The sequence below is a fragment of the Streptomyces sp. NPDC014882 genome (assembly GCF_043081325.1).
GTDB lineage: Bacteria > Actinomycetota > Actinomycetes > Streptomycetales > Streptomycetaceae > Streptomyces.
This window is the reverse complement of record NZ_JBIBWL010000018.1, coordinates 1-113,442: the sequence shown is the minus strand read 5'-3', so window position 1 is coordinate 113,442 and position 113,442 is coordinate 1. Positions and strand designations below refer to the sequence as shown.

The following is a 113,442-nucleotide window of genomic DNA, read 5'->3' as shown; positions in this document are numbered from 1 at the left end:
TGCGCAGACGGTCCCGACGCAGCCAAAGATGCCAGCCGACGGCCGCCAGGCCGAAGGCGGTGCTCGCGTACTGCAGCAGCCGGGCGGCCGTCAGGCCTCCCAGGGCCGGGGCGCGCAGCGACTGCACGTGGGTGACCAGGAAGCCGTCGCCGTGGGTGAAGGAGTCCCACGCGAGGTGGGAGGCGATACCGATCAGGGCGGAGACCAGGAGCCACATGGTGTGGCGGACCTTGGCCGGCAGGCCGGTTGTCCGCTCGGGTTCCGGAAGGCGGAGGCCGGACGGGAGCAGTGCTGTGATCGGCGCGCGCAGCATCCGGTAGGCGGCGACCAGGCCGATGGCAAGGGGCGGACCGACCACCAGGCCCACACCGAGCGAGTGGGTCTGCGTGGCGTTGAGGAGCGGCCCGTACCAGTCCTGGGGGCTGGTCTCGGACACGCCGAGGGCGTCCAGGAAGTACGGGACGTCGGGTGCCGTGGCACCCGCGACCAGAGCCGCTGGAACGAAGGGCCGACGCATCAGCGGCAGCACTGCTGCGGGGTGGGACAAGGTGAACGGCAACCCGATGCTCTTCTCTGCTCGGAAGGGACCGGGCGGGGGCCGCTGCACGTCACGCTGCGGGCGCCCTTTCACCGGGGGCACCCGAGATCGCACGGCCGGCCCGGACAACACTCCCGGATAGAACCTCGAGCAGACTATTCATCTCAACGGACTATGGCAACGTGCTCGGGGCACGGTGTGCTGCCGGCGTGGAAGCCGTCAGGCAAGACACATGGCCGGCACGGCAAAGCCGGCCGCCCGCTGGCGGGCGGCCGGCCGGCCGGCCGGAAAGCAAAGGCGGGGTCAGCGTCGGCGGCGCACTGCCTGGAAGGACGCGGTGAGCGCGGCCACGACCGACAGCGGGAGAAGGGTGCCGAGGACGGGCCAGGGATCGCCCCAGACAGTCGCGTAGGAGTAGGCGACCAGCGGCGGAGAGGCCACGGCCATCGCGCCCATCTCGCGCAGACCCGAGGAACGCGCGCGCAGGGCGAGGACGGCCCCCGTGAAGGCGAGGACCAGCATCGGCCAGGCGCCGTAGTCCGTGGTCACACCGAAAACCCCTGTATAGGTCCCTGCATTCACGACGACGACGGGAAACCACCCCGCGGCAGCCATGGCTCCGGCCGCCGCCGACAGCCGCCTGTCACCGCGGCGGTCCAGAGGGCAGGCGAGGACGACGGCGACGGTCAGCAACGCCGCGACCGGAGCAATGGCCCCATCGCCGTACACGCGAGCACCGGCGGCCCACTGCACGGCCGTCCCCAGCAGCCCGCACACCGCCACCCCCACCCCCGGCCCCCACCGGCCGGTCAGGGCGATGACCGCGCCGACGCACACCAGCAGTGAGAGCAGCATGTACAGGCTCCACGCACCATCCACGGTGGAGAGCTGTACCCGTACCGGGGCCGGCGAGAGAACAAGCCCGGCGTACCAGCGCGTCAGATGCAGCCCGCTGTCCACCGCACCAGCCGCCAGTGCGAACGGGGCAGCCAGGGCGAAGAAGCGCCCCGCAGACGACGCCGAGTCAAGCCCCAGCCGGACCCGCAGGGCGTGCGCGACCAGATCGGCGTCCGCGCGCAGCCGGGCCGGACGCGGCATGTCCGCCGTCATCTCCCGGTGCACGTCGATGATTTCCTGCCCGTGAGCAGCCCGGTATGCAGCCGGATACAGACGGACAAGGCGATCGCTCACGCCGACGCCGCCGCGCCGTCGGCCAGACGCCGCCTGACCTCCCGGGCGGTCGCGGCCAGCCGCTCCGCCTCCGCCTCCAGCCGTTCCCGCCCGGCGGGAGCAAGAGCGAAGACACGACGAGCCCGGCCGCCCACCACCTCCTCACGCTCCACCCGGATCAAACCATCCGACAGCAGCCTGTCCAGCGCCCCGTAGAGCGCCCCGGTACGCGGCGCCACTCGGCCGTCGGTGATGGTCTTGACCTCCTGGGCGATGGCGTACCCGTGCCGAGGGGCATTCGCCAGCGCCGTCAGCAGCAGCAGGGCCAGCTCCTGCATTCCTCGTTCGCTCATGCCGACAGAGTATTCCGCCCGACGGACCTTCGGCGGGCGGCACCCGCGGCACCCGCAGATGCCCGGCCTGCCGCTGCCGAGGCCCGGACACGGACCGTATGCTCCAGGCGCCGGGACGCGACGGCCCCCGTCCGGGCGGCTCCTACCTGGCTCGACCACCGGGCCGGAGCGGTTCCCGGATTTCCGCGCCCGGTGTACGGCAGCGCCGGCGGACATCAAGGCGCATCCGGGCAACGTCAGCCTCGACTCGCTGCTCGACGAGATCTTCAAGCCGGGGCAGGTCCGTGCCGTCGGCCTCGCGGTCCCCGCCCCCACCGACCCCGAGTCGGCCGCGTCCTGGACGCCAGCGCACACCACTCGGCCCCCTCGCCATATCGACTGCGCGGGGGCCGGCCTTCGATCCGAAAGCTACTGGCGGGTTGCTTGTCACCTCGTTCGCCGCTCGTTGAAGGCACCCCACGGCGCGTCCCCGTACCGGAGGACCGCCGCGACGACGCGGGCCGCAACCGGGTGGGCCGCCCCCGGAGCCGGTCCGCTCCGGGGTGTTCGCCGCCGCGGCGTTCGGCGTCAGGGCGTTCGGCGTCGGGGTGTTCGGCGTCGGGGTGTCCGACACCGAGGCCTTCGCCGTCGGGGTCAGTTCGCCCACGGGGGAGTGAGCAGGGTTCCGTCGGCCAGTTCCGCCGTCAGGCCGACGGAGGTGGTGACCCAGGTGAGCGCGGTGTGGTCCGTGGGGTTCTCCACGCTCAGGGTCGACCCGGCGTTGACGATCACGGTGTCGCCCGCACCGACCCGTTCGGTGCGGCCGTCGAGCGTGAGGGCCAGCTCGCCGACGAGCACGTGGAGGATCTCCTCCCGGCTGACGGTGTGCGCGGGGGCCTCGGTCCCCGGCGGGATCTCGCCCCGCCAGGCGGCCAGCTCCTTGCTGCCGGTGCCGGGAGTCGCGTACGAGACGAAGCGGGCGCCGTGGATCTCGTGCGTCACGGCATCGGAGGAACGGACGAACGGCATGGGTGTCCCCTCGGAATATGGTCAAGCTGCTTGACTGAACGGGTCGCCTTTATAGTCAAGCTGCTTGACCGAAACGTCAAGGGTGTTTGAATGCGGACGTGCAGAACTCCGAAGCCCTCGCCCTGACCGCCGCCCTGCTCGCCGCCGCCGGTGATCTCACGCGGCGCATCAACGACGGCGTGGAGGCGCGCGGCTTCGAGGGGCGGCCCGCCCACGGCTTCGCCTTCGCGCGGCTCGCGCCGGACGGGGCGACCGTCACCGAGCTGGCCGCGCACCTCGGGGTGACCAAGCAGGCCGCCAGCCAGTTCGTCGACGAACTGGTCCGCAAGGGCTACGTCGAGCGGCGGCCGCACCCCGTGGACGCGCGGGCCCGGCTGATCGTCCTCACCGAACGCGGCCGGGACTGCACCCGCGCCGCGGAGGAGGCCGCCGCCGACGCCGTACGGGCCTGGGCCGAGGTCCTCGGGGAGGACGAGGTGCGCCTGCTGTGCGACCGCCTGGGGCGGATCGCCCCCTCCGGCCCGCTCCGGCCCGCCTGGTGACCCGGCGTCAGGCGCCCCGCCGCCGTCGACCGCCGCCGGAACTTTTTACCGACGCGTAACTTCACACTTCACCTACTCGCCCGTAACTTGACGGGTGAACAGCATCCTCGTGATCCGGATCACCAGGCGCAAGGCCGTCGAACCTCCCATGAGCCGCGAGGAGATCACGCGATGCTGCCCTGGAAACGCCTGCTCGGACCGCTCACCGCCCTGCTGCTGGCGATCGCGGCCACCGCCGTCCCCGCCGCCACGGCCGCGAGCACCGCCCACGCCGCCACCACCGCCTCGGGCCGGGGAGGGTGGAACGACTACGACTGCGTGCCCTCCGCCGCCCACCCCCGCCCCGTCGTCCTCGTCCACGGCACCTTCGGCAACTCCGTCGACAACTGGCTCGGCCTCGCGCCGTACCTCAAGCACCGCGGGTACTGCGTCTTCTCCCTCGACTACGGCCAGTTGCCCGGCGTCCCCCTCTTCCACGGACTCGGCCCCGTCGACAGGTCGGCACACCAGCTGTCCGGTTACGTCGACCGGGTCCTCGCCGCGACCGGCGCCGCCGAGACCGACCTCGTCGGCCACTCGCAGGGCGGCATGATGCCCCGCCACTACCTCAAGTTCCTCGGCGGAGCCGCCAAGGTGAACGCCCTCGTCGGCATCGCCCCCAGCAGCCACGGCACCACCCTCGCCGGACTGACCGGCCTGCTGCCCTACTTCCCCGGCGCCGAGGACCTCCTCACCGCCGCCACCCCGGCCCTCGCCCAGCAGATCGCCGGCTCCGACTTCATGACGAGACTGAACGAGGGCGGCGACACCGTCCCCGGCGTCCGCTACACCGTCATCGCGAGCCGGTACGACGAGGTGGTGACGCCGTACCGGACGCAGTTCCTGAGCGGGCCGAACGTCAGGAACGTCCTCGTCCAGGACCTCTGCCCGCTCGATCTCTCCGAGCACGTGCTGCTCGCCCTGACCGACCGGATCGTCTTCCACGAGGTGGCCAACGCGCTCGACCCGGCCCACGCCACCCCCACCACCTGCGCGTCCGTCCTCGGCTGACGGAGGTGGTGCCGCCGGGGCCCGGCCGGCCTGAGCCGCCGGTCGGGCCCCGGAGCCCGTCGGGTCAGCGGCCGCCCCGGCCGCCGGCCGCCGCACGCCGCCGCGCCGACGCGAACAGCGCGCCCGCCCCCAGTGCCAGCACGGCCGCCCCGACGGCCGCGAGGCGGGGCGTGCCGCCGTCGCCGCCGGTCTCGGCGAGAGCGCCGCCGGTCCCGGCCGCCTTCGGCGCGTCGGCGTCCGGCGCGGGGGAGACCGGCGTCGGGTCCGTCGTCGTGGCGGGGTCGTCGTCGCCGTGGCCGCCGTGCTCGACCGTCGACCTGCCGGCCCCCTCCTCGATCTGCTCCTCGGACGGCGCGGACGCGGCCGGCACCGGGGCGGGGCCGTCGCCCGGACCGCTCGCGGAACCGGCCGGGGCGACGCCGGCGGAACCGCTTCCCGGGCCGTTCTCCGCACCGCCCCCGGCACCACTTCCGGTATCGCTCCCGGCACCACTTCCGCTACCGCTCCCGGCACCGCTCCCCGACCCGTCGAAGGCGACGTCCGAGCAGGAGTAGAACGCCTCCGGGCTGTCCGAGCGCTGCCACACCGCGTACAGCACGTGCCGCCCCGAACGCTCGGGCAGCGTGCCGGAGAACGTGGAGAAGCCGCCGGCCGCGACCGGGTCGGTGGCCGTCGCCACCGGATGCTCCAGATCCAGGTCGGACCAGGCCAGCGGCCGCGCCGGGTCGTAACCGGGCCGGGTGACGTACACCGTGAAGGTGCCCTTGTGCGGGGCGGTCACCCGGTACCTGAAGGTGGCGGACCCGGCGTGCGCGCTCGTCGCCGGCCAGTCCGCGCGGGCCAGGTCGAGGCCCTTGAACGCGGCGTCGTTCGCGCTGCACAGCCTGCCGTCCGGGATCAGCTCCCGGTGCCGGCCGGCGGCGTCGCCGATGCGGATGCCGTTCCAGTCGTACAGCGCCTGCGTCCCGCCCGCCGCGACCGCCGCCCTGCAGGCGTCCGACCGCGGACTCTCGGGACCCTCCGCGTAACACTGCGCGACGCGGCTGACCGGGTCGCCCATCGAACCGTGCGCGGCCGCGGGACTCGCGGCCAGCACGGCCAGCGCGGTCAGGGCCGGCGGGGTCAGGCCCAGGGCGGCGACGGCGGCGGCCTTGCGGCGTGCGGGCATGGGGGATCTCCTCGGAACCGGTGCTGGTGTGTGCCGGAACCAAGAAACCCCGGAATCGCCCGGCGGGGACCCGCGTCGGCGATCTTTAGGGTCCCCTTAAGGACCTGCTGAGGCGGGGATCAGACAGGTAGCGTGCACGACATGACCAGTGACCGGATCCGGCCCGCGACGCAGGCCGACGTAGCGGCCGTCGAGGCGGTGACCGACGCCGCGTACCGCCACTACATCGAGCGCATCGGCCTCGTGCCGGTGCCCATGGAGGCGGACCACGCGGCGGACGTCGCGGCCGGAAAGGTGTTCGTCACCGGAGATCCCGTCATCGGCCTGGTGGTGGTCGAGGAGCGCGCAGACGAGCCGCCGGGCCACCTGTTCCTCGAGAGCGTCGCCGTCCACCCCGACGCCCGCGGGACGGGCGTGGGGCGACGGCTGCTGCACTTCGTCGACGCACACGCGCGTGCGCGGGGACTCCACGAGGTCAGGCTCTGCACGAACGTGCTCATGTGGGAGAACCGGCGGCTCTACCCGCGGTACGGCTACGAGGTCGTGGAGCGCCGGGCCGACGGGCCCTACGACCGCGTCCACTACCGCAAACGGCTGGACTGACGCGGGCCGCCGCGCGCCTCACCCGTCCGGCCACCAGGTGCGTGCGATGTCCTTGCGCACCTCGGGACGCCCGGCGGGGCGCTCCTCGGCCTCCTCGCGGGTCCTGCGGGATTCCGTCTTCTTCAGGGGCTTCTGCACGGTCGTACGGCGCATGGCTGCCTCCTCCGGGATCCACCGGGTTCCACGCTCTCACGGAGGTGGACCGGTCCCGGGAGAGTTCCTCACCGCCGCCCGTCCTGTCAGTGGCGGCTGTCACGATTCGTATGTCAGTGGTGGGTGTCACTCTTGGCCCATGGCAAACCAGAGTGACGGGACGACTTCGCCGCGTGTCGACTGGGACGCGCGGGCCGCCGCCTTCGACGAGGAACCGGACCACGGACTGCGCGACCCCGACGTGCGCGCCGCGTGGGCGGACCGGCTGCGCGCCTGGCTGCCGGACCGCCCAGGCGACCTCCTCGACCTCGGCTGCGGCACCGGCAGCCTGTCGCTCCTGGCCGCCGAGCGCGGACACCGCGTCACCGGCGTCGACCTCTCCCCGGCCATGATCGACCGGGCCCGCGCCAAACTCGCCGGGCATGACGCGGTGTTCCTGGTCGGTGACGCGGCGGCGCCCCCGGTCGGCGAGGAGCGCTTCGACACCGTCCTCGTACGGCACGTGCTGTGGACCCTGCCCGACCCCGGTCGCGCCCTGCGGCGCTGGTGCGGCCTGCTGCGCCCCGGCGGCCGGCTCGTGCTGGTCGAGGGCGTGTGGGGCGCCGTCAGCCCCGTCGGGATACCGGCGGACCTGCTCACCGCCCTGCTGGCCCCGCTCACCGGCCACGCGCGCGTGGAGCGGCTCTCGGACGACCCGCGGCTGTGGGGGAGGCCGGTGGAGGACGAGCGGTACGCGGTGCTGGCGGCCGTGCCGGACCCCGCGGCCGCGGGGTGACCCGCCGGGCGGGCGGGACTTCCGGCCCACCGGCCACCCCTACCCGGTGAGCTCGCCGAAGCGGTCCCCGCGGGCCAGCGCCTCCAGTTCGTCGAGCGCCCGCACCGCGGCGGCCGCCGCCCGCGGGTCCCGCTCGGCCAGCCCGCTCTCCGCGAACTCGTCCTCGTCCAGCCGCCGTACGTCGTCGCCGTCGGCGGAGCGCCACAGGTCCAGGTCGAGATCCTCCACGACCAGCTCGGTGCCGGTGAGGGTCGCGGGGCGGGTGACGTCGCAGTACCAGCCCTTCAGCGCGCCGGACGCGCCGCGGACCTCCTTCACGGAGTACCAGCGGTCCCGCCAGTAGTACTCCGTGAAGACGTCGCCCGGTTCGAACCGCACGAAGCCGAAGTCCCGCACGCCCTCGCCCGCCCAGGGGGCCCGGACGGCGATCCGGGTGCCGTCGTCGGAGAGCAGCCCGGCGGGGTAACGGATCTTCGTCCGGCCGCCCTTGACGAGGACGACGTCCACGAAACGGGCGGGGTCAGCCGAGTTCACGGGCATGGCGCACCTCTGTCGCACAGATCTCGTAGCCGAACCACTTGTTGACGGCGAGCATCGGGCCGTTGCCGGTGTCGTTGCCGGTGAACGCCTCCCGGTGTCCCGCGGCGCGGGCACGGTGCAGCGAGGCGTTCTTGACGAGCTTGGCCAGGCCCCGGCCGCGGTGGGCGCGGGCCGTGCCGGTCATGCCCGTGGAGTAGCGGCCCGCGCCGTCGGTGCGGGCCGCGGTGAACGCGACGGGACGGCCCTCGGCGACGGCGACCACGGTCAGGCCGAGGTCCAGCAGCGGATGCCGCCAGGTCTCCTCCAGCCAGGCCTCGTAGTCGGTGAGCCCGGCCTGGATGTCGCCCGGTTCGTCCGCGCTCACCTCGGCGTCCAGGTCGAACAACGGGCGGGGGTCGGCCGCGAAGTCGGCGGCGGTGCGCAGTTCGACACCGGCCGGAGGGTCCTGGAGCGGGGGCAGCGAGCCGTTCGCCAGGTCCAGGCGCAGGAAGTGCGCGGAGCGGCTCGCCCGGTAGCCGCGCCGCCCGGCAAAGCCGCGGTGGTCCGGCTCGTCCAGGACCCAGGCGAACACCCGCGCCGCCCCGTGCGCCGCCAGGTGCTCCTCGCCCGCCCGGGTCAGCGCCGACCCCGCCCCGCGGCCGCGGCGCGCGGGGTGCACGTACACGTTGAGGGAGCCCTGGCCGGGCTCCGGGCTGTCGTGGGCGAGGCCCACCTGGGCCGTGCCGACGATCTCGCCGCCGGCCTCGGCGAGGAGCTGGCGGAAACGGGCGCCGGGAGGGGTGCGGGTGAGGTCGTGGACCACGGATTCCGGGGTGGACACCATGAACGGCAGGGCGGCCCGCCGCACCCGGACGAAGCCCTCCACGTCCGCCGGCGCCCCGGGACGCAGATCACGCACGATGACGGTCATGCGCCGCACGCTATGCGTCCGGTCCGCCGGGGTGCCTCCCATTTTCCGGCGGGTGCGGGAGAATCGGCCCGTGACCTTGAAGATCCACATCGTTGAGGGCGTCGCGCCGTACGAACAGGTGAGGACGCAGATCGCCGAGCAGGCCCGGTCGGGGGCGCTGCCGGTGGGCCATCGGCTGCCCACCGTACGGGGCCTGGCCGAGTCGCTGGGCCTGGCGGCGAACACGGTCGCCAAGGCCTACCGGGCACTGGAGACGGACGGCGTGATCGAGACCCGCGGGCGCAACGGCACCTTCGTCGCCGCCACGGGCCCGGCGGCGGAGCGGGAGCTCGCCGCCGCCGCGCAGACTTACGCGGAGCGGGCCCGCCGGCTGGGCCTGGGCGAGGCGGAGGCCCTGGCGGCGGTCCGGGACGCCCTGCGGGCGGCCAACGGCTGAGGCCGGCCGTTCAGTCCGCCGGCACGGCGGGGGGCCGTGCCGGGCGCAGGCCCGCCCGCTCCGCGAGCCGCCCGAACAGCAGCGCGTTCTCCACCGCCGCGCCGCCGGGATCGTTGTTGAAGTAGGCGTACACGTCGGCGCCGGCCGGCCAGGCGGTGGCGATGCGGCCGGCCCACGTCTCCAGCGCGCGCCGGCCGTAGCGCGGCCACGGGCGGGCGCGGCCCTGGTGGAAGCGGACGTAGCCCCAGTCGGCGGTCCGCCACAGCGGGGTCACCGGGCGGGACCGGGCGTCGGCCCAGCACAGGGCCGCGCCCCGGCGCTCCAGGACCGCGCGGACCCGGGGGGTCCACCAGGAGTCGTGGCGGGGTTCGACGGCGACCCGGGTGCCGGACGGGAAGCGGGCCAGGCAGGTGTCCAGCAGGTCCGGGTCGGCGCGCAGGGTCGGCGGCAGCTGGAGGAGGACCGGGCCCAGGCGGTCGCCGAGCCCGGCCGCGTGGGCCGTCAGGCGCCGTACCGGCTCCTCGGGGTCCCGCAGCCGCTTGACGTGGGTGAGGTAGCGGCTCGCCTTGACCGCGACGACGAAGCCCGGCGGCACCCGTTCGGCCCAGGACGCGAAGGTCTCCCGCGAGGGCAGCCGGTAGAAGGCGTTGTTGATCTCGACGGTGGCGAAGTGCGCCGTGTACTCCTCCAGCCACCGCCGCACGGGCACGCCGGCCGGGTACAGGACGCCCCTCCAGTCCTCGTACTGCCAGCCCGACGTGCCGACGAACAGGGTCACGCCTCCATCGAAGCACCAGTGCCGGTCCGGCGGGCCGTGCCGGGCGGGACGCGGGGTCCGGCGCGCCCTTCCCCGCGGGGGCGCTCCCGTCGCGTCGACGCCCTCCTCCGCCTCGCGGCCGGACCCGCCGGCCCCCGCTCGTCCCGGCCCCCGCTCGTCCCGGCCCCGCTCGCTCCGGCTCCGAGGCGCCGCCGGCCCCCCGCCGCCGTGATCCGCCGGCCGGGGCCCTACAGGTACAGCCCCGCGTCGGCCCCGCCGCGGGGTTCCGGCAGTGACGTGGGGGAGGTGCCCCGGCGCAGCGCGTACAACTCGGCGAGGGTGGCACCCTCGCGGCCGACGCCCTCCTCGGTGCCGAGCCAGTCCACCGCCTCCCGGCGGCTCAGCGGACCGACCTCGATCCGGGCCAGGCAGCGGCCCGGCCGCACGACCGCCGGGTGCAGCCGCTCCAGATCCTCGTTGGTGGTCACCCCGACCAGGACGTTGCGCCCCTGGCCGAGCAGGCCGTCGGTGAGGTTGAGCAGCCGGGAGAGGGCCTGGCCCGCGGTGTGCTTGGCCTCGCCGCGGATCAGCTCGTCGCAGTCCTCCAGCAGGAGCAGCCGCCAGCGGCCCTTGCCGGGGCCGTCCTCCTCGCCGATCGCGATGTCCATCAGGTAGCCGACGTCGGAGAACAGACGCTCGGGATCCAGCACGCAGTCGACCTGGCACCAGTCCCGCCAGGAGCGGGCGAGGGTGCGCAGCGCGGAGGTCTTGCCGGTGCCGGGCGGGCCGTGCAGCAGGAGCAGCCGGCCGGCGATGTCGTCGGGGGTCGTGCCCATCAGGCGGTCCATCGCCTCGGCGACGGGGGCCGTGTAGTTGGGGCGGATCTCGTCCCAGGTGCCCGCGGCGATCTGGCGGGTGGTGCGGTGCGGGCCGCGCCGCGGGGAGACGTACCAGAAGCCCATGGTGACGTTCTCCGGCTGGGGTTCGGGCTCGTCCGCCGCGCCGTCGGTCGCCTCGCCGAGGACCTTCGCGGCGAGTTCGGCGCTGGTCGCGGTGACGGTGACGTCCGCGCCGCGGTTCCAGCGGGACACCAGCAGCGTCCAGCCGTCGCCCTCGGCGAGGGTGGCGCTGCGGTCGTCGTCGCGGGCGACGCGCAGCACGCGAGCGCCGTGCGGGACCAGGTCGGCGCCGGAGCGGACGCGGTCGATGTTCACCGCGTGGGAGTACGGCTGCTCGCCCGTCGCGAAGCGGCCGAGGAACAGCGCGTCGACGACGTCGGACGGGGAGTCGGAGTCGTCGACGTTGAGCCGCATCGGCAGGGCGTCGTGTGGGTGCGCGGACATGCCCGCCATGATCCGGCACGGACGGTCCGCGTGCACCCGGTTTCCGTACCGCGCGCCGGTGTGCCGGATCTGTCCGGTGCGCGGGGCGCGGCCGCGGTCCCGTGCCGGAGGACGCGGCCGGAGGGCGCGGCCGGGGCCCGCCACCCCTGCCGCCTCCCCGGCCGCGCCCTCCCGCGAGGGACCGCGGGACCGGCCCGCGCCGCGCCTCGCGGCGTGGACCGTCAGAACAGGGCCCCCACCGCCCTGCGGCGGATCCGCCGGGTCCTGCGGACCACCGCGTACCCCTTGGTGAGGGCGCGGTCGCGGGCGAAGGCGCGGGCGACGGCGCGTCCGTCGAGGAGCCGCTCGAACTCCTGGACGGACGTGCCGCGCCGCACGGTCACCCGCCGCAGGGCGTACGGCCCCTGCGCGCGCCGGGCCAGCGCGTTGCCGACCGCGAGAGCCTGGGCGAACCCGTGCTCCCGCACGGCCGTGCGCACCCGTCTGCTGGAGTAGCCGTACGGGTAGGCGAACGACACCGGCGGGGCGCCCAGTTCGCCGGCGACGATGTCCCGGCAGCGGGCCAGTTCGGCGTGCAGCGCGGTGTCGTCGAGCTGGTCGAGCTGCGGGTGGCTGTGGCTGTGGCCGCCGATCTCGACGCCCGCGCGGGCCAGTTCGCGCACCTGCCGCCAGTCCAGCATGGTGTCCGGGCCGCCGCCGGTGTCGTGCGCGCCGCGGAGCCAGCCGGTGGAGACGAACAGGGTGGCCGGGAAGCCGTGTCCGGCCAGGGCGGGCAGGGCGTGGCGGTGCACGCCCTCGTAGCCGTCGTCGAAGGTGATCAGGACGGGCAGGGCGGGCAGCGGGCGGCCGGAGCGCCAGCGGGCCGCGAGGTCCGCGGTGGTCAGCGGGGTCAGGCCCCGGTCGGCGACCATCGCCATCTGTCCGGCGAACGCCGCCGGGGAGACCGAGAGGGACCGGGTGGCGTCGTTCGGGTCGGACGCGACCGCGTGGTACATGAGGATCGGGATCCGCGCCTGCGTCATGCGGCGGCCTCCCGGTCCGCCCCGGCGGGCGCGTCGATCCGCACCGGCGGGAACACCGTCCCGCTCCGCCGCGCCCGTAGGCTGCCCACCACGTAGCCGGCGGCGGCGGTGAGCACCCCGGCGACGATCGCGCCCGCGCGCCGGGCTCCGCCGGGGCGGGCCAGTGCCTGGTCGCGCAGCCCCCGGACCACCCCGGCCGGCAACACGCGGGTGACGTACCGGCGTTCGGACTCCAGGCCCTTGCCGGCGCCGACACTGCGGGCGACGAGCGCCTTGGACAGGCCCTCGGCGTAGGTGCGGGTGCGGAAGTACGCGAAGTGCTCGCGCGCCTCGGGCACCCGGTGGTGGATGACCGCGCGGTCGTCGACGAGCAGGACGGCGTCGGGATCGGTGCGGCCGAGCCGGATGCACAGCTCGGTCTCCTCGCCTCCCAGCGGCCGTTCGTCGCCGTCGCGGCCGATGCCGGTGGCGAAGCCGCCCGCGAGGTCGAACGCGGTCCGCCGGAAGGAGGCGTTGCCGCCGAGGACGTTGCGGACCCGGACCAGGCCGGGCGGCAGGCCCCGGTAGGAGCAGCCCACCACCCAGTCGAACTCGTCGGGGAACCAGTCGGGACGCCGTCCGGACGCCCACACCGGCTCGGTCCGGCCGCCGACGGCCATCACCCGCGGGTCGTCGTAGGCGGCGGCGAACCGGCTCAGCCAGTCGCGTTCGGCGACGGCGTCGTCGTCGAGGAAGGCGACCACCTCGCCGCGGGAGGCCGCGATGCCGGTGTTGCGGCCGGCGGACAGGCCGCGCGGGCCCGCGTTGGGCAGCACCCGCACCCCGGCGACCCCCTCGTACTCCCCGCTCAGCCGGTCCAGGAGCACCGGGTTGTGGTCGACGACCAGCAGGGTCTCCAGGGCCGGCCGGCTCTGCGCGCGCACCGAGGCGACCGCCGCGAGGATGTCCTCCCAGCGGTCCTCGGTGTACACGCAGACGACGACGGAGACGCGGACGGCGGCGGAGGAGCCGTGGCCGGCGGCGGATCCGCGGTCGGCGGCGGAGTCGTGGCCGGGCCGGCCGGCCGGGGCGTCGTGCGCGCTCAAGACACCTCTCCCCGGCCCCCGTCGAGCATCCGCGTGCGGCGGTCGCGGCGCAGCGCCCGCCGGTTGGACCGTTCGCCGAGGATCACCCGCAGCACCCGCAGCCCGTCGCGCACGGCGCGCAGGTTGCTGACGCCGTGGATGCGCAGGTACTCGTGGCTGGGGATCTCCTGCACCCTCAGTCCGGCCTTGACGACCCGGATGTTCATCAGGGTCTCGACCTCGAAGCCGGTGCAGTCCAGGTCGATCTTGTCCAGGCAGTGCCGCCAGAAGGCGTTGTATCCGTAGCACAGGTCGGTGTAGCGGGCGCCGAACTTGCGGTTGACGACGGCGCACAGGGCGCGGTTGCCGAGCCGGCGGACGAAGGTCATGTCGTCGGTGCCGCCGCCGTTGGCGAAGCGGGAGCCCTTGGCGAAGTCCGCGCCCGAGACGAGGGCGGAGACGTACGACACGATCTCGTCGCCGTCGGCGGAGCCGTCCGCGTCGACCATCACGATGATGTCGCCGCTGCACGCCGCGAAGCCGGTGATGAGGGCGTCGCCCTTGCCCCGGCCGCGCTGCTCCACGACCTTGACGCCGGGCCACAGTTCCCGCGCGACCTCGACGGTGGCATCGGTGGAGTTGCCGTCGACCAGGACCACTTCGTGGATCCAGTCCGGCAGGGTCTTGAAGACGTACGGGAGGTTCTCGGCCTCGTTCATCGCCGGGATGACGACGCTCACCGGTGGCGTGATGGCCAGGTGGGAGGAGATGGGCCGGTACTTCCCGGCGGTCGACGGGGCCTGACGATCCTGGCCCGGTGTCGCCGGATGCAGAACGGAACTCATGGGTCTGGTCCCTCTCGTCCGGTGGACCGCCCACCCCCGGGCGGCCCGGATGTAAGTCCGGTTCGAAAGGGGGGTTGTGGTGTCACCCGCGGCCGCACGGCATGACGGAAGGCCTCTCCGTCGGCCCTGCGGCCGGGCAGGCGGAAGACCTCTCCGCGCACCCCGGGTGAGCAGGCAAAGCTGACCGGCCACCGGAAGAAGACGGCGGCCGACTGCGCGGCACGACCCGGTCACCAGGTTCGGTCACCGGGCACGGCACCCCCCTACCGCGCCCCGCGCCGGAAACCGTCGCGGTCCTTGAGCCCTCCCCCGGGCCCTGTCGTCACCTTCTCGCCTGCCCCGCGACGCCATGCACGTGCTCTCGCTGCACCGGGCCCCGACCCGGGTACATCCAGTACGAGGGTCGGGGCCCGGCACGCCGAGAGCACGCACCCGACGCCGCGGGGCCCGCCCTCCGGGCGGACGACGGGAAGGTGACGACAGGGCCCAGCCGCTTACCGACGGTCCGATGCGGGTGAGATGTCTGACGGTATTGACGAATACGCCCGTATGGCAAGACCTGGAACGAGGCCTCACCTTTTTGTTCGTTTGACCGTTACACAACGGGTCGTCCCGCACCGGGACGGACCTCGATGGTCAGGAACCTGACACAAACGCTCCCCGGAGGCCGGGTGTGCCTCCGGGGAACGGGGGTGACCGGTCGCCGCCTCAGCGGCGCCGGATCACGGGACGATCTTCAGCAGGCGGTTCGGCGAACCGGTGCCCGCGCCGGTGACCTTGCCGGTGGTCGCGCCGTTGACCAGGGCCGTGGCGACCTGGGCCGGGGTGGCCGAGGTGTGGCCCGCCAGGTAGACCGCGGCCGCGCCCGCGACGTGCGGGGTCGCCATCGACGTGCCGGAGATGGTGTTCGTGGCGGTGTCGCTGGTGTACCAGCCCGCCGTGATGGAGGAGCCGGGGGCGAAGAGGTCCAGGGACGAACCGTAGTTGGAGTAGCTCGCCCTGGCGTCGGTGCTGGTGGTGGCGCCGACCGTGATGGCCTCGGTGACCCGGGCGGGGGACGAGGAGGAGGCGGTGGTGTTGCTGTTGCCCGCCGCGACGGCGTAGGTGACGCCGCTGGATATGGAGCGGCGCACGGCCGCGTCCAGGGTGGTGGAGACGCCGCCGCCGAGGGACATGTTGGCGACCGAGGGGCCGGAGTGGTTCGCGGTCACCCAGTCGATGCCCGCGATCACGCCGGCCGTGGTGCCGGAGCCGGAGTTGTTCAGCACGCGGACGGCCACGATCTTCGCCTTCTTGGCGACGCCGTAGGTGGTGCCCGCGATCGTGGTGGCGACGTGGGTGCCGTGGCCGTTGCCGTCCTGGGCGACGTTGTCGCCGTCGACGGCGTCGTAGCCGTTGACGGCCCGGCCGCTGATCTGGGAGTGCGTGATGCGCACGCCGGTGTCGATGACGTAGGCCGTCACACCGCTGCCGCCGGAGTCCGGGTAGGTGTAGGTGCCGGACAGCGGGAGCGAGGTCTGGTCGATGCGGTCCAGGCCCCAGGGGGCGCTGGACTGCGTGGCGTCCACGTGGACGGTCTGGTTCTGCTCGACGGTCGCGACCGCGGGGTCGGCGGCCAGTCTCCTCGCCTCGGCGGCGGAGAGGGTCGCGGTGTAGCCGTTCAGCGCGGCGCCGAACGTCTTCTTCACCGAGCCGCCGTAGCTCTCGACGAGGTCCTTGCCCGTCGCCGAGGACGCCCGGAAACCGGCGTCCTGCTTGAGGGTGACGATGTAGCTGTCCTTGACGGCGGTGGGGGAGCCGGCCGCGAGGACCCGGCCCTCGGCCGGGGCGGCCTGGGCGGGAAGCGCGGTCAGGCCGCCGACGAGGGCGGCGGCCGCCACGGTGGCGGCGGCGGAGACGCGGACCTTGGTGCTGCGAAGGTGTGCCATTACGAGGGAGTCCTCCTCTAGGCGGCGCGCGCCGGGGTGGGGGCGCGCGTCTGTGGGGGGTGCGCGCGGAGTCGGCGCACACGGCGTCGAGCGTCGCGGCGTTCCGCTCTCGGCCGGGGTAAAGACTCCGTCATCTACCGCCGTAGAACAAGGGTGTTGAAGGACAGTCAACAAAATTGACGTGTTCACGTAACGAACAGGAAATGATCGATCGCCGCCGGGCCGAAAAGACTTGGCATGAACACTTCCTGTCAACGCGCGTAGCTGGTACCAAGGTTGGCGCAGAGATCCTGCTAAGGGAGGTTCCATGAGACGTTCCCGCATTGCCGTACTCGTCAGCTCGCTCCTCCTCGCCCTCGGCGCTGCCCTCACCGGGGCGGCCTCGGCACAGGGAGCCCAACTCGCCGCGACCGGGGGATATGTGGCCCTCGGCGACTCCTACTCCTCAGGTGTCGGATCCGGCAGCTACATCAGCTCCAGCGGCGACTGCAAGCGCAGCACGAAGGCCTTCCCGTACCTCTGGAACGCCGCACACGCCCCCGCCTCGTTCTCGTTCACCGCTTGCTCGGGCGCTCGAACGGGTGATGTTCTCGCAGGACAGCTCGGCCCGCTCAACTCCTCCACCGGCCTGGTCTCCATCAGCGTCGGCGGCAACGACGCCGGCTTCGCGGACGTCATGACCACCTGCGTCACCAGCTCCGACAGCACCTGCCTCAGCCGCATCAACACGGCGCGTTCCTACGTCAGTTCCACGCTGCCCGGCCAGCTCGACAGCGTCTACTCGGCGATCCGCTCCAAGGCGCCCGCCGCCCGCGTCGTCGTCATCGGCTACCCCCGCTTCTACCAGCTCGGCACGACCTGCCTGGGGCTGTCCGAGACCAAGCGCACCGCCATCAACAACGCCTCCGACCTCCTCAACAGCGTCACCGCCCAGCGCGCCGCCGCCCACGGCTTCGTCTTCGGAGACGTCCGCACCACCTTCACCGGCCACGAGATCTGCTCCGGCAGCTCCTGGCTGCACAGCGTCAACTGGCTCAACATCGGTGAGTCCTACCACCCGACCGCGTCCGGCCAGTCGGGCGGCTACCTGCCGGTCCTCAACAACGCCGCCTGAGTCCTCACCCCGAGGACGACACGGAGGGGGAGGCCCCGCCCGACGGGGCCTCCGTCTCGCACGTGACCGAGAACGGCACCGCTTCCGACGTCACGCGACGCGGCTCGCGCACCTCGACACCGATCGCGTCGCGGTACGTCCCGCTCTCGGCGGGCGTGGTCACGACCACCCTGTCCTGCCCCGACGTCCCGCCGCCGGCCGGAAGTTCCAGGGTCTTCCAGCCCGTGTCCACGAGTCCGCCCTCCCGCGACACCCACCGGTAGGACACCCGCGCGGGCAGCCGCCCCACCGTGAAGGTCGCCGTGAACGCGGGCGCCCGCGCGTCCGGCGGCGGGCAGGACCCCGAGTAGTCCGTGTGCGATCCGGTGACCGTGACCGCCACGGACTGCGGCGGCGCCTCGCTCGTGGCGCTCCCGCTCCCGCCCGGACTCGCCTCCGGCGAGGGTTCCCGGCTGTCGGCGGTCCCGCTCTCCCGCGGTGTCGCGGACGGACTCACACCCTGCGAAAGGCTGCTGACGGTCCCTCCACCGCCGTCGCCGCCGCCCCCGTCCTCCCGGCTCAGCAGCGCGTACGTCAGCCCGCCGACCGCCAGTGCCAGCGCCGCCACGCCGGCGATCAGCACCCCCGCGCCACGCCGGTCACGGCCGGGCCCGGTCCGGGCGGCGCCCCCCTGCGGGCCGGCCCAGGACGGCCCCGGCGACGGCGGCGGTCCCGGCGACGGCTCGGTGCGCGACGCCACCGGCGGTCCGGCGGCCGTCGGCGGATACGGCGTCGCCGACCGGAACGCGCCGGGCCGGGCGGCGCCGCCCGCGGCGACGGCCCGCAGATCGGTCTCGGCCACCTCGGCCGGCACCCGTTCGGCCGGGTCCTTGCGCAGCAGCCCCTCGATGACGGGGGCCAGCGCGCCCGCCCGGCGCGGCCGCGGCAGCTCCTCGTCGACGATCGCGCGCAGGGTGCTCAACGGCGTGTCGTGCCGGAAGGGGGAGGTGCCCTCGACCGCCGCGTACAGCAGCACGCCCAGCGACCACAGGTCCGACTCGGGACCCGGCGTGCGGCCCAGCGCCCGCTCCGGCGCGAGGAACTCGGGCGAGCCGATGACCTCGCCGGTCATGGTCAGCGCCGAGGTGCCCTCGACGGAGGCGATACCGAAGTCGGTGAGCACCACCCGGCCGTCGTCGGACATCAGCACGTTGGCGGGTTTCACGTCCCGGTGCAGTACGCCCGCCTCGTGCGCCGCCCGCAGCGCGGCCAGTACCTCGGCCCCGATGCGCGCGGCCCGCGCGGGCTCCAACGGGCCCTCGGCCCGGAGCAGTTCGGCGAGGGAGACGCCCCGCACCAGCTCCATGACGATCCACGGCCGGCCGTCCTGCACGACCACGTCGTACACCGTCACCACATTGCGGTTCGCCACCCGGGCGGCGGCCCAGGCCTCCCGCTCCAGCCGGGCGTACAGCCGCTCGACGTCCGAGGCCGGCAGTCCGGCCGGGGCGCGGACCTCCTTGACGGCGACCTCGCGGTGCAGCACCTCGTCCCGGGCCCGCCACACCGTGCCCATGCCGCCCTCGCCGAGCGGGGACAGCAGACGGTAGCGGCCCGCGATCAGACGCTCACTGCCGGGCTCCTCGGTCACCGCGCACCCCATTCCCCCTTCGCATCCCGGTGAATACCTCCCCAACGTAGCTCAGACCAGGACGGACGCGGCCCCCTTGAACACCAGCCCGGCACCGAGGGCCACGACCACCAGCGCCGACCACAGGGGCAGGTTCCGGCGCACCAGCGCCACCGCCGGGTGACCGGTCCGGCGCGGGCTCCGGTCCAGCAGCCGGGCCGCGCCCGCGCCCAGCCGGACGACGGCGAACCCGGCGGCCGTCAGGGTCAGGGCCAGCCCGATCCCGTACGCGACGACGAGCAGCAGCCCGAACCACGCGTGGCCGAGGGCCGCGGCGCCGACCAGCACGACGACCGCGGAGGGACTGGGGACCAGCCCCCCGGCGAAGCCGAGCAGGATCGTGCCGCGCAGGGTCGGGGCGGTGGGGTGGCTGTGGGGCACACCTCCGTGGGTGTGGGTGTCCGGGTCCGTGTGGTGGTGCCCGTGATCGTGCCGGTGCTCGCCGTCGTGGCGGTGATGATGGTCGTGGTCGTGGTCGTGGTCGTGGTCGCGCGGGTGCTCGTGAGCGGTGGTCCGGCCGGGGTGCTCCGCGGGCGCGCCGACCAGGGCCGGCCGGCGGGCGGGCGGTTTCGCCGGCGGGTGCGGGTGCGGGTGCGGGTGCGGGTGCGGATGCGGATGCCCGTGTCCGGTGCCGCCGGTCCGGTGGTGCCAGGCCCGTCGTACGAGGGTCGCGCCCGCGAACAGGACGAGGGCGCCGCTGGCCAGGCCCAGCCAGGCGACCACCGAGGGCGCGGCGGCCGAGCCGGCGGTGACCAGGAGGCCGAGGGCGACCACGCCGAGGGTGTGGGTGACGGTGACGGACGCGGCCAGGGGCAGGACGTCCCTGAAGCGGGCCCGGTCGCCGCGGGCGGCCGCCGTCGCGGCCATGAGCGTCTTGCCGTGTCCGGGCGCGAGGGCGTGCATCGCCCCGAGGCCGACGGCGAGGACCAGCGCCAGCGCGGCGAAACCGAGGGTGAGGTGCTGCCGGGCGACCAGGCCGTCCAGGGCCCGCGTCCAGCGGTCCGCGCCGCGGGGCAGCACGGACGCGGCGGGCGCGTCGTCCTCCTCTTCCCCGGTGAGCGCCGGGCCGCCGGGCCGCACCCGCAGGGAAGCGGTCGCGGTGTCGGCGGGCGAGGACAGCAACTCGGCCGGATAACGCGTCAGTTCCCCGGACACCGACTCCCGCGGTACGTCCGCGCCGGTGAGCGTGGTCCGGTCGCCGCGCGCGGTGATCTCGCGCCAGCCGGGCCCGGAGGAGGCGCCCGCGCTCCGGAAGGTGAGCGACACCGACGCGGCCCGGGGCAGCGGAGCGGTCAGCCGGCACCGCACGCGCAGGGTGTCCAGCCCCGCCTGCCCCGGCCGCAGCTCCGCCTTCGCGGCGCCGGCCGTGAGGGCGACCGTACGGCCGTCGACGGTGAGGCGGCTGTCCGCGGCGGCCGTGGCGCACCGCTGCCGGGCCCACCCTGCCGTACCGAGCCGTTCGACGTCCGGCTTCGCCTGGGTCGCCGGGATCTCCGCGAGGTCCTCCACGTGGTCGACGCGCAGCTGACCGGGGGCGGCCACGAGGCCGTCGTACCGGTTGACGGTGAAGTTGCCCAGGGGGTGCGCGCTCGCACCGGCGGAGGGGAACAGGACGAGCGCGCACCCGGCCGTCAGGACGGCCGCGACGGAGGCGAACGCGCGACGGGGCGTCACTCGGCCGCCTCCAGCGCCTTCAGGGCGGCACGGGCCTCGCGGGCCCCGAGGGCCGAGAAGCCGGGGTTCAGTTCCAGGGCCGCGGTGAGGTGGGCGCGGGCGTCGTCCGGGTGGCCCGTGGCCCGTTCGATCACGCCCCGGTGGTAGAGGAAGGCGGCGTTGCGGTAACCGGTGGCCGTGGCCTGCCGGGCGTGACCGAGCGCCTCGTCGTCCTCGCCGTTGACGTGCAGGGCCCAGGCGAGGGCGTCGGCGGTGTGCACGGTGCGGCGGCGGTTCCACTCGGCGCGGGCCGCGCGCAGCGCCGCCGCCCGGTCGCCGTGGTCGGCGGCGGCGAGCGCGGTGTCCAGGTCGACGTTGACGCCGCCCGCGCGGGCGAGCGCCGTCCAGGCGTCGACGAGCCGGTACCGGTCCCGCGCCTTCGCCGCGTCGCCCTCCCCGCCGCGCACCTCGTACAGCTCGCCCGACGCGACCAGCGGGCCGGGGAGCGGGAAGCGGGCGACCACGTTCTCCAGCTCCTCGATCGCCTCCGCCTGCCGGCCGCTCGCCGCCAGGGCGCGGGCGCGGCCCTCCAGCGCCGGGAGGTAGTCCTCGTCGGCGGCGAGGGCGCGGGCGTAGTGGGTGAGGGCGGTGGCGTCGTCGCCCTGGTTCCAGGCGAGCAGGCCGAGCTGGGTGGCCACGTAGGCGATGTCGCCCGGCGCGGTCGAGGCCGCGAGCGCCCGGTCCAGGACCCGGCGGGCGCCGGCGACGTCGCCGTGCAGCTCCCGGACGTACGCGTAGCGGGTGAACACCGGTATGCCGGGCCGCCGTTCGTCGGCCGTGCGGGCCGCCCGCGCCGCCTCCTCGTACCGGCCCAGTTCGACGAGCGCGTCGATGCGGGAGCACAGGGCGCGTTCGTTGTAGGGGTTCAGCTCCAGGGCCCGGTCGGCGTCGGCGAGCGCGTCGGCGAACTCGTGGCGGGCCGCGGCGAGCGCGGCACGGCCGGCCAGGGCCTGGTCGTTGTCCGGGCGCAGGGCGAGGGAGCGCTTCAGCGCCCGCTCGGCCTGCGGGTAGCGGGAGGGGTCGCCCTGGGTGCGGGCCTGCTCGACGTAGGCGAGGCCGAGGGTGGCCCAGCCGCCGAAGTCCTTCGGCTGGTCGCGGAGATGGGCCTGGAGCGAGGCGATGCCGGTGCCGAGGTCGGCGGCCGCGAGCAGACCGGGGGAGACCGCGGCGGCCGTCACCACCGGCGCGTCCGCGCCGTCCCGCACCGCGCCGAACGCGATCGCCCCCGCGGTGAGGCCCACGGCCAGCAGGGCGGCACAGGCCCCGAGCCGCACGGACCGCCAACGGCGCCCCGCGGCGGCGACCCGCCGAACGGCGGCGACCCGCTCCTCGGCGGGCCGGGCCGCTTCGGGCACCGCGGCGGCCGGGGCGGCTCCGGCGGCTTTCGCGGTCCCCGCCGCTTCGGAAGCCCCGGCCGCACCGGCGGTCTCCGTCGCCTCCGGCCGTGCCGCCGGCGTGCCCGCCGTCAGCCCGGACCCGGTCTCCCCGGACCCGGTCTCCCCGGACGCCGTCTCCTCCACCGGGGCGGTGGCACCGGGCCCGGAGGCCGGCCGCTCGCGTTCCGGTCCGCCGTCGTTCGTACGCGGGGGCATGCCCTCTCCTCGGTCTCCTGGGGTGAATCGTCCTGCGCACGTGCGTGGGGGTGGCGCGGCCCGCGCCGTGGGGGATGAGTACGCGGGCCGCGCCCGTCGGTGGGGCGGGCCGGGGAGCGCAGGATTCTCCCCGGTCCGCCCGGACGAAAGGGGTCCGCCTGCGGACCCGTGGGCCGGACCGGTGTTATCCCCGGTACGCCCGTCGGCCGTGGCCGCCGCTCGTCCGGCGCCACCACATCAGGCCGCCGCCGACGAGCAGGACCCCGGCCGCGCCGGCGCCGGCCGAGGCGGCGACCACGGTGGTGTCCGTCCCGGACGCGGTGCCCGCGGGCCGGAGCGCGTCGCCGAGCTGGTTGCGGACGTCGTTGCCCGTGCCGACGCCCTTGGCGAGCGGGCCGCGGGAACCCTCGGTCGGCAGCGCGACGTAGGGGAAGGCCTTCTCGAAGTGCTTGTCGTTCTTGTCGACCGCGTCACCCAGGTCGTTCTTGGCGCCCAGCAGTTCGCCCTCGACGACCTGGAGCGAGGCGTCGATCACGTCGTCGGTGAGCCGGCGCCCGTTCGGGAAGCCCGCGTTGTCGCCGTCGAGCACGCCGAGGCGCTTGGGGGAGGCGGTCGGCTTGATCGAGGTGTTGAGGCGCAGTTGCTCCGAAGGCGTCACGTGCGGCGGCTGGTTGAGCCCCTTCACGCCCTTGAGGAACACGTCCACCAGGTCGTTGCGCGGCTCGGCGGGCGCCTTGATCTTGTAGATCGCCTCGATGAGCTTCGGCAGCTCCGGGTTGGTGACGTTCTTCAGGAACTGGCCGTCGTCCTTCGGCTCGGACGCGTTGAACCTGTCCTTGTCCTTGATGGGGTTGACGACCTCGTTGACCAGCGGGCTGCCCAGCCGGGAGACCTGCGTGTAGTAGCCCTGCGCGTTACGGCGCCGGGTGGTCGACCAGATGCCCACGACCGGCTGGTGCGCGGACTCGGCGATCAGGTCCGTCGGCACCTGGAGGGCGATCGAGTTGACGTTGTAGCCCTTGAGCGTGTCGTTGCCGACCTCGGAGAGGTTCCCGCCGTACAGCAGGTCGAAGACGCGCAGGTCGAGGAAGAACGGGTCGTCCGCCTGGCCGGCGAAGGTCTGCGAACCGTTGGAGAGCTTGTAGACCGCCTGCTTGCGCAGCTTGGCGTAGTCCGGCATCGAGGCCTTGCCGACGTTCGACGGCGCCACCGGCACGTCGTCCGCGAGCTTCGTCGTGTGGACCGCCTTCCCCTTCCTCAGTTTGACCAGTTCGAGGTCGTACGTCTGGGTCACGTTCAGGTCCGGGTCGTCCAGGCTCTCGACCGCCCCGGTGTTGTAGAGGAACGTCTTCTTGTTCTTCACATGCGTCTTGAAGGTGTAGCGGAAGAGCAGATCGCCCTGCGCGTCACCGTTGTTGTCGACGTGGATGTCGTACTGGGCGTCCTCCGCGAACGGGAAGAAGTTCGGGCCGCCGGCCGGCTCCTCGAACGGGATCCAGTTCGCGACGATCGTCGTGGTATCCGGTTTGTCCGGGCTCACGAAGGCGTACACGTCGGTGTTGTCGTACTGCGGGGTGCCCGAGACGAGCGGGGCCTCCCGGTGGCTGGAGGCGGCCGCCTCCCCGGGCGCCAGCGTGGCGACACCGGCGGCCGCGAGCCCTCCGGTGGCCAGTGCCCCGCATATGAGGGTCGCGACGCCCCTGCGTCCGGATCCGCTCCTGGAGATAGCTGTCATGCCGTCCGTCCTCCGTGCCAACTTGCCTGACGGACAGTGATACGGAATGGGGACGCCGACCGGATTGGTCGGAGAACAAAAACTTTTTCTTTCCTGCTCACCCGCGTTTTCGCCCCTGGAATCCGTACCCCTGCCGGAGGTGTGTGCGTTGCGAATGCCTGGTACGACGGGGCGGCCGGGGTGCGGCCGCGGGGAGGGGGACCGGATGGAGGCGGACGAACTGCTGGTGCTCGTCGCGGGAGGCGACCAGAACGCGTTCGAACGGCTCTACGCCATCGTGTCCGGGCCGGTGTTCGGACTCGTGCGGCGCGTGGTGCGGGACCCGGCGCAGTCGGAGGAGGTCTCCCAGGAGGTGCTGCTCGAACTCTGGCGCTCCGCCGCCAGGTTCGACCCCCGGCGCGGCAGCGCGCTGTCGTGGATCCTCACCCTCGCCCACCGCCGCGCCGTCGACCGGGTGCGCAGCGCCCGCGCGGCCGGCGAGCGCGAGCAGCGCGAGGCCCGGCGCGCCCACCACCCCGCCTTCGACCAGGTGACCGAGGAGGTGGAGGCCGGCCTGGAGCGCGAGTGGGTGCGCCGCTGCCTGGACCGGCTGACGGCCCTGCAACGGCAGTCCGTCACCCTCGCCTACTACGACGGCTACACCTACCGCGAGGTCGCCGAGCGGCTCTCGCTGCCGCTGGGCACGGTCAAGACCCGGATGCGCGACGGCCTCACGCGGCTGCGCCACTGCCTGGGAGGTGCCGCGTGAGCGTTCTCGGCTTCCTCCGCCGCGAGGACCCGCACTCGCTGGCGGCGCCCTACGCCCTCGACGCCCTCGAATCCGGCGAGCGGCGCCGCTTCGAGAAGCACCTGGACGGCTGCGACCGCTGCGCCGCCGAGGTGCGCGCCCTGTCCGAGGACGCCGTGCGGCTCGCCTGGTCGACGGCCGCGCCACCCCCGGCCGCGATGCGGGACCGGGTCCTGGCCGCCGTACGGACGACGCCGCAGGAGCCCGCGCGTGAACCGTCGCGGGAGCGCGCGCCCCGACTTCCGCCGCACGTCTGGGGCATGCGGCCGCCGCCCGGACGCTCCCGTGCGCCCCGGGCGCGCCGCCCGCTGTTCGTGCCGTTCGCCACGGCGACGGCCGCCGCCGCCCTCGTCGTCGCCTCCCTCTTCGCGGTCCAGGCCGGCCGCACCCAGGACCGGCTCGACGCCGAGCAGGCCCGGGCGCGTGAGATCGCCCACGTTCTCGCCGCTCCGGACGCCCGCGCGAGCACCGGCAGGGACGCGCGGGGCGGCACGATCGGAGTGGTCGCCTCCGCTTCCACGGGCGAGGCGGTCGTCACGTTGAGCGGACACGGAGGGCTGCCCGGCGGGCGGGTGCACCAGCTCTGGGTCATGCGCCCCGACGCGCGGCCGCGCTCCCTGGGCCTCTTCGAGGGTGACGCGCCCTTGGTCGCCACCGGGCTCGGGCCCTCGTCGGCGTCACTCGCCGTGACCGTCGAGCCCGACGGGGGATCGCCGCAGCCCACTACCCAGCCGGTTGTCCAACTCACCCTGAAATCGGTCGGATTCGGAGAGTAATGGTGGAGGGGTCGTCAACACCCTTACGGGGAAGGTGATTCCCGGGGCCGCGATACACGTGTGCCTCGCCGGGGCGATAGGGTTACCCTGCCCGGGCCGGGTGGACTCGTACGGGTGGGGAGTGACATGGAACAGATAACGATGCGCAGCAGGGCGAGGGTCCCTGCCGTCACCTGCGGGAGCAGCGCGACCAGTTCGCGCCTCGACCGCCATCTCGCGGTGCTGGCCGGACCCGCCATACCGCAGCGGGAGACGGCCGAGGCGACCTCCCTGATGCGGGAGCTGACGTCGCGCGCGCCCGCCCACCGCAGCCCGAGGGGCGCCCGCATCAGCGGGGTCTCGCTGTTCGCGCCGCTGCGCCGGCTGCGCCGTTCGCTGTTCGGCAACAACAAGCACTGAGGCCCGCGCTCAGGAGGCCACACCGTCCCGGCGCAGCGCTGCGATCTCCTCGTCCGTCATCCCCACGGCACGCAGCAAGGCTTCGGTGTGCTCCCCGAGCGCGGGCACGGCCCCCATCCGCGCCTCCGCCCCGCCCGGCAGTGTGATCGGAGGCAGCAGCGCCCGCAACGGCCCGACCGGCGAGTCCACCTCCCGCCACCGCTCCCGGGCCGCCAGCTGCGGATGTCCGGCCACCTCGTGCAGATCCCGCAGCCGCGCGCACGCGATGCCCGCGGCCTCCAGACGCGCCAGCGCCTCGTCGGCGTCCAGCGCGCCCAGCGCTCCCGCCACCAGCGCGTCGACGCGCTCCCGGTGCGCGACCCGTGCCGCGTTCGTCGCGTACGCCGGGTCGCTTCCCCACTCCGGTCGCCCCAGCACCCGTTCCGCCAGCCGGCGCCACTCCCGGTCGTTCTGCACCGACAGCAGCACCCGTCCGCCGTCGGCCGTCGCATAGGCGTCGTAGGGCGCGATCACGGCGTGTGCGAGGCCGGTGCGCGCGGGGGCCGAGCCGCCGTGCATCGCGTGGTGCAGCGGATGCCCCATCCACTCGGCCAGCGCCTCCAGCATCGACACCTCCACCGGCCCGCCCCGCCCGGTCGTCCCGCGTCGCACCAGCGCCGCCAGCACGCCCGAGAAGGCGTACATGGCCGCCGCGACGTCCGCCGCCGGGATGCCCGCCTTCACCGGCCGCTCGGGCGTCCCCGTCACCGACACCAGCCCCGCCTCGCACTGCATGAGCATGTCGTACGCCCGCTTGTCCGCGTACGGCCCCGACGCGCCGTACCCCGAGATGTCGACGGCGACCAGGCGCGGGTGCGCGGCGCACAGGGTGGCGGCGTCCAGTCCGAGCCGGGCCGCCGCCCCCTGCGCGAGGTTCTGCACGAACACGTCCGCGTCCGCGACCAGTCGGCGCACGACGTCCAGACCGCGCGGGTCCTTCAGGTCCAGCGCGATGGACTCCTTACCGCGGTTGCACCACACGAAGTGCGAGGCGAGGCCGCGGGCGGCGGTGTCGTAGCCGCGCGCGAAGTCGCCGCCGTCGATCCGCTCGACCTTGATCACCCGGGCGCCGAGGTCGGCGAGCTGCCGGGTGGCGAACGGGGCCGCGACGGCCTGCTCGACGGCGACGACGGTGAGGCCCTCGAGGGGCAGGGGCTGCGGGGGAGGGGGCTGCTGGTCCATGGGGTGGATCATGTCCCGGGCGGCCCCGGTCTGTCATGGCCGCGCGTACCGCCGCACGGCGAGCGGCGCGAACACCGCGATCAGCAGCCCGCACCACACCAGTGATCCGGCGACCGGGTGCGCCACCGGCCAGGCGGAACCCGCGGGGACCGGCGCGTTCCCGAACAGGTCCCGCAGGGCCGTCGTCACCGCGCTGATCGGGTTCCACTCGGCGAGCGTGCGCAGCGGGCCCGGCAGGCCGCCGGTGGGGATGTAGGCGTTGGACAGCAGCGGCAGCACGAAGGTCGCGCTGCCGAGCTGACCGGCCGCCTCCTCGCTGCGGGACAGCAGTCCGAGGAGGATGCCCGCCCAGGTGCAGGCGAACCGGAACAGCAGGAGCAGCCCCACCGCGCCGGTCGCGGCGAGCGCCGACCCCTCCACGCGCCAGCCCACGGCGAGCCCGGCCAGCAGCAACGGCACGGTCCCCGCCGCCGTGACGACGAGGTCGGCCACCGCCTGCCCCAGCGGCACCGCGGCCCGGCTCACCGGCAGCGTGCGCAGCCGGTCCGCCACGCCCCGGTGGACGTCCTGGGCCGCCTGGAACATGCCGGTCATGATCCCGTTGGCGGCGGTCGCCACCAGCAGGCCCGGCACCAGGAGGGAGCGGTACTGCGCACCCGGCATCGCCAGCGCGCTGCCGAAGACGTAGCCGAAGAAGAGCAGCATGGTGATCGGCATGGTCTGGGTGAGGACCACCAGCGCCGGACTGTTGCGGACGCGCAGCAGCTGGCGGCCCACCATGGCCGTGCCGTCGAGGACGAGGGCGCTCACGCGGCGGCCTCCTCACCGGCGGCGGGGCGGTCGCCGGCGGGACGGTCGCCGGCGGGACGGTCGCCGACCGGGCGGTCGCCCCCGACCCGGCCGCCCCCGACGGGGTCGCCCGCGCGCCCGTCACCGGTGAGCCGCAGGAACACCTCGTCGAGGGTGGGCGGTCTCAGCGTGACGTCGAGCAACGGCACGCCCGCCGCGTCGAGTTCACGGACCAGCCGGGGCAGGGTGAGCGTGCCGTCGCGGGTGACCGCGCCGACGGCGGCCCGCGCGTGGTCGAACGACGGTTCGCCGCCCGTGAGGCGGTCCAGGACGCCCGCCGCCCTCGCCAGGGCGGCCGGGTCCGCGACGACGGCCTCGGCGTACGAGCCGATCAGCGCCTTGAGGTGCCGCGGCGAGCCGGCCCGCGCGACGCGGCCCCGGTCGAGCAGGACGACGTCGTCGGCGAGCCGGTCGGCCTCCTCCAGGTACTGGGTGGTCAGCAGGACCGTCGTGCCCTCGTCGCGCAGCTCGCGGACGGCGGTCCACACCTCGCCCCGGCCGGCCGGGTCGAGGCCGGTGGTCGGCTCGTCGAGGAACAGCACCCGCGGCCGGCGCACCAGGCTCGCCGCGAGGTCCAGGCGCCGCCGCATGCCGCCCGAGTAACCCGACGCGGCACGGTCGGCGGCCTCCGTCAGGCCGAAGCGCTCCAGCAGCGCGTCCACGCGCCCGGCGGGCCCGCGCACCCGGTGCAGCCAGGCGAACAGCCGCAGGTTCTGCCGGCCGGTGAGATCGCCGTCGACCGTCGTGTCCTGTCCCGTGACGCCGATGGCACGCCGGACGGCCGCCGCCTCGCGGACGAGGTCGTGCCCCGCGACCCGGGCCGAACCCCCGTCCGGTCGCAGCAGCGTCGTCAGCAGGCGCACGGCGGTCGTCTTGCCCGCCCCGTTGCGCCCGAGGATCCCGCAGACCGTGCCCTGCGGGACGGCGAGGTCGAGGCCCCGCAGGGCACGCACCTGCCCGAAACGCTTCTCCAGACCCTCACTAAGTACAGCGTACGTAGTAGTCATGGGCCGACCATAGCGCACTACGTACGGTGTACGTAACTACGATGGTGGGCGAGGTGATGACCGATGGCGGGCCGAGCGGCCGTACCCGAAGTGATCTGGGCCCGTCCCGAGCGGACGGGCCGGGGGCCGAAGCCCGCGTACACGCGTGCCGACATCGCGGCGGCGGCCGTGCGGATCGCCGACGCCGGGGGACTCGACGCGGTGTCCATGCGGCACGTCGCTGCCGAGCTGGGCTGCGGCACCATGTCGCTGTACAACTACGTCCCCCGCAAGGAGGACCTGCACGAGCTGATGGTCGACGCGGTCAGCGGCGAGCACGAGCTGTGGGAGCCGGGCGGGGACTGGCGGGCCGACATGCTGCGGGTGGGGAGGCAGACCCGCGAGCTGATGCACCGGCACCCGTGGCTGACCCGGCTGATGTCGCCGGTCCACGGGTTCAGCCCGAACGCGCTGCGGTACCTGGAGCACTGCCTGGCCTGCCTGGACCCGCTGGACATGACCTACGGCATGAAGATGCAGCTCGTCGGCCTGCTCAACGGGGTCGTCACGATGTTCGTCTCCAACGAGCTGGCCACCGCCGAGCGGACGCGGTCGCTGCCGTGGTCGGAGGAGCAGGAGAACGCGGTGCGGATCGCCTACCTGGGGAGCCAGGTCGCCACCGGGGCCTATCCGCGGATGGCCGCGGCCTTCTCCGAGGACCCCGGGCCGATCGACCTGGAGGCCGTCTTCGGGTTCGCGATGGAGCGGGTGCTGGACGCCTTCGCGCCCGGGCGGTGAAGCCCCCGGCGGGCGGTGGAGTCCCCGGTCCGGGCGGTGGAGTCCCCGGTCCGGGCCGTGGAGCGTCCTAGAGGAGTGCCAGCTGGCCCTCCGGGCCCTCCTCGTCCAGGGTCAGGACCGAGGCGGGGCGGCGGGCCCGGTGCGGTACCGGCAGTACGCCCGCCGCGCGCAGGTCCGACGTCGTGACACCGTCCGTCACCTGCAACTCCGCCCGCTGGGGCAGGAGTTCCGTGAGCAGGGTCAACACCGTGACGAGTTCCAGCAGTTCCGAGGTCCAGGACGGGGGCCAGGCGCGCGGACGCAGGGCGGAGAGGGTGCCGGCCTCGCCGGGTGCGGTGCGCACCGCGAACCACCGCTCCAGGACCCGGACGCCGCCCGCCTCGAACTCCCAGGCCCGCGGAGCGACCGGGGAGACGCGTCCCCCGTCGAGGTGGAGGGCCTCCTCGGCGGGGTCGTAGCGGACGGTCACGGGCAGGGCGGGCAGCGGGGCGCGGACGTAGGGCCGGCGGCCGCCGGGCAGCTTGGGGCGCTCGCCGTCGCGGCGCAGCAGCCGCAGCAGACGGTGGCCCAGGGCGACGCCGCGGGACCACAGCCCGGGGTCCCGGGTGAGCGGGACCGTGCGGTCGGGACGGACCGCGGCGAGGGTCCAGGCGAGGAAGTCCAGCGGGTCGCGGGAGTGCCCGAGGTGCTCCAGCAGGCCCGGCGCGAGGTTGGGTTCCCCGCCGCCGGGCCGGCGGTACAGGGGGCGGATCCGGCGGGCGCGCAGCGTCGGGAAGCGGGAGGTCGCCAGCAGGTGCGGGGACCCGTCCGACTCCACCACGAAGACCTGGTGCGCGTCCGCCACCCGCCACAGCTCGGGGCGGGCCGCGTCGATGAGCCGGTGGTCGGGGATGAGCCACTGCTCGTCGAAGGGGGCGGCCAGGACCCGGACCGGCTCGGGGCAGGGGCCGGTGGCGCGGATCAGCCTCCCGGTGCCGGCGGGCCCGCCGGGCAGCTGTGCGACCGCGGTGTGCGCGGTGCGCGAGCGGGTCGGCTGGAGGAGGGCCTCGCGATCCGCGCCCTCCGCCGCCAGGAGGCGGTCCCAACGGGCCCGCAGGGAAGCCGGATCGGGGGCCGCCGGCCACTCCCGGCCGAGCCGCGGCGGTGCGACCGACCACGGCATGAGGTCCGCCAGCGGCGGAGCTTCGTCGCGCGTCACGCCTGGCATCGTACGACGTGCTCAGTGCGCGTCGAGGGTGACCGTGAAGGAGAAGCGGTCGCCGCGGTACTGGATGACGGCCACGTCCAGCGGGCGGTTGCCGCTGTCGTAGGTGACGCCCGTGTAGTGCAGGATCGGGCTGAGCAGCGGTACCCGGAGCAGCCGGGCGGTCTCCGGGTCCGCGAGGCGGGCCTCGACCGTGTCGGTGATCCGGCCGATGTCCGCGCCCACCACGTCCCGCAGCACCTTCGTCATCGGCCAGCGCACCAGGTCCTGCGGGTCGATCACCGCGGCGAGTTCCGGACGGACGTAGTTGCGGGCGTGGTTGGTCGGCTCGCCCGTCTTCTTGTCACCGCGCAGCCGGTGGTACGCCGCCACCTCCGCCAGGTCCGGGAAGTGCTCGGCGACGTCCGCCGGGACCGGCGCCGGGCCGTGCGAGAGCAGCTCCGTCACCATGCCCGACTGCTGGGCCACGATCGCGTCGACCGAGCCCAGCAGCCTGACCGGGGCGCCCCGCCGGGCCGTCGGCTCGATGAACGTGCCGCGGCGGCGGTACCGGGTGATCAGCCCCTCGTCCTCCAGCTCCTTGAGCGCCTGCCGCATGGTCAGCACGCTCACCCCGTAGTGCCCGGCCAGCTGCTCCTCGGTGGGCAGCCGCAGCGGGTCCGCGGCCGAACGCCCCAGTATCGAGGCGCGCAGCGACTGCGACACCTGGTACCAGAGCGGCAGCTTGCGGTTCAGGACGATCGAGTCCGGCGCGAAGGAGGTCACGGGGCCATCCGTACCCGGCGGCAATCCTCAGTGCAAGGGGCGGAAGTGGCGTTCGAGGCCCGACCACACCTCGTCGTACCCCTGTTGCAGGTGGTCCGCGCCGGCCGCCTGCGGGGTGAGGGCGAGCGGCCACCGCGTCTCGAACATGAACGCCAGCCCGTCGTCGACCTTGTGCGGCACCAGGTCGGCCGCGCTGGCCCGGTCGAACGTCTCCCGGTCCGGGCCGTGCGCCGACATCATGTTGTGCAGCGAGCCGCCGCCCGGCACGAAGCCCTCCGCTTTGGCGTCGTAGGCCCCCTCGATCAGGCCCATGTACTCGCTCATCACGTTCCGGTGGAAGTACGGCGGCCGGAAGGTGTCCTCGCCCACCAGCCAGCGCGGCGCGAAGACCACGAAGTCCACGCCCGCCAGCCCCGGGGTGTCGGACGGGGACGTCAGCACCGTGAAGATCGACGGGTCCGGGTGGTCGTACGAGATCGTGCCGATGACGTTGAAGCGGCGCAGGTCGTAGACGTACGGGACGTGGTTGCCGTGCCAGGCGACGACGTCGAGGGGCGAGTGGTCGTAGGTCGCCGTCCAGAGGTTGCCGCAGTACTTGCTGACCACCTCCACCGGCCCCTCCACGTCCTCGTACGCGGCGACGGGCGCGCGGAAGTCGCGCGGGTTGGCCAGGCCGTTGGCGCCGATGGGGCCGAGGTCGGGGAGGCGGAACGGGGCGCCGTAGTTCTCGCACACGTAACCGCGGGCCGTCCCGTCGAGCGGTTCCACCCGGAAGCGGACCCCGCGCGGGATCAGCGCCACGTGCCCCGGCTCGGCGTGCAGCAGGCCGAACTCGGTGCGCAGCAGCAGGCCGCCGCGCTCCGGCACGATCAGCAGCTCGCCGTCGGCGTCGCTGAACACCCGGTCCATGGCGGTGTCGGCGTGGTAGAGGTGCACGGCCATGCCGGCGCGCTGCGCGGCGTCGCCGTTGCCGCCCAGGGTCCACAGGCCCCCCAGGAAGTCCGTCCCCGGCGCGGGGTCGGGGAGGGGGTCCCAGCGCAGCCGGTTCGGGTCCGGGACCGTGTCCGTGAAGGGGGCGGTGCGCAGAGCGCCGTTGTCCGCGCGGGTGAACGCCGGGTGCGCGGCCGAGGGGCGGATCCGGTACAGCCACGAGCGGCGGTTGTCGGCGCGCGGCTCGGTGAAGGCGGAGCCGCTGAGCTGCTCCGCGTACAGCCCGAGGGGCGCGCGCTGCGGGGAGTTGCGTCCCTCGGGCAGGGCGCCGGGCACGGCCTCGGAGGCGTGCTCGTTGCCGAATCCCGTGAGGTACGTCAGCCCCTCTGCCGTCCTGCGTGCGTCCCCGCTGTTCATGCGTGCTCCCTCGACCGCCGATTCCTCTGCATCACCGTAGGATTGCGGTTTCCCGGACGCAAGAGGTACATGGGTCCTCCTTGCGGAGGACGATCACGGATGGCGGGAAACAGACCCCGGGAGGATCCCCGTGTCGTACCCGTGTTCTACGCTCCCGGGCATGTCGTGGACGCGTGGAATCCTGCCCGCGCTCGCGGTCTGTGTCCTGCTCGTGACCGGATCCGCGGGCTGCGGCACCGGTGGCGCGCCCGCGCCGGCCGGGCGCGGGAGCACGCCCCCGCCCTCGCCCGTCGGCAAGGTGCTCGACGACACGGACGACGACGGGCGGCACTACCGGGAGATCGGCGGGAAGGGCGCGCCGCAGGTCCGTCTGGAGGTGGAGCCCGACGCCGAGGGTGGCTGGGACGTGCGCCTGAAGCTGCGGGGCTTCCGCCTGTCGCCGTCCGGTGCGCGGGCGGCGGTCGGCGGCCGCGGCATCGCCCGGATCTTCGTGGACGGCTCGCCCCTCGCCGACCTGCGCGACCCCTCCTACCGCATCCCCGAGGGCTACCTCGCGCACGGCACCCACCAGGTCACCGCACGGCTGTACGCCGACGACGGCACGGTGTGGGCGGTCGACGGGAAGCCGGTGGAGAGCACGGCGGACATCACGGCCTCGGAGCCCGAGGCGGAGCCGCAGACGCGGCCGGAGGCGGAGCCGCAGCCGGGAGCGGGGACGGGGACGGGGTCGGGAGCGCGGACGGAGCCGGAGGCGGGGACGCGGCCGGAGTCGGGGCCGGAGGCGGGGACGGGGCCGGAGCCGGAGGCGGGGACGGGGGTCGGATCGGGTTCCCCGGGCGGCCCGGACGCGTCGTCCCCCGCCGCGTTGAGTGCACCGGCCACCCTCGCGCGTACCGAGGGGCGAGGTTCACCGGACCGCGGCGGAAAGGCATCATGAAGCCCGTGCCCCACGCGACATCGCTCCGTCGCGCGCCCGTGCAGCGGCGCAGCGCCGAACGGCTGACCAGGATCCTCGACGCCTGCGCCGACCTCCTGGACGAGGTCGGCTACGACGCGCTGAGCACCCGTGCCGTCGCCCAGCGGGCCGGCGTCCCCATCGGGTCGGTCTACCGCTTCTTCGGCAACAAGAGGCAGATGGCCGACGCGCTGGCCCAGCGCAACCTCGAGCGGTACGCCGAACGGGTCACCGGGCGGCTGCGGGACGCCCGGCGGGGGGACTGGCGGGCCGCGACGGACGCCGTCCTCGACGAGTACCTGGCCATGAAGCGCACCGCGCCCGGCTTCTCGCTCGTGGACTTCGGCAACCAGATCCCCATCGGCTCGCGCGGCGAACCCAACCACCGCGTCGCCGACCGCCTCACCGACCTGCTCTCCGACCACCTCGGCCGGACCCCCGACGAGGATCTGCGCCGCACCTTCCTGGTCGCGGTGGAGACCGCGGACACCCTCGTCCACCTGGCCTTCCGGATGGCGCCCGAGGGCGACCCGAGGATCATCGAGGAGGCGCGGGAACTGCTGCGGGCGTACCTGGCCCGCGTGCTGGACTGACGCGCCCGCCGGATCGCGCGGCCCAGGCCCTCCCCAGCATGCATACCGGTCGGTATGCTCGGCGGACGAGAGCGCCACAGCCGCCGCCTTCCCAGGAGGACCCGTGTCCCGCACCGCCCTGCGAATCTGCCCCCTGTGCGAGGCCACCTGCGGGCTGACCCTGACCATCGAGGGAACCCGGGTCACCGGTGCCCGCGGCGACCGCGAGGACGTCTTCAGCAACGGGTTCATCTGCCCCAAGGGCGCCTCCTTCGGCGCCGTCGACGGCGACCCCGACCGGCTGCGCGCACCCCTGGTCCGCCGCGACGGCGAACTGCGCGAGGCCACCTGGGCGGAGGCCTTCGACGCCGTCGCCGCCGGGATCCGCCCGGTCGTCGAGCGCCACGGCCCGCACGCGGTCGGCGTCGTCCTCGGCAACCCCAACGTGCACACCGTGGCCGGCGCGCTCTACCCGCCCGTGCTGCTCGCCGGACTCGGCACCCGCAGCCTCTTCACCGCCTCCACGGTCGACCAGATGCCCAAGCACGTCTCCAGCGGACTCCTCTTCGGTGACGCGGGCGCCATCCCGGTGCCGGACCTGGACCACACCGACCACCTGCTCCTGATCGGGGCCAACCCCCTGGAGTCCAACGGGAGTCTGTGCACCGCCCCCGACTTCCCCGGCAAGCTCAAGGCGCTCAGGGCCCGCGGCGGCACCCTCACCGTCGTCGACCCCCGCCGCACCCGCACCGCGCGGCTCGCCGACCGGCACATCGCGATCCGGCCCGGCACCGACGCCCTGCTGCTCGCGGCGATGGCGCACGTACTGTTCGAGGAAGGGCTCGTGCGGCTGGGCGAGTTGAGCGCGCAGGTGCAGGGTGTCGGCGAACTCCGGGACGCGGTCGGCGAGTTCACTCCGGAGGCGGTGGCGGCCGCCTGCGACGTGGACGCCGCGCTCGTGCGCACCCTCGCCCGCGAGCTCGCGGCCGCGCCCACCGCCGCCGTCTACGGCCGCATCGGCAGCTGCACCGTCCCGCACGGCACCCTGGCGAGCTGGCTCGTCGACGTCCTCAACATCCTCACCGGCAACCTCGACCGGCCCGGCGGCGCCCTCTTCCCGCAGGCCGCCACGGACCGCACGCCCCGGCCCGCCGGTCCCGGCCGGGGCTTCGCGCTCGGGCGCTGGCACTCCCGCGTGAGCCGGCACCCCGAGGCCAAGGGCGAACTGCCGCTCTCCGCGCTCGCCGAGGAGATCGACACCGCGACGGACGAGGGCACCCCGGTCCGGGCGCTGATCGCCGTGGCCGCCAACCCGGTGCTCTCCGCCCCCGACGGCGACCGGCTCGACAAGGCGCTCGACTCGCTCGACTTCATGGTCAGCGTGGACCCGTACCTCAACGAGACCTCGCGCCACGCCGACGTCGTCCTGCCGCCGCCCCCGCCGTCCCAGAGCCCCCACCACGACTTCGCCTTCAACGCCCTCGCCGTCCGCAACCAGGTCCGCTACACCCGCCCCGCCGTCCCGCTGGAGCCGGGCCGGATGGCCGAGACCGAGATCCTCGCCCGGCTGGTCCTGGCCGTCACCGGGATGCACGGCGCCGACCCCGGCGCCGTCGACGACCTGGTCATCGGGCAGACCCTCGGCAAGGCGGTCGCGGCCCCGCACTCACCCGTGCACGGCCGCGACCCCGAGGACCTCGCGGCCCGGCTCGCCGGCGACAACGGCCCCGAACGCCGGCTCGACATGATGCTGCGCCTCGGCCCCTACGGCGACGGCTTCGGCGTCCGGCCCGACGGGCTGTGCCTGGAGCGGCTCCTCGACCACCCGCACGGCATCGACCTCGGGCCGCTGCGGCCGCGCCTGCCGCAGCCGCTGAAGACCCGCAGCGGGAAGATCGAGCTGCTGCCCGGGCCGATCGCCGACGACCTGCCGCGGCTGCGGCGGGCGGCCGACGAGCGACCCGCCGGACTCGTCCTCGTCGGCCGCCGGCACCTGCGGTCCAACAACAGCTGGATGCACAACGTCCCCGCCCTCACCGGCGGCAGCAACCGCTGCACCGTCCAGGTCCACCCCGAGGACGCCGAGCGGCTCGGGCTGCGCGACGGGCAGCCGGTGCGGGTCAAGGGCGCCGGGGGAGAGGTGACCGTGCCGGCCGAGGTGACCGACGGGGTGCGCCGGGGCGTCGTCAGCATCCCGCACGGCTGGGGCCACGACCGCCCCGGCACCCGGCTCGGCCACGCCGGCGCCGACCCCGGAGTCAACGTCAACCAGCTCCTCGACGGCAGCCTGCTCGACCCGCTGTCCGGCAACGCCGTCCTCAACGGCGTGCCCGTCGAACTCACCCCCACCGGCTGACCTGGAGTTTTGCGCTTATTGCTCGCACGTCAACATCTTGTTAACACCGTTTGAACGGTCCTAACGTCAACGCACCGCCGACCCCCAGGTGGGATGTTCAAGGGCGAACGTTAGGTATCCATTCATGCTGACCATCCTCGGCTTCGCCATGATCGCGACCTTCCTGGTCCTGATCATGCTGAAGAAGATGTCGCCGATCGCGGCGCTCGTCCTGATCCCGGCACTGTTCTGTGTCTTCGTCGGGAAGGGCGCCAAGCTCGGGGACTACGTCCTCGACGGCGTCTCCAGCCTCGCCCCCACCGCGGCGATGCTCATGTTCGCGATCGTCTACTTCGGTGTGATGATCGACGTCGGCCTGTTCGACCCGATCGTGCGGGCCATCCTGAAGTTCTGCAAGGCCGACCCGCTGCGCATCGTCGTCGGCACGGCGCTCCTCGCCGCGATCGTCTCGCTCGACGGCGACGGCTCCACCACCTTCATGATCACCGTCTCGGCGATGTACCCGCTCTACAAGCGCCTGAAGATGAGCCTGGTCGTGATGACCGGTGTCGCCGCGATGGCCAACGGCGTGATGAACACGCTGCCCTGGGGCGGCCCGACCGCCCGCGCCGCCACCGCCCTGAAGCTCGACGCCGGCGACATCTTCGTCCCGATGATCCCGGCCCTGGCCGTCGGCCTGCTGGGCGTCATCGCCCTCTCGTACGTCCTCGGCCGCCGCGAGCGCAAGCGGCTCGGCGTGCTGACGCTGGACGAGGCCCTGGTGGAGAAGACGGAGACGGAGCCCGAGACGGTGCTCGTGGGTGCCGGCACCGGTACCGGTACAGGCGCCGGCAGGAAGACCGTCCCCGCGGGCGGTTCGGGTTCCGGCACCGACGCCGACGCCGACGCCGACGCCGACGCCGACGCCGGTACGGACGCCGGTACGGGCGCCGACGAGCCCGAGGAGGACGCGCGCCTCGCCGGGCTCGACCCGAACCGCGCCACCCTGCGTCCCCGGCTGTACTGGTTCAACGCGCTCCTCACGGTCACGCTGCTCACCGCCATGATCATGGAGTGGCTGCCGATCCCGGTGCTGTTCCTGCTCGGCGCCGCGCTCGCGCTCACCGTCAACTTCCCGCACATGCCCGACCAGAAGGCCCGCCTCGGCGCGCACGCCGAGAACGTCCTCAACGTCGCCGGCATGGTGTTCGCCGCCGCCGTCTTCACCGGCGTCCTCACCGGCACCGGCATGGTCGACCACATGGCCACCTGGCTGGTGGACAACATCCCCGACGGCATGGGCCCGCACATGGCCTTCGTCACCGGCGTCCTGAGCATCCCGCTCACCTACTTCATGTCGAACGACGGCTTCTACTTCGGCGTCCTGCCCGTCCTCGCCGAGGCCGGCCAGGCCCACGGGGTCTCCTCGCTGGAGATCGCCCGCGCCTCCCTGGTGGGCCAGCCCCTGCACATGTCGAGCCCGCTCGTCCCGGCCGTCTACGTCCTCGTCGGCATGGCCAAGGTCGAGTTCGGCGACCACACGCGGTTCGTCGTCAAGTGGGCGGCCCTGACCAGCCTGGTGATCCTCGCGGCGGGCATGCTGTTCGGGATCATCTGACCCGGCGGCCCGGCGGCCCGGCGGCCCGGCGGCCCGGCGGCCCGGCGGCCCGGCGGCCCGGCGGCCCGCCGGGCCGTCCCGCTCCGGTTCGCTCGGCTCCACACTCGTTCCGCATCCGCATTTGACTTCGACTCCGACCGTCAGGGAGGAAACAACCATGGGGCCCGGTGGGAACCGCGGCTGGCTGCTCCGCCTCGTCATCGCCTTCGGCTTCGCGCAGGGGGCGGTGTCGATGGCCCGGCCCGCCGTCTCCTACCGGGCCCTCGCGCTGGGCGCGGACGAACGGGCGGTCGGCGTCATCGCCGGCGTGTACGCCCTCCTTCCGCTCTTCGCCGCCGTCCCGCTGGGACGCCGTACCGACCACGGCCGGTGCGCGCCCCTGCTGCCCTTCGGCGTGGTCCTGATAGCCGGCGGCTGTGCCTTGAGCGGCGCCGCCGGCTCCCTGGGGACGATGGCCCTGTGGAGCGGCGTCATGGGACTCGGCCACCTCTGCTTCGTCATCGGCGCCCAGTCGCTCGTCGCCCGCCAGTCCGCACCGCACGAACAGGACCGCAACTTCGGTCACTTCACGATCGGTGCCTCGCTCGGCCAACTGGCCGGCCCGATCGCCGCGGGCGCCCTGATCGGCGGCTCCGACATGGCGGGCACCAGCGCGCTGGCCCTCCTCGTCGCCGGCGCGGGCGCCGCGGTCGCGTTCACCTCGCTGTGGCGCGTCGAGCACCCGGACACCTCCGCCACGTCGCGCACGCCGAAGAGCGGCTGTGTCCCCGTCGTCCCCGTCGTCCGCATCCTGCGCACCCGAGGCGTGCCCGCGGGCATCCTCGTCAGCCTCTCGGTGCTGTCCGCGACCGACATCCTCACCGCCTATCTCCCGGTGGTCGGCGAGCACCGGGGCATCGCCCCGTCGGTGATCGGCCTGCTGCTCAGCCTGCGGGCCGCCGCCACCATCGCCTGCCGCCTGGTCCTCACGCCCCTGCTGAGGCTGCTCGGGCGGACCGCTCTGCTCACCGTGACCTGCCTGCTGGCGGCCCTGCTGTGCGGCGGGCTCGCGCTGCCGGTGCCGGTGTGGGCGCTGGCCGTGATGCTCGCGGCGCTCGGCTTCTGCCTCGGGGCGGGGCAGCCCCTGTCCATGACGACCGTCGTCCAGGCCGCGCCCGACGGAGCCCGCTCCACAGCCCTCGCGCTCCGGCTGACCGGCAACCGCCTCGGCCAGGTCGCCGCGCCGGCCGCCGCGGGTCTGATCGCCGGGGTGGCGGGCGTGGCGGCGCCGTTCGTGATGCTGGGCGGGCTGTTGCTGCTCTCGTCGGGAGTGGCGCTGCGCTCCCCGGAGCGGGGCGGGCCCGGGGGGCGGGCGGCGGACGGCGAAGACGCTTCCGATGCCGGGGCCGATGCCGATGCCGATGCCGATGCCGGGGCCGGGGCCGGGGCCGATGCCGGGAGCCGGGGCGGAGTGCGGCGTACCGGTTCCTCGTTGGGCCGTAAGAGCGATATCTGAGGCGCGGCACGCGGTGCTTCCGCGATCGGCGGGCCGGGATGTGACATCCAGTCAGATGCAAGCCGATTTGTATGAAAATCATCTGACTCGGAGGTTCTCTGATGCCGACCTCGTCCCGTCCACGCAGGGCCGCCACGCTGACGGCCCTCGCCGCCGGTGGAGCCGTCCTCCTCGGAGCGCCGACCGCCGCTGCCGTAGGGGAGAACGGAGACGTCAGGGTGCACACGGTGGGCACCGCCGTCCGCGCCCAGGCCAACCAGCCCAAGGTCTGCAGGTTCTACCTCGACGCCTTCAACTTCGACACCGCCCCGGGCATCAACTGGACCATCACGCCGCAGTCCGCGCAGGCCGGCAACGGCGCCACCCTCTCCGGTGTCGTCACCCTCGCCAACGGCGCCGGGGTCACCGAGAACCTGATGCTGCCCACCGGGCAGTACCGGCTGGCCTGGACCGTCGTCGGCGGCGGCGTCAGCACCGCCAGTCCGAAGGTCTTCAAGCTCGACTGCCCCGACCGGCCGCCCCACGCCGGCGGCCCCCACGGCGGCCCGCCGGCGGGCGGCGGCGGCCTGGCCCGCGACGCCGCGTTCACCCCGGTCGCCGGTGCGGCGGCGGTCGGCCTGGCCGCGGCCGGCGGAGCCGCGTGGTTCCGGCTGCGCCGCCGCTCGCATGGCGCCGCGTAGGCGGATCCGCAGGCCCTGGTACCGGACGCGCGCCTACCGCCTGACGAGGACGGCCGCCCTGACCGTCACGCTGATGGCGGGCGCCGTCTGGTGGGCCCGTGCCGAGGAGCCCGCCGACACGGCGGTCTCGGCGGCCCGCCCCGCCGGATCCGCCGTCGTGGCCGGGGACGCTCGGGGCCCCGACCGGCAGGCGCGTCCGCGGTCCGGGTCCGTGCCCTCGCCGGACACCGGCGAGGGCACGCCGGGCGCACGTCCGGAGCAGGCCCGGTACGGGACGGGGCTGTCGGGACCGGCGCGGCCGCCGGAGGGCGCGCCGTCCCCGGCGGCCCACGGGGCGGGGGCCCCGTCGGCGCACGCGGGGAAGCCCCGCCGGCCGGCGCCCTCCGCCCGTCCGGGGCGGTCGCGCCAGGGGGCCCCGTCGGCACGGCCCCGGCAGTCCCCGCCGGGAGGACCGTCCGCGGGGGCGGCCCGGCAGTCCCCGCAGCGGGCGGAGCCCTCGCGACCGCGGCCGACCCGGCCGGTGTCGCCGTCGCCGGGTCCCCGGCGGCCGCCGTCCACGACGGGGACCGCGCCCGCGCCGGGAGCCGCCCGTGCGGGGGCCCCGCGCCCCGGCACCGCCGCCCGCCCTTCCCCCCGGCCCCCCTCCGACCGTCCCCGTTCCGCCGCGCCGCTCCCCGGTGCCGCGGGCGCCCCCCGGGCGGCGACGCCACGACCCCGGCCCGCTCCCAAGGGCCCTCACGTCCTCCCGCGCTCGCGCGCGACCCGGCTGGCGATCCCGTACCTCGGCCTCGACGCGCCGGTCATGGACCTCCGCCTGGACGGCGGGCGCAGACTGCCCGCGCCCCCGGAGGACGACCCCGAGCTGGTGGGCTGGTACGCGGACGGCCCCTCCCCGGGCGGGCCGGGCACCGCCGTCGCCGTCGGCCACCTCGACACCGACACCGGGCCGGCCGTCTTCTCGGGCCTGTCCGAACTCTCGCCCGGCCGCCGCATCGAGGTCCGCCGGGCCGACGGGCGCACCGCCGTCTACCGGGTCGACCGGATCAGGAACTACGAGAAGGCCGACTTCCCCGACCAGGAGGTGTACGGCGACCGGGGCCGCCCCGAACTGCGGCTCATCACCTGCGGCGGCACCTTCGACCGCAGGTCCGGCTACTCCGGCAACCTCGTGGTCTTCGCCCACCTGACCCAGATCCGGGACCGGGCCGGCCCGGCACGCTGAGCCGGGGCCCGCTCCCGAGGGCGGGGCGCCGGCATCTCATGGTCACGGATCTGGCCGATTCCCTTCCCTGGGCGCGCACCGTCCGTTAACTTCCGTGACTCACAGCCTCGTTCGGTCCTTCGGAGGCTGCCGAGCACACGCGCCCAGGGTCCGCCCGCCGCCCGCCCCGTCCCGATCCGGACGGGGCGGGCGGCGGCGGGTCCGTGAGCCCCGGGGATTCCTGTCATGACACGCGCCATCTCCCTGCACGACGTGAGCAAGGCCTACGGCACCGGTGGTTCCCGCGTGGTGGACCGGCTGTCGCTGGACATCGCGCCCGGGGAGTTCCTCGTGCTGCTCGGACCCTCCGGCTGCGGGAAGTCCACGGTGCTGCGGATGATCGCCGGGCTGGAGGAGATCACCGAAGGGCGGTTGCTGCTCGACGGCGAGTACGCGAACGATCTGCCGCCGTCCGGCCGGGACATCGCGATGGTGTTCCAGAACTTCGCCCTCTACCCGACCATGACCAACCGCGACAACATCGGTTTCCCGCTGCGCATCGAGGCCCCGGGCGCCGATCCGGGCCCCCGCGTCGACGCCACCGCGCGGATGCTCGGCATCGAGGACCTCCTCGACCGCTACCCCCGTCAGCTCTCCGGCGGGGAGCGCCAGCGGGTCGCCATGGGCCGGGCCATCGCCCGCCACGCGTCCGCCTTCCTGATGGACGAACCGCTGTCCAACCTCGACGCCAAGCTCCGCAACCGGTTGCGGGCCGAAATAGCCTCCCTGACCCGGAATCTGGGCGTGACGACGGTGTACGTCACGCACGACCAGGCCGAGGCCATGTCCCTCGGCGACCGGGTGGCGGTCCTGCGCGGCGGTGTCCTCCAGCAGATCGACACCCCCCGCGCGGTCTACGCCCTGCCCCGCAACGTTTTCGTGGCCGCTTTCATCGGCACCCCGCGCATCAACCTCCTGCGCGGCGTGGTCCGGGCGCCGCTCGACGGGGCGATGACGGTCGGCCTCGGCAAGCAGGCCCTGCGATTGCCCGAACCGCTCTGCCCGGACCACGAGTTGCTGCGGGTGCAGCAGGGCCGCGAGGTGATCGTCGGTCTGCGCTCGGAGGCCGTCCGCGTCGGCGGCCCCGCCGAGGCGCGCCCCGGTGAGGCGCACATCACCGGCCTGGTGGAGCACGTGGAGTTCCAGGGCCACGAGGTGCTCGTCCACTTCGACACCGGCTCGCGCCCCGCCGTCGTGCCCGACCTGGAGGCGCCGCGCCCGCAGGCCCGGCCGTCCCGGCGGCGACGGCGGGAGACCGGGGTGCTGGACCGGCTGCGGGAACGGGCCGGCGGCCTGCGGGCCGGACCGGTCGTGGTGCTGGACGAGCCCGCGGAGCAGCCCTTCGCGGTGACCTCCCCGGACGGCCGCCAGCCCGGCGACCTGGTCGTGCGGACCACGCCCGACTTCGACCTGCGGTACGGCATGCAGGTCCCGCTCCTCGTCGACCTCGCCCACCTGTTCGTCTTCGACCAGCACGGCGAGCGGATCTCCCCCGCCCCGGACCGGCTGCCGGACCTCGACGAGTGACGCCCGCGGCGGTTGCCGTACCCGTCGCCGCACCCGTGTGGGGTGCCGCACGGCGGACGCCCCTGGTGCCGGAAAACTATCGGCGCTAGTTTAGGGCGCGGACGACGACGACCGCCCGGAGGGAACCCGATGAAGGCACACGACGGCATCTACCTCGACGGCGCCTGGCGCCCCGCCGTCGGGCAGGACGTGATCGAGGTCGTCAACCCGGTGGACGAGCAGGTCATCGGCCGGGTCCCGGCCGGCGGGCCCGCGGACGTCGACGCGGCCGTACGGGCCGCCCGCACCGCCCTCCCCGCCTGGGCGGCGACGGCGCCCGCCGAGCGGGCCGCCCGCCTGGGCGCCCTCCGGGACGTGCTGGCGGCCCGCAAGGAGGAGATCGCCGAGACGGTCACCGCCGAACTCGGCTCCCCGCCGCCCTTCTCCCTGGCGGTCCACGCGGCCGTCCCGATCGCGGTCGCCGGCTCCTACGCCGAACTGGCCGCCACCCACTCCTTCGAGGAGAGGATCGGCAACTCGACCGTCCACCACGAGCCGGTCGGCGTGGTCGGCGCCATCACGCCCTGGAACTACCCGCTCCACCAGATCGTCGCCAAGGCCGCCCCGGCCCTCGCCGCCGGCTGCACGGTCGTGCTCAAGCCCGCCGAGGACACCCCGCTCGTCGCGCAGCTCTTCGCCGAGGCGGTCCACGAGGCCGGTGTCCCGGCCGGTGTCCTCAACCTCGTCACGGGCCTCGGCCCGGTCGCCGGGCAGGCCCTCGCCGAACACCCCGGCGTCGACCTGGTCTCCTTCACCGGTTCCACCGCCGTGGGCAGGGTGATCGCCGCGACGGCCGGTGCCGCGATCAAGAAGGTGGCCCTCGAACTCGGCGGCAAGTCCGCCAACGTCATCCTCCCGAGCGCCGACCTCGCCCGCGCGGTCAACGTCGGCGTCGCCAACGTGATGTCCAACTCCGGTCAGACGTGCAGCGCCTGGACCCGGATGCTGGTCCACCGCGACCGCTACGACGAGGCCGTCGAGCTGGCCGCCACCGCCGCCGCGAAGTACGGCGACCGGATCGGCCCCCTCGTCAGCGCCAAGCAGCGGGACCGGGTGCGCGGTTACATCGACCAGGGCGTCGCCGAGGGCGCGCGCCTGGTCACGGGGGGCACCGGAACCCACCGCGAGCGGGGCTGGTTCGTCAGCCCCACCGTGTTCGCCGACGTCACCCCCGGGATGACGATCGCCCAGGAGGAGATCTTCGGCCCCGTCCTGTCGATCCTGCGCTACGAGGACGAGGAGGACGCCCTGCGCATCGCCAACGGCACGGTCTACGGCCTGGCCGGCGCCGTCTGGGCCGGTGACGAGGCGGAGGCGGTCGCCTTCGCCCGCCGGATGGACACCGGGCAGGTCGACATCAACGGCGGCCGCTTCAACCCGCTCGCCCCCTTCGGCGGCTACAAGCAGTCGGGCGTCGGCCGGGAACTCGGCGCGCACGGCCTCACCGAGTACCTCCAGACCAAGTCCCTCCAGTTCTGAGGAGTTCCCCGTGGTTCGTGCCGCCGTCCTTCCCGCCGTGGGCGCCCCGCTGGAGATCACCGGGATCGAGCTGCCCGAGCCCGGACCGGGCCAGGTCCGCGTCCGGCTCGCCGCCGCCGGCGTCTGCCACTCCGACCTGTCGCTGTCCGACGGCACCATGCGGGTGCCCGTCCCTGCCGTCCTCGGCCACGAGGGCGCGGGCACGGTCGTCTCCGTCGGCGAGGGCGTCACCGGCCTCGCCCCCGGCGACGGCGTGGTCCTCAACTGGGCCCCGTCCTGCGGAAGCTGCCACGCCTGCTCGCTCGGCGAGGTCTGGCTGTGCGCCGACGCGCTCAGCGGCTCCGCCGCCGTGTACGCCAGGACCGCCGGCGGCACCGACCTCCACCCCGGCCTGAACGTCGCCGCGTTCGCCGAGGAGACCGTCGTGCCCGTCTCCTGCGTCCTGCCCCTGCCCGACGGCATCCCGCTCACCGACGCGGCCCTCCTCGGCTGCGCGGTCCTCACCGGCTACGGCGCCGTCCACCACTGCGCCCAGGTGCGCCCCGGCGAGACGGTGGCGGTGTTCGGCGTCGGCGGGGTCGGCCTCGCGGCCCTCCAGGCCGCCCGGATCGCGGGCGCCTCGACGATCGTCGCCGTCGACGTCTCCCCGGAGAAGGAGGAGCTGGCCCGCGCGGCGGGCGCCACCGAGTACGTCGTCGCCTCCGACGGGACCGCCCGGGAGATCCGCACCCTCACCGGGAAGCAGGGCGTCGACGTCGCCGTGGAGTGCGTCGGCCGCGCGGTCACCATCCGCACGGCCTGGGAGTCCACCCGCCGCGGCGGCCGCACCGTGGTCGTCGGCATCGGCGGCAAGGACCAGCAGGTCACCTTCAACGCCCTGGAACTCTTCCACTGGGGCCGCACCCTCACCGGCTGCGTCTACGGCAACTCCGACCCCGCCCGCGACCTGCCGGTCCTGGCCGCGCACGTCCGCGCCGGCCGCCTGGACCTCGGTTCCCTCATCACCGAACGCATCTCCCTGGAGGGCATCCCGGCGGCCTTCGAGAACATGCTCGCGGGCAAGGGCGGCAGGGCCCTGATCGTCTTCTGACACCCGCCGAGGCACCCCGCGACCCGGACGGCGCACCGGCGCGACCGTGACCACGACCGCCACCGTGACCGCCACCGCGACGGCACGGCCGTCCCGGGCCACGACGCCGCCGTTCCGGCCCGGCCCGGGGCCGCGTGCCGGTACCCAGGAGGCCGCGGCGCGGTGTTCCGGCCTCCTGGGTCGCGCCCCTGTCGCCCGGTCGGACGCGGCACCCCGCGACCCGGACGGCACCCCGGCGCGACCGCGACGGCACGGCCGTCCCGGGCCACGACGCCGCCGTTCCGGCCCGGCCCGGGGCCGCGTGCCGGTGCCCACGGAGGCCGCGGTCCGGCGTCCCGGCCTCCTGGGAGTTGCGGCCCTGTCGGCCGGTCGCGCTCCAGCCCGGTCGGGCTGTCACTCCGGCGCGCCGCCCCGGCGGCCGGGTGGCGCGGGGGCGGCCGGTGGAGTGGGCGGTGGCCCCCGCAGTGCCGGGGCCGCACGTCCGCCTCGTCGCGGCCGTGGATCCGGTCCCGCCCCTTCTTCGGCCTCGCCGGACGCGGGCGGCGTCGTCCGGGGCGGCCTGCCGGGCCCCGGCGTCCTCGTCCCGGGCCGGCACACCCGGTCCCGGAGCCGTCGGCCCGGAGCCGTCAGCTCGGCGCCTCGACCTCGGCCTCGCCGGGCCGCGCCTGCGGTCGGACCCGGGGCGCCGCGGCCGGTCCGGCCGGTCCTCCCGACCGGGACACCGCCACCCCCGCCAGGCACAGCGCCCCGCCCGCCAGGGTGAGGACCCCCGGCACCTCGCCCAGGAACAGCCACGACATCAGCACCACCAGCGAGGGCACGGCGTACGTCGTCGCGCCCATCCGTCCGGCCGTGGTCCGGGCCAGCGCGTACGCCCAGGTGGTGAAGGCGAGCGCGGTCGGGAACACGCCCAGGTAGACCATGTTGAGCGTGGCCGACAGCGGCGCGTCGGCGGCGTCGCCGACCAGCTGCCCGGCGAAGGGCAGGCAGGTCACCGCCCCCACCAGGCACCCGAACGTCGTCACCTGCAGGGCACCGGCCCGCCCCAGTGCCGGCTTCTGCGCCACGACCCCGCCCGCGTAGGCGACGGCGGCCAGCAGGCACAGCACCACCCCGAACAGCGAGGAACCGCCCCCGCCCGACATCGACAGCCCGACCGTCACCGCGCCCGCGAACGACACCGCCATCCCGGCCAGCAGCCGCGGCGGCAGCCGGTCGCCGAGGAACCGCGCGCCGAGCAGGGCGATGAGCAGCGGACCGATGTTCACGACCAGGGCCGCCGTCCCCGCGTCGACCTCCTGCTCGCCCCAGTTCAGCGCCACCATGTAGAAGCCGAACCACAGCACCCCCGACACCGCGATCCCGCGCCAGGCGGACCGCGGCGGCAGCCCCTCCCGCCGTACGAGACAGATCACGCCCAGGGTCAGGGCCCCGGCCAGCAGACGGCCGAGGGCCAGCGCGCCGGGGGAGTACGCGGCGCCCGCGCTGCGGATCGACACGAAGGCGGAGGCCCACAGCACGACGGTGACCGAGGCCGCACCGGCGGCGAGCAGTCGGGTACGGCGTTCCGGGCGGACGACGGTGTTCATCGTGCTCCTGAGAAGAGGGAGTCGGAAGGTGGGAGAGCTCGGAGGAACCGGAGGCCGGGCGGGTGCCGGGGCGCCGGGGCGCCGGTCACCGCAGTGCCGCCCCGTCGACGCCGAGCAGCTCGCCCAGCGCCCGCCGGCCGGCGGCGGTCGCGCGCACCGCCCGCCCGGAGCCGACGCGCTCGCACCAGCCCGTGTCGAGGGCGTGCCGGCACAGCGCCGCGCCCGCCACCCCGGCCAGGTGCGGCCGGCGTTCGGTCCAGTCGAGGCAGGCGCGGGCCAGCGGCCGGCGGCCCCCGCGGTCCAGAGTGATGCCGGTGTCCGCGAACCAGCCGAGCCCGGCGTCCGTCAGCGCGAAGCCGGTGTCCTGGACGAGGAACCCGCGCGCGGTCAGGGCGTCGGTGACGGCGATGCCGAGCCGCCCGGCGAGGTGGTCGTAGCAGGTCCGGCCGCGTGCCATGGCGGACCCCGCGCTCGACGCGCGCAGGGTCCGGGGCCCTGCGGCGTCGGCGGGGGCGACCTGGGCGGCCAGGTCCTCCACGAGCTGGGCGACGCGCGCGTCGGCGAGCCGGACGTACCGGTGGCGGCCCTGCCGTTCCTCGGTGAGCATCCCGCCGGCGACGAGCCTGCCGAGGTGTTCGCTCAGGGTCGAGGCGGCGACGCCCGCGTGCCGGGCCAGCTCGCCCGCGGTCCACGCCCGGCCGTCGAGCAGCGCCAGCAGACACGTGGCGCGCGTCTCGTCGGCGATCAAGGCGGCCAGCCCGGCCAGCAGCGGCGCGCGGGGATCCCTGGTGGTCATGGTTCCCAGCATGGGACACGGACGGTTCGGCGGGCGCCGAAGTGTCGGCGCCCGGGATCACGCCGTGCGCCGCAGCCGCTCGTACTGCTGCGCCAGCCCGTCCAGCAGGGCCGCGAGGCCCGTCTCGAAGGCCCGCTCGTCGACCTTCTCCTGCTGCTCGGCCAGCAGATGGGCCTGTCCGAGGTGCGGGTAGTCGGCCGGATCGTAGGCGCTGGCGTCGTCCACGAAGCCGCCGGCGAAGGAGCCGAGGGCGGAACCCATGATGAAGTACCGCATCAGCGCGCCGATCGAGGTGGCCTGCGCGGGTGGCCAGCCCGCCTCGACCATCGCGCCGTAGACCGCGTCCGCGAGCCGCAGTCCGGCCGGCCGGCGGCCGGGGCCGCGGGCGAGGACCGGGACGATGTTCGGGTGGTCGCGCAGGGCGGTCCGGTAGGAGACCGCCCAGTCGTGCAGCGCGGTCCGCCACGGCCGGCCGTCCTCGAACACCGACAGGTCGACCTGGGCGCTCACCGAGTCGGCGACCGCCTCGAGGATCTCGTCCTTCGTCCGGAAGTGGTTGTAGAGCGAGGGGCCGCTCACCCCGAGTTCGGCGGCGAGCCGGCGGGTGGAGAGCGCCGCGAGGCCCTCCGCGTCCACGAGCGCGCGCGCCGTCTCGACGATGCGGTCGGTGCTCAGCAAGGGCTTGCGCGGTCGGGCCATGGCGCACATAGTAGGGCTGCGACCAAGAAACTAGCAGTGCTAATTTAATGGTCGGGCAGGTCGGCGCCCTCCGGTCCCCGGCCCGCCGGTTCCGCCGTCCGTCGGTTCTCTGTGGGGTGACGTGTCATGCATCTGGGGCTCAGCGAGGAGCAGGAGGCCGTACGGCGGCTCGCCCGGGACTTCGTGGACCGCGAGGTCACCCCGCACGCCGTGGCCTGGGACCGCGCCGAGGACGTCGACCGGTCCCTCGTGAAGAAGCTCGGCGAGGTCGGCTTCCTGGGCCTGACGATCGACGAGGAGTACGGCGGCTCCGGCGGCGACCACCTCGCGTACTGCCTGGTCACGGAGGAGCTGGGCCGCGGTGACTCCTCCGTGCGCGGCATCGTCTCCGTCTCCCTCGGCCTGGTCGCCAAGACGATCGCGGCCTGGGGGGACGAGGAGCAGAAGCGGCGCTGGCTGCCGGGGCTGACCTCCGGCGCGTACGTCGGCTGCTTCGGCCTCACCGAGCCCGGCACCGGCTCCGACGCCGGGAACCTCACCACCCGCGCGGTCCGCGACGGCGGGGACTACGTCATCAGCGGCACCAAGATGTTCATCACCAACGGCACCTGGGCCGACGTCGTGCTGCTCTTCGCCCGCTCCACGGACGCCCCTGGCCACAAGGGCGTCTCCGCCTTCCTGGTCCCCACGGACACCCCGGGGCTGACCCGCCGCGCCCTGCACGGCAAACTCGGCCTGCGCGGCCAGGCCACCGCCGAACTGGTGCTCGAGGACGTGCGGGTGCCCGCGTCCGCGCTGCTCGGCACCGAGGGCAAGGGCTTCTCCGTCGCGATGTCCGCCCTGGCCAAGGGTCGGATGTCGGTCGCGGCGGGCTGCGTCGGCATAGCCCAGGCCGCGCTGGACGCCGCCGTGCGGTACGCGGGGGAGCGCGAGCAGTTCGGGAGGACCATCGCCCACCACCAGCTCGTCCAGGAACTGATCAGCGACATCGCGGTCGACGTGGACGCCGCCCGCCTGCTGACCTGGCGGGTCGCGGACCTCGTCGACCGCGGGCTGCCCTTCGCCGTCGAGTCCTCCAAGGCCAAGCTCTTCGCCTCGGAGGCGGCCGTCCGCGCGGCCAACAACGCCCTCCAGGTCCACGGCGGCTACGGCTACATCGACGAGTACCCGGCGGGCAAACTGCTGCGCGACGCCCGCGTCATGACCCTCTACGAGGGCACGAGCCAGATCCAGAAACTGCTCATCGGGCGGGCGCTGACGGGGGTCTCGGCGTTCTGAACACCTCGTCTGAGTACGTGGTCTGAGTATCCCGACCGATGTGGTGCGGACCACGGCCGCCGATGCTTGGCCCATGAGTGACACACCCGTCAAGCAGCAGAGCACGGCCGCCTTCTACGGCCAGGCCGTGGCGTCGTTCGCGGTCGCGATGGCGGCCACCGCCATCGGCATCCTCCGGCTGGACGCCGACGCCTGGGTCCGCGGTTTCCTCGGCATCGCCGTCCTCTACCTGGTCACGTCCGCCTTCACGCTCGCCAAGGTGATCCGGGACCGCCAGGAGGCCGGGCAGATCGTCAGCCGGGTCGACCAGGCCCGTCTGGAGAAGCTGCTCGCCGAGCACGACCCCTTCGAGAAGATCTGAGACCGTCATCCGCACCGGCAGCCGCGCTAAGCGGCCGCTCACCTTCGGCGGTATGGTGGAGCTCCGGTACCGAGAGGGGCGAACGAGCGATGAGTACGGCGGAGGAGACGGCCGGCGGCGAGGTAGAGCCGTGGGAAGAGGTCACCCCTGACGCGGCCCGGCGACTGCTCGTCGCCGCCGTGGAGGCCTTCGCCGAGCGCGGCTACCACGCGACGACGACCCGTGACATCGCGGGCCGCGCCGGAATGAGCCCGGCCGCGCTCTACATCCACTACAAGACCAAGGAGGAGCTGCTCCACCGCATCAGCCGGATCGGCCACGACCGCGCGCTGGACATCCTGCGCACGGCCGCGCGCGGCGGGGGCAGCGCGACGGACCGGCTCGCCGAGGCCGTCAGCTCCTTCGTCCGCTGGCACGCGGGCCGGCGCACCACCGCACGGGTCGTCCAGTACGAACTGGACGCCCTCGGCCCGGACGCCCGCGCCGAGATCCTCGCGCTGCGCCGGCAGGTCGACGGCGAGGTGCGCGGGATCATCGAGGAGGGCGTGGCGAGCGGCGAGTTCGACGTCATCGACGTGCACGGGACGACCCTCGCGGTGCTGTCCCTGTGCATCGACGTGGCCCGCTGGTTCAAGGTGGGCGGCCCGCGCACCCCCGACGAGGTCGGCGCGCTGTACGCCGACCTCGTGCTGCGGATGGTGGGGGCGGCGAAGTAGCCGCGGAGGGCGGGGGTGCCGCGCGGCCCGCCGCTCCGGGGGAAGCGGCCCGCCGCCCACGGGGCGGAAGGTCAGAGGTAGTAGCGCGACACCGACTCGGCCACGCACACCGGCTTGTCGCCGCCCTCGCGCTCCACCGTGAAGGCGACGGTGACCTGGACGCCGCCGGCGACGTCGTCGACGGCGGAGATGGCCGCGGTGGCGCGCAGCCGCGAGCCGACCGGGACGGGCGCGGGGAACCGGACCTTGTTCGTCCCGTAGTTGACGCCCATCTTCACGCCCTCGACCGAGATCAGCTGGGGGCCGAACAGCGGCAGCAGGGACAGGGTCAGGTAGCCGTGCGCGATGGTGGTCCCGAACGGGCCCGAGGCCGCGCGCTCGGGGTCGACGTGGATCCACTGGTGGTCGCCGGTGGCCTCCGCGAACAGGTCGATCCGCTTCTGGTCGACCTCCAGCCAGTCGGTGTACCCCAGCTGCTCGCCCACCGCCGCCCTCAGCTCGTCGGGGGACGTGAAGATCCTCGGCTCTGCCATGTCTGCGGCCTCTCTCGCACTCACGGAATGTCTAAGCGACTGCTTAGCATGGTGCTCGCGGGAAGTCATGTCAACGGACCCGGTGCCCGGCGGAATGGGTAGGCTCCGAGGGGTGCCGAAGATTCCAGAGACGATCCACGAACTCACGGTCGGCCAGGTCGCCGCCCGCAGCGGTGCCGCCGTCTCCGCCCTGCACTTCTACGAGTCCAAGGGCCTGATCAGCAGCCGGCGCACCCCGGGCAACCAGCGCCGCTACACCCGTGACACGCTCCGCCGGGTCGCCTTCGTCCGGGCCGCGCAGCGCGTCGGCATCCCGCTCGCCACGATCCGGGACGCCCTCGCCGAACTCCCCGAGGAGCGCACTCCCACCCGCGAGGACTGGGCCCGCCTCTCGCGGACCTGGCGAGCCGAACTCGACGAGCGCATCAGGCAGCTCAACCGCCTGCGCGACCACCTCACCGACTGCATCGGCTGCGGCTGCCTCTCGCTGGACTCCTGCGTCCTGTCCAACCCCGACGACGCCTTCGGCGACCGCAGCGCGGGCTCCCGCCTCCTCCCCGAACGCAAGACCCCGGCTCCCGGCGGCCGCCGGGCCCTCCCGCCCCCGGGCGAGGACTGCTGCGCCTGACGGTCCACCGGCCCCGTGTCCACCGGCCCCGTGTCCGCCACCCGCACGAAGCCGACCCGCACGAAGCCACCCGGTCCGCGGCCGACCACCGGTGGCCGCCCACCGGTGGACGGGGCCGCGGTCACCGGCCGCTCACTCGTACTCCGTCCCGCCCTTCCGCGTCAGGTATGCCGCGCTCACCGCCTTGGCGACGGCCCGGCCCCCGGTCACCGGGCTGTACCGCTCCACGGCCGGCCGTATCACCACGCCCTCCCGCAGGTGCAGTTCCCGCCCGGACACCGTCTCCCGCCCGCCGGCCAGTCCCAGCACCAGCGAACTGTCGTAGGGGCCCTCGAACAGTCGTGGCACCAAGGGCAGTTCGCCTTCCAGGACGGCCGCCGCGTCCAGCCACCGCACCGCGCCGTCGATCTCCGCGGACACGTCGAACACCGCGTACCCGAGGGTGTCCCGCCGTCCGTCGGCGCCGTACGTCAGGTCCTGCACTCCCGCGCCGTACACCTCGCCGAAGACGCCGACCCGGCGCGCGCCCAGCCGCTCGGCGAGCCGGGCCGCCGCCTCGGCGACACCGTGGCCGCGCACGGCCCGCCAGTACAGGTTCCGCGGATCCTCCCGCAGCGCCAGCGACTTCGCGCCGAAGCCCTTGGAGGAGACGTACACCCGCTCCTCGTCGGCGACGTACGTCAGCAGACACGCCGACCCGTGCAGCTTCTCGGTGAGGACCACCCGCTCGCCGGCCGTGAAGATGTCCGGGTACCGCTGGATGCTCTCGATGTCGACCCAGGGCAGCAGTTCCGGTGCCGGCTCCACCTCCCCGTTCATCGTGGGAGGGATCGGCGGCACCCATTTGACGATGCCGAGCCGTTCCGTGAAGTCGGTGCCCTCCTCGGCCGCCCGCGCGAGGTCGACGTCCGCCAGCGCGCCCGGTCGGCACACGATCCCCTGCGACAGCTCGCCCCGCAGCCGTACCGCCTTGACCCGGTCCGCTCCGCTTCCCGCCAGCCGCCCGGTCAGCCCCAGCTCCTCGATCAGCGCGGCCGGAAGCACCGACTGCTCGGGGATGTAGACGGCCACGTCCCCCGTGCGGTAGGCGCCCTTGGCGACGACGGCCCGGTACAGGCCGACCTGGGCCAGTTCGAGGGCGTCGGCGTCCGGGTGCTCGTGGACGGTCAGGACTTCGGCGGTGACGCGCAGCGTCGACATGGGGAGTTCCTCCAGGACGTCATGGGTGTCTCATCGCCCCCCACTCTCCCCACGGCAAAAAGGTGGAGCGACCCGATTAGCGGCTGGTACCGTCACCCGCCTCGCGGCCGTACCGGGCCAGTGCCTCGGCCACCAACCGGGCGTTGGACAGGGCCCGTCGTCCGTCCGGCAGGGTCAGGGTGTCCTCGAGGCCGATCCGGGTGGCGAGTCCCAGCCGTCCCGCCAGCCGCAGCACGGGCCACGCCCCGCCGTCCTCGCCGTGCAGCAGCACGGGGCGGCCGTGCGCGCGGCCGAGGAGGGACAGCAGCCGGCGCGCCTCGGCCCCGGCGGTGTCCGGCCCGGGGTCCGTCACCTCCGCGAGCACCCGCAGCACTTTCGGCCCGAGCGGCGAAACGGCGAACCGCGCCGCCCCGTCGGTCCCGGACCAGATCCCGGCCTCCACCCCGACGCCCAGCGCCATCAGCCGGGCGGCCAACTCCTCCGCTCCCGGCTCGTGCCAGTTGACCGAGGCGTGGTCGGGCAGCACGGTCCACTCACGCACCCGGGCGAGCCGCACCGCCGGGTCGGGTTCCGCCCAGGCGCCCGTCGTCACCCCGACCGGCACGGACACCCGCCGCCGTATCGCGTCGAGCGTCGCCGCCACCACGCGCGGGGACAGACTGTCCCGCCCGCACGGCGTCTTCGGATGCACATGGACGTCCGTGGCCCCGGCCGCGACGGCCGCCGCGGCGGACTCGGCCAGCGCCTCGGGCGACAGGGGCACCACCGCGCCGTCGGCGGCACCCCGCGCTCCGTTCAGACAGACCTGCACCCACGCCCCCCGATGGTGTCGACCGCCCTCGGCACCGGCCCTGTTCCCCGTCCACGGCCACGGGGGACAGGCGGAGAACAGGGGTGCGGCATCCCCGGCGCACCCCCGCCGTTCCCTCCGGATCCCCGTCCCGCGACGGGATCAGGCCGACATGAGCAGCCGCCGTCCGCGCCTGGCGTACGCCAGGGCCTCGGGCGTGAGCACGGGGCGAGGGACGAGTATCCCGCAGTCCGCGCAGACCGGACCGGACGACGGTTCGTGGTCGAGGTCGTACCTCCACACGAGCCGTTCGCCCTCGCACACCGGGCAGTCGGTGCCCGGCTCGCGCTCCAGCGCGGCGATCAGCCGGCGCAGCACCTCGGCCAGCGGTTCGCGGGGGTGGACCCGCGGGTCGTCGCACCAGGCGACACCGAAGCCGCCCCAGGTCATCCGGTGCCAGTCGTCCACGCTGCCCGGCCGGCGCAGTCCGTCGTGCTTCTCCTTCCTGCGGCGGTCGGCGAACTCGACCTCGTAGGCCAGCCACACCGCACGCGCCGCCTCCAGCTCCTCCAGTGCGGCCACGAGCCGCGCCGGGTCGGGGGAGCGGTCCTCGGGGCCGAACCCGGCACGCGAGCACAGGTGGTCCCAGGTCGCCCTGTGCCCGTAAGGGGCGAACCGTTCAAGGCACTTGCGGAGCGAATAGCGCCGCAGTGCCAGATCGCACCGCGGGTCGCGCACCTGTCTCGCCAGACTCCGGAAACCGGCCATCGCCTTGCACCTCCGTCACATTCGCACCTGCACTTCGGTCACTTCGGCGTCGTCGTACGGACGTCGCCGAATAGACGTATCGACACCCGATTCGGCTCCCTTCCCGTCCGTCCTTCTTCCGATGCCCTCCACAAGCCGGATGAGGCGACTCCGAAAACTGACGCATGTTCATCTTCAAACTCGGGGATACCGGCGGTAACTTCTCCGCCACCCCCGTCGCTAGGAGTTGCCGATGCCACGGCGAACCTCCCGCACCGCACCCGACATACTGAGAACTCCCGGCAGAATCCCCGGGTTCCTGAAGACCGCATCCGTATGCGCCCTGATCGCCGGACTTTTGTCGCCTCTTTCCCCGACGGCGGCAGCGGCCGAGGCCGCGGCGGTGACCGACCACTGCGGCAACCAGTGCTCCGACATCCTGCCGCCCGGCCAGAACGGCAACGCCACGCTGGCCCAGATCCTGCTCAACCAGGCCTTCGGCACGCAGCCCGCGCACGCCGAGGACCAGCTCGGCCCCTACGCCAACCTGGCCAAGGGCTACCCGACGCTCACCAACTCCACGATCAACACGTTCTTCAACGACGCGTCCTTCGGGGTCCCCGCCGATCAAGTCGCCTCCACCGTCAAGCCCGCCGGCCGCGGCGACGTCACGATCGTCCGCGACAAGAAGACGGGCGTCCCGCACATCACCGGTACCACCCGGTACGGCACCGAGTTCGGCGCCGGCTGGGCGGCGGCCGAGGACCGGCTGTGGCTCATGGACGTCTTCCGGCACGTCGGCCGGGGCCGGCTCACCTCCTTCGCGGGCGGAGACCCCTCCAACCAGGGCCTGGAACAGCAGTTCTGGCGGCACGCCCCCTATTCCGAGGCGGACCTCCAGGCCCAGATCGACAACGCCGTCGCCGCCGGCGGCGCCCGCGGCCGGCAGGCCCTGGACGACGCCGACGCCTATCTCGCCGGCATCAACGCCTACATCGACGCCTCCGACAGAGGCCGTTACTTCCCCGGTGAATACGTCCTGACGGGCCACAAGGACTCAATCACCAACGCGGGCACCATCGACCACTTCAAGATCACCGACCTGGTGGCCCTCGCCTCGGTCATCGGCACCCTCTTCGGCTCCGGCGGCGGTGGCGAGGTCGACAACGCGATGTCGCTGCTCGCCGCCCAGGAGAAGTACGGCGTCGCCCAGGGCACCGCGGTCTGGGAGTCCTTCCGCGAGCGCAACGACCCCGAGGCCGTCATGACCCTCCACGACGGCAAGAGCTTCCCCTACGCCGTCCGGCCCGAGGACCCCCAGGGCGAGGCCCTGCCCGACCCCGGCTCGGTGGTCGAGGAACCGCTGGTCCACGACCGCACGGGCAGCGCCTCCGGCACCGCGGCCGCCGAGGCCTCCGGCACGGCGGCCGCGGCCGCCACCGCCTCCGCCCGGCGCGGCATGTCCAACGCCCTCGTGGTCAGCGGCGACCACACGGCGAGCGGCCACCCGGTCGCCGTCTTCGGCCCGCAGACCGGCTACTTCGCCCCGCAGCTCCTGCTGCTCCAGGAGATCCAGGGCCCCGGCATCAGCGCCCGCGGCGCCTCCTTCGCGGGCCTGAGCATGTACGTCGAGCTGGGCCGCGGCCAGGACTACGCGTGGAGCGCCACCACCTCCGGCCAGGACATCATCGACACCTACGCCGTCGAACTGTGCCAGGACGACCACCACTACCTGTACCGCGGCACCTGCACGGCGATGGAGAAGATCGAGCAGAAGAACGCCTGGAAGCCGACCACCGCCGACGGCACCGCGGCCGGTTCGTACACGATGCGCGTCTGGCGCACCGCCTACGGCCCCGTCGGACACCGCGCGACCGTCGGCGGCAAGAAGGTCGCCTACACCACCCTGCGCTCGTCGTTCCTGCACGAGGTCGACTCCATCATCGGCTTCCAGATGCTGAACGACCCCTCCTACGTCACCGGACCGCAGTCCTTCCAGAGCGCGGTGCAGCACATCAACTTCACCTTCAACTGGTTCTACGCAGACTCCGAGCACACCGCCTACTACAACAGCGGCGACAACCCGGTGCGGGCGAGCGGCGTCGACGCCGAGTTCCCGGTCTGGGCGCGTCCGGCGTACGAGTGGCGCGACTGGGAGCCGACGGCCAACACGGCGGCGTACACCCCGGCCTCGGCGCACCCCCACTCCGTCGACCAGGACTACTACATCTCCTGGAACAACAAGCAGGCGAAGGACTACGCGACCGCGCCCTGGGGCAACGGGTCGGTGCACCGCGGCAACCTGCTGGAGGACCGGGTGAAGAAGCTGGTCCGGGCCGGCGGCGTCACGCGGGCGTCGCTGACGAAGGCGATGGCGGACGCGGCACTCGCCGACCTGCGCGCCGAGGACGTGCTGCCCGGCCTGCTGAAGGTGATCGACACCGCCCCGGTCACCGACACCGCGGCCGCGGCCGCGGTCACCAGGCTCCGTACCTGGGTGGCGGCGGGCGGCCGGCGCACGGAGACCGCGGCCGGTTCGAAGACGTACGCCGACGCGGACGCCGTCCGCATCCTCGACGCCTGGTGGCCGCTGCTGGTGAAGGCGCAGTTCGAGCCCGGTCTCGGCACCGCGCTCTACACCGCCATGACGAACAACCTGCCCGTCGACGAGAGCCCCTCGGCCGCACACGGCCCAACCGGCGCGCACGCCGGCAGCGCCTTCCAGTACGGCTGGTGGAGCTATGTCGACAAGGACATCCGGGCGGTGCTCGGCGAGCCGGTGCAAGGCGCGCTCGGCCGCACGTACTGCGGCGGCGGCGACCTCGGTGCCTGCCGCGACGTCCTCCTGTCCACCCTGAAGCAGGCGGCCGGCCGCACCGCGGCCCAGGTCTACCCCGGCGACACGCTGTGCGCGGCGGGCAACCAGTGGTGCGCCGACTCGATCGTCCAGCGCACCCTCGGCGGCATCAAGCACGGCAACATCAGCTGGCAGAACCGGCCCACCTACCAGCAGGTCGTGGAGTTCACCTCCCACCGGTGACCACCGACGCCCACCGGTACAGCGGGTACTCCCGGCGCACCCGCCGGAAGGCGGCCGGCTCCTCCTGCCGGCCCGCCACCACCTCGTCGACCCCGGCGCCCGCGTCGGACGAGTCTGTCGAACAGGCACGTCCCCGCGTGCACGAGGGCGGTGCACCCGCCGCCGGGGCTGCCCTCCACCGCACGCACCGGACGCACCGCACGCACCGCACGCACCGCACGCACCGCACGCACCGGACGCCGCCGGGCCCGCCCTCCGGGCGGACGGCGACCCTTCGCCCCACGCCCCGGGGGCGGGACGCCCGGCGTCCCGCCGTGGAGCCGGGTGGTGCGGCCCCGCGCTTCCCCACCCATGCTGCGCCGACCCTTTCCCGAGACATACCGACCGGTTAGTCTGACGGCCGGAAGTCAGGCCGGAGCCGGGTCGAAGGAGATCGATGGTGGAAGCCGTTCGAGGTGCTGGAGTCGTCGTCACCGGGGCGGGAGGCGGCATCGGGGCCGCGCTCGCCCGGCGTTTCGCCGCCGAGGGGGCGCGGGTCGTCGTCAACGACCTCGACGCGGACCGGGCGAAGGCCGTCGCCGAGGAGATCGGCGGGACCGCCGTGCCGGGCGACGCCTCCGCGATCGTCGCGGACGCCCGCGAGGCACTCGGCGGCACGGTCGACGTCTACTGCGCCAACGCCGGTGTCGGCTCGGGCGGCTCCGAGGCGGCCGACGAGTCGGTGTGGGCGCTGGCCTGGGACGTCAACGTGATGGCCCACGTCCGGGCGGCGCACGCCCTGATCCCCGACTGGCTGGAGCGCGGCTCGGGCCGGTTCGTCTCCACCGTCTCCGCGGCCGGACTGCTCACCATGATCGGCGCCGCGCCCTACAGCGTGACCAAGCACGGCGCGTACGCCTTCGCCGAGTGGCTGTCGCTGACCTACCGCCACCGCGGCATCAAGGTCCACGCCGTCTGCCCCCAGGGTGTGCGCACCGACATGCTCGACGCCACCGGCAGCGCGGGCGACCTCGTGCTCAGGCCCACCGCGATCGAGCCGCGGGACGTGGCCGACGCCCTCTTCGCGGGGATGGCCGAGGACCGCTTCCTGATCCTGCCGCACCCCGAGGTCGCCGGGTACTACCAGGCCCGCGCCGGTGACCCCGACCGCTGGCTGGCCACCATGAACCACATCCAGCAGAAGTGGGAGGCCGCCGGGTGACCGCCTCCCGCTACGCCGCCAAACCCTGGCTGGACCTCCTCGACGAGGCCCAGCGCGGCCCCGTCGACCCGGCCGACTCCCTGGTGCACGCCCTGCGCCGGTCCGCCGCCGAGGCCCCGGACCGCGTCTTCCTCACCTACTTCGACGGCCGCCTCACCTACCGCGAGGCGGACGAGCTGAGCGACTCCGTCGCCGGGCACCTGGCGGCCCGCGGCCTGGAGAGGGGCGACCGCGTCGCCGTCCTGCTCCAGAACTCCCCCCACTTCGTGCTCGCCGTGCTGGGCGCGTGGAAGGCGGGCGCGACCGTCGTCCCCGTCAACCCCATGTACAAGTCGGGCGAGGTCGCCCACGTCCTGCGGGACGGCGAGGTGGCCGCGCTGATCTGCGCCGACCGCGCCTGGGAGTCGTACCTGCGCGAGACCGCCGCCGGCTCGCCGGTGCGGATCGTGCTGACGGCGTGCGAGCTGGACTTCCAGACCCGCGGCGACACGCGCGTGCTCAGCTTCGAACGGCTGCCGCAGGCCGGTGACGCCGACGACCTCACCGCCGTCGCCCGCGCCGGGCACCCCGCGCCCGCCGACCGCGACCCGGCCGCCGCCGACACCGCCCTGATCAGCTACACCTCGGGCACCAGCGGCGCGCCGAAGGGCGCCACCAACACGCACGCCAACATCATGTACAACGCCGAACGGCAGCGCACCGGCCTGCACCTGCCCGAGGCGCCCGTCTACCACGCGCTCGCGCCGCTGTTCCACATCACCGGCATGGTCTGCCAGCTCGGCGCCTGCCTCGACAGCGCCGGCACGCTCGTCCTGACGTACCGGTTCGAGGCGGGCGTCGTCCTGGAGGCGTTCGCCGAGCACCGCCCGCACTACACGGTCGGCCCGTCCACCGCCTTCATGGCGCTGGCCGCCCACCCGACCGCCACGCGCGAGCACTTCTCCTCCTTCGTGAACATCTCCTCCGGCGGCGCCCCGCTGCCGCCGGCCCTGGTGGAGAAGTTCCGGGCCGGCTTCGGGCCGTACATCCGCAACGGCTACGGCCTCACCGAGTGCACCGCCCCCTGCGCCTCCGTCCCGCCCCACCGGGAGGCGCCCGTCGACCCGGCCTCCGGGACCCTCGCGGTCGGCGTGCCGGGCCCCGACACGGTCGTCCGCATCGTCGACGACCGGGGCGAGGAGGTGCCCTTCGGCGAACAGGGCGAGATCGTCGTACGCGGTCCCCAGGTGGTGCCCGGCTACTGGCGCCGCCCCGACGCCACCGCCGAGACCTTCCCCGGCGGCGAGCTGCGCACCGGCGACATCGGCTTCATGGACGAACAGGGCTGGCTGTACGTCGTCGACCGCAAGAAGGACATGATCAACGCGTCCGGCTTCAAGGTCTGGCCGCGCGAGGTCGAGGACGTGCTGTACACCCACCCGGCGGTGCGCGAGGCGGCCGTCGTCGGGGTGCCCGACGGGTACCGCGGGGAGACCGTGAAGGCGTACATCAGCCTGCGTCCCGGCGCCGGGACGGGGCCCGACGAACTCGCCGCGTACTGCAAGGAGAGACTGGCCGCCTACAAGTATCCGCGGCAGGTGGAGATCCTGCCCGACCTGCCGAAGACGGCGAGTGGGAAGATCCTCCGGCGGGAACTGCGTTCCCGCACGCAGGGCAGCAGGTAAGGCGAACGGAAGGCAGGTGGCGGCAGTGCCCAGGACGACGGACGGTGCAGAGGCTCCTGTACCGCAGCGGCTCCTCGCCGCCGCCACCCGGCTCTTCGCGGAGCGGGGCTACGACCGCACCTCGGTCCAGGAGATCGTCGAGGCGGCGGGCGTCACCAAGGGGGCGCTGTACCACTACTTCGGCTCCAAGGACGACCTCCTGCACGAGGTGTACGCGCGCGTGCTGCGCGTCCAGCAGGAACGCCTGGACGCCTTCGCGAACGCCGACGAGCCGATCGACAAGCGGCTCCGGGGCGCCGCGGCCGACGTCGTCGTCACCACGATCGAGAACCTCGACGACGCGTCGATCTTCTTCCGCTCGATGCACCACCTCAGCCCCGAGAAGAACAAGCAGGTCCGTGCCGAGCGCCGCCGCTACCACGAGCGGTTCCGCGCCCTCATCGAGGAAGGCCAGGAGAGCGGTGTCTTCTCGAAGGCGACCCCGGCCGACCTGATCGTGGACTACCACTTCGGGTCCGTGCACCACCTGTCGACCTGGTACCGCCCGGACGGCCCGATGAGCCCCCAGGAGGTCGCCGACCACCTGGCCGACCTGCTGCTGCGGGCGCTGCGCCCCTGACGCTCGCCGGACCCGGACCCGGACCCGGACCCGGACCCGGACCCGGACCCGGAACCGGTCGGCGGACCTGGAACCGGCCGGCGGTCCATGAGGCAGGAGGAAGGCCCCGGCGGCGTCGCCGGGGCCTTCCTCCTGCCGCCCGCCGCTACAGGTACTTCTTCAGCTCCCGCCGCGCCAGGGAGCGCTGGTGCACCTCGTCCGGGCCGTCGGCGATCATCAGGGTCCGCGCCCCGGCGTACAGCTCGGCCAGGGGGAAGTCCTGGCTGACGCCGCCCGCGCCGTGCAGCTGGATCGCCCGGTCGATGATGTCCACGACCGCCCGCGGCGTCGCGATCTTGATCGACTGGATCTCCTTGTGCGCCCCCCGGTTGCCCACCGTGTCCATCATCCAGGCCGTCTTGAGGACCAGCAGCCGCAGCTGCTCGACCGTCACGCGCGCGTCGGCGATCCAGTTGTGCACCACGCCCTGCTGCCCCAGCGCCTTGCCGAACGCCTCGCGCGAGACGGCCCGGCGGCACATCAGCTCGATCGCCCGCTCGGCCATGCCGATCAGGCGCATGCAGTGGTGGATCCGGCCCGGACCGAGCCGGGCCTGGGCGATGGCGAAACCGCCGCCCTCCTCGCCGATCAGGTTGGTCACCGGCACGCGCGCGTGGTCGAAGACCACCTCGGCGTGGCCGCCGTGGTAGTGGTCCTCGTAGCCGAAGACCTTCATCGCCCGTTCGACGGTCACCCCCGGCGTGTCCCGGGGCACCAGCACCATGGACTGCTGACGGCGGATGTCGGAGCCGTCGGGGTCCGTCTTGCCCATCACGATGAAGATCGAGCAGTCCGGGTTCATCGCCCCGGAGATGTACCACTTGCGGCCGGTGACGACGTACTCGTCCGCGCCGTCGGAGGCTCGCTCGATGCGCGTGGTGATGTTCGTGGCGTCGGAGGAGGCCACCTCCGGCTCGGTCATCGCGAACGCCGAGCGGATCTCACCCGCCAGCAGCGGCTCCAGCCACTGCTTGCGCTGCCGCTCGTCGCCGAACTGCGCGAGCACCTCCATGTTGCCGGTGTCCGGCGCGGCGCAGTTCAGCGCGGTCGGCGCCAGCTGCGGGGAGCGGCCGGTGATCTCGGCCAGCGGCGCGTACTGGAGGTTCGTGAGGCCGGCGCCGTACTCGGCGTCGGGCAGGAAGAGGTTCCACAGCCCCTGGCGGCGGGCCTCGGCCTTCAGCTCCTCCACCACGGCCGGGGTGTCCCACGGCGAGGCGAGCCGGGCCCGCTGCTCCTCGGCGACCGCCTCGGCCGGGTAGACGTGCTCGTCCATGAAGGCGAGCAGCTTGGCACGCAGTTCCTCGGTGCGCGCGTCGAACGCGAAGTCCATGGCGTCAGCCTTCCTGGAGAGTGGTCAGACCGTGGTGGATGAAGACGGGGACCAGCTCGCCGATGCGGTCGAAGCCGCGGCCCACCGTCTGGCCCAGCGTGTAGCGGTAGTGGATGCCCTCCAGGATCACGGCGAGCTTGAACCAGGCGAACGCCGTGTACCAGGAGACGGCCGACACGTCGCGCCCCGAGCGCGCGGCGTACCGTTCGATCAGCTCGGCCGGGGACGGGTGCCCGGGGGCCGAGGCGGTGGTGGAGACGGGGGAGTGCGGGACCTCCAGCGGCACGCTGTACATCACCAGCAGGCCCAGGTCGGTCAGCGGGTCGCCGAGCGTCGACATCTCCCAGTCGAGGATCGCCCGGATCGTGTCGTCCTCGCCGATCAGGACGTTGTCGAGCCGGTAGTCGCCGTGCACGACCGCCGGGGCGGGGGAGGAGGGCAGCGACCGGCCGAGCGCGGCGTGCAGCTCGTCGATGCCGGCCAGGTCGCGGCTGCGGGAGGCGTCCAGCTGCTTGCCCCAGCGGCGCAGCTGCCGGTCGAGGAAGCCCTCGGGGCGGCCGAAGTCGGCGAGGCCCACCGCGGCCGGGTCCACCGCGTGCAGCTCCACCAGGGTGTCCACGAGCGACAGCACCGCGCCGCGGGTGCGCTCCGCGCCGAGCGGGAGGAGCTGCTCGGCCGTGCGGTACGGGGTGCCCTCGACGAACTCCATGACGTAGAAGGGCGCTCCCAGCACCTCCTCGTCCTCGCACAGCAGCACCGGACGCGGCACCGGCACGCTGGTCGGGTGCAGGGCCGCGATCACCCGGTGCTCGCGTCGCATGTCGTGCGCGGTGGCCAGGACGTGCCCGAGCGGGGGCCGCCGGACGACCCACCGGGAAGCCCCGTCGTCGACCGCGTAGGTCAGGTTCGACCGTCCGCCCTCGATCAGCCGGCCGGCGAGGGGGCCGTCGACCAGACCGGGGCGCTCACGGTCGAGCAGGGCGCGCAGCCGGCCGAGGTCGAGTCCGGGCGGGTGGTCGGGGGTCATACATCGCTCCTACGGGCGGGCGGACGGGGACCCGCCCTATGATGCCGACCGGTCGGTATGTACGTCCAGAGGGAGTGCCCGAAGTGACCGGGGCCACGACAGGCCGACGGCCCCGGGCAGGGGCCGGGGAGCCGTCGGCCGACCGGGGGAGGACGCCGCACGGGCTGCCACGCGAACGGCGTGTGTCCGGGCGTCCGGCTTGCGTGGCGTGCGAGTACCCCGGAGGGTCGGTGGCATGAAGGGCATCAGCTACAGCCGGTACGGCGGTCCCGAGGTCCTCGAGTACGGGGAGCTCCGCGACCCCAAGGTCGGCCCCGACACCGTGCTGGTCAAGGTGCGGGCGGCCGCCGTCAACCCCGTCGACTGGAAGTGCCGGGCGGGCCACCTCGACGGGGTCCTCGACGCCGTCTTCCCCGTGATCCCCGGCTGGGACGTCTCCGGCGTCGTCGTCCGGCCGGGCGCGGCGGTCACCGAGTTCTCGGTCGGCGACGAGGTGATCGGCTACGTCCGCGAGGACTTCCTCTCCCGTGGCACCCTCGCCGAGTACGTCGCCGCCCCGGTGCGCACCCTCGCCCGCAAGCCGCGCAACCTCACCTGGGAGGAGGCCGCGGGCCTGCCGCTGGTCGGCCTCACCGCCTACCAGGTCCTGTACAAGGACCTCCGGGTCAGGCGCGGCGAGACCGTCCTGATCCACGCGGCCGCCGGCGGCGTCGGCTCCATCGCCGTGCAGCTCGCCCGCCACCTGGGCGCCCGCGCGATCGGCACGGCGAGCGAGGCGAACCACGACTTCGTACGGTCCCTGGGCGGCGAGCCCGTCACCTACGGCGAGGGCCTGGCCGAACGGGTGCGGGGGCTCGCCCCGGAGGGCGTGGACGCGGCCTTCGACACGGTCGGCGGGGAGACCCTGAAGACCTCCGCGAACCTGCTGGCCCCCGAGGGCCGCCTGGTGTCGATCGCCGACGGCGACGTCGTCGACTACGGCGGCCGCTACTCCTTCGTGCGTCCCGACGCCGAGGACCTCACCCGCCTGGCGGAACTGGCCGAGCAGGGCGTGGTGTCGGTCCACGTGTCGCGGACGTTCCCCCTGGAACGGACGGCGGACGCCTACCGCCTGAACGAGGAGGGCCGCACCCGCGGAAAGATCGTGGTGACGGTGGGCTGGCCGGACGAGACGCAGGACTGAGCCCGGGCGCACACCCCTCCGCCGCGACCACGGTCCACGCCGCGGCTCGCTCCGCGCATCGCGCCGGCGGCCGCGTGTTCGCCACTCGTGCGATTCACGCGGAGGCTCACCCCACCAGCGCCACCGCGCACAGCGCCAGCGCCACCGTGCACAGCACCGCCGCGGCGGCGCGACGGGGGGCCAGGGCCGGGGGTGCCGCCGTCGACGCGAGCACGCGGATGCGGTGGTGGGCCAGGACGAGGAGAACCAGCCAGAGCAGGCAGCACGCCACGCACGCGGTGACCGCGGGCGCCGACGCGCCGTCCTGCAGCGCCGCCTTCGCCCCGAGCACGGCGGCCGCGGTCGCCGACAGCGTCGTACGCCGCCAGGCGAGCCGGGTCCGCTCCGGCTGGAGCCCGGGATCGCGGTCGCCGGTCATCCCTCCCACGCGCTCATCCCTCCCACGCGCTCATCCCTCCCACGCGGTCACCCCTCCCATCCGAGCAGCACGGCGACGACCATCGTGACGGCCACCACGGCGACCACCACGCCGAGCAGCGCGGGGAAGCGCGACACCGGCAGGTCCTCCCCCCGCCGCATGGCCCGCTCGCAGAGCACCCAGTGGTTCACCGCCCGCAGGGCGCACAGCACGCCCGCCCCCAGCAGCGCGAGGGCCAGCCCGACCCGCCACCCCCAGCGCAGGTCCGGCAGGAACTGGTCCACTGCGAACCCGCCGCCGACCAGCGCCAGCGCGGTCCGCAGCCAGGCCAGGAAGGTGCGCTCGTTGGCCAGCGAGAACCGGTAGTCGGGCGTCTCCCCCTCCCGCCGGACCTCTTCGGGCGCGAACCACAGCCGGACGTTCCGCACGAACTCGCTCACCTGCCGGACCCTACCCGGCGTCCGTCCCCGCGCCCCCCGGGCCCCGGTCCGCCGCCCGCAGCGCCCTGAGCCGTTCGTACGCCGCGAGGCCGTCCGGCACCCACTCCCAGTCGCGCAGGCGGCCCTCGACCTCCTCCTCGGTGAGGAAGGCGTGCCAGGCGACCTCCTCCACCTGGGGGTTCACCGGCAGCTCGCAGCGCACCTCGTACACGGCCGACCACCAGCTCCCGCGGGCGCCGCCGTCGTAGAGGAACTTGAGGAGGAACTCCGGGCGCGGCAGGCCGCTCACGCCGAGTTCCTCCTCGGCCTCGCGCAGGGCCGCGTCGTCGTAGCTCTCGCCCGCGCCGACCACTCCGCCGACGAACATGTCGTGGAGCGAGGGGAAGACCAGCTTGGTGGGGGTGCGGCGGTGGACGAAGAGGCGGCCCTCGGCATCCCTGGCCCGGACGAAGACGCAGCGGTGGCGCAGGCCCTGGTCGTACACCTGCCCGCGCGGCAGGCGGCCCACCACCCGGTCGTGTTCGTCGACGACGTCGAGGATCTCGTCAGCAGCGCTCATGCGCCCATCCAAGCAGGGGCGGGCGGCCGGGCGACCGGAACGATCCGGAGGAACAGGATGAACGGGACGACCAGGACGGCGAGGGCGGCGGAGCCGCCGGAGGCCGGGGCGGCCACGGGGCAGGGCGTCCGGGGTGTGCGGAGTGTGCGGCCGGGAGGGCCCACCCCCGCTCGGCCCACGGGAACGGTCAGAGCGGCTGGAGGTCGGGCATCCGTTCGCGCGGGGCGCCGCCCTGCGGCATCGCCGGGTGCAGCCCGAGCAGCATGATGCCGCCGACGACCGCCGCGAGTCCCGCCGCCTCCCAGGCCAGCGCGCCCGTGTCGGTGCGCAGCCGGTCCCCGAGGAAGCCCACCCCGCAGATGATCCCGGCCAGCGGCTGGGCGGCGGTCAGCGCGGGCAGCGACATCCGCAGCGGCGCCGTCTCGAACGCGCTCTGCACCAGTACCAGGCCGGTCACCCCGAGCGCCAGCACGGCGTACGGCTGCCAGCCGGTGAGCAGTTCGACGAGGCCGCCCTCGGAGAAGCGTTCCCCGCTGACCCGGGTCAGGGCGTCCTGGACGCCGTAGAGCAGCCCGGCCGCGAGGGCCAGCAGCACCGGGGCCGCGGACAGCCGGGAACGTTTGGCGTACGCGGTGAGCAGCACGGCCAGGCCGACCATCACGCCGATGATCAGCCACTGCCGCAGCGGATCGGAGAGTGCCGTGCCGCCGCGCGGCTCGCCCGCCACGATGAACGCGCTCACCCCGCCCGCGAGCAGCAGCAGGCCCGACCAGCCCTGCCGGCCCAGCGGCTGCCTGCTCTGACGGCGGGAGAGGGCCAGGGCGAACAGCAGGTTCGTCGCGAGGAGCGGCTCGACCAGGGACAGCTCGCCCTGGCTCAGGGCGACGGCGCCGAGCGCCATGCCGGCCACCATCAGCCCGATGCCGCCGAGCCAGCGCGGCACGCGCATCAGGTCGAGCAGCAGCCGGGGCGAGAGGAAGTCGCCGAGAGGCGCCTTCTGGGCCGCGTTCTGCTGGAGGACGAATCCGAAGCCCAGGCAGCAGGCGGCGCTCACGGCGAGAACCAGAACCAGAACCGACACGCTGCGTACCTCGATCATCGGGTCGGGCCACGGGGTGGGGAGTGACCGAAGGTGGCCTCCCGGCGCGCTCGGCGCCCCGGAGTGCCCGGAATGTGTACCTCGGTGGGTGCCCGCTCACGGGCGCCTCACGCGGTCGCGGCACCGGGGGCGGCGCGGAGCGACCGTACAGCCATGCTGCGGGACCGGAGCGGACCGCGCCATGGCGTACGCCACATTCGTCCCCCGGCCCTCCGCTGCGACCAGCCATGGGGCCGGTCAAGTGCCCTGTCGGTGAGGGGAGTTGACGTTTGTCATGTGACCCCGGCGCTTGACGGTGGGCGCCGGCCGGGGGTTTGCTGTGGGTGATCGGTCGCTTGCGGGCCGATGACGGGCCCGCCGCCCGAGACGTGCGCGGCCGCCTGCCCGGCCCGTCACCGAGGAGGATGAGGAAGTCCCGCGGTGCCCCGAACCCCGTTGTCCCAGCCCCGGCGCCAGGCCCGGCGCCAGGAACGTCCGGCCGAGACCGTCGGCGCGATGCGCGACGGCGCCGCATTCGATCACGCCGCGCTCGACGGCGCCGCGCTCGATCACACCGAGCCGGACGGCGCCGCGCTCGACCGCACCCAGTTCGATCACACCGAGCCGGACAGAGCCGCGCTCGACGACACCGAGCTGGTCTCCGCCCGCGCCGCACTGTCCCAGGGCCGTCGGCAGGCCGCCCGTTCGCTGCTCGCCCGCACCGGCGACGACTGGGACCGGCGCGGACACCGCATCACCGTCCTCGCCCTCGAACCGTACGCGGCCGCCTGGGCCCACGCGTGGCTGGTCGCCGAGCCCGACTCCGCCGACGCCGCGGTCCTGCTCGCCCTGGCCCAGGTCAGGCGCGCCCTGCGCGGCAGGCAGACCCCGGCCGCCGCCCGCGCCGCCTGCCGGGCCGCCGCCGCGGCGGCGCCCGCCGACCCCACCCCCTGGCTCGGCCTGCTGATGCTGGAGCGCGAGGGCACCGCCGACGCCGTGCGGATCTTCGAAGAGGTCCGGGCCCGGCACCGCGACCATCACCACGCCCACCACCGGATGATCGCCCTGCTCGCCGAGCGCCGCGCCGACGCCGGCCCGGACCCGCTGCACGAGGTGTACGACTTCGCCGCCTGGGCGGCCGAGCAGGCGCCCGCCGACTCCCCGCTGGCCATCCTCCCGATCGTCGCGCACGCCGAGCGCTACCGTGCCCTGGCCCTCCGCGGCCACGCCCCCGCCGACCCGACGACGGCCCTGCACTGGCGCGACCACCGGGCCGCCGACGTGATGAAGGCGGCCTTCGACTGGTGGCTGGAGTGGGAGCACGACGGTCACCCCCGCCTCCTGGTCGACCTGAACTTCCTCGCCCACGCCAAGTTCTGCGAGGGCCTGCCCGCCGAGGCCGCGACCCTCTTCCGCCGCATCGGCGACCACGTCACCCCGGCCCCCTGGTCCTACCCCGACCGCGATCCGTACGCCGCCTTCCACGCGGCCCGGACGGCGGCGCTGGGCCACGAGCGGCCGGGGAGATGACGGGAGGGGAGGAGAGGGGCGGCGCCCGCGCCGCCCGCGGCACCGGCCGACGGAAAGCCCGGAAGCCGGGGAACCTGAGGGCCCGGAGCCCGGAGCCCGGAGAACCTGAGGGTCCGGGAAGCCCGGAAGCCCGGAAGTGATGACGGAATCCTGACGGCCGCCCCGCCTCCCTGGCCCCGCCCGGGCCCCGGGTGCTCGAATGGACGTGTGACCTCCGAAACACCCGAGGAACGCGGCACCCCCGTCGGCCGCCGCGTCTTCCTCGGCACGCTCGGCCTGGGCGCCCTCGGCGTCGTCGCCGCCCCCGTCCTCCAGCGCGGCCTGGAGGACTTCCTGGGCCGTGCCGCCGACAGGGACCCCACCGGCCTCACCGACCTGCTCCCCAACGGGGGCGGCTTCCGCTACTACTCGGTGGCCTCCTCCGTACCGCACAGGAACGCCGGCAACTACCGCCTGACCGTCGACGGCCTGGTCGACCGCCCCGCCACCCACACCCTGGCCGACCTGAGGGCACTGCCGCAGACCCGCTTGGTCAGGGACGTCCAGTGCGTCACCGGCTGGCGGGTGCCCGAGACGCCCTTCGAAGGCGTACGGCTGTCGGTCCTGCTCGACGCGGCCGGAGTGCGCGCACGCGCCGGCGCCGTCCGCCTCACCTGCTTCGACGGCACCTACACCGAGAGCCTCACCCTCGCGCAGGCCCGCCGCCCCGACGTCCTGGTCGCCCTGCGCATGCGGGACGAGGACCTCGCCCACGAGCACGGCGGCCCGGTCCGCCTGTACGTGGCGCCCATGTACTTCTACAAGTCCGCCAAGTGGCTCTCGGGCATCACCGTCACCGAGAAGGTGGAGACCGGCTACTGGGAGCGGCGCGGCTACGACGTCGACGCCTGGGTGGGCCGTTCGAACGGGCGGGACGATGAACCCACGAGCTGACGCGCCGCCCGCCACCGCCCGCGTCCGCCGCTTCAGCACGGCCGAACGCCTCGTGCACCGCACGACCGCCCTGCTCATGGGCGTGTGCGTACTGACGGCGGCCTTCCTCTACGTCCCCCAGCTCGCGCAGCTCGTCGGCCGCCGCGAACTGGTCGTCCGGGTCCACGAGTGGTCCGGCCTCGCCCTGCCCGTGCCCGTCCTGGCGGGACTCCTCTCCCGCGCGTTCCGCGCCGACCTCGGCCGCCTGAACCGCTTCGGCCCGCACGACCGCCGCTGGCTGCGCGCGGCCCTGCGCCGCGACCGGCGACGGGAGTCCAGACCGGCGGGCAAGTTCAACGCGGGCCAGAAGGTCTACGCCGCGTGGATCGCCGGGGCCACCGTGGTGATGCTCGGCACCGGGCTCCTCATGTGGTTCACCCGCCTGACCCCGCTCGTGTGGCGGACCAGCGCGACCTTCGTGCACGACTGGCTGGCACTCGCCGTCGGCGTCGTCCTGGCCGGTCACATCGGCATGGCCCTCGGCGACCCGGAGGCCCGCCGCGGCATGCGCACCGGATCGGTGAGCCCGGAGTGGGCGGAACGGGAGCACCCGCTGTGGCACCGCCGACCGCCGGCGAACCGTACGGCCGCCGATGCCGACAGCGGGTGAACCCTTCCCGCGGGCCTGTGCGACCGCGGACCTGCGTGACCGTGGACCTGTGCGACCGCGGACCTGCGTGACCGCGGGCCTGCGCGGCCAGGGGCCCGTACGACCCCTATATGACCAGGGAGAGCAGCAGGACCAGGCCGCCGGCGACCACCGAGATGATGGTCTCCATGACCGACCAGGTCTTGATGTTCTGGCCGACGCTCAGGCCGAAGTACTCCTTCACCAGCCAGAAGCCGGCGTCGTTGACGTGGCTGAAGAACAGCGAGCCGGCGCCGATCGCCAGGACCAGCAGGGCGGTGTGCGCGGTCGACATGTCGGCGGCGAGCGGCGCGACCAGGCCGGCCGCCGAGATCGTCGCCACGGTCGCCGAGCCGGTCGCCAGCCGGATCGCCACCGCGATCAGCCAGGCCAGCAGCAGGGCCGGGATCGACCAGTCCTCGGAGATCTCCAGGACCATCCGGCCCACACCGGAGTCGATCAGCGTCTGCTTGAAGCCGCCGCCCGCGCCGACGATCAGCAGGATGCCGGCGATGGGGGCGAGGGACTTCTCGACCGTGGAGGAGATCCGGTCCTTGGTGAAGCCGGCCGCCCGGCCGAGGGTGAACATGCCGACGACGACGGCGGTGAGCAGGGCGATCAGCGGGGAGCCGACGACGTCGAACACACGCTGCACGGTGTTCTCGGGGTCGTCCACGACGATGTCGACGAGCGCCTTGGCGAGCATCATCACGACCGGCAGCAGGATCGTCACCAGGGTGATCCCGAAGCCCGGACGCTTCTCCAGGTCCTCGGAGGGCCGCTGCGGGATCATCCGGTCCGGGGCGGGGACGTCCACCCAGCGGGCGGCGTACCGGGAGAACACCGGACCGGCGATGATCACCGTCGGGACGGCGACCAGCACGCCCAGCGCGAGCGTCACGCCCAGGTTGGCGTCCACGGCGTCGATCGCGACCAGCGGACCGGGGTGCGGCGGGACCAGGCCGTGCATCACGGACAGACCGGCCAGCGCCGGGATGCCGATGCGCATCAGCGAGTAGTTGCCGCGCTTGGCGACCATCAGCACGACGGGGATCAGCAGGACGACGCCGACCTCGAAGAACAGGGGCAGACCGATCACCGAGGCGATCAGCACCATCGCCCACGGCATCGACCGGCCGCCCGCCCTGGCGAGGATCGTGTCGACGATCTGGTCGGCGCCGCCGGAGTCGGCGAGCAGCCTGCCGAGGATCGCGCCGAGCGCGATGAGCACGCCCACACCGGCGACCGTGGCGCCGAGACCGGTGGTGAAACTGGCGATCGCCTTGTCGAGCGGCGCCCCGGCGAACGCGCCGAGCGCGAGCGAGCCGATGGTCAGCGCCAGGAAGGCGTGCAGCTTGAACTTGGTGATGAGCAGGACGATGACGGCGATGCCCGCCAGCACGGCGATGCCCAGCTGGGCATGACCGGCCGAGGTGATCGGCTCGACACCGTCCGCCGCCAGCATCTCGACGCTGAGTCTGGTCACGGGGGGTCCCTTACGCGTTACGGGGGATAGGGGAGAGGGGGTACTGCGGTACTGCTGACACGGCGGCCGCCCCGGGGGAGCGGGGCGGCTACCGCCGGGTGTCGGGAAGCCCGTCGAGCGCCCGCGCGGCGCGTTCGGTGATCTCCTCGGGCGTCCCGGTCACGTCGACCGCGACCCCCGCCTCGTCCGCCGCGAGCGGCTGGAGCGTGGCGAACTGGGAGTCCAGCAGCGCGGTCGGCATGAAGTGACCCTGCCGGTGCGCCATCCGGTCCTCGATCAGCGCCCGGTCACCCGCGAGGTGCACGAACACGATCCCGGGGGCGGCGGCCCGGAGCCGGTCGCGGTACGACCGCTTCAGCGCCGAACAGCTCACGACCCCGCCCAGCCCGGCCCGCCCGTGCGCCCAGTCGCCGATGGCGTCGAGCCACGGCCGCCTGTCGTCGTCGTCGAGCGGGGTGCCGGCCGACATCTTGGCGATGTTGGCCGGCGGGTGGAAGTCGTCGCCCTCGGCGTAGGGAGCGCCCAGCCGGGCGGCGAGCAGCGGACCGATGGTGGTCTTGCCCGTGCCGGCGACGCCCATCACCACGACGACGTGAGGGGTACGCATCTCTGCCTCGCTGTCTTCCTCGACACCTGATGTCGACGACACTGAAACCCATTAGGTACGACGAATTCAAGAGTCTGTGACAAATAAGTCTGACTTTTCGAGTCCGTGACGCGGCACGTACGCTGAGTGCATGACCATTCCGGGCCGGGGTCTGCACGGCCGTGTACTCGACGCCCTCGGCCCCGCCATCACCGCGGGCGCGTACCCCCCGGGCAGCGTCCTGCGCACCGACGAACTGGCCCAGCGCTTCGACGTCTCACGCTCCGTGATGCGCGAGGCGGTCCGCGTCCTGGAATCGATGCACCTGGTCGAGTCCCGCCGCCGGGTGGGCGTGACCGTACGCCCGAAGGCCGAGTGGAACGTCTACGACCCGCAGGTCATCCGCTGGCGGCTGGCCGGCGCCGACCGCCCCCACCAGCTGCGCTCGCTCACCGTCCTGCGGTCGGCGATCGAACCGGTCGCGGCGGGCCTGGCGGCGCGCCACGCCACGGCGCAGCAGTGCGCCGAACTGACCGAGTGCGCGCTCGGCATGGTGGCCAACTCGCGCGGCCACCGGCTCGAGGGCTACCTCCTCCACGACGTGGCCTTCCACCGCGTGATCCTCACGGCCTCCGGCAACGAGATGTTCGCCCGCCTCGGGGACGTCGTCGCGGAGGTCCTCTCGGGCCGCACCCACCACGAGGTCATGTTCGACGACCCCGACCCGGCCGCCGTCACCCTGCACGTACAGGTCGCCGAGGCGGTGCGCGAGCGCGACGCGGACCGCGCGGAGAAGCTGACGCGCGAGATCACGGTCGGCGCGCTCCAGGAACTCGACATCCTGGCGCCGTAGCGCTCCCCTGGATCCCGCCCCCCGTCTCGCGCCCAGCCACCGCCACCGCGCCCCGTGCGGGCGCGGCCCTATCCCTCCGGGAACTCCCCGTCCACGTACGTCCAGGCCCCCGCCACCCGCTCGAAGCGGCTCCGCTCCCGCAGCGCGCCGCCCCGGTAGGAGGCCCGGAACTCCACGACCCCGGTGGCGTGGAACGCCGACCCGTCGACCGTGTCGAGGATCTCCAGCCCCGTCCACCGCGTCCCCGGATCGAGGTCCAGCCGCCCCGGCCGGGTCCGCGGATGCCAGGTCCGCAGCAGGTACCCCGCGTCGCCCCGCACGAAGGCGCTGTACCGCGACCGCATCAACGCCTCGGCGGTCGGCGCGGCGGCGCCGGAGTGGAAGCGGCCGCAGCACTCCGCATAGGTCCCGGACAGCCCGCAGGGGCAGTTACGCGTGCTCATGACGGCCATTGTGCTGGACGCACCTCTCAGACGGCCGCCCGCGTGTCGGCCCGCGGCAGCGGCGGCAGCGCCGTCGCGTACAGCCACGCGTCGAACAGGTCGTCCAGCGGTTCGGCCGCGAACCGCGCCGCGTGGGCCGTGAAGACCGACGTCGTGACCGCGCCGCCGCGGTGCAGACCGAGCCAGGCGCGCAGCATCCGGAAGAACGCCTCGTCGCCCAGCGCGCAGCGCAACGCGTGCACGGTGAGCCCGCCCCGCTCGTAGAGCCGGTCGTCGAACATCGACTTGCGGCCGGGGTCGGCCAGCCTCAGGTCCTGCGGCAGGGCGGAGAGCGACCGGTGCGCGACGGCGGCCAGTTGCTGCGCCGTACGCCCGCCCGAGCGCTCCGACCACAGCCACTCCGCGTACTTGGCGAAGCCCTCGTTCAGCCAGATGTGCCGCCAGTCGGCGATGGACACGCTGTTGCCGAACCACTGGTGCGCCAGCTCGTGCGCCACCAGCCGCTCCGAACCCCGCGCCCCGTCCACGTGGTTGGAGCCGAACAGCGACAACCCCTGCGCCTCGACGGGCACGTCGAGTTCCTCCTCGGTCACCACGACCGCGTACTCGTCGAACGGGTAGGGCCCGAAGAGCTGTTGGAAGAGGTGCATCATGCCCGGCTGGCGCGCGAAGTCCCGCGAGAACTCCGGCAGCAGGTGCGCCGGGATGTGCCCGTGCTGCGGCACCCCGCCGAGCCCCGGATCACCGAGCAGCACCGTCTGGTACTTGCCGATCGACAGCCCGACCAGATAGCTCGACGTCGGCGCGGACTGCTCGTACACCCAGGTCGTCGTGGACGCCTTCGTCGTCCGGGTCAGCAGCCGGCCACCAGCCACCACCGCGTACGCCGACGGCGTCGTGACCGATATCTGGTACGACGCCTTGTCGGCGGGCCGGTCGTTGCACGGGTACCAGGACGGCGCCCCGACGGGCTGGCTCGCCACCAGCGCCCCGTCGGCCAGCTCCTCCCAGCCGATCCCGCCCCAGGGACTGCCGACCGGCTTGGGGTTGCCCGCCCAGTGCACCTCGACGGTGAACGCGGCCCCGGCCCGCAGCGCCTTGGCGGGCCGGACGCGCAGCCTGCCGCCGCGGTGCGTGTAGTGCGCCTGCCGGCCGTCCACCCGGACCCGGCCGATCCTGAAGTCGGCCAGGTTGAGCTGGAACTCGGCGAGCGGCGCACGCCCGGCTATCGCGTTGATCCGGGCGGTGCCCGAGAGCCGGTTCGGCCCGGGCCGGTAGTCCAGCGTGAGCTCGTAGCGGTGCACCCGGTACCGGGAATCACCGTTGGCCGGGAAGTACGGGTCCGCCCCGTCTGCCTGCTGAACTGCCACTGCCCCGTCCGCTCCCTGCGCCGTGCCGCCACTCCCCGCCGGTGTGCCGTCGTCCGGGTCCGAGCGGCCGGCGTTCAGGGACGCCATGCCTCGATCGGGTTGCCGAGCCAGCGGGTGTCGTCCGGGACGGACTCCGCGGCCATCACGAGCGACGCGGGACCCAGGGTCGTACGGGCCCCGATCGTGCTGCCGGGCAGCACGATCCCGCCAGGGCCCAGCGTGGCACCCTCACGGAGGACCACAGTATCCGTCCGCAAGATCCGGTCGTGGAAGAGGTGAGTCTGGAGCACGCACCCCCGGTTGACCGTGGCCGCGTCCTCCAGCGTCACCAGGTCCGCCTCGGGCAGCCAGTGGCTCTCCACCCACACGCCCCGGCCGATGCGCGCACCGAGCCCGCGCAGCCACGCCGACAGCACCGGCGTACCCGGCACCGAACCCGCCAGCCACGGCACCGCCACCACCTCGACGAAGGTGTCCGCCAGCTCGTTGCGCCACACGAAACCGCTCCACAGCGGGTGCTCCCCGCGCCGGTGCCGCCCCACCAGCAGCCACTTCGCGACGATCGACAGCAGCGCCGCCGCCCCGCCCGCCCCGAGCAGCACCGGGCCGGACAGCAGGGGGGCCCACACCCCCAGCGCGCACAGCGCGGCCACCGTCAGCACCGCGAGACCGGCCGAGCAGAACACCGGCACGATCCTGCACACCTCCACCAGCGCACGCGCCCACAGCAGCCGCGCCGGCGGCTCGTAGGTGCGGCTGCTGTCGCCGCCGGCCGCCGCGCGCGGCAGCCTCACCGGCGGCAGCCCCAGGTAGGAACCGCCCTTCTTCGCCTTCTTCGGCGTCGCCGACAGCACCCCGACGAGCCCGCCGTCCGGCACGCTCCGCCCCGGCGCGGTCATCCCCGAGTTCCCGAGGAACGCCCGCCGCCCGATCTCCGCGCGCCCGATCCGCATCCAGCCGCCCCCCAGCTCGTACGGCGCGGTCAGCGTGTCGTCGGCCAGGAACGCGCCCTCGCCGACCGTGGTCAGACTGGGCAGCGCGAGGACGGTCGACACCTCGGCGCCCTTGCCGATCCGCATCCCGAGCAGCCGCAGCCACACCGGCGTCGCCAGCCCCGCGTACAGCGGGAAGAGCGTCTCGCGCGAGCGGTCCATCAGCTGGGTGACCGTCCAGGCCTGCCAGCCGATCCGCCCGTGCGTGGGGTGCGTGCCCTCCCGCAGCCCCAGGCTCAGCAGCCGCACGGCGACCAGGAGCAGCAGCGCGTACGTCAGCCCGTAGGCGAGCGTGGCCGGGACCAGCGCCAGCGCGGCACCCCGCAGCGGGGCGTCCGGCGACACGAGGGCGTACGCCACGAGCAGCGCGGCCCCGGCCGCCGGCACCGGCAGCAGCGTCAGCCCCGCCCCCGAGGCCCCGTACAGCGCCCGCCACAGCCGGCTCCGGGCCGGCCGCTCCTCGGGCCAGTTGCGCTTGGCCTTGCCGAGCTTGACCGCGGGCGCGCCCGCCCAGCGCTGCCCGGTCGGCACCTGGCCGACGACGGCCGAACCCGGCGCCACCTCGGCCCGCTTGCCGACCCGCGCCCCCGGGAACAGGACGCTGCGCGTGCCGACGACGGCGTGCGCACCGACCCTGACCGACCCGATCTCCAGCCGGTCGCCGTCCAGCCACCATCCGGAGAGGTCCACCTCGGACTCGACGGCCGCGCCCCGGCCCAGCCTGAGCAGGCCGGTGACCGGCGGCAGCGCGTGCAGGTCCACGTCCGGACCGATCCGCGCCCCGAGGGCGCGGGCGTACCGCTGCAGCCAGGAACCGGTCAGCGAGGTCGCCCCGCTGAACTCGACCAGCCGCTCGGCGGCCCACAGCCGCAGGTGCACCCCGCCGCCCCGCGGATGACGGCCCGGCGCCACCCCCCGCAGCAGCAGCCGCGCCCCGCCCGCGCCGAGCGCGAGCCGGCCGGGCGGACTGAAGAACAGCAGCGCGCCCGCGACCACCAGCCACCAGGGCGCGGTCGGCAGCCACCCGTACGCGGGCAGGACGTTGCCCGCGGCGGCCAGGACCAGCGTCCAGCGCAGCCCCAGCAGCGTGAACAGCGGCAGGAGCAGCAGCACCTGCACCAGCTGCGCGCGTCGCGGCACCGGGGCGACGGTGCGCCGGGAGCCGTCGCCCTGCGCGGACTCCTCCAGGTACCGGGCCAGCTTGCGCAGCGTCGGCCGCTGGTAGACGTCGACCACGGCGACGCTCGGGTACCGGGTCCGCAGCCGCGTCGTCAGCTGCGCGGCGGCCAGACTGCCGCCGCCGATCGCGAAGAAGTCGTCACGGGCGCCGCCCACGGGGACGCCGAGGACCGCCGTCCACTGCTCGGCGAGCCAGGCCTCGGTGCCGTGGAGCCGTTCGGCCGGCCCGTCCGTCTCCAGGCCCTCCAGCGGCCACGGCAGCGCGGCCCGGTCGACCTTGCCCGACGTCCGGGTCGGCAGGTCGGCCACCGGCGCGAGCAGCGGCACCAGCGCGGCGGGCAGCTCGGCGCGGAGCCGGTCCACGGCCGCGGCCCGGTCCCAGCCGTCCTGCACGACGACGTACCCGACGAGGAGCTGGTTGCCGCCGCGCGCGGTGCGCACGGCGGCGGCCGCGCCCGCGACCCCGGGCAGCGCCTGCAGCGCCGCGTCGACCTCGCCCAGCTCGATCCGCCGCCCGCCGAGCTTGATCTGCTCGTCGGCCCGCCCGAGGAAGACCAGCCCCTCCGGCTCCGCCCTCACCAGGTCGCCGCTGCGGTACGCCCGCTCCCAGCCCAGCGACTCCAGCGGCGCGTACTTCTCCGCGTCCTTCCCGGCGTCGAGGTACCGGGCGAGCCCGACGCCGCCGATCACCAGCTGCCCGCTGCCGCCCATCGGCACGGGCTCACCGGCCTCGTCCACGACGGCCAGCTCCCAGCCGCGCAGCGGCAGCCCGATCCGGACCGGCCCCGTGCCGCCCATCAGCGCCGCGCAGGCCACCACGGTCGCCTCGGTCGGCCCGTACGTGTTCCACACCTCGCGCCCCTCGGTCACCAGCCGCTGCGCCAGCTCGGGCGGACAGGCCTCACCGCCGAAGATCAGCAGGCGGACGTCGTTGAGGGTCTCCGGCTCCCAGAGCGCGGCGAGCGTGGGGACGGTCGAGACGACGGTGATCTCCTGCTCCACCAGCCAGGGACCGAGGTCGGCACCGCTCCTGACCTGCGCGCGCGGCACCGGCACCAGGCACGCGCCGTACCGCCAGGCCAGCCACATCTCCTCGCAGGAGGCGTCGAAGGCGACGGACAGCCCCGCCATCACCCGGTCGCCCGGCCCGATCGGCTCGTCGGTGAGGAACAGCGCGGCCTCGGCGTCCACGAACGCGGCGGCACCGCGGTGGCTGACGGCGACGCCCTTGGGCTTCCCGGTGGAGCCGGAGGTGAAGATGATCCACGCGTCGTGGCCGGCGCCCGGCCGCGCGGCCGGCGCCCCGGAGCGGCCGTGCACGGTCAGCTCGTGCCCGGCGCCGACGACCGCCCCGACCCCGGCCTCCCCGAACACCAGCTCGGCCCGCTCGTCGGGGTCCTCGGCGTCCACGGGAACGTAGGCCGCCCCGGCGGCGAGCACGGCGAGGATCGCGACGTACAGGTCGTTCGTCCCCGACGGCACCCGGATCCCCACCCGGTCGCCGAGACCGACCCCGCCGCCGACCAGCCGGCGGCGCAGCCGCTCGACCTCGACGGCCAGCTCGCGGTAGGTCAGCGTGGTGCCGCCGTCGTCCAGGGCCGGCTCGTCGGGGTACGAGCGCACGGACGCGTCGAGGATGTCGACGAGGGTGCGGGGGGAGGCGGCGGGACCGCCCGAGAAACGTGCGGTGTCGCCGAGCTGTCCGCGGATCTCTTCGTCGAGCAGGCCGAGAGCGCTGCTCTCGTCTGTGGCTGCCATCAGGTCCTCGCGTCTCGTTCCCGGAGCCCTCCGGGGCGCTGGCGGGCCCGCAGGTCTGCCTGGGGTTGTCCGGCGCCAGCCCGTAACAAGCCGGAAATTTTAGTACGACGCTAGGCTCGCCCCTTTCCGGCGGCCAGCCGGAACGGCCGAACGGCGTCGTCCGGGGGACTGCGGGAATGCCGTGACCTGGTGATCTTCGAACCGGGGAGAGATGCCCCACACCGACGAACGAGGGCCCCGACCATCAGGTCGGGGCCCTCGCCCATCTCACGTGTCCGAGGGGGGACTTGAACCCCCACGCCCGATAAAGGGCACTAGCACCTCAAGCTAGCGCGTCTGCCATTCCGCCACCCGGACAAGGTGTCTTTCGCGCGGGTTCCCCCGCGGCGACGTCGTAAACATTACCAGGCTTTCCGGGGTGCCCGATCACGGCCCGTCCGCCGCTCGCCTGCGCCTCCGTCGACGGTCCGCCCCGTCCGGCGCGTCCGCCGCATCCGGCGTGAACGGGGTGTGACGGGCCGGGACCGGTCTTGGGCGGGGCGGCCGGGGAGGGGGAGGATGAGGGGAACCACCAGCAGTGACAGCGGGAGGAACCAGCGTGAGCGCGACGGACGACACGGCCAGGGGCGTCACCGGCGAGGACGAGGTCGTGGACCTCTGCCGCGAGCTGATCCGGTTCGACACCAGCAACTACGGCGACCACTCGGGTCCGGGCGAGCGCGAGGCGGCCGAGTACGTCGCCGGGAAGCTCGCCGAGGTCGGGCTCGAACCGAAGATCTACGAGTCCCACCCGGGGCGCGCCTCCACCGTGGCCCGCATCGAGGGCACGGATCCCTCCCGGCCCGCGCTCCTCATCCACGGCCACCTCGACGTCGTCCCCGCCAACGCGGCCGACTGGACCCACGACCCCTTCTCCGGGGAGGTCGCCGAGGGGTGCGTGTGGGGCCGGGGCGCGGTCGACATGAAGGACATGGACGCCATGACCCTGGCGGTCGTCCGCGACCGGCTGCGTTCCGGGCGCAGGCCGCCGCGCGACATCGTCCTCGCCTTCCTCGCCGACGAGGAGGCGGGCGGCACCTACGGCGCCCGGCACCTCGTCGACCGCCACCCGGACCTCTTCGAGGGCGTCACCGAGGCGATCAGCGAGGTGGGCGGCTTCTCCTTCACGGTCAGCGAGGAGCGCCGGCTCTACCTGATCCAGACGGCCGAGAAGGGCATGCACTGGATGAAGCTGAGGGTGGCCGGCACCGCCGGGCACGGCTCGATGATCCACCGGGACAACGCGATCACGGAGCTGTCCGAGGCCGTGGCCCGGCTCGGCCGCCACACCTTCCCGGTGCGGGTCACCAAGACCACCCGGGCCTTCCTGGACGAACTGGGCGACGCGCTGGGCACCCCGCTGGACCCGGAGGACATGGAGTCCACCCTCGCCCGGCTCGGCGGCATCGCCAAGCTGATCGGCGCGACCCTGAGGAACACCGCCAACCCCACCCAGCTGAACGCCGGCTACAAGGTCAACGTCATCCCCGGCGAGGCCACCGCCCACGTCGACGGGCGCTTCCTGCCGGGCCACGAGGAGGAGTTCCTCGCCGACCTCGACCGGATCCTCGGCCCGAAGGTGCGCCGTGAGGACGTCCACTCCGACAAGGCCGTGGAGACCTCCTTCGACGGGCCGCTCGTGGAGGCCATGCAGTCCGCGCTGCTCGCCGAGGACCCCACCGCCAAGGCGATCCCCTACATGCTCTCCGGCGGCACCGACGCCAAGTCCTTCGACGACCTCGGCATCCGCGGCTTCGGCTTCGCCCCGCTGAAGCTGCCGCCGGAGCTGGACTTCGCCGGCATGTTCCACGGCGTCGACGAGCGCGTGCCGGTGGACGGTCTCCGGTTCGGCGTCCGCGTGCTCGACCGCTTCATCGACGCCTCCTGAACGGCACCCCTCCTATTCGGCAGCGTGTGCGGGAACGACTGGAAAGAGTGAATGCGACGATAAGCACGTAGCCCCATTACCTCCTCCTCGTTACTGCTGGTGCGACCCGTTACTGGGGATCGCATTGCCAACAAGGAGGAATAATGCTCAAGAAGGTCGTTGCTGCTGCGGCTGCCACCGGTGGTCTGGTTCTCGCGGGCGCGGGCATGGCCGTCGCCGATTCGGGTGCCCAGGGTGCCGCCGTGCACTCCCCGGGTGTCGCTTCCGGCAACGTGATCCAGGTGCCCGTCCACGTCCCCGTGAACGTCTGCGGCAACACGATCTCGGTGATCGGGCTGCTGAACCCCGCCTTCGGCAACGTCTGCATCAACAAGTGACGTCGACCCGCTGAGGGGTCGTCCACGCCGTCGGCCCCGGAGCGCACGCCATGCGCTCCGGGGCCGACCGGTCTTTTCTCCTGCCATTCGTGCGAAATCCGAATGACATGAGAAAAGAAAGCCGAAGAAGTCGTAGCACCCGGACGTCTCGCGAAGCTGGAAGGATGCGAGCGATTCGGGACGAGAGCGAAAGCAGGGATTCAGGAATGCGACAGGTCACCCGCAAAAGTCTCATGACCGTGGCGGCGGCGACGGGGGTGATCGCCGCCGCCGGAGGGTACGCCCACGCCGACTCCGGCGCGAGCGGCTACGCCTCCGACTCACCCGGCGTCCTGTCCGGCAACAACGTCCAGGCGCCGGTGCACGTGCCGGTCAACGTCTGCGGCAACACCGTCGACGTCGTCGGGATCCTCAACCCGGCGGTCGGCAACTCCTGTGCCAACCGCAGCACGGGCCACGACGGCGGCAAGAGCGGCGGCGGCAGCCACGCCGGGCAGGGCGGCAGCCAGGCCGGGCACGGCGGCTCCGGCTCGCACGCCGGTTCCGGCGGCCACGGCGGCCACGGCGGCCCGGGCGGCCACGGCGGTTCCGGTTCGCACGCCGGCCCGGGCGGTGCGCAGGCGGGCGGTCACACCGCCGGTTCGCCCGGCGTCGGTTCCGGCAACAACGTCCAGGCGCCGGTCGACGTGCCGGTCAACGCGTGCGGCAACACCATCGACGTCGTCGGGATCCTCAACCCGGCCATGGGCAACACCTGCGTCAACGACAGCGGCCCCGGCCGTGACTACGGCACGCCTCCCGGCGGCGAGGAGGAGACGCCCGGCACACCTCCCGGCGGGGAGCCGACCGGCCCCGGCGAGCCCGGCCACCCCCAGGACGAGAGCACCCCCGCCAAGCCGGGGCACGTGACCCCGGCCGGACACTCCTCCGTCCACTCCCCGCAGCTCGCGCAGACCGGCAGCGGACTGCCGCTGGGCCTCGCGCTCCCGGCCGGCGCCGGCGCGCTGCTCGCGGGCGCGGTCCTCTACCGCAAGGCCCGCGCCGCGGCCTGACGGTTTTCGGCACCGCACAACGGAGCGGGCCCCGCCTCGGCGGGGCCCGCTCCGTTTCCGTCATCTTCGGCTCACCACGTGGCGCGTACCTGACGGATGATCCGCCGGCGCAGCCGCACGCGGCGACTGCCGTCCCGCAGCAGGCTCAGACGGTCCAACTCCCAGTGTCCGTACTCCGCATGGTCGGTCAGCAAACGTGTCGCGTCCTTGCGGGAGACCCCGCGCGGTACGTACACGTCGACAAATTCGTATTCCGGCATCGCATCCATTGTGCGGGTTGGGGCCCGGTACGGATAGCGTCTGCACTATGTCTGATGCTGCGCAGCCCACCGCTGCCGAGGTACGCGCCGCCGCCGAGGCGGTCAAGACCGCGCTCGACCGCCACCTTGCGGCGGTCGAACGCCGGACGGGTGAGGACGACCCGGCCGTCTACGAGGCGTTCAACGAGCTGGCCGCTGCCGCGGAGGCGTACGACGAACTGCTCTACGACCGTTACGACGAGGTCACCCCCTTCGAGATCCCCGGCGCCGAGGACTCGCTGCCGCCCTACGCGGGACCCGAGGAGCCCAACGCCCTGAGCGTCCTGATCCGCCGCGACTACGCGGTGGTGGAACCGCAACGGCTGCTGGCACAGGCCCAGCGGGTCGAGGCGGCCGAGTTCGAGGACGGCACGGACGCGGAGGCCTCCGGGACCGTCCACGGCGCGCTGGGCCTGCTCTTCGGCGAGTTCGAACCCGACGAGATCGCCTCCCGGCACAAGGAGTTCGGCCTGGAGGAGGGCGACTCCACCCTGTGGGTGCTGGCCGCCGACGAGCCCGCCGAGCCGGGCGAATGGCTGGAGACGCCCTTCGAGCAGCCGGACCCGCAGCAGGTGGTGTGCCGCTTCGACGTCAGCTCGGTCTTCGACGACGACGTCGAGGACGAAGAGGATGAGGGCGACGTAGACGACGAGGACGACGACGAGGCAGGGGAAGAGGGGGATCCGGAGCCCCTGGACGCCGGGCGGGCCGGCCGCTAGCGGAGCGGCCGTGGTCACGGCGGGGAGCGATTCCCCGCCGTGACCACCCCGACCGCCGTGACCACCCCGACCGCTGTGGCCGCCGCCGTGCGCGTCCCCGCGACCGTCAGTCCGCCGCCGGAACCTGGGGGCGCAGCAGGGCCGGCAGCCGGGTCGTGCGGGGCTTCGCCGTGACCCCGGCGACCGCTCCGGGCAGCGCCTGCTCGACCCCGTGCACCACGGACAGGTGGCGCTCCGCCCGGCCGAAGGCCGTGTAGACCCAGGGGCGGGACAGGACCTGCGCGGCGTCACCGGGCAGCACCACGACCGCCGCCGGCCACCGGCTCCCCACCGCCTGGTGCGCCGTGAGCGCCCATCCGTGCCGGACGGAGTGCTCCACCCGCTCCTTCGGTACGACCACGGCGGCACCGGCGCAGGCCAGGTGCAGCCCCTCCGCGTCGGCCGTCACCACCCGGCCCGTCACCGTACGGCCCGGGACGGGGGAGTAGGCGATCAGGTCGCCGGGGTCGAAGCCGCCGAAGCGGCCGGGACCGGGGTTGAGGCGGTCCTTCAGCGCCGCGTTCAGCGCGCGGGTGCCGGCCGCGCCGCCGTGGCCCGGGGTGATGACCACCGTCTCCCCGGCGGCGACGCCGAAGGCCCGCGGCACGGAGTCCGAGACGAGCTGCACCGTCCGGTGCACGGCCTCGCCGGCGTCCCGCACCGGCACGATCACGATCTCCTTGCCGGGCGCCTCGACCTGGTTCAGCTCGCCGACGCCGACTCCGGAGACCAGCTCGCCGAGCGGCCCCGGATCCGGGATGCGGGAGGCGACCTGCGGGCACACCCGGGCGGCGAGGAGGTCGGCGAAGACCCGGCCCGGCCCGGCCGACCAGAGCAGCGCGGGGTCGCCGCTGAGCACCAGCCGGGCGCCGTCCGGGAGCGACTCCACGACCATCGCGGCGGTCTCCACGTCCAGCTGCGGCGCGTCCAGCACGATCAGCAGGTCCAGGGCGAAGGCGCCCTCGGCGTCCCGGCCGGGACCCTCGGCGCCGGACAGCAGGCCGGGAAGGGTGACGACGGAGCCGTCCCCCTCGCCTCCCTCGCCCGCCTCGTCCCCTTGGTCCGCCGCGTCCAGGTGTGCCGCCAGCCGGCGCCGTCCGTCCGGTGTGTGGCAGGCGGCGACCGCGCGCACTCCCAGGGACCGGGCGGCGGCGAGCAGGGCGGCCGGTTCGGCGCGCGCCGCCTCGCCGCCGGTGTGCACGACGAGGCCGTGCCCGGCGACCGCGCGGATCAGCTCGGCCGTGCTGCCGGACGCCCGGGCGGCGGCGGACTCCCACGATGCCGAGGTCTCCTCGGCCGGGGCGTTGGCCAGGCGGGCCAGACCGTCGGCGAGGCTCTCCTCCGCGAGCGCGTACCGCTCGAGACCGACGAGGACCCGGACCGGACCGGTCTCCTCCTCGCTGTCCTCGCCGTCCCCGCCGTCCCCGCCGTTCTCGGATTCCCGGTTCGCGGCCACCGGGGCCGGGGCGGTGCCGGGCTCCTCCAGGGCGTCCTGGAAGACGAGGGCCTCGCCCTCGGCGAGGGTGCTCTGCACGGCCGCGTCCGCGTCCGGGACGCCCTGCCGGGCGAGCGCCGCCGTCAGCGTCGGCAGCTCCAGGGCGGTGTGCCCGGCCAGGGCCGCCTGTTCCAGCAGCCAGACGGTCACCGCCCGGCCCCGCCGCTCGTCGCCCGGGGCGCACTCCGCGCCGAGCCGCGCCCGCGCGAAGCCGTCCGCCTGCTCGGGCCGCACGCCGGGGACGCGCAGCAACTGCCAGGGGTCCTCGCCCAGGGACTCCGCGGCCCCCTCGCCCAGAGCCGCCGCGACCTGCGGCGCCAGTGCCTCGGGAGCACCGCCGGCGGCCAGTACACGCCGTACGGCCTCCACGGTGTCCGGCGCCGGCGCGGTGGCGACGGGAGCCGCGGCCACCGGCTGCGGGCTCCGCACGGGCTCCGGGGCGGCGGGGCGCGGGGCGGGCTCCGGATCGGCGAACACGGTGGCGGCGGGCTTCTCCCCGCTCTCCACGGCCCGCACGGCCGCCAGGAGGTCGGCGGCCTTGCCGCTCAGCTTGGTCCCGGCGGGGACGGGACCCCGCTTCTCCGCCTTGCGCCGCTCGATCCGCTCGCGCTCCAGCTTCTGGGCGGCGAGTTCCGCCTCGGCCTCGGACGGCTTCCGGGCGGGCTCCTCGGCCGCGGACCCGGGCTCCGTCCCCCCGTCGCCGGCCGGGGGCGCCGCGGAGCCGGACTGCGATGGGCCCTCGGCGGGCGGTGCGTCGTCCGGGGTGCCCGGCCCGGTGTTCTCCGCGGTGCTGGGGGGCTCCGGCTCCGTGCTCACAGCGTGCTCCAGTCGTGATCGGGATAGCGGTGCACGGGCGCCGACACGTCGTCGAGCGCCCGGCAGATCTCGTCAGGAAGACTAAGCGCCTCCACCGACAACGCGGCCGTGAGCTGCCGCGCGTTGCGCGCGCCGACGATCGGGGCGGCCACTCCGGGCCGGTCGCGGACCCAGGCGAGGGCGACCTGCTGGGGGCTCACCGCGAGCCCGTCCGCCGCGGTCGCCACGGCGTCCACGATGCGGCTCGCGGCGTCGTCGAGATAGGGCTCGACGAACGGCGCGAAGTGGCCGGAGGCGGCGCGGGAGTCCGGCGGCAGGGCGTCGCCGCGGTACTTGCCGGTGAGGACGCCCCGGCCGACCGGTGAGGAGGGCAGCAGTCCGATGCCCAGGTCCAGCGCGGCCGGCAGCACCTCGCGCTCCACACCGCGCTGCAGCAGGGAGTACTCCATCTGCGTGCTGGCCAGCCGGGTGCGCGTACCCGGTGCCGCGAGCTGCCAGGTGGCGGCCTTGGCGAGCTGCCAGCCGCAGAAGTTGGAGACGCCGGCATAGCGGGCGCGACCGCTGGCGACCGCGATGTCGAGGGCCTGGAGGGTCTCCTCCAGCGGGGTGCCGGGGTCGAAGGCGTGCACGTGCCACACGTCGACGTGGTCCGTGCCGAGCCGGGTGAGCGAGGCGTCCAGGGCCGCGAGGAGATGACCGCGGGAGCCGTCGACACGCCGGTCCGGGTCGGGCACGCTGCCGGCCTTCGTCGAGATGATCAGGTCCCGGCGCGGTATCAGGCCCTCCATGATCCGCCCCAGCACGTACTCGGCCTCCCCGTCGCCGTACACGTCCGCCGTGTCGACGAGGGTGCCGCCCGCCTCCCAGAACGTCTTCAAGAGGTCCGCCGCGTCGTGCTCGTCGGTGTCACGGCCCCAGGTCAGGGTGCCGAGCCCGATGCGGGACACGCGCAGGCCGGTGCGACCGAGATGCCTCTGCTCCATGGACGCCGAGATTACTGGCCGGAACCGGACCGCGGGTCGCCTGTGGACGACGGAATCCCGGGCGGGCCGGGACCGGTTCGGGCAGGCCGGAACCTCCTGCGGGCCGCCGCGACCCTCGCCACACCACCCTCCCTCCGGGCCGTCCCGCGCGCTACTGTCTCCGCGACAGCGTCGTTACTGATCAGTAAGGGGAATCGGCCATGCAGCTCGGGATCAACCTCGGCTACTGGGGTGCCGGAATGGACGGGGACAACCTGGCCGTGGCACAGGAGGCCGACCGGCTGGGGTACGCGGTCTGCTGGGCCGCGGAGGCCTACGGCTCGGACGCCGCCACCGTGCTCAGCTGGGTCGCCGCCCAGACCGAACGCATCGACGTCGGCTCGGCCATCTTCCAGATCCCGGCCCGCCAGCCGGCGATGACCGCGATGACCGCCGCCACCCTCGACTCGCTGTCCGGCGGCCGCTTCCGCCTCGGCCTCGGCGTCTCGGGCCCGCAGGTCTCCGAAGGCTGGTACGGCGTCAAGTTCGACAAGCCGCTGTCCCGCACGCGCGAGTACGTCGAGATCGTCCGCAAGGCGATGACGCGCGAGCGGCTGTCGTACGAGGGCGAGCACTGGACGCTGCCGCTGCCGGGCGGCCCCGGCAAGCCGATCAAGCTGACCGTGCACCCGGAGCGCGAGCACATCCCGCTGTACATCGCCGCGATCGGCCCGAAGAACCTGGAGCAGACCGGCGAGATCGCCGACGGCGCCCTGCTGATCTTCCCGTCCGCCGACCACATCGAGGACACCGCGATCAAGCACCTGCGCGCGGGGCGCGAGAAGGCCGGCAAGACGCTGGACGGCTTCGACGTCTGCCCGACGCTGCCGCTGGCCGTCGGCGCCGACGGCGACGTCGAGCGGCTCGCCGACACCTTCCGGCCCTACACCGCGCTCTACGTCGGCGGAATGGGCAGCCGCAAGCAGAACTTCTACAACCAGCTCGCCCGGCGCATGGGCTACGAGCAGGCCGCCGACGAGATCCAGGACAAGTACCTCTCCGGGGACAAGCAGGGCGCCGCGGCGGCCGTTCCGCACGAGCTGATCGACCGGACCACGCTGCTGGGCTCCAAGGAGCGCATCGCCGACCGGATGAAGGCCTACGCGGCGGCCGGCGTCACCACCCTCACCCTCGCCCCCGCCGGCTTCACGCTCGACGAGCGGCTCGCCTCGCTGCGGGCGGGGGCCGAGGCACTGGAGCTGGCCGGACTGGCGTAGCACGGGCCGGGCCCGACCCCGCCGGCACGGCGAGGGGGAAGTCAGCGGCCGTGGTGGGGGCTCGGGGGTCTTCCCCGCCACGGCCGTCACGGGGAACAACGCCCCGCGCAGCGCGCGGTTACGCCCTCGGCGCGAGCTTCTCGGGTCATCCGTTCGGCGCAGTCGTCCCGGCACAGCTGTTGCGACACCCCTCTGCCCGCACTTGACTCGTTCTTTGCGGGACCCGCGGAATCCCGGGACGCAGAGAGGTGCCCCACGATGCTTTCGGCCAAGAGCCTGTTCCAGGAGATCCTGGACGACGACGAGTCCTTCCGGCTGTTCTGTTCCATCGCCGCGAGCGGGGAGTCGCAGGGCGGCTGGGAGAACGCCCGGATCGCCGCGCTCGTCCCGCCGGACCAGCGCGACCTCGCCCCCAAGATCGCGCGGCACGGCGCCGACGAGGACAAGCACGGGCGGATCTTCGACGCCCTGCTGAAGAAGCGCGGCCTCCAGCCCGTCCCCGTCCCGCCCGACGCCGACTACACGATGCTCCTGGAGCGCGCCGGCATCGGCCTCGCCCACGACAGGCTCAGGGCCGACCAGCCGCTGACCGTGCAGGACGTCGTCACCTACCTCGCCCACAGCCGGGTCACCGAGCAGCGCGCCTCCGAGCAGATGGAGCTGCTGCGCAAGCACTTCGCCGACCACCCCGACATCGGCCGCGCGGTGCGGATGATCTCCCACGACGAGGACAACCACCTCGCCTACTGCCACGAGGAGCTGCTGCGCCTCGCGCGCGCGGGGCACGGCCGCGCGATCCAGCGCACCCTGCGCGAGTGCGCGCTCACGGAGATCCGCGTCCACCGCGACGTCAGCCTCGCGGTGATGTCCCACATGGGCCGCATCCTCGGCTGGTCCCGGCCCAAGGCGGCCCTCCTCGCCGCCGGCGTCCACGCCGTGTATGCGGGGGAGCGCCTGGCGGGCTGGCACCGCATGGTCAGCCTGACCATGCCCGAACGGCGTGACACCCTGGGCGGCCCGGCCACCCCGGCCCCCGAGTTCGCCTGAGCGAGGCGCCGCAGTCCGCCCGAGCGACGGGCCGCCACGCGCGTGACGCCCGAACCGCGCGGCGCGGCGCCCGCACGGGGAGCCCGCGCCGCCGTAAGCGCACGCGGCGCCAGACCGTACGGCACGCGGCGCCCGACCGTACGGCACCCGCGCACGGTGCTCGCCCACAGCACCCGCGCACGGATGCTCCGCCCCCTACAGCCACCCCCGCCGCTTGAACGTCCGGTACAGGACCACCTCCAGCGCGGCCATGATCGCGATCACCGCCGGATACGACCAGGTCCAGCGCAGTTCCGGCATGTGCTCGAAGTTCATGCCGTAGATGCCCGCGATCATGGTGGGGATCGCGGCCATGGCCGCCCACGCGGAGATCTTCCGCATGTCGTCGTTCTGCCGGACGCTCATCTGCGCCAGGTGCGCCGAGAGGATGTCCGACACGAGCCGGTCCAGGCTCTCCACGGACTCGTTCACGCGCGCGAGGTGGTCGCTGACATCCCGGAAGAAGGGCCGTGCCTCGTCGTTCACGAACGGCAGGCCCGTCCCGGACAGGCCCGCCCCGGACCCCCCGGTGCCGGCCAGCCGGGACACCGGGGGCGCCAGCGGGACCGTGGCCCGGCGGAACTCCAGGACCTGCCGCTTGAAGGTGTAGATCCGGGAGGCCGTGTTCCGGGACCCGCCGCCGTCCGGCGAGAACACCTCCGTCTCCAGCTCCTCCAGGTCGGTCTGCAACTCCGTCGCCACGTCCAGGTAGTGGTCGACGGTGGCGTCGGCTATCGCGTAGACCACCGCCGTCGGTCCCTTCGCCAGCATCTCCGGCTCGTGCTCCAGCCGCCGCCGTACCGCGGCGAGGGGCGCGCCCTCGCCGTGCCGGACGGTCAGCACGAAGGAGTCGCCGAGGAAGACCATGACCTCCCCGGAGGAGACCGCGTCGCTCTCCGGCTCGTACACCACCGGCTTCAGCACCAGGAACAGCGAGTCGTCGTACACCTCCAGCTTGGGCCGCTGGTGGGCCTTGAGGGCGTCCTCCACCGCCAGCGGGTGCAGCGCGAACTCCTGGGTGACCTGGGCGAACTCCTTCTCGGTGGGCTCGTGCAGCCCGATCCAGACGAAGCCGCCCGCGGCCCGCGCGTCGTCCAGCGCGTCGGAGAAGTCCTGCGGGCCCTCGGTCCGGCGCCCGTCCCGGTAGATGGCGCAGTCGACGATCACGAAGTGCTTTCTCCCTTCCGCGGTTCCCTGTGCCCCCAGGAGTACCCCTACCCTGGGCGGCATGCCCACGCTGATCCTGGTCCGGCACGGACGGTCCACCGCCAACACCTCCGGAGTGCTCGCCGGCTGGACGCCCGGCGTCGCCCTCGACGAGCGCGGCGCCGCACAGGCCGCCGCGCTGCCGGCCAGGCTCGAGGGCCTGCCGATCGCCGAGGTCGTCGCCAGCCCGCTGCAACGCTGCCAGGAGACGGTCCGGCCCCTGCTCGACGCCCGCCCCGGCCTGCCCCTCCACTCCGACGAGCGGATCGGGGAGGCCCACTACGGCGACTGGTCCGGACGCAAGCTCGCGGAGCTGACGGACGACCCGCTGATGGAGGTCGTCCAGGCGCACCCCTCCGCGGCCGCCTTCCCCGGCGGCGAGTCCATGCGGGCCATGCAGACCCGCGCCGCCGAGGCCGTACGGGAGTGGAACGCGCGCGTGGAGCGCGACCACGGCCCCGACGCCGTCTACCTCATGTGCTCGCACGGCGACATCATCAAATCGCTCGTCGCGGACGCGCTGGGGCTGCACCTCGACCTCTTCCAGCGCATCTCCGTCGAACCCTGTTCCGTCACGGTGATCCGCTACACCCGCCTGCGGCCCTTCCTCGTGCGCCTCGGCGACACCGGGGACTTCGCCTCCCTCGTGCCGCGCGAGGAGCCCCCGCGGCAGGACGCCACGGTCGGGGGTGATGCGGGCGCACCGTGATCGTCGGCCGCAGTAGGGTGAAGCGGTCCGCATACGCGCGCGTTCACGCATGGACGTTCCGTACCCACGATCCCCATGGAGAACAGGACGTGTCCCGTCAGGTGTTCCTCTACGACCCCCCGGACCGCTTCGTGGCCGGTACGGTCGGACTGCCCGGGCGCCGTACCTTCTTCCTCCAGGCCACGGCCGGCTCCCGGGTGACCAGCGTGGCCCTGGAGAAGACCCAGGTCGCCGCGCTCGCCGAGCGCATGGACGAGCTGCTGGACGAGGTCGTACGCCGTAGCGGCGGAAGTGCCGCGGTGCCCGCCGTCGCCCCCGCCGAAGTGGCCGACTCGGGCCCCCTCGACACCCCCGTCGAGGAGGAGTTCCGGGTCGGCACGATGGCCCTCGCCTGGGACGGCGAGGAGCAGCGCATGATCGTCGAGGCGCAGGCCCTGGTGGAACTCGACGCCGAGACCGACGAGGACCTCGCCGAGGCCGAGGAGCGGCTGCTCCAGGACGAGGAGAACGGACCCCCGATGCTGCGGGTCCGCCTCACCGGCGCGCAGGCCAGGGCCTTCGCCAAGCGTGCTCTCGACGTCGTCAACGCCGGCCGGCCGCCGTGCCCGCTGTGCAGTCTGCCGCTCGACCCGGAAGGACACGTATGTCCGCGCCAGAACGGATACCGCCGCGGGGCGTGACGACCACCGGCCGGTCCGACGCCGACCTGCTCGCGCGAGGCGAGCTGACCGTGCGCGGCCGCATCCGGGAGGCGTCCAACGCGGCCCTGTACTGCACCGTCACGCACGAGGGCCGCGAGGCGGCCTGCGTCTACAAACCGGTCGCCGGCGAGAGGCCCCTGTGGGACTTCCCCGACGGCACCCTCGCCCGACGGGAGGTCGCCGCGTACGCGGTCTCCGAGGCCACCGGCTGGGGGCTCGTCCCGCCGACCGTGCTGCGCGACGGGCCGTACGGCGAGGGCATGTGCCAGCTGTGGATCGAGGTGTCCCCGCAGGCCGAACTGCTCGCCCTGGTCGACGCCGAGGAGCCCGAGCCGGGCTGGCGGGCGATCGGCTTCGCCGAGACCGGCGAGGGGCGGACCGCGCTGCTGGTGCACGCCGACGACGAGCGGCTGCGCCGGCTCGCCGTCCTCGACGCGGTCATCAACAACGCCGACCGCAAGGGCGGCCACCTGCTGCCCACCGCGGACGGGCGGCTCTACGGCATCGACCACGGCGTCACCTTCAACGCCGAGGACAAGCTGCGCACCCTCCTGTGGGGGTGGGCGGGGGAGCCCCTGACCGGGGAGGCCGTCGAGGTGCTCCAGGGCCTCCGGGGCGCCCTGGAGGCGGGCGGGACGCTGGCGGCCACCCTGGCCGCGCTCGTCACCCCGGCCGAGGTCGACGCCACGCGCGCGCGTGTCGGAGCGCTGCTGGAGTCCGGCAGGCACCCCGAGCCCGGCGGCGACTGGCCGGCCATCCCCTGGCCACCGGTCTAGCGCGGGCCGGCCGACCCGACCCGACCCGGCCCGGTCCTGGACCGGGTCGGGTCGGCCCGGCCTCATCCGGTCCGGCCGCCCGGCCTGCTTCCGCCCGGTCCTGTCCCATCCGGCTTGGTTCCGGCTCGGTCCGGCTCCAGCGGGCCCGGGCCCGCTCCGCCCGGTCCGGTCCCGCCCGGCCCGCCCCGGTCCTGCCCTCCGGGACCGGGCCCGTGCCGCGACGGCCGACCCCAGCACGCGGGACGGAGCCGCGCAAGAGTGCCTTCCCGGTCATCCGGCCCGCTCCGGTTCGTACCCGGCGGATCCCTCCGGTTAGGCTCATGACATGCATGCCTGGCCCGCTTCCGAGGTCCCCGCCCTGCCTGGTCAGGGCCGCGACCTGAGGATCCACGACACCGCGACCGGCGGCCTCGTCACCCTCGACCCCGGTCCCGTCGCCCGTATCTACGTCTGCGGTATCACGCCGTACGACGCGACCCACATGGGTCACGCGGCGACCTACAACGCGTTCGACCTGGTTCAGCGCGTGTGGCTCGACACCAAGCGGCAGGTCCACTACGTCCAGAACGTCACCGACGTCGACGATCCGCTCCTGGAGCGCGCGCAGCGGGACGGCCTCGACTGGGTCGCCCTCGCCGAGAAGGAGACGGCCCTCTTCCGCGAGGACATGACGGCCCTGCGGATGCTGCCGCCGCGGCACTACATCGGCGCCGTCGAGGCCATACCCGGCATCGTCCCGCTCGTCGAGCGGCTGCGGGAGCTCGGTGCCGCCTACGAACTCGAGGGGGACGTCTACTTCTCCGTCGGGTCCGACCCGAACTTCGGCAAGGTCTCCGGCCTGGACGCCGCCGCCATGCGGCTGCTGTCCGCCGAGCGCGGCGGGGACCCGGACCGGCCGGGCAAGAAGAACCCGCTCGACCCGATGCTGTGGATGGCGGCCCGCGAGGGCGAGCCCAGCTGGGACGGCGGCTCACTGGGCCGCGGCCGGCCGGGCTGGCACATCGAGTGCGTCGCCATCGCCCTGGACCACCTCGGCATGGGCTTCGACGTGCAGGGCGGCGGCTCCGACCTCGCCTTCCCGCACCACGAGATGGGCGCCTCGCACGCCCAGGTGCTCACCGGCGAGTTCCCCATGGCCAAGGCGTACGTCCACGCGGGCATGGTCGCGCTGGACGGCGAGAAGATGTCCAAGTCCAAGGGCAACCTCGTCTTCGTCTCGAAGCTGCGCCGGGACGGCGTCGACCCCGCCGCGATCCGGCTCACCCTCCTCGCCCACCACTACCGGGCCGACTGGGAGTGGACCGACCAGGTCCTCCAGGACGCCGTGGACCGGCTCGGGCGCTGGCGCGCCGCCGTCTCCCGGCCCGACGGTCCGCCGGCCGAGGCCCTGGTGGACGAGATCCGCGCGGCCCTGGCGAACGACCTGGACGCCCCGGCCGCGCTGGCCGCCGTCGACGGCTGGGCCGCACTCCAGCAGGAGCGGGGCGGCACGGACATGGGTGCGCCCGGCGTGGTGTCGCGGGCGGTGGACGCGCTGCTGGGCGTGGCGCTGTAGGCCTCCGCCGGACGGGCACGGCCGGGGCGCCTCCCCTGCACGAGGAGGCGCCCCGGCCGTGTGCCCGGCTCCGGACGATTCGTCGTACGGGGGAGTGCGGGCGTCGTCACCGTTCCGCCGGCCGTGAGCGGCCGATCCGCTCAGTCCTCCGACGGATCGTCCTCGTCGGCGCCGTCCCCGCTCGGCTTCGGCGGCTTCGGGGGCCGTGTCCGCTCCCCGGGGCCGGGCGGCCCGCCGCCGTCCCGGCGCCGCAGGTACCGCTCGAACTCCCGGGCGATCGCCTCCCCCGAGGCCTCCGGCAGCTCCGCGGTGTCCCGGGCCTCCTCCAGCGTCTGGACGTACTCCGCGACCTCGCTGTCCTCGGCGGCCAGTTGGTCCACCCCCACCTGCCAGGCGCGCGCGTCCTCGGGCAGTTCACCCAGCGGGATGCGCACGTCGATCAGGTCCTCCAGCCGGTTGAGGAGGGCGAGCGTGGCCTTCGGGTTCGGCGGCTGCGACACGTAGTGCGGTACGGCGGCCCAGAGACTGACGGCCGGTACGCCCGCGTGCGCGCACGCCTCCTGGAGGACGCCGACGATGCCCGTGGGGCCCTCGTACTTCGTCTCCTCCAGGTCCATGCGCCGGGCCAGGTCCGCGTCGGACGTGGTCCCGCTGATCGGCACCGGACGGGTGTGCGGGGTGTCGCCCAGCAGGGCGCCCAGGACGACGACCAGTTCCACGCCCAGCTCGTGCGCGAAGCCGAGCAGCTCGTTGCAGAACGAGCGCCAGCGCATGGACGGTTCGATGCCGCGCACGAGCACCAGGTCGCGCGGCTTCTCGCCGCCGACGCGCACCACCGACAACCTTGTCGTCGGCCACGTGATCTTGCGCACGCCGGCGTCCATCCACACCGTGGGCCGGTTCACCTGGAAGTCGTAGTAGTCCTCGGCGTCCAGCGCCGCGAACACCTCGCCCTTCCACTCCCGTTCCAGATGCGCGACCGCGGTGGAAGCCGCGTCGCCGGCATCGTTCCAGCCCTCGAACGCGGCCACCATGACCGGGTCGATCAGCTCGGGAACCCCCTCGAGCTCGATCACCCAGCGCCTCCTTCCGACGTGCCCTCGCCTGACCACCCAACCTTACGGCGTCCGACGGGGGCGCCCGCAGCCCCCTCGCGCGGGCCGGTGAACGGATCACTGCCCCGTTCGCCGGCCCCGGACACCCCTTGCCGGACACCCCTCGCCGGACGCCGCTCACGGGCTCGGCCCCCACCGCGGCTCCACGCGCGCGACGTGCGCCGCGGGTCGCGGTCCGGCCGCCTCCGCGTCCCGGTCGCGGCCCCGCGTCCCGGTCGCGCAGCGCCGGCCGGAGCGCCCGGCGCTCGCGCGAGGGGCCCGCGACCGCGTCCTTTCGCGCCGGGTCGCGCCGGGCCGCGCCGGGCCGCGCCGGACCGGGGCCCGCGCGGGGGATCCTGACGGACCGTCGGGGAGGAGGCGCGGCACCGGGTCGCCGGCACCGCGCGCGACGCCCCGGCGGAACCCGGCGGTCGCGGGGCGGGCCCGGCCCGGCGGCCGGTTCGCTCTCCGGCCGCCACGACGGCTCCGCCCGCCACGACGAAGGGACGGCCCCACCGGGGAGCCGTCCCTTTCCCGCCGCGGGCTACTTCTTGTCGAGCAGGTCCTGCACCTTCGCGCGGACCTCGTCCGTGGCCAGGCCGCGGATCGTCAGGGTCGTGCGGCGGCGCAGCACGTCGTCCTGCGTCTCGGCCCACTCGTGGTCCCGGGCGTACACGACCTGCGCCCAGATCTCCGGGGCGTCGGGGTGCACGCGCTCGCCCAGCTCCGGGTTCTCGTTCGCCATCCGGGCGATGTCGAAGGCCAGCGAACCGTAGTGCGTGGCCAGGTGCCTGGCGGTGTCGGCCGCCATGCGCGGTCCCGGCGCCGGGTGGTCGACGAGCAGCCGGTGGGCGACCGCGCGCGGGTTGGCGACGCCGGGCAGCGGCAGCTTCCTCGGCAGCGCGGAGACCGGCTCGAAGTCGTCACCGAGCGGGTGGCCCGGCAGCACCTGGAGCTTCTGCATGACCGTGCGTCCGATGTGCCGGAAGGTCGTCCACTTGCCGCCCGCGACCGACAGCATCCCGCCCCGGCCCTCGGTCACCACCGTCTCCCGCTTGGCCTTCGCGGTGTCGCCGGGACCGCCCGGCAGCACCCGCAGACCGGCGAACGCGTACGTGATCAGATCACGGTCGAGCTGCTGGTCGCGGATGGAGAAGGCGGCCTCGTCGAGTATCTGCGCGGTGTCCTTCTCGGTGACCGCGACGTCCGCCGGGTCGCCCTCGTAGACCTCGTCGGTCGTGCCGAGCAGCAGCATGTCCTCCCAGGGGAGGGCGAAGGTGATCCGGTACTTGTCGATGGGGGTCGCCAGCGCGGCCTTCCACGGGGACGTCCGCTTCAGGACCAGGTGCGCGCCCTTCGACAGCCGGATCGACGGCGCGGCGTCCGGGTCCTCCATGCGGCGCAGGTGGTCCACCCACGGCCCGGTCGCGTTGAGCACGAGCCGGGCGTTGACGCCGAACTCGTCGCCGGAGAGGCGGTCGCGCAGCTCGGCGCCCGTCACCCGGCCCTTGGTGAAGCGCAGCCCGGTCACCTCGGCGTGGTTGAGCACCACCGCGCCCGCCTCGACGGCCGCGCGCACCGTCATCAGCGCCATCCGGGCGTCGTTCATCTGGTCGTCGCCGTACACGGCCACGGCCTTGAGGTTGTCGGTGCGCAGCTCGGGCACGTCCTGCCGGGCCTTGGCCGGCGACAGCAGGTGACCCACGCCGTCGCCGAAGGCCGACAGCGCGGAGTAGGCGAACACGCCCGCCCCGAGCTTCGCCGCGCCGTGCGGCCCGCCCTTGTACACGGGGAGGTAGAACGTGAGCGGGTTCGCCAGGTGGGGGGCCACCTGGCGGGACACCGCACGGCGCTCGAAGTGGTTCTCCGCCACCAGCTTCACCGCGCCGGTCTGCAGGTAGCGCAGACCGCCGTGGAGCAGCTTGGAGGAGGCGGAGGACGTGGCGCCGGCGAAGTCGCCGGCATCGACCACCGCCACCCTGAGGCCGGACTGCGCGGCGTGCCAGGCGGTGGAGATGCCCAGGATGCCGCCGCCGATCACGAGGAGGTCGTACGACGCCTTGGCGAGCTGCTCCCGGGTCTCGGCGCGGCTCGGGTTCGAGCCGGAGGCCGGGCGCGTGCCGAGGGCAGGCACGGACTTCAGGGTGGAATCGGTGGTCATTGCGGTTCTTACTCCTCGTCAGTCTTCGTCGGCGATCCAGCCCATGGTCCGCTCGACGGCCTTGAGCCAGCTCTTGTACTCACGGTCGCGGGTCTCCGCGTCCATGCGGGGGGTCCACTCGGCGGCCCGGCGCCAGTTGGCGCGCAGGTCGTCGGTGCTCGTCCAGAAGCCGACGGCGAGGCCGGCGGCGTAGGCGGCGCCGAGGCAGGTCGTCTCGGCGACCATCGGACGCACGACCGGCGCGTCCAGGAAGTCCGAGAGGGTCTGCATCAGCAGGTTGTTGGAGGTCATGCCGCCGTCGACCTTGAGGGCCGCCAGCTCGACGCCGGAGTCCTTGGTCATGGCGTCGCTGATCTCACGGGTCTGCCAGGCGGTCGCCTCCAGGACGGCGCGCGCGAGGTGCGCCTTGGTGACGTACCGGGTGAGGCCGGCGATCACACCGCGGGCGTCGGGGCGCCAGTAGGGGGCGAACAGGCCGGAGAAGGCCGGCACGAAGTACGCGCCGCCGTTGTCCTCGACCGACAGCGCGAGGGTCTCGATCTCGGCGGCGGTGGAGATCAGGCCCATCTGGTCGCGCATCCACTGCACCAGTGAACCGGTGACGGCGATGGAGCCTTCCAGGGCGTAGACCGGCTTGGCGTCACCGATGCGGTAGCCGACGGTGGTCAGCAGGCCGGAGTACGAGTTGATGATCTTGTCACCGGTGTTCATCAGCATGAACGTGCCGGTGCCGTACGTCGACTTGGCCTCGCCCTCGGCGAAACAGGTCTGGCCGAACAGGGCCGCCTGCTGGTCGCCGAGCGCGGAGGCGACGGGGATGCCGCCGAGCAGGTCGCCCAGCTTGCCGCCGGTGATCTCGCCGTAGACCTCGGCGGAGGAACGGATCTCCGGGAGCATCGCCAGCGGGACGCCGATGGACTCGGCGATCTTCGGGTCCCACTCCAGGGTGTGCAGGTTCATCAGCATGGTGCGCGAGGCGTTGGTGACGTCGGTGACGTGCCGGCCGCCGTCGACGCCGCCGGTCAGGTTCCAGATGACCCAGCTGTCCATGGTGCCGAACAGGATGTCCCCGGCCTCGGCGCGCTCGCGCAGGCCCTCGACGTTGTCGAGCAGCCAGCGGGCCTTCGGGCCGGCGAAGTAGGAGGCCAGCGGCAGGCCCGTCTCGCGGCGGAAGCGGTCCTGGCCGACGTTGCGGCCCAGTTCGCGGCAGAGGGCGTCGGTGCGGGTGTCCTGCCAGACGATGGCGTTGTGGACGGGCTCACCGGTGTTCTTGTCCCACAGCAGCGTGGTCTCGCGCTGGTTGGTGATGCCGATGGCCTTGATGTCGTCGCGGGTGATGCCGGCCTTCGCGATGGCGGAGGCGACGACCTCCTCGACGTTGGCCCAGATCTCGGTGGCGTCGTGCTCGACCCAGCCCGGCTTGGGGAAGATCTGCTCGTGCTCCTTCTGGTCGACGGAGACGATCCGGCCGTCGCGGTCGAAGACGATGCAGCGCGAGGAGGTGGTGCCCTGGTCGATCGCGGCGATGAACGGGCCGGCGGTGTGGGCGTCGGTCACAGTGTGCTCCAGGAGGTTCCGTGGTTGAGGGGCGGTGCGTACGGCGCGCGCTCGGGGTGCGGCGTGAAGCTCATGTTCCTAAGCGAATGCGACGTTGTAGATACCCGCGGCGATCGCTCCGCCGATCAGCGGACCGACCACCGGGATCCAGGCGTAGCCCCAGTCGGAACCACCCTTGTTGGGCAGGGGCAGGAGGGCGTGCACGATGCGCGGACCGAGGTCACGGGCCGGGTTGATCGCGTAGCCGGTCGGGCCGCCGAGGGACAGGCCGATCGAGACGACCACGAGCGCGGTGATCAGCGCGCCCAGGTTGCCGAGGCCGTTGCCCTTGTCGTTCAGGCCCTGGGTGAGGACGGCGAGCACCAGCACGACGGTGCCGATGATCTCCGTGGCGAGGTTCTGCACCGCGTTGCGGATCTCCGGGCCCGTGGAGAAGACGCCGAGCACCGGACCGGCGCCCTTCTCCTGGGCCTCGACGGCCTTGGCCGCCGTGGCCTGCGCGCCCGGGCCGCCGACGATCTCCCGGTCGGTGAGGTGCGCGTGGAACTGGCCGTAGTAGGCGACCCACACCAGGGCCGCGCCGACGGCGGCACCGAGCAGCTGGCCGGCCCAGTAGGCCGGGACGTTGCTCCAGTCGCCGTCCTTGATCGCGAGCGCCAGGGTCACGGCCGGGTTCAGGTGGGCACCCGACAGCGGCGCCGAGGTGTAGACCGCCGTCAGAACGGCGAAACCCCACCCGAAGGTGATGGCGAGCCAGCCGGCGTTGCGGGCTTTGGAGGCCTTCAGCGTCACGGCGGCGCAGACTCCGCCGCCGAGCAGGATGAGTATGGCGGTACCGATGGTCTCGCCGATGAAGATGTCGGAGCTGGACACCCGCGACTCCTTTGTCCTTCGTCCAGGGGACCGAACCCCGGGTCCCTCCGGGAGTTCGAGCTGCCCTCGGGGTGAGAGCGATGTCGGCCCTTGGCGTCGTCACACTCTAACGCGTATTGCCGGTAAGTGTTCGACAATGCCGACCGATGGACGGGAGTCTCGCCCCGGTGTCGCAGGTGCGTCAAGAGTCCCGTTATCGAAAATACGATCGTTATTGATCGCGGGCGCCTATCGGTCCGGACGGCCCGCCCCCGGCCCGCCCGAGCCCCGCGGGCGCGACCGCCACGCCCGGAACGCCCCGCGCCGGGCGTCCGGAACGCCCCGCGCCGGACATGAGGAGGACCGGAACGCCGTCCCGACGTCCCGGTGTGCTCCCGCCCGGCTCTCAGAACCGCCCGGCGCCCAGGTCCCGCGACACGGCGCGGGCGCAGTCCCGTACGGCCGCGATCAGCTCGGGCCGCACCTCGCCGTCCCGGCACACGCGCTCCACGGCGCCGGTGATGCCGACCGCCCCCACCGGCATGCGCCGCCGGTCGTGGATGGGCGCGGCGATGGAGGCGACGCCCTCCCAGGTCTCCTCGACGTCCGCCGCGTACCCCCGCGCGCGCGTGAGGTCGAGGAGCTGCTCGAAGCCCTCCGCCCCGCACACCGTGCGCTCGGTGAACGGCTTGCGGTCGGCCTCCAGGGCCTCGCTGTGCGCGACCGGGTCGTACGCCGACAGCACCTTGCCCAGGGCCGTCGAGTGCAGCGGCTGCATGGCCCCGATCTCCAGGACCTGCCGGCTGTCGTCGGGCCGGAAGACGTGGTGCACGATCAGCACGCCCTGCTGGTGCAGCACCCCCAGGTGCACGCTCTCGCCGCTGGAACGGGCCAGGTCGTCCGTCCACACCAGGGCACGCGCGCGCAGCTCGTGCACGTCCAGGTAGGTGGTGCCCAGGCGCAGCAGCTCCGCGCCCAGCTGGTAGCGGCCGGAGGCCTCGTCCTGTTCGACGAAACCCTCGTGCTGGAGGGTGCGCAGGATGCCGTGGGCGGTGCCCTTGGCCAGGCCCAGCGCCGAGGCGATGTCCGACAGGCCCAGCCGCCGCTCGCCGCCCGCGAGCAGTCGCAGCATCGCGGCCGCCCTTTCGAGCGACTGGATGTTCCGTGCCATCGCCGTTCCGCCTCCGTCCCCTTCGGCCGTCCACGCGCAGCCGGTACTGCCGTCGTTCGGCATTGTCGAACATTACCGGTCCATGTCGACCTCCCGCTAATGGTCCGTCGACATCCCGTCACACCACGCGTTTCCGGCCGACTGACAGCAGGAGATCCCGGTCCGCCCCGTGGACGCCCTGACCATAAGCCCCCCGTCCCGGCTACCCTGGCCGCGAGCGCCCCGCACGGGAAGCTCCCCGACCCCTCCCGCGGGACGGTCCGGGGGGCGACCACGGGGCGCCGTGAAGCCGACAGCCGTCGCACCCGAGGGAGCCCTTACATGGCCTCTGTGCCGCCGACCCCTTCCGCCGACAGCCGGACCCGTGTGTCCGAGCTCCGCGAGGCCTTCGCCACCCGAGTGGTGGTGGCCGACGGAGCGATGGGCACGATGCTCCAGGCCCAGGACCCCACCCTGGAGGACTTCCAGAACCTCGAGGGCTGCAACGAGATCCTGAACGTCACCCGGCCCGACATCGTGCGCTCGGTGCACGAGGAGTACTTCGCCGCCGGAGTGGACTGCGTCGAGACGAACACCTTCGGCGCGAACTTCGCCGCCATGGCCGAGTACGACATCCCCGAGCGGGTCCACGAACTGTCCGAGGCGGGCGCCCGCATCGCCCGCGAGACGGCGGACTCCTTCGCCGCGCGCGACGGCCGCACCCGCTGGGTCCTCGGCTCGATCGGCCCCGGCACCAAGCTGCCCACGCTCGGGCACGTCGCCTACACCACCCTGCGCGACGCCTACCAGCAGAACGCCGAGGGACTCCTCGCCGGCGGCGCCGACGCCCTGATCGTCGAGACCACCCAGGACCTGCTCCAGACCAAGGCCGCCGTGCTCGGCGCCCAGCGCGCCCGCCGCAACGCCGGACTGGACGTGCCGCTCATCGTCTCCGTCACCGTGGAGACCACCGGCACCATGCTGCTCGGCTCCGAGATCGGCGCCGCCCTGACGGCCCTGGAACCGCTCGGCATCGACATGATCGGCATGAACTGCGCCACCGGCCCCGCCGAGATGAGCGAGCACCTGCGCCACCTGGCCCGCAACGCCCGCATCCCGCTCGCCTGCATGCCGAACGCGGGCCTGCCGGTGCTCGGCAAGGACGGCGCCAGCTACCCGCTCACGGCCCCCGAGCTCGCGGACGCCCAGGAGAACTTCGTCCGCGACTACGGCCTCTCCCTGGTCGGCGGCTGCTGCGGCACCACCCCCGAACACCTGCGCCAGGTCGTCGAGCGCGTCCGCGGCCTCGCCCCCGCCGAGCGCGACCCGCGCCCCGAACCCGGCGCCGCCTCGCTCTACCAGAACGTCCCCTTCCGCCAGGACACCGCCTACCTGGCCATCGGCGAGCGCACCAACGCCAACGGTTCCAAGAAGTTCCGCGAGGCCATGCTGGAGGGCCGCTGGGACGACTGCGTGGAGATCGCCCGCGAGCAGATCCGCGAGGGCGCCCACATGCTCGACCTGTGCGTGGACTACGTCGGCCGTGACGGCGTCGCCGACATGGAGGAACTGGCGGGCCGCCTCGCCACCGCCTCCACCCTGCCGATCGTGCTGGACTCCACCGAGGTCGAGGTCGTCAGGGCCGGTCTGGAGAAGCTCGGCGGCCGCGCGGTCATCAACTCCGTCAACTACGAGGACGGCGACGGCCCCGAGTCCCGCTTCGCCCGGGTCACCCGGCTGGCCCAGGAGCACGGCGCCGCGCTGATCGCCCTCACCATCGACGAGGAGGGCCAGGCCCGCACCCCCGAGAAGAAGGTCGAGATCGCCGAACGGCTCATCGACGACCTCACCGGGAACTGGGGCATCCGCGAGGAGGACATCCTCATCGACACCCTGACCTTCACCATCTGCACCGGTCAGGAGGAGTCCCGCAAGGACGGCGTCGCCACCATCGAGGCGATCCGCGAGCTCAAGCGCCGCCACCCCGACGTCCAGACCACCCTCGGCCTGTCGAACATCTCCTTCGGCCTCAACCCGGCCGCCCGCGTCCTGCTCAACTCCGTCTTCCTCGACGAGTGCGTCAAGGCCGGCCTGGACTCGGCGATCGTGCACGCGTCCAAGATCCTCCCGATCGCCCGCTTCACCGAGGAAGAGGTCACCACCGCCCTCGACCTCATCCACGACCGCCGCAGCGAGGGCTACGACCCCCTCCAGAAGCTCATGCAGCTGTTCGAGGGCGCCACCACCAAGTCCCTCAAGGCGGGCCGCGCCGAGGAACTGGCCGCCCTGCCGCTGGACGAGCGCCTCAAGCGCCGCATCATCGACGGCGAGCGCAACGGCCTGGAGGCCGACCTCGACGAGGCCCTCGAGAGCCGCCCCGCCCTGGAGATCGTCAACGAGACCCTCCTCGACGGCATGAAGGTCGTCGGCGAGCTGTTCGGCTCCGGCCAGATGCAGCTGCCGTTCGTCCTGCAGTCGGCCGAGGTCATGAAGACCGCCGTCGCCCACCTCGAACCCCACATGGAGAAGGTCGAGGGCGAGGAGGGCAAGGGCACCATCGTGCTGGCCACCGTCCGCGGCGACGTCCACGACATCGGCAAGAACCTCGTCGACATCATCCTGTCCAACAACGGCTACACCGTCGTCAACCTCGGCATCAAGCAGCCCGTCTCCGCGATCCTCGAGGCCGCCGAGGAGCACCGCGCCGACGTCATCGGCATGTCCGGGCTCCTGGTCAAGTCCACGGTGATCATGAAGGAGAACCTCCAGGAGCTCAACCAGCGCGGCCTGGCGGCGAACTACCCCGTCATCCTCGGCGGCGCCGCCCTGACCCGCTCCTACGTCGAGCAGGACCTGCACGAGGTCTACGAGGGCGAGGTCCGCTACGCCCGCGACGCCTTCGAGGGACTGCGCCTGATGGACGCGCTCATCGGCGTCAAGCGCGGCGTCCCCGGCGCCGCGCTGCCCGAACTCAGGCAGCGTCGCGTCCGCGCGAGCGCCACCGCCGTCGAGGTCGACGAACGCCCCGAGGAGGGGCACGTCCGCTCCGACGTCGCCACCGACAACCCCGTCCCCACCCCGCCGTTCTGGGACACCCGCGTCATCAAGGGCATCCAGCTCAAGGAGTACGCCTCCTGGCTCGACGAGGGCGCCCTGTTCAAGGGCCAGTGGGGCCTCAAGCAGGCCCGCACCGGCGACGGCCCGACGTACGAGGAACTCGTCGAGACCGAGGGCCGCCCCAGGCTGCGCGGACTGCTCGACAGGCTCCAGACCGAGAACCTGCTCGAAGCCGCCGTCGTCTACGGCTACTTCCCCTGCGTCTCCAAGGACGACGACCTGATCATCCTGGACGAACAGGGCAACGAGCGGACCCGCTTCACCTTCCCCCGCCAGCGCCGCGGCCGCCGGCTGTGCCTGGCGGACTTCTTCCGCCCGGAGGAGTCGGGCGAGACCGACGTGGTCGGCCTCCAGGTCGTCACCGTCGGCTCCCGCATCGGCGAGGAGACCGCCAAGCTCTTCGAGTCGAACTCCTACCGTGACTACCTCGAACTGCACGGTCTGTCCGTCCAGCTGGCGGAGGCCCTCGCCGAGTACTGGCACGCGCGCGTGCGCTCGGAGCTGGGATTCGCCGGCGAGGACCCGGCCGACGTCGAGGACATGTTCGCCCTCAAGTACCGCGGCGCCCGCTTCTCCCTCGGCTACGGCGCCTGCCCCGACCTGGAGGACCGCGCCAAGATCGCCGAGCTGCTGCGGCCCGAGCGGATCGGCGTCCACCTCTCCGAGGAGTTCCAGCTGCACCCCGAGCAGTCCACGGACGCCATCGTGATCCACCATCCGGAGGCGAAGTACTTCAACGCACGGTGAGGCACCGGACACCGACCGGCACACCTCCCCCCGCACATCGATCGGACGAGTCGTACACTGGTCGGTCCACTGCAGGCCGGTTCCCCCGCGGGAACCGGCCTGCTCGTCCCTCAAGGAGGTACGTGGATGACCAGCACGGTCCCCGCACTCGGAACCCGTACGGCCGAAGGCTCGGCCCTCCAGGCGGTGCTCCTCGACATGGACGGCACCCTGGTGGACACCGAGGGATTCTGGTGGGACGTCGAGGCCGAGGTCTTCGCCGGACTCGGCCACACCCTCGACGACTCCTGGCGCCACGTCGTGGTCGGCGGCCCCATGAGCCGCAGCGCCGGGTTCCTGATCGAGGCGACCGGCGCCGACATCACCCTCGCCGAGCTCAGCGTCCTGCTCAACGACGGCTTCGAGCGGCGCATCGGCCACGACCTGCCCCTGATGCCGGGAGCCGCCCGGCTGCTGACCGAACTGGCGGCGCACGAGGTCCCCACCGCCCTCGTCTCCGCCTCGCACCGACGCATCATCGACCGCGTCCTGACCACGCTGGGCCCCCAGCACTTCGCGCTGACGGTGGCCGGCGACGAGGTGACGCGCACCAAGCCGCACCCCGATCCCTACCTCCTCGCCGCCGTCGGCCTGGACGTGGACCCCACCCGGTGCGCCGTCGTCGAGGACACCGCGACCGGGGTCGCCGCGGCCGAGGCGGCGGGCTGCCACGTCGTCGCCGTACCCTCCGTGGCGCCCATCGCCCCGGCCCGCCGCCGGACCGTCGTCTCCTCGCTGGAACAGGTCGACCTGACATTCCTGCGCGGCCTGATGCCGCTCGAATGATCGCCGGGAAGTTCAACCGTGATCCCCGATGACGGAAATGCGAGAGCCGTTCACCCAGCGTGCACCGCCGATAGCGAGGGAACGAGGGGGCGAGGGAATTCCCTCCGTGCGCGCGGTGAATTCATCCCGCCACGGACGGCTGAATTCCGCTACGTGTGCCCGCTGCCGAATCTGTGAGCTTCGCCACGTCCGAGGGGCTCGACAGGGCCGTGCTGGTATGTAGTGCACCCCCGTACGGGGGGTGCGGGCGTGTCCTTGTGTCCCGATTCATAGGACACTGCACGAATCATTCCGCTGTCGGGTTTTCGGTGCGTCCACGCCCGGTTTCGCTCCGTGATGAGCTTTCCGCTCCCGTGGCCGTGAACCCTCGTGCAGGCGCGGACTAATCTCGTCGCGAGAACCTCGCCCCATACCCCCGTGATCCGCCGCGACACCCCTGCATGCCGGGTACACGGACCTGACAGCTCTGGAGAAACTCGAGCATGAACCGCAAGACTTTGGTGCTGCCGGCCGTGGCAGGTCTGCTCGCGCCCGTGCTCGCCGCCTGTGGCGGGTCCGACAGCGGCAGCGGCAGCGGCGACGCCATCGTCGTCGGCACCACCGACCGGTTCACCGCCACCAAGGACGCCCCGGCGCCCCTCGACCCGGCGTACTCCTACGACGTCGGCACCTGGAACATCCTGCGCCAGACCGTGCAGACCCTGATGATCCAGCCCAAGGGGGAGGGCGACCCCGTCCCCGAGGCCGCCGAGAGCTGCGGTTTCACCGACACCGGCAACGAGCGCTACGCCTGCAAGCTCCGCAAGGACCTGAAGTTCGCCAACGGCGACGCCGTCACCGCCGAGGACGTCAAGTTCTCCATCGACCGGGCCCGCGCCATCAAGGCCGACTCCGGCGTCTTCGCCCTGCTGTCGACCGTCGACACCGTCGAGGCCAAGGGTGACAACGAAGTCATCTTCCACCTCAACACCGCCGACGCCACCTTCCCGTTCAAGCTGTCGACCCCGGTCGCCGGCATCGTCAACCCCGACGACTACGACAAGGGCAAGCTGCGCGACGGCTTCGAGGTCGACGGCTCCGGCCCGTACACCCTCAAGGCCAAGACCGACGGCGACGAGATGACCCGCGCCGTCTTCACCAAGAACCCCAACTACAAGGGGGCCCTCGAGGTGAAGAACGACAAGGTCGAGATGGTCTCCTTCGCGGACGCCGAGGAGATGGGCACCGCCATCGACAAGGGCGACATCGACGTGATGACCCGCACCATGTCGCCCGAGCAGATCCAGAAGCTCTCCGACGCCTCCTCCGACAGCAGCGTCGACATCGTCGAACTGGCCGGCCTCGAGATCCGCTACCTCGCCTTCAACACCACCGCCCCGACGGTGAAGGACAAGGCGGTCCGCCAGGCCATGGCCCAGATCGTCGACCGCGGCGAACTCGTCACCGACGTGTACGGCTCCCAGGCCGAGCCCCTCTACTCGCTGGTCCCGGCCTCCGTCACCGGCCACTCCAACTCGTTCTTCAACAAGTACGGCGACGCCAACGTCGGCAAGGCCAAGAACCTGCTGTCCAAGGCCGACATCACCACCCCGGTGAAGCTGACGCTGCACTACACGACCGACCACTACGGTCCCGCCACGAAGAAGGAGTTCGAGCTGCTGAAGAAGCAGCTCGACGACAGCGGCCTGTTCGACGTCTCCATCGAGGGCACCGCCTGGGACACCTTCGTCCCGGCCGAGCGCAAGGGCGAGTACGACGTCTGGGGCATGGGCTGGTTCCCCGACTTCGCCGACGGCGACAGCTACATCGCGCCGTTCCTCGACAAGGACAACTTCCTCAAGTCGCCGTACCAGAACCGCGAGGTCATCGACAAGCTCATCCCCGAGTCCCGCCGCGAGGCCGACCGCCTGTCCGCCGGCAAGACGCTGACGGAGATTCAGGACATCGTCGCCGAGGACGTCCCGATCCTGCCGCTGTGGCAGGGCAAGCAGTACGTCGCCTCCCGCGACGACGTCACGGGCACCGCCTACGTCCTGAACTCCTCCGCCACCCTCCAGCTGTGGGAGCTGTCCCGCGGCGTCAGCGGCTGACGGACCCTCCCCGCGGGGCCGTGCACCACGGCCCCGCGAGCACCGACACGGCGGCGAGAGCGACCCGCACGTGAACCCGCGCGACCGGTGGCCGGTCCCGTCCGCCGTGACGGGGCCGGCCACCGGCCTGTCGGGCACGGCCACCGGCCTGTCGGGCACGGCCACCGGCCTGCCGGACACCGCAGGAGGACCGGCCGCACCGTCGCCGGCGCCCCGGCCGGACGGCCCCCACGAACGCGGAGGGCGCCCCTTGTCAGGAAGGGACGCCCTCCGTGCCGTACCGGGGCGGGACCGGCGCTACTGCGCCCCGGGACGCACCAGTCCGCTCTCGTAGGCGTACACCGCGGCCTGCACCCGGTCGCGCAGGCCCAGCTTGGTCAGCACGTGCCCGACGTGCGTCTTCACGGTCGTCTCGCTGACGAACAGGTCCGCGGCGATCTCCGCGTTCGACAGACCCCGCGCCACCAGCTTGAGCACCTCGACCTCGCGGTCGGTGAGCGTGTGCAGCGTGTCCGGCACCGGCTCGTCGCCCGAGGGCAGATGCGTGGCGTACTTGTCGAGCAGCCGCCGGGTGATGCTCGGCGCCAGCATCGCCTCGCCGGCCGCCACCACCCGGATCGCCTGCACCAGCTCGTTGGCGGGCGCGTCCTTGAGCAGGAACCCGCTCGCCCCGGCGCGCAGCGCCTCCACCACGTACTCGTCGAGGTCGAACGTCGTCAGCACCAGCACCTTCGCGGGCCCGTCCCGGTCCGGCCCGGTGATCTGCCGCGTCGCCTCCACCCCGTCCATGCGGGGCATGCGGATGTCCATCAGAACCACATCGGGCTGCAGGGCCCGCACCTGGTCGAGGGCCTGGAGGCCGTCGCCGGCCTCACCGACCACCGCGATGTCCTGCTCCGCCTCCAGAATCATCCGGAAGCCGGTACGCAGCAGCGGCTGGTCGTCGACCAGTAGGACGCGGATGGCCACGTAAGTCTCCTTCGGTAGTCCGGCCCCATTCTGCCCTGCGCGACAACGCCGGACCCGGCCGCCCTCACCGACGCCCTACGCCGGAGCGCTCCCCCCGCCCCCGTCCGCGGAAGCCCCCGCCGGCCGCACCGGCAGCGGATACGGCGGGGGAGTGCCGCCGAACTCCGGACAGTGCGCCTGGTGATCGCACCACCCGCACAGCTTCGTCGGACGCGGCCGCCAGTCACCCGTCTCCGTCGCCAGCCGGATCGCCTCCCACAGCGCGAGCAGCTTGCGCTCGACCCCCTCCAGATCGGCCCGCACCGGGTCGTACGTCAGCACGTCACCACTGCCCAGGTACACCAGCTGGAGCCGCCGGGGGATCACGTTCTTCAGCCGCCACACCACCAGCGCGTAGAACTTCATCTGGAACAGCGCGCCCTCGGCGTACTCGGGCCGGGGCGCCTTGCCCGTCTTGTAGTCGACGATCCGCACCTCACCGGTGGGGGCCACGTCGACCCGGTCGATGATCCCGCGCAGCCTCAGCCCCGACTCCAGCTCGGTCTCCACGAACAGCTCCCGCTCGGCGGGCTCCAGCCGCGTCGGGTCCTCCAGCGTGAACCACCGCTCCACCAGCCGCTCGGCCTCGGCCAGCCAGCCGGCCAGCCGCTCGCCCTCGGGATCGTCCGCGAACAGCTCCATGAGCTCCGGCCGGGACTCACGCAGCCGGTCCCACTGGCCGGGGACCAGCGACCTGGCCCGCGGCGCGGTCCGCTCCGCGGCCGGCGCGTCGAACAGACGCTCCAGCACCGCGTGCACCAGCGTGCCCCTGGTGGCCGCCGCGCTCGGCTTCTCCGGCAGCCGGTCGATCACCCGGAACCGGTACAGCAGCGGACACTGCATGAAGTCACCGGCGCGCGACGGCGACAGCGAGGCGGGCGCCGCCGGGACGACGGCCTTCCCCCCGGCGGCCCGCACCGACCCCGCGGCCGTCTCCCCGGCCGCCACCCCCGGCGGGCCCCCCACGCCGTCCTCGTCGCCGGACCGGGCGACACCCTCGCTGCTGCTCTCCATGCCACAGACCTTACGGCCCGCCACCGACAGTGACCCCACACCGCCCACGGCAGGGGCGACGGCCGTGGAAACGCAGGGGTGCCGGAGCCGAACGCGCCCCGACGGACGCATACCATCGATCCCAGACCCTCCCGCCCGGCAGGAGCGGGAGTCGCAACCAACGAGGGGACACCGTGGTGGAAAGCGGCGGGAGCGGGCGGCCGCGGCCGGACAGCGAAGAGTCGGCCGAGCACCACGTGACACCTGCGCCCCCGGCCGCCGCCGAGGAAACCCCCGCCGAGGCCGGCGACACCTTCGCGGAGCACGGGGCCGGCCCCGCGAAAGACGCGAAGGGGACGGCGCGCGAGACGGCCCGCGAGGACCGGCAGGACCGCGAGCCGCAGGAGGACCGCGAGCCCCAGGAGGAGCGGGAGACCCGGCGCGCCGGGACGGACCGGCAGGCGACCGAACCGGCCGCCACGGAACCGGCCGCCACGGAACCGGCCGCCACCGAGCAGGCCGCAAACACCGGGACGCAGCCCGGAAGCGCCCCGACCCCGGCCCCGACGGCCCGCAGGACCCCGGAGAGCCACGACCTCCACGACCTCCACCCGGACCGCCCCCACGCCCACAGCACCCCCGCCCTCGGCGACGCCCCCGCCCCCGCCAAGGGCCGCCGCCCCCCGCGCCCCCCGGAGTCCCGCGGCGGCCTGCTGATGGGACGCCCCTTCGGCGTCCCCGTCTACGTGGCCCCCAGCTGGTTCCTGGTCGCCGCACTGATCACCTGGGTGTTCGGCGGCCAGCTCGACCGCGTGCTGCCCGAGCTCGGCGCCGCCCGCTACCTCGTCGCCCTCTTCTTCGCGGTCGCCTTCTACGCCTCCGTCCTCGTCCACGAACTGGCGCACACCGTCGCCGCCCTCCGCTTCAAACTCCCGGTCCGCCGCATCCAGCTCCAGTTCTTCGGCGGCGTCTCCGAGATCGAGAAGGAGGCCGAGACCCCCGGCCGCGAGTTCGTCCTGGCCTTCGTCGGCCCCCTGCTCTCCCTGGCGCTCGCCGGCCTCTTCCACCTCGCCATGCAGACCGTGGAGCCCGGCACCGTCCCCGGCGTCCTGCTGGCCGGACTGATGGTCTCCAACCTCATCGTCGCCGTCTTCAACCTCCTGCCCGGACTCCCGCTCGACGGCGGCCGCATGCTCCGCGCCGTCGTCTGGAAGATCACCGGCAAGCCCATGACCGGCACCGTCGCCGCCGCCTGGGTCGGCCGCGCCCTCGCCGTCTCCGTCCTGATCGGACTCCCGCTCCTCACCCAGTCCGGGGCGCTCGGCTCCCAGGCCGAGGACAGCGTCGGCATGGACACCGTCCTGGACGCCCTGCTCGCCGCCATCCTCGCCGCCATCATCTGGACCGGCGCCGGCAACAGCCTGCGCATGGCCCGCCTGCGCGAGCACCTCCCCGAACTGCGCGCCCGCAAGCTGACCCGCCGCGCGGTCCCGGTCGAGACGAACACCCCGCTCTCCGAGGCACTGCGCCGCGCCAACGACGCGGGCGCCCGCGCCCTGGTCGTCGTCGACGCCCACGGCGAGCCCCTCTCCCTGGTCCGCGAGGCCGCCATCGTCGGCGTACCCGAACACCGCCGCCCCTGGGTCGCCGTCAGCGACCTCGCCCAGGACCTCACCGAGGGCATGCGGGTCTCCGCCGAACTCGCCGGCGAAGACCTCCTGGACACCCTGCGCGCCACCCCCGCCACCGAGTACCTGGTGGTCGAGGAGACCGGCGAGATCTACGGCGTCCTCTCCGCGGCCGACGTGGAGCGCGCCTTCGTCAAGGCCATGGCCAGGCCCTCCTGACGGCCCCCGGTGGTCGGGGACCCCCGCGAATCCCGGTAGGCTGTTCACATGTCCGAACCGACCGGTGCCGCCCGCAGGCGCGGGCCCTTCAAGGTCGGGGACCAGGTTCAGCTGACCGACCCCAAGGGCCGCCACTACACGTTCACGCTCGAGGCCGGGAAGAATTTCCACACCCACAAGGGTTCCTTCCCGCACGACGAACTGATCGGTGCTCCCGAGGGCAGCGTCGTCCGCACCACCGGGAACGTCGCCTACCTCGCGCTGCGCCCCCTGCTCCCCGACTACGTCCTGTCCATGCCCCGCGGCGCCGCCGTGGTCTACCCCAAGGACGCGGGGCAGATCCTCGCCTTCGCCGATATCTTCCCCGGCGCGCGCGTCGTCGAGGCCGGCGTCGGCTCCGGCTCGCTCAGCAGCTTCCTGCTGCGCGCCATCGGCGACCAGGGCATGCTGCACAGCTACGAACGCCGCGAGGACTTCGCGGACATCGCCCGGCAGAACGTGGAACGCTACTTCGGCGGCCCGCACCCCGCCTGGCAGCTCACCGTCGGCGACCTCCAGGACAACCTGAGCGACACCGACGTGGACCGCGTCATCCTCGACATGCTCGCCCCCTGGGAATGCCTCGAGGCCGTCTCCAAGGCACTCGTCCCCGGCGGCATCCTGTGCTGCTACGTCGCCACCACCACCCAGCTCGCCCGGACCGTCGAGTCCATCCGCGAGATCGGCTCCTTCAACGAGCCGACCTCCTGGGAGACGATGATCCGCAACTGGCACGTCGAGGGCCTGGCCGTCCGCCCCGACCACCGCATGATCGGCCACACCGGCTTCCTCCTCACCGCCCGCCGCCTGGCCGACGGCGTCGAGCCGCCGATGCGCCGCCGCCGCCCCGCCAAGGGCGCCTACGGCGAGGACTACACCGGCCCCAACGCCGACGCGGGCACCCGCTAACCGCCCCTAGGGCGTGTCTGGCAATTGGCGTCGGATCAGCGCGCGGCGTCTGGTGCGGTGCATCGCAAGGCGGAGGGTCGCCCGTGTACTGGGTGTACTCGGGTGATCCGACAA

101 protein-coding genes and 1 tRNA gene (1 of these 102 only partly in view) are annotated in these 113,442 nt (G+C 73.8%); 48 read left to right on the top strand and 54 right to left on the bottom strand.

Features of this window, described 5'->3' with window-relative positions:
- From ACF09K_RS30820 to ACF09K_RS30805, 4 genes are all read right to left on the bottom strand, one after another.
- Nucleotides 1-559, bottom strand: partial view of a DUF4184 family protein gene (locus ACF09K_RS30820; RefSeq protein ID WP_392248608.1) — the 5' portion only. The gene continues 398 nt to the left of window position 1, outside the view; 559 of the gene's 957 nt are visible here — the first part of the coding sequence; its start codon is at nt 557-559; the stop codon falls past the left edge of the window.
- Nucleotides 560-841: 282 nt separating this feature from the next.
- Nucleotides 842-1,660 (bottom strand): hypothetical protein, encoded by an 819-nt coding sequence (locus ACF09K_RS30815; protein WP_392248607.1) that lies wholly within the window; start codon nt 1,658-1,660, stop codon nt 842-844.
- A gap of 65 nt (nt 1,661-1,725) precedes the next feature.
- Entirely contained in the window at nt 1,726-2,061 is a 336-nt protein-coding gene (locus ACF09K_RS30810) for a PadR family transcriptional regulator (RefSeq protein ID WP_392248606.1), read from the bottom strand.
- A gap of 633 nt (nt 2,062-2,694) precedes the next feature.
- A complete protein-coding gene (locus ACF09K_RS30805) occupies nt 2,695-3,069 on the bottom strand; it encodes a cupin domain-containing protein (RefSeq protein ID WP_392248605.1) in 375 nt (124 codons plus the stop codon).
- Nucleotides 3,070-3,167: 98 nt separating this feature from the next.
- On the opposite strand from ACF09K_RS30805, the gene ACF09K_RS30800 reads away from it, so the two are divergent.
- Both ACF09K_RS30800 and ACF09K_RS30795 read left to right on the top strand, forming a co-directional pair.
- Nucleotides 3,168-3,611: a MarR family winged helix-turn-helix transcriptional regulator gene (locus ACF09K_RS30800; protein ID WP_392248604.1), complete on the top strand. Its 444-nt coding sequence runs from the start codon at nt 3,168-3,170 to the stop codon at nt 3,609-3,611.
- A 171-nt stretch (nt 3,612-3,782) separates the two neighbouring features.
- Nucleotides 3,783-4,661: an esterase/lipase family protein gene (locus ACF09K_RS30795; RefSeq protein WP_392248603.1), complete on the top strand. Its 879-nt coding sequence runs from the start codon at nt 3,783-3,785 to the stop codon at nt 4,659-4,661.
- A gap of 64 nt (nt 4,662-4,725) precedes the next feature.
- On the opposite strand, the gene ACF09K_RS30790 is transcribed toward ACF09K_RS30795, so the two are convergent.
- On the bottom strand, nt 4,726-5,829 hold the full coding sequence (locus ACF09K_RS30790) for a lytic polysaccharide monooxygenase (protein ID WP_392248602.1): 1,104 nt from the start codon (nt 5,827-5,829) through the stop codon (nt 4,726-4,728).
- A gap of 141 nt (nt 5,830-5,970) precedes the next feature.
- On the opposite strand from ACF09K_RS30790, the gene ACF09K_RS30785 reads away from it, so the two are divergent.
- Nucleotides 5,971-6,432, top strand: coding sequence for a GNAT family N-acetyltransferase (locus tag ACF09K_RS30785; RefSeq protein WP_392248601.1), 462 nt, complete (start codon nt 5,971-5,973; stop codon nt 6,430-6,432).
- Between the two features lie 18 nt (nt 6,433-6,450).
- On the opposite strand, the gene ACF09K_RS30780 is transcribed toward ACF09K_RS30785, so the two are convergent.
- Complete coding sequence (locus ACF09K_RS30780) at nt 6,451-6,585, bottom strand: hypothetical protein (RefSeq protein WP_392248600.1); 135 nt, start codon at nt 6,583-6,585, stop codon at nt 6,451-6,453.
- Between the two features lie 139 nt (nt 6,586-6,724).
- Here ACF09K_RS30780 and ACF09K_RS30775 point away from each other — a divergent pair, with 139 nt between their 5' ends.
- On the top strand, nt 6,725-7,360 hold the full coding sequence (locus tag ACF09K_RS30775; RefSeq protein ID WP_392248599.1) for a class I SAM-dependent methyltransferase: 636 nt from the start codon (nt 6,725-6,727) through the stop codon (nt 7,358-7,360).
- Nucleotides 7,361-7,399: 39 nt separating this feature from the next.
- Here ACF09K_RS30775 and ACF09K_RS30770 read toward each other — a convergent pair whose 3' ends face one another.
- Nucleotides 7,400-7,900: a DUF402 domain-containing protein gene (locus tag ACF09K_RS30770; protein ID WP_392248598.1), complete on the bottom strand. Its 501-nt coding sequence runs from the start codon at nt 7,898-7,900 to the stop codon at nt 7,400-7,402.
- On the bottom strand, nt 7,881-8,810 hold the full coding sequence (locus ACF09K_RS30765; protein WP_392248597.1) for a GNAT family N-acetyltransferase: 930 nt from the start codon (nt 8,808-8,810) through the stop codon (nt 7,881-7,883). Before ACF09K_RS30765 ends, ACF09K_RS30770 begins: the two co-directional genes overlap by 20 nt.
- A 70-nt stretch (nt 8,811-8,880) precedes the next feature.
- On the opposite strand from ACF09K_RS30765, the gene ACF09K_RS30760 reads away from it, so the two are divergent.
- Nucleotides 8,881-9,246: a GntR family transcriptional regulator gene (locus ACF09K_RS30760; RefSeq protein WP_392248596.1), complete on the top strand. Its 366-nt coding sequence runs from the start codon at nt 8,881-8,883 to the stop codon at nt 9,244-9,246.
- Between the two features lie 10 nt (nt 9,247-9,256).
- Here the strand turns inward: ACF09K_RS30760 and ACF09K_RS30755 are convergent, their stop codons facing one another.
- From ACF09K_RS30755 to ACF09K_RS30730, 6 genes are all read right to left on the bottom strand, one after another.
- The gene (locus tag ACF09K_RS30755) at nt 9,257-10,024 is read right to left on the bottom strand and encodes a DUF72 domain-containing protein (protein WP_392248595.1); all 768 of its coding nucleotides are present in this window, start codon (nt 10,022-10,024) and stop codon (nt 9,257-9,259) included.
- A 227-nt stretch (nt 10,025-10,251) separates the two neighbouring features.
- A complete protein-coding gene (locus tag ACF09K_RS30750; RefSeq protein ID WP_392248594.1) occupies nt 10,252-11,346 on the bottom strand; it encodes a DUF5925 domain-containing protein in 1,095 nt (364 codons plus the stop codon).
- A 221-nt stretch (nt 11,347-11,567) separates the two neighbouring features.
- The gene (locus ACF09K_RS30745; protein WP_392248593.1) at nt 11,568-12,368 is read right to left on the bottom strand and encodes a polysaccharide deacetylase family protein; all 801 of its coding nucleotides are present in this window, start codon (nt 12,366-12,368) and stop codon (nt 11,568-11,570) included.
- Entirely contained in the window at nt 12,365-13,339 is a 975-nt protein-coding gene (locus ACF09K_RS30740; RefSeq protein ID WP_392248651.1) for a glycosyltransferase family 2 protein, read from the bottom strand. Before ACF09K_RS30740 ends, ACF09K_RS30745 begins: the two co-directional genes overlap by 4 nt.
- 110 nt (nt 13,340-13,449) lie before the next feature.
- Nucleotides 13,450-14,277 carry a glycosyltransferase family 2 protein gene (locus ACF09K_RS30735; protein WP_392248592.1) on the bottom strand — a complete coding sequence of 276 codons (828 nt, stop codon included), beginning with the start codon at nt 14,275-14,277 and terminating at the stop codon, nt 13,450-13,452.
- A gap of 722 nt (nt 14,278-14,999) precedes the next feature.
- Nucleotides 15,000-16,205, bottom strand: coding sequence for a S8 family peptidase (locus ACF09K_RS30730; RefSeq protein ID WP_392248591.1), 1,206 nt, complete (start codon nt 16,203-16,205; stop codon nt 15,000-15,002).
- A gap of 307 nt (nt 16,206-16,512) precedes the next feature.
- Between ACF09K_RS30730 and ACF09K_RS30725 the strand changes: the two genes are divergently transcribed.
- Nucleotides 16,513-17,319 (top strand): SGNH/GDSL hydrolase family protein, encoded by an 807-nt coding sequence (locus tag ACF09K_RS30725; RefSeq protein WP_392248590.1) that lies wholly within the window; start codon nt 16,513-16,515, stop codon nt 17,317-17,319.
- 4 nt (nt 17,320-17,323) lie between these two features.
- Here the strand turns inward: ACF09K_RS30725 and ACF09K_RS30720 are convergent, their stop codons facing one another.
- The 4 genes from ACF09K_RS30720 to ACF09K_RS30705 all read right to left on the bottom strand — a co-directional run bounded on the left by ACF09K_RS30720 (nt 17,324) and on the right by ACF09K_RS30705 (nt 24,028).
- Nucleotides 17,324-18,961, bottom strand: coding sequence for a serine/threonine-protein kinase (locus tag ACF09K_RS30720; RefSeq protein ID WP_392248589.1), 1,638 nt, complete (start codon nt 18,959-18,961; stop codon nt 17,324-17,326).
- 39 nt (nt 18,962-19,000) lie between these two features.
- Nucleotides 19,001-20,662, bottom strand: a complete 1,662-nt coding sequence (locus tag ACF09K_RS30715) for a nickel transporter (protein WP_392248588.1) — start codon at nt 20,660-20,662, stop codon at nt 19,001-19,003.
- Nucleotides 20,659-22,293: a tetratricopeptide repeat protein gene (locus tag ACF09K_RS30710; RefSeq protein ID WP_392248587.1), complete on the bottom strand. Its 1,635-nt coding sequence runs from the start codon at nt 22,291-22,293 to the stop codon at nt 20,659-20,661. Before ACF09K_RS30710 ends, ACF09K_RS30715 begins: the two co-directional genes overlap by 4 nt.
- A gap of 184 nt (nt 22,294-22,477) precedes the next feature.
- A complete protein-coding gene (locus ACF09K_RS30705) occupies nt 22,478-24,028 on the bottom strand; it encodes a DUF4331 domain-containing protein (RefSeq protein WP_392248586.1) in 1,551 nt (516 codons plus the stop codon).
- Between the two features lie 205 nt (nt 24,029-24,233).
- Between ACF09K_RS30705 and ACF09K_RS30700 the strand changes: the two genes are divergently transcribed.
- The 3 genes from ACF09K_RS30700 (at nt 24,234) to ACF09K_RS30690 (ending at nt 25,990) form a co-directional block, all read left to right on the top strand.
- Nucleotides 24,234-24,776 (top strand): sigma-70 family RNA polymerase sigma factor, encoded by a 543-nt coding sequence (locus ACF09K_RS30700; RefSeq protein WP_392248585.1) that lies wholly within the window; start codon nt 24,234-24,236, stop codon nt 24,774-24,776.
- Nucleotides 24,773-25,591 (top strand): anti-sigma factor domain-containing protein, encoded by an 819-nt coding sequence (locus tag ACF09K_RS30695; protein WP_392248584.1) that lies wholly within the window; start codon nt 24,773-24,775, stop codon nt 25,589-25,591. Before ACF09K_RS30700 ends, ACF09K_RS30695 begins: the two co-directional genes overlap by 4 nt.
- Nucleotides 25,592-25,717: 126 nt before the next feature.
- Entirely contained in the window at nt 25,718-25,990 is a 273-nt protein-coding gene (locus ACF09K_RS30690; protein ID WP_392248583.1) for a hypothetical protein, read from the top strand.
- A gap of 9 nt (nt 25,991-25,999) precedes the next feature.
- Here the strand turns inward: ACF09K_RS30690 and ACF09K_RS30685 are convergent, their stop codons facing one another.
- Genes ACF09K_RS30685 through ACF09K_RS30675 form a run of 3 tightly spaced genes read right to left on the bottom strand, consistent with a single transcriptional unit; the run spans nt 26,000 to nt 29,067 of the window.
- Nucleotides 26,000-27,211, bottom strand: a complete 1,212-nt coding sequence (locus ACF09K_RS30685; RefSeq protein ID WP_392248582.1) for a CaiB/BaiF CoA transferase family protein — start codon at nt 27,209-27,211, stop codon at nt 26,000-26,002.
- A gap of 33 nt (nt 27,212-27,244) precedes the next feature.
- A complete protein-coding gene (locus tag ACF09K_RS30680; protein ID WP_392248650.1) occupies nt 27,245-27,991 on the bottom strand; it encodes an ABC transporter permease in 747 nt (248 codons plus the stop codon).
- Nucleotides 27,992-28,017: 26 nt separating this feature from the next.
- On the bottom strand, nt 28,018-29,067 hold the full coding sequence (locus tag ACF09K_RS30675; protein ID WP_392248581.1) for an ATP-binding cassette domain-containing protein: 1,050 nt from the start codon (nt 29,065-29,067) through the stop codon (nt 28,018-28,020).
- A gap of 63 nt (nt 29,068-29,130) precedes the next feature.
- On the opposite strand from ACF09K_RS30675, the gene ACF09K_RS30670 reads away from it, so the two are divergent.
- Complete coding sequence (locus ACF09K_RS30670) at nt 29,131-29,844, top strand: TetR/AcrR family transcriptional regulator (RefSeq protein ID WP_392248580.1); 714 nt, start codon at nt 29,131-29,133, stop codon at nt 29,842-29,844.
- 67 nt (nt 29,845-29,911) lie between these two features.
- On the opposite strand, the gene ACF09K_RS30665 is transcribed toward ACF09K_RS30670, so the two are convergent.
- Genes ACF09K_RS30665 through hmgA form a run of 3 tightly spaced genes read right to left on the bottom strand, consistent with a single transcriptional unit; the run spans nt 29,912 to nt 33,160 of the window.
- Nucleotides 29,912-31,051 carry a type ISP restriction/modification enzyme gene (locus ACF09K_RS30665; RefSeq protein ID WP_392248579.1) on the bottom strand — a complete coding sequence of 380 codons (1,140 nt, stop codon included), beginning with the start codon at nt 31,049-31,051 and terminating at the stop codon, nt 29,912-29,914.
- 12 nt (nt 31,052-31,063) lie between these two features.
- Nucleotides 31,064-31,813 (bottom strand): GntR family transcriptional regulator, encoded by a 750-nt coding sequence (locus ACF09K_RS30660; RefSeq protein WP_392248578.1) that lies wholly within the window; start codon nt 31,811-31,813, stop codon nt 31,064-31,066.
- Between the two features lie 27 nt (nt 31,814-31,840).
- Nucleotides 31,841-33,160, bottom strand: coding sequence for a homogentisate 1,2-dioxygenase (gene hmgA / locus ACF09K_RS30655; protein WP_392248577.1), 1,320 nt, complete (start codon nt 33,158-33,160; stop codon nt 31,841-31,843).
- Between the two features lie 160 nt (nt 33,161-33,320).
- On the opposite strand from hmgA, the gene ACF09K_RS30650 reads away from it, so the two are divergent.
- From ACF09K_RS30650 to ACF09K_RS30605, 10 genes are all read left to right on the top strand, one after another.
- Nucleotides 33,321-34,097 (top strand): nuclear transport factor 2 family protein, encoded by a 777-nt coding sequence (locus ACF09K_RS30650; RefSeq protein WP_392248576.1) that lies wholly within the window; start codon nt 33,321-33,323, stop codon nt 34,095-34,097.
- Nucleotides 34,094-34,708 carry a TetR family transcriptional regulator gene (locus ACF09K_RS30645; RefSeq protein ID WP_392248575.1) on the top strand — a complete coding sequence of 205 codons (615 nt, stop codon included), beginning with the start codon at nt 34,094-34,096 and terminating at the stop codon, nt 34,706-34,708. The genes ACF09K_RS30650 and ACF09K_RS30645 overlap by 4 nt, the downstream gene beginning before the upstream one ends.
- A 103-nt stretch (nt 34,709-34,811) precedes the next feature.
- Nucleotides 34,812-37,043 carry a molybdopterin oxidoreductase family protein gene (locus ACF09K_RS30640; RefSeq protein WP_392248574.1) on the top strand — a complete coding sequence of 744 codons (2,232 nt, stop codon included), beginning with the start codon at nt 34,812-34,814 and terminating at the stop codon, nt 37,041-37,043.
- Nucleotides 37,044-37,167: 124 nt separating this feature from the next.
- Nucleotides 37,168-38,640 carry a CitMHS family transporter gene (locus ACF09K_RS30635; RefSeq protein WP_392248573.1) on the top strand — a complete coding sequence of 491 codons (1,473 nt, stop codon included), beginning with the start codon at nt 37,168-37,170 and terminating at the stop codon, nt 38,638-38,640.
- A gap of 157 nt (nt 38,641-38,797) precedes the next feature.
- Entirely contained in the window at nt 38,798-40,135 is a 1,338-nt protein-coding gene (locus ACF09K_RS30630; RefSeq protein WP_392248572.1) for an MFS transporter, read from the top strand.
- Nucleotides 40,136-40,236: 101 nt separating this feature from the next.
- The gene (locus ACF09K_RS30625) at nt 40,237-40,815 is read left to right on the top strand and encodes a hypothetical protein (protein WP_392248571.1); all 579 of its coding nucleotides are present in this window, start codon (nt 40,237-40,239) and stop codon (nt 40,813-40,815) included.
- Nucleotides 40,802-42,037 (top strand): class F sortase, encoded by a 1,236-nt coding sequence (locus ACF09K_RS30620; protein ID WP_392248570.1) that lies wholly within the window; start codon nt 40,802-40,804, stop codon nt 42,035-42,037. Before ACF09K_RS30625 ends, ACF09K_RS30620 begins: the two co-directional genes overlap by 14 nt.
- Before the next feature lie 225 nt (nt 42,038-42,262).
- Nucleotides 42,263-43,603, top strand: a complete 1,341-nt coding sequence (locus tag ACF09K_RS30615) for an ABC transporter ATP-binding protein (protein WP_392248569.1) — start codon at nt 42,263-42,265, stop codon at nt 43,601-43,603.
- A gap of 129 nt (nt 43,604-43,732) precedes the next feature.
- Nucleotides 43,733-45,121 carry an aldehyde dehydrogenase family protein gene (locus tag ACF09K_RS30610; RefSeq protein ID WP_392248568.1) on the top strand — a complete coding sequence of 463 codons (1,389 nt, stop codon included), beginning with the start codon at nt 43,733-43,735 and terminating at the stop codon, nt 45,119-45,121.
- A gap of 10 nt (nt 45,122-45,131) precedes the next feature.
- Complete coding sequence (locus tag ACF09K_RS30605; RefSeq protein WP_392248567.1) at nt 45,132-46,211, top strand: Zn-dependent alcohol dehydrogenase; 1,080 nt, start codon at nt 45,132-45,134, stop codon at nt 46,209-46,211.
- Nucleotides 46,212-46,837: 626 nt separating this feature from the next.
- Here the strand turns inward: ACF09K_RS30605 and ACF09K_RS30600 are convergent.
- The 3 genes from ACF09K_RS30600 to ACF09K_RS30590 all read right to left on the bottom strand — a co-directional run bounded on the left by ACF09K_RS30600 (nt 46,838) and on the right by ACF09K_RS30590 (nt 49,295).
- A complete protein-coding gene (locus ACF09K_RS30600; protein ID WP_392248566.1) occupies nt 46,838-47,800 on the bottom strand; it encodes a DMT family transporter in 963 nt (320 codons plus the stop codon).
- 85 nt (nt 47,801-47,885) lie between these two features.
- Nucleotides 47,886-48,596, bottom strand: coding sequence for an ArsR/SmtB family transcription factor (locus tag ACF09K_RS30595; protein WP_392248565.1), 711 nt, complete (start codon nt 48,594-48,596; stop codon nt 47,886-47,888).
- A gap of 57 nt (nt 48,597-48,653) precedes the next feature.
- A complete protein-coding gene (locus tag ACF09K_RS30590) occupies nt 48,654-49,295 on the bottom strand; it encodes a TetR/AcrR family transcriptional regulator (protein WP_392248564.1) in 642 nt (213 codons plus the stop codon).
- Between the two features lie 126 nt (nt 49,296-49,421).
- On the opposite strand from ACF09K_RS30590, the gene ACF09K_RS30585 reads away from it, so the two are divergent.
- The 3 genes from ACF09K_RS30585 (at nt 49,422) to ACF09K_RS30575 (ending at nt 51,650) form a co-directional block, all read left to right on the top strand.
- Nucleotides 49,422-50,573 carry an acyl-CoA dehydrogenase family protein gene (locus tag ACF09K_RS30585; protein WP_392248563.1) on the top strand — a complete coding sequence of 384 codons (1,152 nt, stop codon included), beginning with the start codon at nt 49,422-49,424 and terminating at the stop codon, nt 50,571-50,573.
- Between the two features lie 73 nt (nt 50,574-50,646).
- A complete protein-coding gene (locus ACF09K_RS30580; protein WP_392248562.1) occupies nt 50,647-50,934 on the top strand; it encodes a YiaA/YiaB family inner membrane protein in 288 nt (95 codons plus the stop codon).
- Nucleotides 50,935-51,023: 89 nt separating this feature from the next.
- The gene (locus tag ACF09K_RS30575; RefSeq protein ID WP_392248561.1) at nt 51,024-51,650 is read left to right on the top strand and encodes a TetR/AcrR family transcriptional regulator; all 627 of its coding nucleotides are present in this window, start codon (nt 51,024-51,026) and stop codon (nt 51,648-51,650) included.
- 71 nt (nt 51,651-51,721) lie between these two features.
- On the opposite strand, the gene ACF09K_RS30570 is transcribed toward ACF09K_RS30575, so the two are convergent.
- Nucleotides 51,722-52,183, bottom strand: a complete 462-nt coding sequence (locus ACF09K_RS30570; protein ID WP_392248560.1) for a MaoC family dehydratase — start codon at nt 52,181-52,183, stop codon at nt 51,722-51,724.
- A gap of 112 nt (nt 52,184-52,295) precedes the next feature.
- Between ACF09K_RS30570 and soxR the strand changes: the two genes are divergently transcribed.
- Nucleotides 52,296-52,811, top strand: coding sequence for a redox-sensitive transcriptional activator SoxR (soxR, locus tag ACF09K_RS30565; protein ID WP_392248559.1), 516 nt, complete (start codon nt 52,296-52,298; stop codon nt 52,809-52,811).
- Between the two features lie 132 nt (nt 52,812-52,943).
- Here the strand turns inward: soxR and ACF09K_RS30560 are convergent, their stop codons facing one another.
- The 3 genes from ACF09K_RS30560 to ACF09K_RS30550 all read right to left on the bottom strand — a co-directional run bounded on the left by ACF09K_RS30560 (nt 52,944) and on the right by ACF09K_RS30550 (nt 55,569).
- Nucleotides 52,944-54,011, bottom strand: a complete 1,068-nt coding sequence (locus tag ACF09K_RS30560; protein WP_392248558.1) for an RNA ligase (ATP) — start codon at nt 54,009-54,011, stop codon at nt 52,944-52,946.
- A gap of 76 nt (nt 54,012-54,087) precedes the next feature.
- On the bottom strand, nt 54,088-54,822 hold the full coding sequence (locus ACF09K_RS30555) for a 3-keto-5-aminohexanoate cleavage protein (RefSeq protein ID WP_392248557.1): 735 nt from the start codon (nt 54,820-54,822) through the stop codon (nt 54,088-54,090).
- Between the two features lie 141 nt (nt 54,823-54,963).
- On the bottom strand, nt 54,964-55,569 hold the full coding sequence (locus ACF09K_RS30550; protein WP_392248556.1) for a hypothetical protein: 606 nt from the start codon (nt 55,567-55,569) through the stop codon (nt 54,964-54,966).
- A gap of 232 nt (nt 55,570-55,801) precedes the next feature.
- On the opposite strand from ACF09K_RS30550, the gene ACF09K_RS30545 reads away from it, so the two are divergent.
- From ACF09K_RS30545 to ACF09K_RS30530, 4 genes are all read left to right on the top strand, one after another.
- On the top strand, nt 55,802-58,588 hold the full coding sequence (locus ACF09K_RS30545; protein WP_392248555.1) for a penicillin acylase family protein: 2,787 nt from the start codon (nt 55,802-55,804) through the stop codon (nt 58,586-58,588).
- A gap of 436 nt (nt 58,589-59,024) precedes the next feature.
- The gene (locus ACF09K_RS30540) at nt 59,025-59,789 is read left to right on the top strand and encodes an SDR family oxidoreductase (RefSeq protein ID WP_392248554.1); all 765 of its coding nucleotides are present in this window, start codon (nt 59,025-59,027) and stop codon (nt 59,787-59,789) included.
- A complete protein-coding gene (locus ACF09K_RS30535; protein WP_392248553.1) occupies nt 59,786-61,453 on the top strand; it encodes a class I adenylate-forming enzyme family protein in 1,668 nt (555 codons plus the stop codon). The genes ACF09K_RS30540 and ACF09K_RS30535 overlap by 4 nt, the downstream gene beginning before the upstream one ends.
- A 25-nt stretch (nt 61,454-61,478) precedes the next feature.
- Entirely contained in the window at nt 61,479-62,072 is a 594-nt protein-coding gene (locus tag ACF09K_RS30530; RefSeq protein WP_392248552.1) for a TetR/AcrR family transcriptional regulator, read from the top strand.
- A 145-nt stretch (nt 62,073-62,217) separates the two neighbouring features.
- On the opposite strand, the gene ACF09K_RS30525 is transcribed toward ACF09K_RS30530, so the two are convergent.
- A complete protein-coding gene (locus ACF09K_RS30525) occupies nt 62,218-63,441 on the bottom strand; it encodes an acyl-CoA dehydrogenase family protein (RefSeq protein ID WP_392248551.1) in 1,224 nt (407 codons plus the stop codon).
- A 4-nt stretch (nt 63,442-63,445) separates the two neighbouring features.
- On the bottom strand, nt 63,446-64,468 hold the full coding sequence (locus ACF09K_RS30520) for a phosphotransferase family protein (RefSeq protein ID WP_392248550.1): 1,023 nt from the start codon (nt 64,466-64,468) through the stop codon (nt 63,446-63,448).
- A gap of 235 nt (nt 64,469-64,703) precedes the next feature.
- On the opposite strand from ACF09K_RS30520, the gene ACF09K_RS30515 reads away from it, so the two are divergent.
- Nucleotides 64,704-65,651, top strand: a complete 948-nt coding sequence (locus tag ACF09K_RS30515) for an NADP-dependent oxidoreductase (RefSeq protein WP_392248549.1) — start codon at nt 64,704-64,706, stop codon at nt 65,649-65,651.
- Nucleotides 65,652-65,757: 106 nt separating this feature from the next.
- On the opposite strand, the gene ACF09K_RS30510 is transcribed toward ACF09K_RS30515, so the two are convergent.
- The 4 genes from ACF09K_RS30510 to ACF09K_RS30495 all read right to left on the bottom strand — a co-directional run bounded on the left by ACF09K_RS30510 (nt 65,758) and on the right by ACF09K_RS30495 (nt 68,149).
- On the bottom strand, nt 65,758-66,069 hold the full coding sequence (locus tag ACF09K_RS30510; RefSeq protein WP_392248649.1) for a DUF202 domain-containing protein: 312 nt from the start codon (nt 66,067-66,069) through the stop codon (nt 65,758-65,760).
- A 47-nt stretch (nt 66,070-66,116) separates the two neighbouring features.
- Nucleotides 66,117-66,509, bottom strand: coding sequence for a YidH family protein (locus ACF09K_RS30505; RefSeq protein ID WP_392248548.1), 393 nt, complete (start codon nt 66,507-66,509; stop codon nt 66,117-66,119).
- 10 nt (nt 66,510-66,519) lie between these two features.
- Nucleotides 66,520-67,068 carry an NUDIX hydrolase gene (locus tag ACF09K_RS30500; RefSeq protein ID WP_392248547.1) on the bottom strand — a complete coding sequence of 183 codons (549 nt, stop codon included), beginning with the start codon at nt 67,066-67,068 and terminating at the stop codon, nt 66,520-66,522.
- A 187-nt stretch (nt 67,069-67,255) separates the two neighbouring features.
- Nucleotides 67,256-68,149 (bottom strand): DMT family transporter, encoded by an 894-nt coding sequence (locus tag ACF09K_RS30495; RefSeq protein WP_392248546.1) that lies wholly within the window; start codon nt 68,147-68,149, stop codon nt 67,256-67,258.
- A 438-nt stretch (nt 68,150-68,587) separates the two neighbouring features.
- On the opposite strand from ACF09K_RS30495, the gene ACF09K_RS30490 reads away from it, so the two are divergent.
- From ACF09K_RS30490 to ACF09K_RS30480, 3 genes are all read left to right on the top strand, one after another.
- Nucleotides 68,588-69,676 carry a hypothetical protein gene (locus tag ACF09K_RS30490; protein WP_392248545.1) on the top strand — a complete coding sequence of 363 codons (1,089 nt, stop codon included), beginning with the start codon at nt 68,588-68,590 and terminating at the stop codon, nt 69,674-69,676.
- 207 nt (nt 69,677-69,883) lie between these two features.
- Nucleotides 69,884-70,609: a molybdopterin-dependent oxidoreductase gene (locus tag ACF09K_RS30485; RefSeq protein ID WP_392248544.1), complete on the top strand. Its 726-nt coding sequence runs from the start codon at nt 69,884-69,886 to the stop codon at nt 70,607-70,609.
- Nucleotides 70,593-71,258, top strand: a complete 666-nt coding sequence (locus ACF09K_RS30480; RefSeq protein WP_392248543.1) for a cytochrome b/b6 domain-containing protein — start codon at nt 70,593-70,595, stop codon at nt 71,256-71,258. Before ACF09K_RS30485 ends, ACF09K_RS30480 begins: the two co-directional genes overlap by 17 nt.
- A 106-nt stretch (nt 71,259-71,364) precedes the next feature.
- Here ACF09K_RS30480 and ACF09K_RS30475 read toward each other — a convergent pair whose 3' ends face one another.
- Nucleotides 71,365-72,762 (bottom strand): gluconate:H+ symporter, encoded by a 1,398-nt coding sequence (locus ACF09K_RS30475; protein WP_392248542.1) that lies wholly within the window; start codon nt 72,760-72,762, stop codon nt 71,365-71,367.
- Between the two features lie 88 nt (nt 72,763-72,850).
- A complete protein-coding gene (locus ACF09K_RS30470) occupies nt 72,851-73,369 on the bottom strand; it encodes a gluconokinase (RefSeq protein WP_392248541.1) in 519 nt (172 codons plus the stop codon).
- A 130-nt stretch (nt 73,370-73,499) separates the two neighbouring features.
- Between ACF09K_RS30470 and ACF09K_RS30465 the strand changes: the two genes are divergently transcribed.
- The gene (locus ACF09K_RS30465) at nt 73,500-74,201 is read left to right on the top strand and encodes a FadR/GntR family transcriptional regulator (protein WP_392248540.1); all 702 of its coding nucleotides are present in this window, start codon (nt 73,500-73,502) and stop codon (nt 74,199-74,201) included.
- Nucleotides 74,202-74,269: 68 nt separating this feature from the next.
- On the opposite strand, the gene ACF09K_RS30460 is transcribed toward ACF09K_RS30465, so the two are convergent.
- From ACF09K_RS30460 to ACF09K_RS30445, 4 genes are all read right to left on the bottom strand, one after another.
- Entirely contained in the window at nt 74,270-74,644 is a 375-nt protein-coding gene (locus tag ACF09K_RS30460; protein ID WP_392248539.1) for a YchJ family protein, read from the bottom strand.
- A 26-nt stretch (nt 74,645-74,670) separates the two neighbouring features.
- Nucleotides 74,671-76,014, bottom strand: coding sequence for a M1 family metallopeptidase (locus ACF09K_RS30455; RefSeq protein WP_392248538.1), 1,344 nt, complete (start codon nt 76,012-76,014; stop codon nt 74,671-74,673).
- A 74-nt stretch (nt 76,015-76,088) separates the two neighbouring features.
- Nucleotides 76,089-79,943, bottom strand: a complete 3,855-nt coding sequence (locus tag ACF09K_RS30450; protein WP_392248537.1) for a Pls/PosA family non-ribosomal peptide synthetase — start codon at nt 79,941-79,943, stop codon at nt 76,089-76,091.
- Nucleotides 79,944-80,215: 272 nt separating this feature from the next.
- Nucleotides 80,216-80,300, bottom strand: a tRNA-Leu gene (locus ACF09K_RS30445).
- Nucleotides 80,301-80,541: 241 nt separating this feature from the next.
- Here ACF09K_RS30445 and ACF09K_RS30440 point away from each other — a divergent pair.
- From ACF09K_RS30440 to ACF09K_RS30430, 3 genes are all read left to right on the top strand, one after another.
- Nucleotides 80,542-81,870: a M20/M25/M40 family metallo-hydrolase gene (locus ACF09K_RS30440; protein ID WP_392248536.1), complete on the top strand. Its 1,329-nt coding sequence runs from the start codon at nt 80,542-80,544 to the stop codon at nt 81,868-81,870.
- 143 nt (nt 81,871-82,013) lie between these two features.
- A complete protein-coding gene (gene chpH, locus ACF09K_RS30435) occupies nt 82,014-82,247 on the top strand; it encodes a chaplin ChpH (RefSeq protein ID WP_363089246.1) in 234 nt (77 codons plus the stop codon).
- Between the two features lie 206 nt (nt 82,248-82,453).
- On the top strand, nt 82,454-83,299 hold the full coding sequence (locus ACF09K_RS30430) for a chaplin (protein ID WP_392248535.1): 846 nt from the start codon (nt 82,454-82,456) through the stop codon (nt 83,297-83,299).
- Between the two features lie 71 nt (nt 83,300-83,370).
- Here the strand turns inward: ACF09K_RS30430 and ACF09K_RS30425 are convergent, their stop codons facing one another.
- Nucleotides 83,371-83,559, bottom strand: a complete 189-nt coding sequence (locus ACF09K_RS30425; RefSeq protein WP_005485166.1) for a DUF5703 family protein — start codon at nt 83,557-83,559, stop codon at nt 83,371-83,373.
- 47 nt (nt 83,560-83,606) lie between these two features.
- On the opposite strand from ACF09K_RS30425, the gene ACF09K_RS30420 reads away from it, so the two are divergent.
- Entirely contained in the window at nt 83,607-84,317 is a 711-nt protein-coding gene (locus ACF09K_RS30420) for a hypothetical protein (protein ID WP_392248534.1), read from the top strand.
- 106 nt (nt 84,318-84,423) lie between these two features.
- Here ACF09K_RS30420 and ACF09K_RS30415 read toward each other — a convergent pair whose 3' ends face one another.
- Nucleotides 84,424-86,667 carry a helix-hairpin-helix domain-containing protein gene (locus tag ACF09K_RS30415; protein WP_392248533.1) on the bottom strand — a complete coding sequence of 748 codons (2,244 nt, stop codon included), beginning with the start codon at nt 86,665-86,667 and terminating at the stop codon, nt 84,424-84,426.
- The gene (locus tag ACF09K_RS30410; protein WP_392248532.1) at nt 86,664-87,650 is read right to left on the bottom strand and encodes an aldo/keto reductase; all 987 of its coding nucleotides are present in this window, start codon (nt 87,648-87,650) and stop codon (nt 86,664-86,666) included. Before ACF09K_RS30410 ends, ACF09K_RS30415 begins: the two co-directional genes overlap by 4 nt.
- Nucleotides 87,651-87,850: 200 nt before the next feature.
- On the opposite strand from ACF09K_RS30410, the gene ACF09K_RS30405 reads away from it, so the two are divergent.
- Nucleotides 87,851-88,906, top strand: coding sequence for an LLM class F420-dependent oxidoreductase (locus ACF09K_RS30405; protein WP_382786079.1), 1,056 nt, complete (start codon nt 87,851-87,853; stop codon nt 88,904-88,906).
- Nucleotides 88,907-89,164: 258 nt separating this feature from the next.
- Entirely contained in the window at nt 89,165-89,953 is a 789-nt protein-coding gene (locus ACF09K_RS30400) for a ferritin-like domain-containing protein (protein WP_392248531.1), read from the top strand.
- 195 nt (nt 89,954-90,148) lie between these two features.
- Here the strand turns inward: ACF09K_RS30400 and corA are convergent, their stop codons facing one another.
- Nucleotides 90,149-91,159 carry a magnesium/cobalt transporter CorA gene (corA, locus tag ACF09K_RS30395; protein WP_392248530.1) on the bottom strand — a complete coding sequence of 337 codons (1,011 nt, stop codon included), beginning with the start codon at nt 91,157-91,159 and terminating at the stop codon, nt 90,149-90,151.
- Between the two features lie 61 nt (nt 91,160-91,220).
- On the opposite strand from corA, the gene ACF09K_RS30390 reads away from it, so the two are divergent.
- From ACF09K_RS30390 to mshC, 4 genes are all read left to right on the top strand, one after another.
- A complete protein-coding gene (locus tag ACF09K_RS30390; RefSeq protein ID WP_382786073.1) occupies nt 91,221-91,907 on the top strand; it encodes a histidine phosphatase family protein in 687 nt (228 codons plus the stop codon).
- Nucleotides 91,908-91,996: 89 nt separating this feature from the next.
- On the top strand, nt 91,997-92,587 hold the full coding sequence (locus ACF09K_RS30385) for a DUF3090 domain-containing protein (protein ID WP_392248529.1): 591 nt from the start codon (nt 91,997-91,999) through the stop codon (nt 92,585-92,587).
- Nucleotides 92,551-93,384: an SCO1664 family protein gene (locus ACF09K_RS30380; RefSeq protein ID WP_392248528.1), complete on the top strand. Its 834-nt coding sequence runs from the start codon at nt 92,551-92,553 to the stop codon at nt 93,382-93,384. Before ACF09K_RS30385 ends, ACF09K_RS30380 begins: the two co-directional genes overlap by 37 nt.
- A gap of 325 nt (nt 93,385-93,709) precedes the next feature.
- The gene (gene mshC / locus ACF09K_RS30375) at nt 93,710-94,939 is read left to right on the top strand and encodes a cysteine--1-D-myo-inosityl 2-amino-2-deoxy-alpha-D-glucopyranoside ligase (protein WP_392248527.1); all 1,230 of its coding nucleotides are present in this window, start codon (nt 93,710-93,712) and stop codon (nt 94,937-94,939) included.
- Nucleotides 94,940-95,079: 140 nt separating this feature from the next.
- Here the strand turns inward: mshC and ACF09K_RS30370 are convergent, their stop codons facing one another.
- The 5 genes from ACF09K_RS30370 to ACF09K_RS30350 all read right to left on the bottom strand — a co-directional run bounded on the left by ACF09K_RS30370 (nt 95,080) and on the right by ACF09K_RS30350 (nt 101,774).
- Nucleotides 95,080-96,015, bottom strand: coding sequence for a PAC2 family protein (locus ACF09K_RS30370; RefSeq protein ID WP_392248526.1), 936 nt, complete (start codon nt 96,013-96,015; stop codon nt 95,080-95,082).
- A 562-nt stretch (nt 96,016-96,577) separates the two neighbouring features.
- A complete protein-coding gene (locus tag ACF09K_RS30365) occupies nt 96,578-98,194 on the bottom strand; it encodes an FAD-dependent oxidoreductase (RefSeq protein ID WP_392248525.1) in 1,617 nt (538 codons plus the stop codon).
- Nucleotides 98,195-98,212: 18 nt separating this feature from the next.
- Complete coding sequence (glpK, locus tag ACF09K_RS30360) at nt 98,213-99,751, bottom strand: glycerol kinase GlpK (protein ID WP_392248524.1); 1,539 nt, start codon at nt 99,749-99,751, stop codon at nt 98,213-98,215.
- Between the two features lie 78 nt (nt 99,752-99,829).
- Complete coding sequence (locus ACF09K_RS30355) at nt 99,830-100,624, bottom strand: MIP/aquaporin family protein (RefSeq protein ID WP_392248523.1); 795 nt, start codon at nt 100,622-100,624, stop codon at nt 99,830-99,832.
- Nucleotides 100,625-101,009: 385 nt separating this feature from the next.
- The gene (locus ACF09K_RS30350; protein ID WP_392248522.1) at nt 101,010-101,774 is read right to left on the bottom strand and encodes an IclR family transcriptional regulator; all 765 of its coding nucleotides are present in this window, start codon (nt 101,772-101,774) and stop codon (nt 101,010-101,012) included.
- 321 nt (nt 101,775-102,095) lie between these two features.
- On the opposite strand from ACF09K_RS30350, the gene metH reads away from it, so the two are divergent.
- The 3 genes from metH (at nt 102,096) to ACF09K_RS30335 (ending at nt 108,532) form a co-directional block, all read left to right on the top strand.
- Entirely contained in the window at nt 102,096-105,617 is a 3,522-nt protein-coding gene (gene metH, locus ACF09K_RS30345; RefSeq protein ID WP_392248521.1) for a methionine synthase, read from the top strand.
- A gap of 126 nt (nt 105,618-105,743) precedes the next feature.
- The gene (locus tag ACF09K_RS30340) at nt 105,744-106,442 is read left to right on the top strand and encodes an HAD family hydrolase (RefSeq protein WP_392248520.1); all 699 of its coding nucleotides are present in this window, start codon (nt 105,744-105,746) and stop codon (nt 106,440-106,442) included.
- Nucleotides 106,443-106,924: 482 nt separating this feature from the next.
- A complete protein-coding gene (locus ACF09K_RS30335) occupies nt 106,925-108,532 on the top strand; it encodes an ABC transporter substrate-binding protein (protein ID WP_392248519.1) in 1,608 nt (535 codons plus the stop codon).
- A 297-nt stretch (nt 108,533-108,829) separates the two neighbouring features.
- Here the strand turns inward: ACF09K_RS30335 and ACF09K_RS30330 are convergent, their stop codons facing one another.
- Both ACF09K_RS30330 and ACF09K_RS30325 read right to left on the bottom strand, forming a co-directional pair.
- Nucleotides 108,830-109,501, bottom strand: coding sequence for a response regulator (locus ACF09K_RS30330; protein ID WP_392248518.1), 672 nt, complete (start codon nt 109,499-109,501; stop codon nt 108,830-108,832).
- A 75-nt stretch (nt 109,502-109,576) separates the two neighbouring features.
- Nucleotides 109,577-110,554: a RecB family exonuclease gene (locus tag ACF09K_RS30325; protein WP_392248517.1), complete on the bottom strand. Its 978-nt coding sequence runs from the start codon at nt 110,552-110,554 to the stop codon at nt 109,577-109,579.
- Nucleotides 110,555-110,790: 236 nt separating this feature from the next.
- Here ACF09K_RS30325 and ACF09K_RS30320 point away from each other — a divergent pair, with 236 nt between their 5' ends.
- Nucleotides 110,791-112,380, top strand: coding sequence for a site-2 protease family protein (locus ACF09K_RS30320; protein WP_392248516.1), 1,590 nt, complete (start codon nt 110,791-110,793; stop codon nt 112,378-112,380).
- 48 nt (nt 112,381-112,428) lie between these two features.
- A complete protein-coding gene (locus ACF09K_RS30315; RefSeq protein WP_392248515.1) occupies nt 112,429-113,328 on the top strand; it encodes a tRNA (adenine-N1)-methyltransferase in 900 nt (299 codons plus the stop codon).
- Nucleotides 113,329-113,442 lie beyond the last annotated feature (114 nt).

Excerpts from the sequence above, each read along its gene's own strand:
- ACF09K_RS30480 (WP_392248543.1), top strand. The coding sequence starts at position 70,593 with ATGAACCCACGAGCTGACGCGCCGCCCGCCACCGCCCGCGTCCGCCGC.
- ACF09K_RS30630 (WP_392248572.1), top strand. The coding sequence starts at position 38,798 with ATGGGGCCCGGTGGGAACCGCGGCTGGCTGCTCCGCCTCGTCATCGCC.
- ACF09K_RS30325 (WP_392248517.1), bottom strand. The coding sequence starts at position 110,554 with ATGGAGAGCAGCAGCGAGGGTGTCGCCCGGTCCGGCGACGAGGACGGC.
- ACF09K_RS30610 (WP_392248568.1), top strand. The coding sequence starts at position 43,733 with ATGAAGGCACACGACGGCATCTACCTCGACGGCGCCTGGCGCCCCGCC.
- ACF09K_RS30520 (WP_392248550.1), bottom strand. The coding sequence starts at position 64,468 with ATGACCCCCGACCACCCGCCCGGACTCGACCTCGGCCGGCTGCGCGCC.
- ACF09K_RS30680 (WP_392248650.1), bottom strand. The coding sequence starts at position 27,991 with ATGGTGGGCCGCCAGCTGCTGCGCGTCCGCAACAGTCCGGCGCTGGTG.
- ACF09K_RS30585 (WP_392248563.1), top strand. The coding sequence starts at position 49,422 with ATGCATCTGGGGCTCAGCGAGGAGCAGGAGGCCGTACGGCGGCTCGCC.
- ACF09K_RS30710 (WP_392248587.1), bottom strand. The coding sequence starts at position 22,293 with ATGCCCCCGCGTACGAACGACGGCGGACCGGAACGCGAGCGGCCGGCC.
- ACF09K_RS30405 (WP_382786079.1), top strand. The coding sequence starts at position 87,851 with ATGCAGCTCGGGATCAACCTCGGCTACTGGGGTGCCGGAATGGACGGG.
- ACF09K_RS30620 (WP_392248570.1), top strand. The coding sequence starts at position 40,802 with ATGGCGCCGCGTAGGCGGATCCGCAGGCCCTGGTACCGGACGCGCGCC.
- ACF09K_RS30550 (WP_392248556.1), bottom strand. The coding sequence starts at position 55,569 with ATGGCCGGTTTCCGGAGTCTGGCGAGACAGGTGCGCGACCCGCGGTGC.
- ACF09K_RS30705 (WP_392248586.1), bottom strand. The coding sequence starts at position 24,028 with ATGACAGCTATCTCCAGGAGCGGATCCGGACGCAGGGGCGTCGCGACC.
- ACF09K_RS30390 (WP_382786073.1), top strand. The coding sequence starts at position 91,221 with ATGCCCACGCTGATCCTGGTCCGGCACGGACGGTCCACCGCCAACACC.
- ACF09K_RS30340 (WP_392248520.1), top strand. The coding sequence starts at position 105,744 with ATGACCAGCACGGTCCCCGCACTCGGAACCCGTACGGCCGAAGGCTCG.
- ACF09K_RS30625 (WP_392248571.1), top strand. The coding sequence starts at position 40,237 with ATGCCGACCTCGTCCCGTCCACGCAGGGCCGCCACGCTGACGGCCCTC.
- hmgA (WP_392248577.1), bottom strand. The coding sequence starts at position 33,160 with ATGAACAGCGGGGACGCACGCAGGACGGCAGAGGGGCTGACGTACCTC.
- ACF09K_RS30735 (WP_392248592.1), bottom strand. The coding sequence starts at position 14,277 with ATGAGTTCCGTTCTGCATCCGGCGACACCGGGCCAGGATCGTCAGGCC.
- ACF09K_RS30615 (WP_392248569.1), top strand. The coding sequence starts at position 42,263 with ATGACACGCGCCATCTCCCTGCACGACGTGAGCAAGGCCTACGGCACC.
- ACF09K_RS30700 (WP_392248585.1), top strand. The coding sequence starts at position 24,234 with ATGGAGGCGGACGAACTGCTGGTGCTCGTCGCGGGAGGCGACCAGAAC.
- ACF09K_RS30780 (WP_392248600.1), bottom strand. The coding sequence starts at position 6,585 with ATGCGCCGTACGACCGTGCAGAAGCCCCTGAAGAAGACGGAATCCCGC.
- ACF09K_RS30365 (WP_392248525.1), bottom strand. The coding sequence starts at position 98,194 with ATGACCACCGATTCCACCCTGAAGTCCGTGCCTGCCCTCGGCACGCGC.
- ACF09K_RS30400 (WP_392248531.1), top strand. The coding sequence starts at position 89,165 with ATGCTTTCGGCCAAGAGCCTGTTCCAGGAGATCCTGGACGACGACGAG.
- ACF09K_RS30770 (WP_392248598.1), bottom strand. The coding sequence starts at position 7,900 with ATGCCCGTGAACTCGGCTGACCCCGCCCGTTTCGTGGACGTCGTCCTC.
- ACF09K_RS30545 (WP_392248555.1), top strand. The coding sequence starts at position 55,802 with ATGCCACGGCGAACCTCCCGCACCGCACCCGACATACTGAGAACTCCC.
- ACF09K_RS30540 (WP_392248554.1), top strand. The coding sequence starts at position 59,025 with ATGGTGGAAGCCGTTCGAGGTGCTGGAGTCGTCGTCACCGGGGCGGGA.
- ACF09K_RS30690 (WP_392248583.1), top strand. The coding sequence starts at position 25,718 with ATGGAACAGATAACGATGCGCAGCAGGGCGAGGGTCCCTGCCGTCACC.
- ACF09K_RS30650 (WP_392248576.1), top strand. The coding sequence starts at position 33,321 with ATGTCGTGGACGCGTGGAATCCTGCCCGCGCTCGCGGTCTGTGTCCTG.
- ACF09K_RS30685 (WP_392248582.1), bottom strand. The coding sequence starts at position 27,211 with ATGGACCAGCAGCCCCCTCCCCCGCAGCCCCTGCCCCTCGAGGGCCTC.
- ACF09K_RS30500 (WP_392248547.1), bottom strand. The coding sequence starts at position 67,068 with ATGAGCGCTGCTGACGAGATCCTCGACGTCGTCGACGAACACGACCGG.
- ACF09K_RS30785 (WP_392248601.1), top strand. The coding sequence starts at position 5,971 with ATGACCAGTGACCGGATCCGGCCCGCGACGCAGGCCGACGTAGCGGCC.
- metH (WP_392248521.1), top strand. The coding sequence starts at position 102,096 with ATGGCCTCTGTGCCGCCGACCCCTTCCGCCGACAGCCGGACCCGTGTG.
- ACF09K_RS30795 (WP_392248603.1), top strand. The coding sequence starts at position 3,783 with ATGCTGCCCTGGAAACGCCTGCTCGGACCGCTCACCGCCCTGCTGCTG.
- ACF09K_RS30810 (WP_392248606.1), bottom strand. The coding sequence starts at position 2,061 with ATGAGCGAACGAGGAATGCAGGAGCTGGCCCTGCTGCTGCTGACGGCG.
- ACF09K_RS30335 (WP_392248519.1), top strand. The coding sequence starts at position 106,925 with ATGAACCGCAAGACTTTGGTGCTGCCGGCCGTGGCAGGTCTGCTCGCG.
- ACF09K_RS30600 (WP_392248566.1), bottom strand. The coding sequence starts at position 47,800 with ATGAACACCGTCGTCCGCCCGGAACGCCGTACCCGACTGCTCGCCGCC.
- ACF09K_RS30575 (WP_392248561.1), top strand. The coding sequence starts at position 51,024 with ATGAGTACGGCGGAGGAGACGGCCGGCGGCGAGGTAGAGCCGTGGGAA.
- ACF09K_RS30465 (WP_392248540.1), top strand. The coding sequence starts at position 73,500 with ATGACCATTCCGGGCCGGGGTCTGCACGGCCGTGTACTCGACGCCCTC.
- ACF09K_RS30420 (WP_392248534.1), top strand. The coding sequence starts at position 83,607 with ATGTCTGATGCTGCGCAGCCCACCGCTGCCGAGGTACGCGCCGCCGCC.
- ACF09K_RS30515 (WP_392248549.1), top strand. The coding sequence starts at position 64,704 with ATGAAGGGCATCAGCTACAGCCGGTACGGCGGTCCCGAGGTCCTCGAG.
- ACF09K_RS30665 (WP_392248579.1), bottom strand. The coding sequence starts at position 31,051 with ATGCCAGGCGTGACGCGCGACGAAGCTCCGCCGCTGGCGGACCTCATG.
- ACF09K_RS30635 (WP_392248573.1), top strand. The coding sequence starts at position 37,168 with ATGCTGACCATCCTCGGCTTCGCCATGATCGCGACCTTCCTGGTCCTG.
- ACF09K_RS30720 (WP_392248589.1), bottom strand. The coding sequence starts at position 18,961 with ATGGGGTGCGCGGTGACCGAGGAGCCCGGCAGTGAGCGTCTGATCGCG.
- ACF09K_RS30510 (WP_392248649.1), bottom strand. The coding sequence starts at position 66,069 with ATGACCGGCGACCGCGATCCCGGGCTCCAGCCGGAGCGGACCCGGCTC.
- chpH (WP_363089246.1), top strand. The coding sequence starts at position 82,014 with ATGCTCAAGAAGGTCGTTGCTGCTGCGGCTGCCACCGGTGGTCTGGTT.
- ACF09K_RS30525 (WP_392248551.1), bottom strand. The coding sequence starts at position 63,441 with ATGGACTTCGCGTTCGACGCGCGCACCGAGGAACTGCGTGCCAAGCTG.
- ACF09K_RS30805 (WP_392248605.1), bottom strand. The coding sequence starts at position 3,069 with ATGCCGTTCGTCCGTTCCTCCGATGCCGTGACGCACGAGATCCACGGC.
- ACF09K_RS30595 (WP_392248565.1), bottom strand. The coding sequence starts at position 48,596 with ATGACCACCAGGGATCCCCGCGCGCCGCTGCTGGCCGGGCTGGCCGCC.
- ACF09K_RS30725 (WP_392248590.1), top strand. The coding sequence starts at position 16,513 with ATGAGACGTTCCCGCATTGCCGTACTCGTCAGCTCGCTCCTCCTCGCC.
- ACF09K_RS30790 (WP_392248602.1), bottom strand. The coding sequence starts at position 5,829 with ATGCCCGCACGCCGCAAGGCCGCCGCCGTCGCCGCCCTGGGCCTGACC.
- ACF09K_RS30590 (WP_392248564.1), bottom strand. The coding sequence starts at position 49,295 with ATGGCCCGACCGCGCAAGCCCTTGCTGAGCACCGACCGCATCGTCGAG.
- ACF09K_RS30645 (WP_392248575.1), top strand. The coding sequence starts at position 34,094 with ATGAAGCCCGTGCCCCACGCGACATCGCTCCGTCGCGCGCCCGTGCAG.
- ACF09K_RS30775 (WP_392248599.1), top strand. The coding sequence starts at position 6,725 with ATGGCAAACCAGAGTGACGGGACGACTTCGCCGCGTGTCGACTGGGAC.
- mshC (WP_392248527.1), top strand. The coding sequence starts at position 93,710 with ATGCATGCCTGGCCCGCTTCCGAGGTCCCCGCCCTGCCTGGTCAGGGC.
- ACF09K_RS30315 (WP_392248515.1), top strand. The coding sequence starts at position 112,429 with ATGTCCGAACCGACCGGTGCCGCCCGCAGGCGCGGGCCCTTCAAGGTC.
- ACF09K_RS30730 (WP_392248591.1), bottom strand. The coding sequence starts at position 16,205 with ATGGCACACCTTCGCAGCACCAAGGTCCGCGTCTCCGCCGCCGCCACC.
- ACF09K_RS30675 (WP_392248581.1), bottom strand. The coding sequence starts at position 29,067 with ATGACTACTACGTACGCTGTACTTAGTGAGGGTCTGGAGAAGCGTTTC.
- ACF09K_RS30460 (WP_392248539.1), bottom strand. The coding sequence starts at position 74,644 with ATGAGCACGCGTAACTGCCCCTGCGGGCTGTCCGGGACCTATGCGGAG.
- ACF09K_RS30470 (WP_392248541.1), bottom strand. The coding sequence starts at position 73,369 with ATGCGTACCCCTCACGTCGTCGTGGTGATGGGCGTCGCCGGCACGGGC.
- ACF09K_RS30350 (WP_392248522.1), bottom strand. The coding sequence starts at position 101,774 with ATGGCACGGAACATCCAGTCGCTCGAAAGGGCGGCCGCGATGCTGCGA.
- ACF09K_RS30560 (WP_392248558.1), bottom strand. The coding sequence starts at position 54,011 with ATGTCGACGCTGCGCGTCACCGCCGAAGTCCTGACCGTCCACGAGCAC.
- ACF09K_RS30380 (WP_392248528.1), top strand. The coding sequence starts at position 92,551 with ATGTCCGCGCCAGAACGGATACCGCCGCGGGGCGTGACGACCACCGGC.
- ACF09K_RS30750 (WP_392248594.1), bottom strand. The coding sequence starts at position 11,346 with ATGTCCGCGCACCCACACGACGCCCTGCCGATGCGGCTCAACGTCGAC.
- ACF09K_RS30410 (WP_392248532.1), bottom strand. The coding sequence starts at position 87,650 with ATGGAGCAGAGGCATCTCGGTCGCACCGGCCTGCGCGTGTCCCGCATC.
- ACF09K_RS30450 (WP_392248537.1), bottom strand. The coding sequence starts at position 79,943 with ATGGCAGCCACAGACGAGAGCAGCGCTCTCGGCCTGCTCGACGAAGAG.
- ACF09K_RS30745 (WP_392248593.1), bottom strand. The coding sequence starts at position 12,368 with ATGACGCAGGCGCGGATCCCGATCCTCATGTACCACGCGGTCGCGTCC.
- ACF09K_RS30580 (WP_392248562.1), top strand. The coding sequence starts at position 50,647 with ATGAGTGACACACCCGTCAAGCAGCAGAGCACGGCCGCCTTCTACGGC.
- ACF09K_RS30425 (WP_005485166.1), bottom strand. The coding sequence starts at position 83,559 with ATGCCGGAATACGAATTTGTCGACGTGTACGTACCGCGCGGGGTCTCC.
- ACF09K_RS30670 (WP_392248580.1), top strand. The coding sequence starts at position 29,131 with ATGGCGGGCCGAGCGGCCGTACCCGAAGTGATCTGGGCCCGTCCCGAG.
- ACF09K_RS30570 (WP_392248560.1), bottom strand. The coding sequence starts at position 52,183 with ATGGCAGAGCCGAGGATCTTCACGTCCCCCGACGAGCTGAGGGCGGCG.
- ACF09K_RS30765 (WP_392248597.1), bottom strand. The coding sequence starts at position 8,810 with ATGACCGTCATCGTGCGTGATCTGCGTCCCGGGGCGCCGGCGGACGTG.
- ACF09K_RS30430 (WP_392248535.1), top strand. The coding sequence starts at position 82,454 with ATGCGACAGGTCACCCGCAAAAGTCTCATGACCGTGGCGGCGGCGACG.